This window comes from Mesorhizobium sp. ArgA1, assembly GCF_053714375.1.
On the sequence record NZ_JBSKBQ010000001.1, the window covers coordinates 1,115,001 to 1,226,207 of the forward strand.

Below are 111,207 nucleotides of genomic sequence, written 5' to 3' on the forward strand. Positions count from 1 at the left end.
TGAGGTGGAAAAGGTGGTGCGCGAGGCCGGCACCGATCTCAGCGACGGCGCCATCCAGGTTGCCTCGCTGCATTATGTCGATCCGCAGCGATTCGGTGACGCCTTCGCCGAATCGATGGCCGGCTCCTACGACGTCAAGATCGTGCCGGAAAACGTCTCGGTGGCACCGCGTGTCGCTTCCGACGACCAGACCCCGGCCTTCGCAGAGGAAATCATTCCCTTCACCAGAGACCGCGACATTGTCGAGGCCTTTGCCGATTCGGGCTATACGGGCGATGACGCCACCGGCATGGCCGAGGCGATCGGCAAGCTGCTAAACGCACCGGCTCTCAAGGCCGGGACCGTGCTCCGCGTCGGGCTCGAAGTGCATGGCGACGCCGCCAAGGTGGTCCGCACCAGCGTCTATGACAAGACAACGCACATCGTCACCTTAGCGCTCGACGATCGCGGCCAGTACGTGCCGGCGCAGGAACCGGAGCCGAATCCGGAATTGCTGACGGCGTTCGATGATTCGTCGGCGCCGGTGGTGGTGCGCGGCAACCTGCCGAACGTCTATGACGGCATTTACCGCGCCGCCTATTCCTATGGCATGTCGAAGAAGCTGACCCAGCAACTGGTCAAGCTCCTGGCCTCCGGCGTCGACTTCCAGTCGAGGCTCAATCCGTCGGACCGCATCGACGTGCTGTTCTCGCAGCCGGACGGCGACGACCAGGCCTCCGACGAATCGGAACTGCTCTATGTCTCGTCGACCTTCGGCGGCCAGACGCGCAACTTCTACCGCTTTCAGATGCAGGACGGATCGACCGACTATTTCGACGAGGACGGATCGAGCGCCGAGCAGTTCCTGCTGCGCAATCCCCTGCCCGCCGGAAAATTCCGCTCCGGCTTCGGCGCTCGCCGGCATCCGATCCTCGGCTATGTCCGCATGCATACCGGCGTCGACTGGGCAGCCCCCATCGGAACGCCGATCATTGCCGCCGGCAACGGCACCGTCGAAAAGGCCGGCTGGGCCGGCGGCTATGGCAAGCAGATCATCCTTCGCCATGCCAATGGCTACGAGACCTCCTATAACCACCAGAGCGCCTTCGCCAAAGGCATCGAACCTGGCGTCCACGTCCGGCAGGGTCAGGTCATAGGCTATCTCGGCCAGACCGGCCTCTCCACCGGGCCACATCTTCACTACGAGCTGATCGTCAACGGTACCAAGGTCGACCCGATGCGGGTGCGCCTGCCGGTCGGCAAGGTACTGAAGGGCGACGACCTGGTCGCCTTCAAGCGCGAACGCGAGCGCATCGACGATCTGCTCAAGCAGGAAGACGGCAATTCGCTGAAGGTCGCGAGCGCCAAGATCGAAGGCTGAGCCCTCACACTCGACACCGTCGAAATCATATTTGGCCCAAATCAGAGCATTTCGAATCGGACCGGCTCTGAATCAGGTCGGCTGATTCTCTTCGGCGCGTGACCAAGGCAGCTTTTGCCCCGAAACGGTTGCCCAGGCGATGACAGCAGCAAGCAGGCAAAGCACGGCCGTCACCGTCGACACGGCAGAGAACGCAGCATCGCTGGCGGCGAGCCGCGTCGCTTCGAGTTCCGGCGCGAGCGCCGCCGAGACTGGTTCGCCGAACCCCGGAATGCCGGGCCTGACGCGGGTATCGAGCATCGTCGAATAGACCCAGGCCGCCAGCGACCCCATCGCCGCTACCGCGATCAATCCGCCAATGCGCGAAACCGCATTGTTGATGCCCGAGGCGGCACCGGTATCCTTGTCCTCGACCGCCGTCATGATCGCCGTCGACAGCGGCGACACGACCAGCGCCATGCCGAGCCCCATCACCGCCATCAACGGAAACGTGCCGGTCCAGAAATTGTGCATGCCGCCATGGGTAAGCAACGCAAGCCCGGCAAAGGCGATGGCGACGACCAGGCAACCGCTGGCAATCGGAAACCGCGGACCGATCCGATCCGACCACTGGCCGACGGGACCCGACAGCAGCGCGATCGACGCCGACAGCGGCAGGAAGATGAAGCCGACTTCCTTGGTGCTCAGTCCCCATCCGGCGATCAACAGCATCGGCAGGTAGAACAGATTGGCCGACAGCGCGAAATAGAGGAAGAAGGTGGCGACGTTGGCGCCGGCGAAGGCGCCGATCCGAAACAGCTTGAGATCGATCATCGGCTCGCTCTGCCGAAGCTCGAAGACGATGAAGACGACGAGCAGCACCGCTCCCGCGGCGATGCTCGGTCCTGACATCAGTCCACCGCCTTCGGCGCTCATCGCGGTCAGCCCATAGGCAAGCGCCCCGAAGGCAAGCGTGGCGAGAGCGGCGCCGCCGAGATCGAGGCTCCGCTTCTCTGTCGGCGCGTCGGCGGGAATCTTGGCCAGCAGGAGATAGATCGAGATCAGCCCGAGCGGCAAATTGACGGCGAATATCGCCCGCCAGATGCCGCCGCCAAAGGCCGACAGGACAAAGCCTCCCAGCACCGGACCGAGCGCCGTCGTCAGCGCCGAAGCGGCGGCCCAGATGCCGATCGCCCGGCCGCGCTCCTTCTTCGGATAGGCCTTGGCGATGATGGCAAGGCTGCCCGGCACCATGATAGCCGCACCGATGCCCTGAATGGCGCGAAAGGCGATGAGCACCAGCGCATTCGGCGCCATCGCGCAGGCAAGCGAAGTGACAATGAACAGCGCAATGCCGGCAACGAAAGCGCGTCGCAGGCCGAACCGGTCGCCGGCAGCACCCCCCGCCAGAATCAGCGCTGACAGCGTCAGCGCATAGGCGTTGGAAATCCATTGCGCTTCGGCGAGGCTGGCGCCGAGATCGACGCGCATTGCCGGCATGGCGATGGCCAGGATAGAGCCGTCGATAAAGCCGAGCGCGGATGCCAGGATCGCCGCGACCAGCACGAACTTGCGTTGCGACGGCGGACAGAACGTGCCGTTGGAAACAGAACTGCTCGGGGAAACTGCCGCATCGCTCGGAGACTTCATGAGCGTCTGCTTAGACGCCTTCCCGGCCAGCAACAACCGGCCAGCACCCCACTGTCATGACTCCAGTTCGGCAAAACCCTGCCCGCATGGGCAGGGTCACATCAATCCGGATGTAAAGCGCCGAGGCCGTGTTAGGTTTCAGGGATGCAAGCAAAGGGGAAGCCGTATGAAACGACCACTCGAAGCATCGGCGGAGGCGCGCGGACGCGTCGTCGGCATCACCGATGGCGTCTTTGCCATCGCGCTGACCCTGATCGTGCTCGAGATCCGGGTCCCGGCGCACCAAATGGTCCACTCCGAAGGCGAACTGCTTTCGGCGATCGCAGCATTGGCGCCGCGCTTCCTGACCTATGCGCTGAGCTTCCTGACGCTAACCATCTTCTGGTTCGGCCAGCAGGCGCAGCACGGGCTGATCGCCAGATCCGACCGGCGGCTTGCGACGCTGAACCTGTGTTTTCTGGCCTTCATAGCCCTGCTGCCGTTCTCAACCGACCTTCTGGCCGACTTCCTCGAATTCAGGACCGCGGTGCTGGTCTACTGGCTCAATTTGCTGATGCTGGGCATCACCCTATTTGCCAGCTGGTGGTATGCGGACAAGAACGGCTTTCTCGCGGAAGATGCCGACGCCGAGACCAGGCGCACCGTCTATATGCGCATCGTCAAGGCGCAGATCCTGTGGGCGATCGGCGCAGCGCTGTGCCTGATCACGCCGCTGCTCAGCATCGGTTTCATCCTGCTGGTGCAGCTCATCTATGCCGCCGCGCCGCGCGCCTCATTGCTGCGTAAACTCATCGGTTGAGGTCCCGCCGACATCCGCGATTGTTGGTCCGCCGACGAATTCCACCGTGACGCCCGGCGAGACGAGTTTGGCCAGTTCACGCGCGTCCCAGTTGGTCAGGCGCACGCAGCCATGGCTTTCGGTCTTGCCGATCTTGGAGGGGTCTGGCGTGCCGTGAATGCCGTAGGTCGGCTTGTCCAGCGCAATCCACACCGAGCCGACCGGGCCGTTCGGCCCCGGCGGGATGGTCAGGATCTTGGTGTTCTCGCCCTGCTTGAAATTGATGTTGGGGTTGTAGGTGTAGTTCGGGTCGAGCGCGACCCGCGACACGGTATGGGTGCCGGTTGGCGACGGCGTGTCGGCGGAGCCGATGGTAGCCGGATAGGCCGCGACCAGCTTGCCGGCGGCATCATAGGCGAAGACCTGCTTCTTGTCCTTGTCGGCGACGATGCGGGCAACCGGGGTCGACACCAGCCGGCCGAAGTTGGCGACCTTGATGATCGTGCCCGGGCGGTTGAAGCCGCCGTCGGGGTTGAGCGACTTCAGATAATTCTCGTCCATGTGGAAGCGCTCGGCCAGGGCTTCCGTGACGGAGGTGTAGGCCATGCGGTCGAGCTGCGCCTTCTGGCTGTAGTCTTCCGGTATCGAGGCGACATAGGGACCGGCTGCGTCCTCGGGCGTGATCGTGTAATTGGCGAAAGCATCGCCGCCGGATTGCGCAAGGGCTGCCTGGATGCCGACCGCGTCGGTCGAGCGCAGATTGCTGCCGGTGATCTGGTTGTAGGCGGCCAGCGCCTTGTCGACATTGGAGCCGAACCGCCCGTCGATGACGCCGGGCGAGGCGCCGGCGCGGTCGAGCAGCACCTGCAAGGCAGCCACATCCTGGCGCGCGCCGAGTGAAAGCGAGGGGTCGACGACCGCCTTGCCGTCTACCTTCGGCGGCTGGGCTGCCTCGTCACCCGGTGTCGCCGGTTGAACCGGATCTATCGAAGCCTCGTCGAGCGGCTGGCGCTTGATGCCGTCCTGCTCAGGCTGGGACGCGTCCGGATACGTGTTGCCATAGGTCCCCTCGTCCCGTGGCGCATCCGGAAAGACCTGGTCCGAATTGTCGCCATAGGGATCGTTTTCGTCGACCGACGGCGGAATGACGGTGCCTTCCTCTTCCAACTGCTTGCGGCGGAAACGCGCCATGTCCTGAGGATCATCGAGATAGTAGCGGTCATCATCCTCGACCGGTGCGCGTCCGAGTTCGCGCGTTCGCATCTGACGGCGCAGCGCGCGCCGGTCGAGCCTGGTCTGCGGCGGCTGGATGGCGATGACCTTGCCGGTGTCGGCATCGACGATGACACGGTTGCCCCTGGCGTCGTAATAGATGTCGAGATTGCCGTCCTGGGCAAGCACAATGCCGCCGCTATCGGCAGCGCGAACAACCGGCAATGCGTCATCCACCGTCGGCGATGCCATGGCGCTGGATGCAAGCAGCCCGGCGGCGAGCACCGAAAAGACAAAGATCGTGCGGAACATGGTGGTCAAACTCTCCGGTCCCTAATTGCCGCCGCTCCGGCAGTGTTCCCTTCAGAACGCACTCGCGTCCGTTTGGATGCGCAAGGAACGCCCTGACCGTCAAAACCTTGCAGGCAAACCCCTTCGCCAGCAAACCAGAACATAAGCTTTCCAACATGAACCGGGCATGAAGATGGCGGATTTCAGGTCGCCTACAGGCCCAATTCCTTGCGCGTCTGCTTCGTCAGCTTGAGGACGACGAGGCGATGGCTTTCGCCGAGATAGTCCTTCAGCGCATCATCATCCATGCTTTGGCTTGTCTGACGCTGGATCCATTTCATACCGCGCGAGGCAAGATAGGGCGCCGGCCTGCAGCCGGGCTGGTCCTTCAGAATGTCATAGGCCATTTCAGAACATTTGAAGGTGACGAAAAGCTGGCCGCCATCATTCCAGCCGCCGATGGCAAAGACCTTGCCACCGACTTTCCAGACATGGGCGCCGCCCCATTGCACGACATGAGTCGTCTGCGGCAGCGAGGCGCAGAAGCTGTTGTAGTCGTCCAGCGTCATCTGAACCCCGCCAAAGGATTGTTATTTCATAAGAAAATGCCGCGCGTCCGATAGGACACGCGGCACGGTATCAGGCTGCCGCTTCGGTCGCCACCACAGTGGGCTTCGACCGGAAATTCAGCCTGTCGGAGCCGGCGGTGACCTTGACGGTCGAGCCGTCGAGGATCTCGCCGAGCAGGATCTTCTCGGCCAGCGGGTCCTGCAGGTCCTTCTGCATCACCCGCTTCAGCGGCCGCGCGCCATAGGCCGGGTCGTAGCCCTTTGCCGCCAGCCAGTCGATCGATTCCTGGTCGAGCGACAGCGTGATCTTGCGGTCGACGAGCAGGCTTTCCAGCCGCTTGAGCTGGATCTGGACGATGCGGCCCATATCCTGCCGGCGCAGCCTATGGAACAGGATCACCTCGTCGACGCGGTTGAGGAACTCCGGCCTGAACGAGGCCCTCACCACGCTCATCACCTCGTCGCGGACGGCGTCGACATCCTGGTCTTCGCCGAGATTGACCAGATATTCGGCGCCGAGGTTCGACGTCATGATGATCAGCGTGTTGCGGAAGTCGACCGTGCGGCCCTGCCCGTCGGTGAGCCGCCCGTCGTCGAGCACCTGCAGCAGCACATTGAACACATCCGGATGCGCCTTCTCGATCTCGTCAAACAGCACGACCTGATAGGGCCGGCGCCGCACCGCTTCGGTCAGCGCGCCGCCTTCCTCATAGCCGACATAGCCGGGAGGTGCGCCGATCAGGCGGGCGACCGAGTGCTTCTCCATGAACTCCGACATGTCGATGCGCACCAAAGCGCTCTCGTCGTCGAACAGGAAGTTGGCTAGCGCCTTGGTCAGCTCCGTCTTGCCGACGCCGGTCGGCCCGAGGAACATGAACGAGCCGATCGGCCTGTTCGGATCCTGCAGGCCGGCACGAGCGCGACGCACAGCCTTGGACACCGCCTGCACTGCCTCGCCCTGGCCGACGACACGCTTGCCGATCTCGTCTTCCATGCGCAGCAGCTTGTCGCGTTCGCCCTGCAGCATCTTGTCGACCGGAATGCCGGTCCAGCGCGACACGATATGGGCGACGTGGTCAGGCGTGACCACCTCTTCGACCATGCCGGCCTTGCCATCCTGGGCCTCGGCTTCCAGGAGCTTCTTCTCCAGCTCCGGGATCTTGCCATAGGCAAGCTCGCCGGCGCGCTGGAACTCACCCTTGCGCTGGGCAATGGCAAGCTCGTTTCGTGCCTCGTCGAGCTGCTTCTTAAGATCGGCGGCGAGCCCAAGCTTTTGCTTCTCGGCCTGCCATTTGGTCGTGATCTCGGTCGATTCCTCCTCGAGGCCGACGAGTTCCTTTTCCAGGCGGGCGAGCCGGTCCTTCGAGGCGTCGTCGGTCTCGACCTTCAGCGCCTCGCGCTCGATCTTGAGCTGCATGATGCGGCGGTCGATCTCGTCCAGCGCCTCAGGCTTCGAATCGACCTGCATCCGCAGCCGCGAGGCGGCTTCGTCGACGAGGTCGATCGCCTTGTCGGGCAGGAAGCGGTCGGCGATGTAGCGGTTGGACAAGGTTGCCGCCGCCACCAGTGCCGAATCCGAGATGCGCACCTTGTGGTGCTGCTCGTATTTTTCCTTCAGGCCGCGCAGGATCGAAACCGTGTCTTCAACCGACGGCTCGTCGATGAACACTGGCTGGAAACGACGGGCAAGTGCGGCATCCTTCTCGACATGCTTGCGGTATTCATCGAGCGTGGTGGCGCCGACGCAGTGCAGCTCGCCGCGCGCCAATGCCGGCTTCAACAGGTTCGAAGCGTCCATGGCGCCATCGGCCTTGCCGGCGCCGACCAGCGTGTGCATCTCGTCGATGAACAGGATGATGCCGCCGGCCGCAGAAGTGACTTCGTTGAGCACGGCCTTCAGCCGCTCCTCGAACTCACCGCGATATTTGGCGCCGGCAATCAGCGCGCCCATGTCGAGCGCCATCAACTGCTTGTCCTTCAGCGATTCCGGCACGTCGCCATTGACGATGCGCAACGCCAGGCCTTCGGCGATCGCCGTCTTGCCGACACCGGGTTCACCGATCAGCACAGGGTTGTTCTTGGTGCGCCGCGACAGCACCTGGATGGTGCGGCGGATCTCGTCGTCGCGACCGATCACGGGGTCCAGCTTGCCGGCGCGGGCGTCGGCGGTCAGGTCGCGCGCGTATTTCTTCAGCGCGTCATAGCCCTGCTCGGCGCTCGCCGAATCGGCTGTGCGACCCTTGCGGACATCGTTGATGACCTGGTTCAGCGCCTGCGCGGTAACGCCGGCCTTGGCCAGGATGTCAGCCGTCTTGGCTGATTTTTCCATGGCCAGCGCCTGCAGCAGTCGCTCGACGGTGACAAAGGAATCGCCGGCCTTCTTGGCCAGCTCTTCCGCAGTCGAAAACACCTTGGCCAGCGGCTGCGCCAGGTAAAGCTGGCCGTTGCCGCCTTCAACCTTGGGCATTGCCTCAAGTGCGGTCTCGACGCCGAGCTTGACGTCACGGACGTTGCCGCCGGCGCGCTCAATCAGCGAAGCGGCCAGTCCCTCATCGTCGTCGACGAGGACTTTCAGCATATGTTCTGGGGTGAATTGCTGGTGATTGCGCGAGAGCGCCATGGTCTGGGCGGACTGAATGAATCCGCGGACGCGCTCGGAGTATTTCTCGAGGTTCATGTCTGTCTCCTTCCATCACCGGCCCGCTTTGCGGCACCGGATCAGATTGCGGTGACGGACCCGCTCATCGGAGCCGGGTCCAGTTCCCGCTAGATATGGGGCGCAAACCATTGCCGCTCAAGACGTCAGGCCGATGATATTGCATGCCCGGGCAAACAAAAACGGCGGAGATTTCTCTCCGCCGTTTGCAAGCATTACCGTCTTGTTCGGTCAGTTGTTGGCGTCGACGACGAACGGGTCGCCGGCCGGGCTTTCAGCCGGTGCCGCATCCACCACCTCGGTGGCTGCGGCGGTTTCGCTGGCGCTATCCGCTTCACCACCGGACTGGTTGTCACTGACGTGATCGGCATTGGTGCGCGGGCGCCGCGGGCGCCGCGGGCGGCGGGCAGCGCCGCTGTCGGCGGCTGCCTCATTGAGCTCGGCTCGGGCAGCAAGAGCCGCCGGCGACAGGTTTTCGTACAGCGGTGCCGGCTCGGAGAAACCGGTCTCGGCTGCAGGCTCAGCCGCAGCGACGGTCTCCCCCTGTGCCGGCGTCTCGTTGAAGCGCTGCTGGTCGCCGCGCTGGCCGTTCTGCTCGCCACGCTGGGCAAAGTCGCCACGCGGCTCGTTCTGGCCATAACCGCCAGGACGACGGTCACGGTTGCGGCCATTGTTGTCGCGCCCGTTATTGTTGCGGCCATTGTTGTCGCGGCCATTATTGTTCTCGCGGCTGTTTTCCTGGCCATATGCCAGTTCGGCCGGCGTGCCTTCGATCGTCGGCTGCGGACCGTTGCCAGGATTGGCGAGCGGAGCCTGTGTCTCGCCGCCATTGCCGTTGCCGGCATTGTCGAAATCGTCGCGATCTTCATCGTCTTCGAAATCGTCCCGGTTCTGCTGGGCATTCTGGATCGGCATCTGCGCCTGCGCGGCGGCGATGATGCGATTGTAGTGCTCGGCGTGCTGGAGGTAGTTTTCCGCCATCACCCGGTCGCCGGAGCTTTGCGCGTCACGGGCCAGAGTGGCGTATTTTTCGGCGATCTGTTGAGCCGATCCGCGGATCTTCACGTCCGGGCCGTTGCTCTCGTAGTTGCGCGTCAGGGGATTGGGGCCCTTGCGGTTGTTGTTGTTATTGTTGTTGCCACCGCCGCCGCCATTGTTGTTGCGACCGCGCATGCGCCTGTTCTGCTGTTGTGGCCTCATAAGACTCTCTTCATTTTGAAATTTTCGAAAAACGTTTCACGAACGGAGGCGCTCATGCAGCCAGCCGTTTCGTTTCTTCACCGGCGTTCGCCCGCATCAATTGCGTTGGCGCCACGTGTCATCCTGTTCCGGTTACATCACTTGCCGGACGATTCCCGCACGAAGCTTGGGCGTCGTTTGCGCAAGAAGGCAGCTATTTCCAAGGAAAACCGAATCGCTAAGAGCACTGCCTGCTTCGTCTCATCCGGTTAAGTCGGACCCTAGCCGCATTCCCCGGCATTGCCAAGCGCTTTTTTGCACTGCGTCAAGGCTTTCCCTGTTCAAACATAAGAACCCTGTCGTTTCCGCCAAGATCGACGAATGCCCCGGTCAGCCTGTAGCCGGCTGCCGCGAATATGTCTTTGACCTCATTGCGCTGCGTGTGGCCGATCTCGACCGCAATCTTGCCTTGTGCTTCCAAAAAGCTTGCCGCCTCGGCGGCGATGATCCTGTAGGGGCCAAGACCGTCCACACCGCCGTCGAGGGCTCTGTGCGGATCGAAATCGCGGACCTCGTCCTGCAGATTTCCAATGTCTTCAGTAGGTATATAGGGAGGGTTTGCGGCAATTACATGGTACCGGCCGCAAACTTTTGCGAACCAGTCGGAGTGCAGGGCCTCAAACCGGCCGGCCAGCCCGGTTTGCCTGGCATTGCGCGTCGCGGTCGTGAGCGCATCCTGTGAAATATCCACGCCGGTGGCGGTCGCGGCGGGAACGGCGCTGAGCAAAGCCAGCGCAATGGCGCCGGTGCCGGTGCCAAGATCGAGAATGCGGCATTCCCCCAGCCTTTCAGCCATTTCGCTAGCAAAGGGCAGGACCGCCTCGACCAGCGTTTCGGTGTCCGGCCGCGGCTCCAGCGTTTCCGGCGACAGCGCGAGCCGCAGCCCATAGAATTCGCGATAGCCGAGGATGCGGTGCACCGGTTCGCCGGACAGGCGGCGCCGCAAGGCGGCGTCGGTCGCGGCAACGGCATCGGCGTCGACCGCCCTTAGTGGGTCGGCTATCGCCTGCGTGCGGTCGGTGCCGGAGAAATGCTCGACGATCAGCCTGGCATCCAGCGTCGGGTCAGCAATGCCGGCCGCGGCAAGCCGCTCCCGCGCTGCCCGCAGCAGCAGCCCGAGCGTGCCGGGTAGGATGTCAGCCATCGAGGCCGATATCGGCAAGCAGCTTCGACTGGTGGTCGGCGATCAGCGCGTTGATGACCTCGTCGAGCTCACCCATCATCACCCGGTCGAGCTTGTAGAGCGTCAGGTTGATGCGATGGTCGGTTAGCCGCCCCTGCGGGAAATTGTAGGTGCGGATGCGCTCCGAACGGTCGCCAGACCCGACCTGTGATTTGCGCGCCTCGGAGCGCTCCTCGTCCGCCTTGCTGCGCTCCATGTCATAGAGCCGCGCGCGCAGGATCTGCATGGCCTTGGCTCGATTCTGGTGCTGCGATTTCTCCGCCTGCACCACCATGATGCCGGTCGGCAAATGGGTGATGCGCACCGCTGAATCGGTGGTGTTGACGTGCTGGCCGCCTGAACCCGAGGCGCGCATCGTGTCGATACGGATGTCTTCGGCGCGAATGTCGATGTCGACCTCTTCGGCTTCCGGCAGCACGGCAACCGTCGCCGCCGAGGTATGGATGCGCCCGCTGGCCTCGGTCGCCGGCACGCGTTGCACGCGATGCACGCCGGATTCGAATTTCAGATGGGCGAAGACGCCCCGGCCGGAAATGGTGGCGATAATTTCCTTGAAGCCGCCTGCGTCGCCCTCGCTCGCCGACACCGTCTCGAAGCGCCAGCCGCGTTCGGCGGCATAGCGCTCATACATGCGAAACAGGTCGCCGGCGAAAAGCGCTGCCTCATCGCCGCCGGTGCCGGCGCGGATTTCGAGGATGGCGTTCTTGTCGTCGGCGGCATCCCTGGGGAGCAGCAGGATCTGGATATCCTTTTGCAGTTCCTCAATACGCTCCTCGACGCCGGGTAGATCGGCTTCGGCCAGCGCCCGCATCTCGGCATCGGTGCTTTTATCGGCAAGCATCGCTTCGAGGTCGGCCTGTTCATGCTCGGCCGAACGCAATTCCCTGACCTTGGCCACCATGTCCTGCAGCTCGGCATATTCCGATGCCATCTTCACATAGGCATCGGCCGCAGGCCCGGCCGACATCTGCGCTTCGAGCATCTCGAAACGCTTGACGACCTGATCCATACGCTCGCGGGGAAGGTTGACCATGGGCTGATGCTATAGCGGGATGGAGCGGTCGTCGGCAAAGGCCTGCAGCAGCGCCCGCATCGGCAGGCCATGCGCCGGCGCCATCAGATTGTCGGCGAAGAAGGCCTCCAGTTCCTCCAGCGGCAGTTCGGTCAGCATCGCCTTGACCGGACCGATCGAGGCCGGCGACATCGAGATCGAACGGTAGCCCAGGCCGATCAGCGCCATGGCGGATATGGGTTTGCCGGCAAGTTCGCCGCACAGCGTCACCGGCGTGTGATTGCGCGCGCCGGCGTCGGCAATTTGCTTCAGCACCCTGAGGAACGGCGCCGACAGCGTGTCGAAGCGGTTGGACAGCTGCGTGTTGCCGCGATCGACCGCCATGACGAACTGGAACAGATCGTTGGAGCCGACCGAGACGAAATCGACCGCCTTCATCAGATCGTCGAGCTGAAACAGCAGCGACGGCACTTCCAGCATGGCGCCGAGCTTGAGGCTGGTCGGCAGATGATGGGCAAAGCGCGAGAGGTGCCTGACTTCGCGGTCGATGATCTCGCGCGCCTGGGCGATTTCGCCGAGTTCCGTCACCATCGGCAGCATCAGCTTCAATTCACGCCCGCCGCAGGCTTTGAGCAGAGCGCGGATCTGCGTCCTGAGTAGGCCAGGCCGGTCGAGCGTCAGGCGGATCGCCCGCCAGCCGAGCGCCGGATTTTCTTCCTGGATGGCGCCCTTGAAGTAGGGCAGCACCTTGTCGCCCCCAATGTCGATGGTGCGGAAGGTGACCGGCTTGCCGCGCGCCGCGTCGAGCACGTCGCGGTAGAGTTTCTCCTGCGCTTCGGCGCGCGGGAAGGTCGAGGCGACCATGAACTGCAGTTCAGTGCGGAACAGGCCGATGCCGGCCGCACCCGCTTCGGCCAGCTGCGGCAGATCGACGGCGAGGCCCGCATTCATCAACAGATCGACCTGGACGCCGTCCTTGGTTACAGACGGCTTTTTACGCAGTTCCCTGTAGACTTCCTGCCGGCGCGCCCGAAAGCGGACCTTTTCGGCATAGGCGGCTTCGAGGTCCGGCTGCGGCCGCAGATGGATCGTGCCTTCCTCGCCGTCGACGATGATGGCATCGCCGTTTTCCGCCATGGAAACGGCGCCCTTCATCTGGCCGGCGACCGGAATGCCCATGGCGCGGGCGACGATGACGACGTGGCTGGTGGCGGCGCCGTCTTCGAGCACCACGCCGCGCAGCTTGTCCCGGGGATAATCGAGCAATTCGGCCGCGCCCATCGAACGGGCGACCAGGATAGCGTCCTTCGGCAAGGACGCCGCGACATCCTCCGGCCCGCGGCCCATCAGCTGGCGCAGCAGGCGGTTGGCGAGATCGTCGAAGTCGCTCATCCGCTCGCGCAGATAAGGGTCGGTCATGTGCAGCATGCGGGCGCGCATGTCGCTCTGCACCTTTTCCACCGCCGCTTCCGCCGTCAGGCCGTTGCGGATCGCCTCTTCCAGCCGCCGCACCCAGCCGCGGTCGTTGGCAAACATGCGATAAGCTTCGAGCACCTCGCGATGCTCGCCCTCGAAGGCGACATCGCGACGCTCCAGCATGTCATCGATGGAAAGTCGCAGCGATCCAAGCGACGTCTCCAGCCGGCGCACCTCCTCCTCGCTGTCCTCGTTGAACAGATTGGTGACGACAATGCGCGGCTCGTGCAGCACCACATGGCCGAGGCCGACGCCGTCGTTGAAGGACAGGCCGGTGAAGCTGACGGGACGGCGCAGGTCGAGTTCGAGGCCGGGCCGGGTGAGCCGCGCGAGATCGCCGGTGGCGATCATCTCGGCGATCACCATGGCGGTCGTTTCAAGCGCCTCGACCTCGTCGTCGCGATAGTGGCGCATCGTCTTGTTCTGCACCACGAGCACGCCCAGAGTGCGCCCGGCCCTCAGCACCGGCACGCCGAGGAACGAATTGTAGATCTCTTCGCCGGTCTCCGGCAGGTAGGCGAAGGCCGGATGTTCCTGCGCGTTGGAGAGGTTCAGCGGCCGCGCACTGGCGGCAATGGTGCCGACCAGGCCTTGTCCCAGCCGCAGCTGCGACAAATGGACGGCGTTCGGGTTCAGACCTTCGGTGGCGTAGAGTTCGAGCACCGAATCGGCGCGCAGCACATAGAGCGAGCAGACTTCGGCGACCATGTTGGAGGCGATGTCCCGCACGATCCGGTCGAGCCGCTCCTGCGGCTCCAGCGGCTCCTGCATGAGCTCGCGGAGCCGTTTCAGCAGAACGCGCGGGCCACTGGCCGTATCACGCATCGCGGCTTCTTCTCCAATGGGCATTTTGCCCGCCGCAGTTTCCACTGCGACCGGCGCACACGCAACAACTCAAATCGTTCTCGCTACTGCTTATCCAGACCGTAGACGGAATGCAAAGTGCGAACCGCCAGTTCGGTGTAGGGACCGTCGATCAGTATCGAAATCTTGATCTCGGAGGTGGTGATAGCCCGGATGTTGATGGCCTTGTCGGCCAGCGCCTTGAAGGCTGTGGCGGCCACGCCGGCATGGCTGCGCATGCCGATGCCGATGACCGAGACCTTCGACATGCCGGCTTCCGACTGCACCACATCGTAGCCGATCGAAGCCTTCAGGCGCTCGAGCACGGCCAGCGCCTTGTCGACGTCGCCGGACGGCACGGTAAAGGTCATGTCGGTGAACTTGCCGTCCTCGGAGATGTTCTGGACGATCATGTCGACATTGATGTTGGCCTCGGCCAGCGGGCCGAAAATGCCGGCGGCAACGCCCGGGCGGTCGCCGACGCGGCGCAGCGAAATCTGCGCTTCGTCCTTGGCGTAGGCAATTCCGGTGACGACCTGCTGTTCCACGATCTCTTCCTCGTCGCAAATGAGCGTTCCCGGAGGATTGAGCAAATCCCCCATTCCGGGCGCATCGGGATCGTCGAAGGACGACCGCACGAAAGTACGCACCCTGTGCACCATGGCAAGCTCGACCGACCGCACCTGCAACACCTTGGCGCCGAGCGAGGCCATTTCGAGCATTTCCTCGAACGAAATCTTGTTGAGCCGCCGCGCCTTGGGCTCGATGCGCGGATCGGTAGTGTAGACCCCGTCGACATCGGTGTAGATGTCGCAGCGGTCGGCCTTGACCGCGGCGGCGATGGCCACCGCACTCGTATCGGAGCCGCCGCGGCCGAGCGTGGCGATGCGGTTGTCCGGCCCGATGCCCTGGAAGCCGGCGACGACTGCCACCTGGCCCTCCCCGAAGCGCTTGATCAAAAACGCGCCATCGATGTCGAGGATGCGCGCCGCGCCATGCGCGTTGTCGGTCTTGATCGGGATCTGCCAGCCCTGCCAGGAGCGGGCATGCACGCCCATATTCTGCAGCGTGATCGCCAGAAGGCCGGCGGTGACCTGTTCGCCCGAGGCGACGACGGCGTCGTATTCGCGCGCGTCATGCATCGGCGACGCATCGCGCGTCCAGCCGACCAGTTCATTGGTCTTGCCGGCCATGGCGGAAACCACGACAGCCACCTCATGGCCGGCATCGACCTCGCGTTTGACGTGACGCGCCACGTTGCGGATGCGGGCGATGTCGGCGACGGAGGTTCCGCCGAATTTCATCACGATGCGCGCCATGGAAGCGAAATGCCTTTGACTGAAGCCGGCCCGGGGCCGAAAGGGGAAGAAACGTCCGGCAGAAGCCGGCCGCTGAATGCGCGGCCTCCTTAGCCAAATGATCACGGTTTCGCAAGGCTGGCCACGGATTGCCGGCTTCAGGACGGCGGCATATTGCGTTCCGCCCCGCCGCCGCTTACCAAATGCTGCCTGCGGGGAACTCCTTTTGGTCCGGCATATCAAATGATTGCTCGTCTTCGACGTGCCATGCGATGGCAATCGCTGCCGCTTTTCATCGGCTTCGCGGTGCTGGGGATGATCGTCGGCACGCGCGCCGTTCTGGTCGAGGGCCAGAGGGCCAACCGCGAAGCGGCGCGCCAGGCAATCGATTACCAGGAATCGCTTTCGGGCCTGCTTTCGCTGGCGCAGGACGCCGAGACCAACCAGCGCGGCTATCTCCTGACCGGCGAGAAATCCTACCTCCAGTCCTATCGGCAGGCGGTCGAGGCCATTCCGGGCCAGATTGCCCGCATCGACAGCAGGACCTCGGCGGACGACGAACTCATCCAGCAGATCAATCGTATTAAGGACGCGCTTTCGCTGCAACAGGCTGAACTGGCGCAGACGATTGCCCTTTACGATCGCGGCGATGCGGCGAAAGCGTTGGAACTGGTGCGCAGCGGCCAGGGAAAGGCCGCGATGGACCAGATCCGGGCCAGCATGGACACGATCCGGCGCATCGGCGGCGCGGCAATCGCTGCCCGCGACGAACATACCGACCGGGTCGAAAGCTGGCTGCGTATCGGATCGCTGGCGGCCTTGCTGGCGATCTTCCTGCTTGGCGCCTACACGATCCGGCTGTCGCGCCGCCGCTTCCGGGACGTCCTCGTCGCCCAGGAAGAGCTGATGCGCAAGAACATCGAACTCGGCAACGAGATCAGGACGCGCGAAACAGCCGAAGCGCAGATCCGCCAGATGCAGAAGATGGAGGCGGTCGGCCAGCTGACCGGCGGTATCGCCCACGATTTCAACAACATGCTGGCGGTGATCATCAGTGCCATGAACCTCGCCCAGCGCAAGCTCGCGCGCGGCGAGCACGACATCGCGAAATTCATCGAAGCCGCGACCGACGCGGCGACCCGGGCCGCCAATCTGACGGCACGGCTGCTAGCCTTCTCGCGCCAGCAGCCTTTGGCGCCGCAAGTAGTCGACACCAATCGTCTGGTTACCGGAATGTCGGACCTGTTGCGGCGCGCGCTCGGCGAAACCATCCGCATCGAAACCGTGCTGGCCGGTGGTCTGTGGAGAACCCATGCCGATCCGAGCCAGATCGAGAACGCCATCCTCAACCTGGCGGTTAACGCCCGCGATGCCATGGACGACAATGGCAAGCTGACCATCGAGACCGCCAACAGCCATCTCGACGACAGCTACGCCGCCACCAATGCCGACGTCAAAGCCGGCCAGTATGTGATGATCGCGGTCAGCGACACCGGCGAGGGCATGCCGGCTGACGTCATGGCCAAGGCGTTCGAGCCGTTCTTCACCACCAAGCCGGTCAACAAGGGCACCGGCCTGGGGCTGAGCCAGGTGTTCGGCTTCGTCAAGCAGTCGGGCGGCCACGTCAAGATCTATTCCGAACCCGGCGAAGGCACGACGATCAAGATCTATCTGCCGCGTTTCTTCGGCACGGAAGAGGCTGTCTTGCCCACCGGGCGAGGCGACAATCCCGCCGCCATCACCGAGACGATCCTTGTCGTCGAGGACGACGCCCGCGTGCGCGCTTCGACCACGGATGCGCTACGCGAACTCGGCTACACCGTCATCCATGCCGGCAGCGGCCAGGAAGCGCTGCAGAAACTGGCGGATAATCCAGCTGTCGCACTTCTGTTCACCGACATCGTCATGCCGGTGATGAACGGCCGCAAGCTCGCCGAGGAAGCGCTTGCGCGCCTGCCGCAGCTGAAGGTGATCTTCACCACCGGCTTCACCAAGAACGCCGTGGTCCACAATGGCGTGCTCGACCATGATGTGCATTTCCTGGCCAAGCCCTTCACCATCGAGCAACTGGCAGCAAAACTGCGCGACGTGCTGGACGCGAAATAGCCGAGACCCTGGAATCGTCTACCTTCGCCTCAAGCCCGAAGCCGAAGCGGGCTTTGCCGCCGGCAACGACCTGGTCAGCGACTGGCTGGCGCGGCAACCCGGCTTCCTAAGCCGCTGCCTGGCCAGGAGAGATGATGGCGGGTGGCTCGACGTGGTGCGCTGGAGCAGCCGCGAGCAGGCGCTCGCCGCGGCTGGCCGGATCATGGCCGAGATCGGCGACTGCAAGGCGATGCAAGCCATCGATCCCGCCAGCGTCGAGATGGGGCACGCCGAGGTCGTGGTCTCGAACTGACGCCCTTCACTGTGCACGACGGGCGCCAAGCTCACGCGACGCGTGTCCACAGGCCAGGATAGTCGAGCACAAAACCGGTCGGCGAAACCTTGAGGGTATCGTCGTAGCCGAAAAGGGGGGCCGCATAGGCATAGCGAACCTTATCAAGACGCTTATAGCTCTGCTCAAGACGCGTCAGCCGTAGCTCAGGAAAAGTCAGATAGGCCGCCGGCGCCGGCGTCGCCTGCCCGACGCCGAGATCAAAGCGGCGAATCGCCAGCAGGTTCGAGGCCGGCGTGAAACCAAGATCGACATCGACAAGGCCTGCGACGTCCAGCTGGATTTCGCCATTCAAAGTCCACCGGCCGTCGGCCGCGCGCTCGATCGCATAGCGCAGGGCGCGCTGGCCAAGAAAGCCATCGACCCGCGCCGACTTTGTCTGCCAGCTGGCATCGCAGGTCACCTGATAGGCAAGGCAGCATGGCTGGCCCTCCTGGACGAAAATGGCCTGCCCCTTGAGGCCATACCCACCTTCGGCCCGCGAAAGGAGGCAGGCATCGTGACCCTCCACATCCAGCCGACGCCAGAGAATCGACGCCTGCGTTAAGGTCATGGATCCACTCCGTCGAATTCGAATTCAAAAAACGATGCTCCTTTTTCGCGTCGCATGCCAACCGTGTTTCATCGCGGCGTTCGGCAACTGACATGCCCCTGACAGAGTGTGCCGCCATGTCAGCACGGAAAATTGTTGCCTTGACATTCGCGGCCTCACACCCGACTTCCTAGCGCTCCCAAGCAATTCCAGGAAAAGTGGGGAACCGGTTTTCCGTCCGAAATTGCGTCCGAATAAAAGAGCTCTAGGAGACCCGCCCATGCCAGAGCCCCGTCGATCGACGATCGATGCCGGAGAAGTCGAACGCTTCTCAGCCCTTGCTGCCGAATGGTGGAATCCGAATGGCAAATTCCGTCCGCTGCACAAGTTCAATCCGGTCCGGCTGGCCTATATCAGGGACCAGGTGGCGGCGCGTTTCGGTCGTGACCCGCGGGCGGCTCGGCCGTTCGAAGGGCTGCGCTTTCTCGACATAGGCTGCGGCGGCGGGCTGTTGTGCGAGCCGATGGCCAGGCTTGGCGCCGAAGTGGTGGGCGCCGACGCATCGGCAACCAACATCGAGGTAGCCAAGCTGCACGCGGCCGAAGGCGGCGTGACGGTGGATTACCGCGCAACGACGGCAGAAGACCTTGCCGGTGCCGGCGAGAAATTCGACGTTATCCTCAACATGGAAGTGGTCGAGCATGTCGCCGACATCGACCTGTTCATCGGCAAATGCGCCGAGATGGTGAAGCCCGGCGGCATCATGTTCGTGGCCACCATCAACCGCACGCTGAAAGCACTGGGTCTCGCCATCATCGGCGCCGAATATGTGCTGCGCTGGCTGCCGCGCGGCACCCACCAGTTCGGCAAGTTGGTGCGGCCGGAAGAGCTGGAAAAGGCGCTCGGCAGCGCCGCCATGACCGTCATCGACCGCACTGGCGTCATCTACCACCCGCTCGCCGACCGCTGGCAGCGTTCCAAGGACATGGACGTCAACTATATGGTGCTGGCCGAGAAAGGGTCGGTCTGACCCTTACGCCTTCTGGCTCTCACGCTTTCTGGCTTTGCGCCTTGGTGGTGATGATCACACCGATGGTGATGATCACCGCGCCGGCCCAAGTCAGCAGCTGATAGTGCTCGCCGAGGAAGATCGTGCCGGCAAACAGGCCGACGGCCGCCGCCACATAGCCGATCTGGCTGAGATAGACCGGTCCGCCCACCGCCTGCAGCCGGAAGAAGAAAGCAAACATCGCCGAGGCTGAGGCGACCTGCGCGACGACGACTAGCGGCACGCTGGCGAGCGGGGCGAAGGCACTAAGGCCGAACAGCACGAGAATGCCGATCAGCAACAACGTTGCCGAAGCCAGATGGCTGCCGACGGCAAGTTCGATCGGACCGGTGCCTTCAGGCCAGTCCACGGTGCGGTAGATGTTGCCGGCGGCAAGGCTGACCGGGATCAGCAGCCCAACCACCACCCACAAGAAATCAGCCGGCTGGCCGGCCTCGCCGCGCGTCACCGCCACCATGACCGCCCCGATGAAGCCGACGGCGATGCCGACAATGCCGAGCATGCTGGGCCGCCGGACGCGCAGCAGGATCGAAAACACCAGCGTGATGACCGGCGACAACGTGAACATGATGCCGGTGTAGCCGGCGCCGAGATGCGGAATGGCCGAAAACATCAACAGATTGGGCGCGGCATAGGACACGGCAGCCGTGATGAAGAAATAGCGCAGCCGGTGCGGGGTGAGCCGCATGCGCTGGCCGCTGACAAGCAGCGCGCACAACAGCACGCCGCCGGCGCCGAACGAGATGACGAAGGCCCAGACCATGGCCTGAACGCCGGCAGCCGTCGCCAGCTTGCCGAAGGGCAGCGTCAGGCCGAGCAGGCCTCCTGTGACCACCAGCAGGCCAAGCGCCGATTCCCAGAGAAATTTCATCGGATGGTCCGTCCACTCACTTGCGAAATTGGCACTTGCGGCGCTGCGCTGGTCTTGTATCTTGAGGTAACATAACACAAAGATTCTTAACGTAAAGATATTTAATGGTAAGACAAATGGATCGCGCGGCAAAGGCGGTCGAGCAGTGGAAGCGGGAGCGCCCGGACCTGGACGTTTCGCCGATGCTGGTGCTTGGGCGATTGAACGAAGCCTCGTCACTGGTCGCCCGCGAGCGCCTCGCCCCGCTGTTTGCCCGCTTCGGGCTGCAGGCCGGCGAATTCGACGTGCTGGCGACGCTGCGGCGCTCCGGCCAGCCTTATGCGCTCACGCCGACCGCTCTCTACGAAGCGACGATGGTGACGTCGGGCGCCATGACCAACCGGCTCGACCGGTTGGAAAAAGCCGGCCTGACCTTGCGCGGCCCCCACCCAAACGATCGGCGCGGCATCGTCGTGCAACTGACCGAAAAAGGGCTCACCTTGATTGACGAGGCCCTGACCGCCCACGTCGCCAACGAGCATGAAATCCTCGCTGGCCTGACTGGCGCCGAACGGGAGACGCTGGCTCAGTTGCTTGGAAAGCTGATCGGAGGCAGCGTCTAGACCTTCAGCTCGCTCGCTGCCGCGCCAAACGGCGTCGGTCTTTCCGCCGCTGATAAGATATTGCGAGACTGATCATCCACCTGGGCATGTTGAGGTAGAGAAGGGCGTCTCGCAACCCCTCCAGGTCGCGTTCGCTTATTGCCCTGTCGGAGAGATCGGGCATGGCGGCAAGTGTCGCCTCAACGTCTTCAAGCCGATCTTTTCCTGCCGGTAACCTAGCTGCGAAAGCGATCTCTCGGCGCAGGCAAACCCGCTCGACCCGATCCCGCAATGTCTCTTCATAGCCGATGCCGCATCGCATCAACCGCGCATGCGTGGCTTCATGGACAATTGTCGACGCAATGTGTGCGGGTGTCGTCCCCTCGCGGGTAAGATAGCGTTCGTCCAGTTCGCAAGCCTTTAAAGACTCTCCCCATTGAGCGAACGATGCCGGCAAGGTTGTGACGAGAATCTGCCCGACATCGCGGCGCAGGTGCTTGTAAATCGAAATTCTTGATAAGGCCGAGCGCTTCGACGATCTTGTCGACACCTTTGTCGCCAATGATCACTACACCGTCGATCGTTCGACTGGTGTTGAACCTGACGATGGCCCAGCGGGCCAACCGGCTGATAACACCATTTATTCCGCGTTGCCGCTCAATCGTTTCCAGGTCGCGCAAAACTCCCTTGGAACTCAGTTGCGGTCCTCCGGAAAACTCGGGATCGGCATAAACTCGACGCCATCCTCGGCCAGGCCTTTGGCTTCGTCCAGCGTCGCCTCGCCATAGATGCCGCGCGCATCGCTTTCGCCGAAATGGATCTTGCGCGCTTCCTCGGCGAATTTGTCGCCGACATAGTCGGCATTCTCGCGCACCTTCTCGGCCATCGCCTTCAACTGCGCCAACGCCTGCTTCTGCGCTTCGCCCATGGCCAGCGCGATCGTTTCCTGCTTGCGGGCGGTAGAGACCGCCGGCGCCATCAGCGCCTTTTGCACCTTGTGCGAACCGCAGCTCGGGCAATCAACGAAGCCACGCTTCTTCTGCGTATCGAAATCGTCATTGCTGCGGAACCAGCCCTCGAACTCGTGCTCATGCTCGCAGATCAGGGCAAAGCGTATCACGAAGCCGCGCCCCTGAGCCGCGGCGCCTCGGCCGTGCCGGCATTGACGGCAAAATCGCGCGCGTTCTTGAGGTTGGGGATTTTCTTGCGCGCGGCCGACGACTGTGCGGTGTCGATCTCGGCGACGATCACGCCAGGCTCGGCATGCGCCGCCTCAGCGATGATGCGGCCCCATGGATCGACGATCAGCGAATGGCCATAGGTCTCGCGGCCGTCCTCATGCAGGCCACCCTGGGCCGCGGCGACGACATAGGCGCCGTTCTCGATGGCGCGCGCCCGCAACAGCACATGCCAATGCGCCTCGCCGGTCTGGCGAGTGAAGGCGGCGGGCACCGACAAAAGATCGGCACCGGCCAGCGCTTCGGCGCGGAACAGTTGCGGAAAGCGCAGGTCGTAGCAGACGGCAAAGCCCAGCCTGGCGCCATCGATCTCTGTGACGACGGCCTCGGTGCCCGGCTCATAGGCGGCGGATTCGCGCCAGCTCTCGCCATTGTCGAGATCGACATCGAACATGTGGATCTTGTCGTAGGTGGCAAGCGTGGCGCCGTCCGGTCCAAACAGCAGCGCCCGGTTGGCGAGCTTGCCGTCGGCGCGCAGGATGGCGGTCGAGCCGATATGCAGGAAGACGCCGAGTTGGCTGGCGAGCTTGCGCGCGGTCGAAACCACGATGTCCTTGTCTTCCGAGGTGAACGAGGCAGCCCTGGCTTCCTTGTCACGGATCAGCGCACCGGTCATTTCCGGGGTCTGGATGTAGGTTGCGCCGAGGCTTGCCGCCTCACGCACCAGCCGCTCCAGATCGACCGCGTTGCGCTCGGGGCTTTCGCCCGAACGCATCTGGATCGCCGCCGCCTTGAAAACACCCATGGTCATGTCCCCTTTGAGCAATTCCAGGAAAAGCGTGTAGCGGATTTCCGTCCGGAATTGCGTAAAACAAAGAAAAGAGCGGTTCTACGAACCGGTCTGCGTCGTCGAGCCGTCGGCAAGCAGCCTGTCCAGCTGCCCTCGCGCCTCCAGTTCGTGGAGTTCGTCGGAACCGCCGACATGCGTGTCGCCGATGAAAATCTGTGGAAAGGTGGTTCGCCCATGCGCCCGCGAAATCATTTCCTGGCGCAATTCCGGCGAAAAGGAAGCGTCATGCTCGGTGTAGGCGACGCCCTTGCGGTCGAGCAGCCGCCTGGCCGCCGCGCAATAGCCGCACATCATGCGGGTGTAAATCGTCACATCGAGCATCAGTCTGCAATCCTGTCTTTCCCTGATCTTATATAGTCGCGGACTCGTCGGCCCGAAAGTCCCCCGGCAGGACACGCGCGAAGGTCAGGACGTCAACCGCTGCTGCGCCGCCCTTTTTCAGTGCCTTGGCGACCGAGCGCACGGTGGCGCCGGTGGTGTAGACATCGTCGACCAGAAGCACGCGGCGGCCGACTATCTCGATTTCCGCTTCTGTGGGCACACGGAAGGCCGCACGCACATTATCCTCGCGCTCCTGCCGCTCCAGACCGACCTGCTGGCGCGTGAGCTTGACGCGCCGGATCGCCGAGGGCGAGAAAGGCACCCCGCTGAGCTGCGCTACCGCCCTTGCCAGTTCCGCCGACTGATTGAACTGCCGCCTGAAAAAGCGCCGCCAGTGCAGCGGCACCGGCACGACGACATCGGCGTCCGCGATCAGTTCAGCGCCGGCGCGCAGCATCCAGCGCGCCATCCATGGCGCGAGATCGGCGCGGTCCTGGTATTTCAGCCCTTGCACCATCTGGCGGGCGACGCCCGAATAGGCCACCGCCGCCCGTGCCCGCTCGAAAGGCGGCGGATCGGCGATCGCTTCGGCCGACAGGAATCCCTCGCCCATGTCGTGGGTGAATGGCGTGCCCATCACCGCGCACCATGGCCGTTCCAGGAGCCTGAGCTTGGGCCAGCAGGCGCCGCATAAAACGCCGGGCTGAGAGACATGCCTGCGGCAGCCGGCGCAGACCGGCGGGAACAGCACCCGCGCCGGCCAGTCCAACATCGTTTGAGCGAGGCTCTTGATCTCCATCACCGGATCGGCCACGTGGTTTGTCGTCCGCGCCATTTTTATCACAAGGCGGACAAACAGGGATGTTTGCCTTGCAGCCCATCATCGATACAGAGCTCTGGCTGGCACACAAGCGCCGGGCATTGGGCCATCCCCTGGCCGGCGCCGATTTTCTGATGCGGCGGGCAGCGGAGGACCTTGCGGACCGGCTCGGCGCGGTCGAACGCAAATTCGGCAAGGCCGCCGTGCTGTTTTGCCAGATACCGGATGCAACGGACGTGGTTGCCGCAAGCGGCAAGGCAGCGGAGATCGTGCGCGTCGAGGCTGACGCGGCGTTTCTGGCCGACCGGCCAGGGCTGGTCGCACCGCCGGAGACCGTGCCGTTTGCGCCGGAAAGTCTGGATCTCGCCGTCTCGCTGCTGTCACTGCAGGCGATGAACGACATTCCAGGCATGCTGGTGCAGATCCGCCGCTCTCTGCGGCCCGACGGGCTTTTCCTCGGTGCCTTCGCCGGCGCCGGCACGCTTTCCGAACTGCGCGAAAGTCTGCTCGCCGCCGAGACCGAGCTTTATGGCGGCGCCAGCCCGCGTGTCATCCCCTTCACCGATGTCCGCGACGCCGGCGCGCTGCTGCAGCGCGCCGGTCTTGCGCTGCCGGTGGCCGACGTCGAAACGGTGACCGTGCGCTACGATACTCTTTTCAACCTCACCGCCGATCTCAGGGCGATGGGCGAAACCAGCGCGCTGACCGATCGCAGCCGGCGGCCGGGTACGCGAAAGCTGTTTGCCCGTGCCGCCGAAATCTATGCAGAACGTTTCTCGGACGCCGATGGCCGGATTAGGGCAAGTTTCTCTGTCGTCTGGATGTCGGGCTGGGCGCCGGACGCCTCGCAGCAAAAACCCTTGAAACCGGGCTCGGCGAAGGTCTCGCTGAAGACGGTACTGGAAGATCCCGGCGGGCGGTGATAGCGCTCCGGATCAGTGCTCGGCGAAGGCGTTGGCAAGCTTGCTGTTGGTGTCGCTGAACAGAAACTGGATCGCGTTGCTGACCTTGCCGACGCCGCCTACGATGGCAAGCGACAGCACGGCGACGATCAGGCCATATTCAATGGCCGTGGCACCTGTTTCGTCTTCCAGAAATCGCTGCAACAATGTCTTCATGATCGTCGATCCCTCTTGTCACGACCATACAGCCGACCCGTTAAGAAAGGTTAACGGCACAAGCTTAACAGGCGATGAAACGGGGCCTGCGTTAAGGAAATCAATAAGCTTTTGTTGACCTTCTTTCTCAGCAGTCGCCGCTACGCCGGCCGTCGGCGCGGATGATGCAGACCGAACTGGGTGAGGGCTGCAGCACGCTTCTGCGCAGCGTATAGGTGGCGCGCGAACCGACCGAGCCGGTGCTCATCGTGTCCAGGCCGCTTGCAAGAGCATCGCGGCTGGACGATCGCGTCTGTTTGTCAAGGACGGGGACCGCAATCAGGGCCAGCGCCACCGCGGCCGAGCCGAACAGCAGCGTGATGCGCAATACGCTGATGCCGGCATTGGCGGCGCGAAAGCTGCGATCCGGCCGGATCGAGTCCCATTCCCTGTCGAGGCTCATGCAATCGCTCCCGGCGAATCCGCTTTGCCGCAATTTTTCACGACGAGATAAATCTTCCATTAACGCTGGCTACATCAGGCGGCGAAACGGTTGAGATCACAGCAGGTCGATGAGGAACTGGATCAGCGGTGCGTCGGCCGGCGGCATCGGGTAGTCGCGCATCTGCTTTGGCCGCACCCATTTCAACGCCTGCCCCTCTTTCGGCTGCGCGATACCGCGAAAGCGGCGACAGACGAAGAGTGGCATCAAGAGATGGAAATCATCATAGGAATGGCTGGCAAAGGTGAGCGGCGCCAGGCAGGGTATGTCGGTCTCGATGCCGATCTCTTCCTGCAACTCGCGGATCAGGCATTCTTCCGGCGTCTCGCCAGGCTCGACCTTGCCGCCCGGAAACTCCCACAGGCCGGCAAGCTGCTTGCCCTCCGGCCGCTGCGCCAAAAGCACGCGACCATCGGTATCGACCAGCGCGCAGGCGGCGACCAGGAGCAGGCGTTTGCCGGTGAGAATCTGGCTCATGCGCCCGGCGGCCGTCGATAGTGGTAGCGATAGACTTCCTCGAATCCCAGCGAGCGATAGAGCGCCAGCGCCGGCGCATTGCCGGCCTCGACCTGCAGCCAGGCTTCCCGCGCCCCGCGCAGCCTGGCCCATTTCAGCGCCGACAGGATCAGGTTGCGGCCATGGCCCTTGTTGCGCGCCGACTTGTCGGTGGCGATCTCGAACAGGCCGGCAAGATCGCCGTCATGGACGCAGATCAGCACCGCCAGCGGGTCGACCCCCTCCTCGAGCGCAAACAGCCCGACCTCGGGTTGAATCGCGCCGATGATTTCCGAAAGACCCGGCCGCAGCGATGCATCCGAGCCACTGACCTTGAGCGAGGCACCAAGAAAGCGGCTGATATCCTTCAGCGGAATCTGATCCATGGCCGGCGCCAGCTGCGCGTCCGCCAGCGGCAGCCGCATCACCAGCGATTCGTCGAATGTGCTCCAGCCCTCATTGTCGAGATGCCTGGCCAGATCCGGCCCTGACAGCGGCGAGATGCGGAAAGTCAGCGGCCTGCCATAGGCGTCGAACCGCCGGCTGGCGCGGCCGATGCGCTCGGCAATATGCTGGGTGTCGCCGGGATCGAGCGGGTTGACCGAGTTCAGCCGCTTGGCCGGATGACCGGCCGTCAGCCGCACCACCCAGGTGCCGTCATAGTGGACGGCCGCAGCCGGCCAGGCGCGAAAACCCGCCGCCTCGTAGCGGCGCACGATGGCGAGCATGCTTGCCGGATGCCTGGAAGCCAATTCCATCAGCTCCGGTAGTCGCCGTTGATGGCGACATATTCCTTGGTGAGATCGCAGGTCCACACCGTCGCCTTGCCGCGGCCGATGCCGATATCGGCGCGGATGCGGATGTCGTCGCGCTTCATATAGGCCGAGGTCGCTTCCTCGGAGTAGCCGGGGTCGCGTTCGCCTTCATGCGCCAGCCGGTTGTCGCCAAACCAGATCGACAGGCGGTCGCGGTCGGCCGGCTCGCCGGCCTTGCCGACAGCCATGACGACGCGGCCCCAGTTGGCGTCCTCGCCGGCAACCGCCGTCTTGACCAGCGGCGAATTGGCGATCGACAGCGCGATGCGCTTGGCCGAGCGCGCCGATTTCGCGCCTGTGACGGTGACTTCGACCTGCTTGCGGGCGCCCTCGCCGTCGCGCACCACTTGCAGCGCCAGCGATTTCAGCACCTTGCCAAGCGCCCGGCGGAAGGCGCCGAGGCGCGCGTCCTTGGGATCGCTGATGGCGGGCGCGCCGCGCTTGGCGGCAGCACCGGTGGCAAACAACAACAGCGTGTCGCTGGTCGAGGTGTCGCTGTCGACGGTGACCGCATTGAAGGTCTTGGCCGTGCCGCGCGACAACAAATCCTGCAGCACGGGGGCGGCGATCGGCGCGTCGGTGGCGATGAAGGACAGCATCGTCGCCATGTCGGGCGCGATCATGCCGGCGCCCTTGGAAATGCCGTTGATGATGACGTCGGCGTCGCCGAGCTTGACCGTCGCGGTCGCCACTTTCGGATAGGTGTCGGTGGTCATGATGGCCTTGGCCGCTTCGGTCCAAAGGTCTGGCTTGCCGTCCTTGACCAGTCCGGCCAGCAAATGGCTGAATTTGGTGGTGTCGAGCGGCTCGCCGATGACGCCGGTGGAGGCGAGGAACACTTCGCCTGGCGTGCAGCCGGCAGCCTTGGCCGCCGCCTCTCCGGTCAGCTGGGTGGAGGCGCGGCCCTTCTTGCCGGTGAAGGCGTTGGCGTTGCCGGAGTTGACGACCAGCACCCGCGCCTTGCCGGCGCCGAGGTTCTGCCGGCAGAAATCGACCGGCGCCGAGGGGCATTTCGATTTCGTGAACACGCCGGCGACAGCTGTGCCGTCATCGAAGACCATGGCCAGGAGGTCGGTGCGGTTCTTGTATTTGATCCCGGCCTCGGCGGTGGCGATGCGTACGCCCTCAATGGCAGGCATTTTGGGATATTTCTTCGGCGCGAGCGGCGAAATCGTTGCGGACATGGGGGACCTCGGGCGACGGAAAACGCTGGGGAAGGCCGGTTTGCCCGATACCACGGCCCGGCGCAAGGGCGTTTTCTTGGCCTTCGGCGTCGGCAAGCCACCTTGGATTAAGCTTGCATTTCAAATCCATTGGCATCGGCGAGGCCTCTGGCGTTATGATATCGGCCATGGGCAGGCTGGTTATCTTGGCAGTGGCGATTATGGGGCTTTTGCTCCTGAGCGCCGATGCGCAGCCGGAACGGCGCGTGGCGCTGGTCATCGGCAACGGCACCTATGCCGAAGCCGGTACGCTCGCCAATCCGGTCAACGATGCAACAGACATCGCCGGCAAGCTGCGCTCGATCGGCTTCGACGTCATCGAGGGCAACGACCTCGGCAAGCGTCAGCTTGAGCGCAAGATCGGCGAATTTTCCGATGCGCTGGAAGGTGCGGGCGTCGGGCTTCTCTACTACGCTGGCCACGGCCTGCAGGTCGAAGGGCGCAACTATATCGTGCCGGTCGACGCCCGGCTGGACATGCCGGTGAAGCTGCAGCTCGAAGCCGTGCCGATCGACGAAGTCCTCGACATCATGGAGCAGCAGACCAAGGTCAGCCTGGTGTTCCTCGATGCCTGCCGCAACAATCCCTTTGCCCGCAGCCTGAGCCGCACCGCCACGACGCGCTCGGCGACGGCGCTTGCCGGCCTGGCGCAGTTCGATTCGACGCGCGGCTCCTTCATCGCCTTCTCGACGGCTCCAGGTGCTGTTGCCATGGACGGAACAGGACGCAATTCGCCGTTTGCCGCCGCCCTGCTGCGGCACATGGCCGAACCCGGCCAAAGCATCAACGACATGATGATCGCGGTGCGCCGCGACGTAGTCTCCGAAACGCGCGAGGGCCAGCGCCCCTGGGAACAGGGTTCGCTGCTCGAGCGGTTCGAGTTCGTGCCTGGCGGCGAAACGGTGGCGCAGCCGAAGTCTGCCGTAGCCCCGGCGCCAGAGACAAAGGTCGCGGCACTCGAACGATCCGTCGGCGACGACAAGACCGCGATCGAGAAATTCCTGCGCGACGACTATCTGGCGCCCGATGCCGCAGCGATCGGCGAAACCGTCAAGCGGCTCTATGCTCCTTCCGCCACCATCTTCGGCACGCGCTATGACAGCGACGCCGTCGTCAAGCTCAAGACTGACTGGTTCGCGCAATTTGCATCCTGGTCGTTCGGTCTCGAGCCGGGCAGCCTAGAAGTGACACCGCAGGGCGAGGACCGCGCCGAAGCCGCGTTCGCGATGAGCTATGACTATGTGTCGAAAGACAAATCGGCGGCACGCATGACGGGCAAGGCTCGAGTCACGCTTGGGCTGGTGAAGAGCGGCGGCCAATGGCGGATCGCCTCGGAAACCTCGCAAGCGATGAACTGATCGCTGTCGAGGGCGAGCCTCGGGCATGCGCCCTCCTGCCCCAAAGCGTATCTGCTGCGCCGCGATTCCCGACTTCCACACTATCACTTGAAACGGGCCGTTTCGTTTGACTGCCGTCTCACCTATATTGCCGGCGAATTGTTGGCGAGGACAGACATGGGCGAGGATCCGGCGCGCAGATCGATAGGGGCGCGGCGCAACCCAGACAGCGCCGAGGCCATTCTCGAGGCTGCGGAGGCAGTGCTGGTCGAGGCCGGCTATGCCGGCTTTTCCATCGAAGCCGTCGCGCGGCGTGCACGCGCCGGCAAACCCACGATCTATCGTTGGTGGCCGAGCAAGGCGGCCTTGCTGCTGGAGGTCTACAAGCGGCAAAAGCGCGTCTCCGTGCCCGATACCGGTAATCTCGAAGACGATATCGTCGGTTTCCTTCAAAACCTCTTCTCGCACTGGCGCGATACATCTTCGGGCAGCGTGTTCCGCTCGCTGATCGCCGAAGCGCAGTCCGATGAAGCGGCGGCCATGGCCCTGACTGGCTATGCCGATGGACGTCGGTCCCACACCGCCCGGATCATCGAGCGCGCCAAGGCGCGAGGCGAGGTTGCGGCCGATATCGATGCAGCGCTGGTCGCCGACCTCATGGCTTCCTATGCCTGGAAACACCTTTTGACCAACCGTCTCGACGAAGACGAGGTTACAATCCGTACCACCGTCCGCTATGTGATATCTGGCATCTCTCGCTAATCGCTGACTTATCGCCGGGGGGCGACTTGACCGAAAACGCGTTACCAATTCTGCCCGTCAGCCTGGTCATCGTTTCCGACTATCTGACACCCGATGGCGATGACGAACTGCGTCGGGCAGTGCGCGCCTATGCGCAGGATGCGCGTGGCGTGCCCGGTGAAATCATCATCATGCCGCCGCATGGCCACGCATCGTCGATCGAAGCCGAACTGTCCGACAAACCGGCCTTTTCCTGCCCTTCGGTGATCGTCGCGACGCATGACAGCGACGAGTCCTCGCAACTGAAAGACGCCGCGCTGGCCTATTGCCGCCATGACCTCGTCGCTGTCGTCGAGGCCGACTGCCTGACGCGGCCCGGATGGCTGGCGATCCTCTACGAAGCTTTCGAGAGGAACCCGAAGATCGATGCGGTTTCCGGTCGTACCATTTATGACCAAGACACCATGATGATGCGGGTGATGTCCCTGCTCGACCGCGGCTTCATCGAACGCCGCAACCGCAACGGCCAGATCATCCATGTCAGCAACAATGGCGCTCTGTACCGGCGGCCGGTTCTCGAACGCCACCGCTTCGAAGCCGACCACGGACCTTTCGTCTCCTCGCATCTGCGGCAGCATGCGATGTTGAAGGATGGCGTAGCGATGGAGGTGGCCACCGAGGCGGTCTCGATCCATGCCTATGAGGGGCTGGGCTTCATCTGGGATGTCAGGCGCAACAAGGGCTACCAATTCGCGCGCATGGATTTGCTGTCGAAGGGCCGACGTTCGAGGCTGGGCCTCGCCTGCCGGGCGGTGAGAACGTCCTTCAAGGAAAACCGGCAGACGGCGCAGGCCGTCGGCACGGCGTTTTGCCGCTGGACGGACTGGCCGCTGTTCTGGGCGATGATGCTCCTGGTGCGCATCCCCGAATTCACCGGTGCCCTTGCCGCTGGCGATCCGGCGGCGTTCAAGGCTTCCACCCACTATCGCTGACTTCCGCCAGCCAAGGCTCGAAACGAAAAGGGCGCCAAACGGCGCCCTTTTGCATGCTTTTCGATGCTGGCCTTACTTGCCCGCTTCCATCGTGTCGACAGCCTTCTTCAGATTGGCGTCGGGGATTTCGACCTTGGCGGCGCCGCGCAGCTGCTTGACCAGCGCGAAGTACTTGTCGCGGATAACCGCCTGCTTGGCCTGGTCCTTGACGTCGTCGAACGCCGGCGGTTGCTTGACGCGTTTGTCCTCGAGCTTGATGACGTGCCAGCCGAACTGCGACTGCACCGGCTCCTTGGTGTATTTGCCGACGTCGAGCGCGAATGCCGCCTTGTCGAACTCGGGCACCATCTGGCCAGGTCCGAACCAGCCGAGATCGCCACCATTGGTCTTTCCGGAGGGATCGCTGGTGTGCTCGTTGGCGAGCTTCTGGAAATCGGCGCCTCCGTCGAGCTGCTTGATGATCGCCTCGGCCTCTTCCTTCGTCTTCACGAGGATGTGACGGGCATGAACCTCATTGACCGGCGGCGTGCTGGCGATTTCCTGGTCGTAGCGGGCGCGCACCTCGGCGTCGGTGACCTTGTTGACGACGCCCTTCTCCACCATCTCACCATGCAGCGCGCGCTGCTGCAGGAACGCCATGCGGCGCTGGAATTCAGGATCCTTGTCGAGCCCGGTAGCGACCGCCTGGGCGGCCATGACGCGAATTTCGATGGCCGCCGAGAGGGCGGCGGCGCGGCGCTGCTCGGGCGGCAACTGCGCGAACTGCTGCGACAGCTCACCCTCCGCAAGCCCAAGGTCCGCCTCGGTCAGCTTCTCGCCATTGACGGTGGCGACGACCGCGTTGGGATCGACGGGTGCGGCGGCCGGCGCGGCAGCATCGGCCGGGGCGGGAGCGGCTTCCTGCGCCATGACAGGCGACAGCGAAAGAGCCGACAGGCCGAAGACCAGGCCAAGGCTGGCGAGCGACGCACGGCGAAACAGTAAGGACATCAAGATTAACTCCAAGGGGGGATTGGTCGGGCTTGCAGATCAGCCGGATTGTGGCGGAATTTGGCGCTGCCCATGGGGCTAACGCGGCGTTGACATCAGTTGAGCCCCCTCTTATCTGTCCAACGACTTTGCGTCCAGAACCGTTTTCCGGGCGCTTTTTGCGTTTGTCTGCGTTTCACGCGGAATTGATGGGGCCGGCCGGCGCTCATCTCAAGATTGAGAATTCTATCGAAAGGACCATTGGATGGTCAGTCTCGGCGGTCTCGCCCGTAAGGTTTTCGGTTCCTCCAACGATCGTCGCGTCAAATCGACCCGGCCTCGCGTCGAGGCGATCAATGCCATGGAAAACGAGATGCGGGCACTGTCCGACGCCGACCTTCAGGCGCGCACGGAGAAATTCCGCCAGGACTTCGCCAACGGCGCCACGCTCGATGACCTCCTGGTGCCAGCTTTCGCCACCGCCCGCGAGGCGTCCCGCCGCGTGCTTGGCATGCGCCCATTCGACGTCCAGCTGATCGGCGGCATGGTGCTGCACAATGGCGGCATTGCCGAAATGCGCACCGGCGAAGGCAAGACCCTGGTCGCCACCCTTCCGGTCTATCTCAACGCGCTGGCCGGCAAGGGCGTCCATGTCGTCACCGTCAACGACTACCTCGCCACGCGCGACTCCGAATGGATGGGCCGCGTCTACAAATTCCTCGGCCTCTCGGTCGGCGTCATCGTCCACGGTTTGTCCGACGAGGAGCGCCGCGTCGCTTACGCCGCCGATGTCACCTACGCCACCAACAACGAGCTCGGCTTCGACTATCTGCGCGACAACATGAAGTATGAGCGCGCCCAGATGGTGCAGCGCGGCCACAATTACGCGATCGTCGACGAGGTCGATTCCATCCTTGTCGACGAGGCGCGCACGCCACTGATCATTTCCGGTCCGCTCGAGGACCGTTCGGAAATGTACAACACCATCGACGCCTTCATGCTGCAGCTCGGCCCGGCCGACTACGAGATCGACGAGAAGCAGAAGACCTCGATCTTCACCGAGGAAGGCACCGAGAAGCTGGAAAACCTGCTGCGCGCGGCCGGTCTGCTCAAGGGCGAGTCACTCTATGACGTCGAAAACGTCGCCATCGTTCACCACGTCAACAACGCGCTGAAGGCGCACCGGCTGTTCCAGAAGGACAAGGACTACATCGTCCGCAATGGCGAGATCGTCATCATCGACGAGTTCACCGGCCGCATGATGCCGGGACGCCGCTATTCGGAAGGCCTGCACCAGGCGCTCGAAGCCAAGGAGCATGTCGCGATCCAGCCGGAAAACCAGACGCTGGCTTCCGTCACCTTCCAGAACTATTTCCGACTTTACAAGAAGCTGTCCGGCATGACCGGTACGGCGCTGACCGAGGCCGAGGAGTTCGGCAACATTTACGGCCTCGAAGTCACCGAGATTCCGACCAATCTGCCTGTCATCCGCAAGGATGAGGACGACGAGGTCTACCGGACGGTCGAGGAGAAGTACAAGGCGATCGTCAAGGAGATCAAGGAAGCGCGCGCCAAGGGCCAGCCGACGCTGGTCGGCACCACATCCATTGAAAAATCCGAGCAGTTGGCCGAGCGCCTGCGCAAGGAAGGGTTCAAGGATTTCGAGGTGCTGAACGCCCGCCATCACGAGCGCGAGGCGGCCATCGTCGCCCAGGCCGGCAAGCCCGGCGCCATCACCATCGCCACCAACATGGCCGGACGCGGCACCGACATCAAGCTCGGCGGCAACGCCGAGATGCGCATCGAGGAAGAACTGGGCGACATGCCTGCGGGCCCCGAGCGCGAGGCGCGCGAAAAGGAAATCCACGCCGATGTCGAGCGCCTGAAGGAAAAGGCGCTGGCCGCCGGCGGCCTCTACGTGCTCGCCACCGAGCGCCATGAATCGCGCCGCATCGACAACCAGCTCCGCGGCCGTTCCGGCCGCCAGGGCGACCCCGGCCGTTCGAAATTCTTCCTGTCGCTCCAGGACGATCTGATGCGCATCTTCGGGTCCGAGCGCATGGACGGCATGCTGCAGAAGCTCGGCCTCAAGGAAGACGAGGCGATCATCCATCCGTGGATCAACAAGGCGCTGGAAAAGGCGCAGAAGAAGGTCGAAGCGCGCAACTTCGACATCCGCAAGAACCTGTTGAAATACGACGACGTCTCGAACGACCAGCGCAAGGTGGTGTTCGAGCAGCGCATCGAATTGATGGACGGCGAAGGCCTGTCCGAAACGATCGCCGAGATGCGCGAAGGGGTCATCGAGGAGATCGTCACCAAGAACATCCCCGAAAACGCCTATGCCGAGCAGTGGAACGTCGCCGGCCTCAAGGCCGAAGTCGCCGAGTTCCTCAATCTCGATCTGCCGGTCGAGGACTGGGTCAAGGAAGAAGGCATTGCCGAGGACGATATCCGCGAGCGCCTGACCGAGGCCGCCGACGCCGCCGCCAAGGAGCGCGCCGAGCGTTTCGGCCCCGACGTGATGAGCTATGTCGAACGTTCGGTGGTGCTGCAGACGCTCGACCATCTGTGGCGCGAGCACATCGTCAACCTCGACCATCTGCGTTCGGTCGTCGGTTTCCGTGGCTACGCCCAGCGCGATCCGCTGCAGGAATACAAGGGCGAGGCGTTCGAGCTGTTCCAGGCGCTGCTCGGCAATCTGCGCCAGGCCGTCACCGCGCAATTGATGCGCGTCGAACTGGTCCGCCAGGCCGCCGAAGCCCCGCCTCCGGAAGCGCCGGACATGTTCGGCAGCCACATCGACGGCACCACTGGCGAGGACGACTTCCAGGGCGGCGAAACGGCGCTTCTGGTTCGCCAGGAGAGCAACGCCATCGTCGCTCCCGAAGACCGCGACCCGAACAACCAGGCAACCTGGGGCAAGGTCGGCCGCAACGAGGCCTGCCCCTGCGGCTCCGGCAAGAAATACAAGCACTGCCACGGCGCGTTTGCGTAACGCCTCTTCCTTCTCCCCGCTCTACGGGGAAAAGGTGGCCCGCCGGGCCGGATGAGGGGCAGCGCCCGACGTCTGCCCGTTTCCCTGCCCGCTGAACCAGATCTCACAACAATCCTGAGTCGCGCGCCGCGGCAGTCGCTTCGCCGCGCGACACCGCATCCAGTTTGCCCAGCACCGCCGAGACGTGGTGATCGACCGTCTTCGGCGAAATCGTCAATTGCTCGGCGATCCGCTTGTTGGAGAGGCCGCGTTCGATCAGCTGCAGCACTTGCATCTGGCGCAAGGTGAGGCCGGCCAGGTTGGCGCGCGTCGAGCGGCGCGGGCCACGGGCAATGTTGTTGACGCCGTTGCGACGCATCGTTTCACGCACATGCTGGGCGAGCGGCCTGGCTCCGAGCCTCTCGAAAATCTCCAGCGCCGTGCGCTGCGCCTCCTCGTCGCCCTGGGTGAGCACAAGCGCGCGTTCGTACGGCGCTTGCAATTCGTCCCAGAGTGCAGCGGCCGCCTGCCAGTCGCCGGCCAGCAGCAGGCGATAGGGCTCGGCCATGCCTGATATGTCGCCCGGATCCTGGTCTGGAGCCAGCATTCGCCGCCATGCGGCCAGCTCGGCGAAAACCGCCCTTGTTGGCGCCATGGCTTCGGCACGATCGATCAGCAGCAAGGCCGCGTCCCTGTCGCCCTGGCCAAGCCATGCCTGCTCAGCCATGAGAGCCGCATAAGGCATCAGGCGCTGCAGCTCCGTGCCTTTTTCCAGGAACAGCATCATTTCGGCAAATAGCGGCTCGGCTGACGGATCGCCACGCCGCATCCGCAATTTCGCCAGCGCCACCACGGCGGGATAGCGAACCAGCATCGCAGTCTGGCCACTGGAAAGCACGTCAAGCGCCTCGCTGGCAGCGTCTTCCCAATGGCCTTGGCGCAGCAACAGCTGCGCCTTTACGCCGCGCATATAGTCGCGCCAGGTCACGAGATCATTGTCGACGCAGTAATCGATGCCGCGTTCCAGAAAGGCCTGCGCCTGGCTGAAGCCGAGCTGGTTCATCTCGGTGCAGGCACTGTTGGTGAAGGCGCGCGCCGCATGCTCCTGAAGGTTCTGCTCCAGCGCGATTTCCAGGCTGCGGGCGAGATCCGCACGCCCCTTGGCAAAATTCAGCCATTGCCCGGCGGCGTCGACATTGTTGAGCGCATGGCAGACGATGTCGGGCCTGTTCATGCGCTCCGCCAGGCTGACGGCCTTCTCGCCAAGCTTCAACGCCTTGTCCGGCCTCTCGGCCAGCATCGCCAGTTGCGACAGATTGGAATAGGCCATGGCCAATTCAGGGCCGGCAGGCACGGTTTCCAACAGCGCGACCGCATCTTCGCCAAATCTGTCGGCGGCGCCTCGGTCGCCTGCGAGATAAGCAAGGCGCGACAGCCAACGCAGGCTGTCGCCTTCCTTCGCCCTGTTTCCGTTCGCCTGATGCAGATTGCGCGCATGGGTCTGCGCCTGAATCGCCTCGTCGATCCGCCCGATAAGATGGCACTCGAACGCATAACTCTCGTTGAGCGACGCGCAGTCTTCCGCCCGCTGGCAGTCCACATGCCGTAGCGCGACCTCATAGTATCCGGCGGCGTCGCGGTGGGCGCCGACACGCGAGGCCTCGCGGGCGGCAATCGGTGCGAGTGCACGCACTGCCTCCAGATTGTTCGCCTCGACCGCATGATGGACCAGGCGGCCGGTGGAAACGTCGCCATTTTCGAGCAGCGCAGCCAAAGCGCGCTGGTTGAACTGCCGTCTGTGCGAGGTCGTCAGCATCATTTCGATGGCGCGCCGCGCAATGTCGTGGCGGAAGGCGTAGCTGTCGCCCAGATCGTCGAGCAGTCCGTTGGCGACGCACTCGGCAAGCTGGCCGGCGCTGGTCACGCCACACAGGCCCTGCAGGGCCCAGGCGTCGGCCCGGCGCGGAAACACCGACACCGCGTCGAGCATTGCGCGAGCCCCCGGCGACAGCCGCTCTGCCCGCGCCAGTACGGCGTCGCGCACGCTTGCCGGCAACGCCGTTTCATTTTCGGCTGACAGCAGTTCGGTGACGAAGAAGGCATTGCCGGCAGTCGCCCGGTAGATGGCGTCGCCGTCGCGGCCGGCCGCATCGGCCAGCGACAGCACTGCCGCCTCGCTGAGCAGCGGCACGTCGATGCGCGCCACGCTGCCTGCAGGGATTTCGCCCAGCGCGCGGCGGACCCTGACCTGGGCCTCGCTGCGGTCGGTGCGCGCGGTCACCAGGAGCAGGATCTGGGTGTTGGCGATACGCCGGCCGAGGAAGCGCACGAAATCGAGCGTCGCATCGTCGGCCCAATGCAGGTCTTCGATCACAAGCAGGCTCGGTCCTTTCGCCGCGAAGGCGTCGAGCGCATCGGAAAACAGCGGCAATCTCTGTCCATGCCGGGCGTCGATTGCGCGCGGCAGCCCCCATTGCGCCTCACGGGCCAGGTCGTAGAGAGGCCCCAACGGATCGGGAATCGACAAATCCTCGCAAGCGCTGCGCAACGTCGCCGCGCTCTGCCCGACACGGGCCGCGAACGCCTCGACAAGCGCCGTCTTGCCGGCGCCCGCCTCCCCCGCCAGCACCGCAACGCGGCCATGGCCCCCTATTGCATCGCCAAGCAGGCTCTCCAGCTGCTGCAGCTGCGTCTGCCGTTCCAGAAGCATCGTCATCATCGTCTCTTATGATCGGAGTTTTCCCACCATGGCGGGCCGCTCACGATAGCCCGGGAAGAGAGCGGCGCAATGTGACTTTGCACACATTGCCGTGACTCTCTCCACAAAGAACGACGCCAACATAGGGAATCGTCCCGCCAAATATGGGGAATCGTTCCGATGCGCGGGCCGGCACGGCGTGGTCAACGTCCAGCTGCGCTCCGATCGAGCGTGAATCAATGGAAAAGGAAGCCTTCCATGCCTCGCTATCTGATTGAACGGACATTTCCGGACGGCCTCAACATACCGATGACCGACATCGGCGCCACCGCGGTGGGCGGCGTCGTCATGCGCAATGCCGAAAAGGGCGTCACCTGGATCCAGTCCTTCGTCACACCCGACAAGAAGCGCAGCTTCTGCATTTACGAAGCGCCCTCGCCCGATGCGATCCGGAGCACCGCCCAGAAGAACTCGCTGCCGGTCGACAGGATCACGGAGGTGCGGGTTCTTGACCCTTACTTTTACCTCTGATCGCACTATCGGTCGCTACAATGATGAGCATCAAAATGCCCTTCGCAGCCATGGCGAACTGCCTGATGGCCTGCCGGTCTGTGGAGCCGAGCCTGTCCTGGGAAAGACCGGCCATTCCCTGCTCGGCCGTCTATGGCGGTTCGCGACGAAGCTGCCTGCGCATCTGTCTGAAAGGCGGCGCCTGCCCCCGGAAGGCGACTATCTGAGGCGCGACATCGGGCTCTGGGAGCGGGAAGTGCCGCAGGAATACTGGCAATACTACTTTTGGAATCGTTGATTTTGCACGATTTTTTAGCGGCGACAGCCAGAAGTTCGGCAACCGGGGCTGCATGACCATCGCATGAACCGGGACCGACAGCTCGTTCCCCCAAACCTTGAACCAACGCCGCGAGCGTTTCCGCAGGCCCGATCGGCCGTCCTCGCCTCAAGCGTCAACAAACGGACGAAAGACCATGACCACAACTCTTTGGACGACACGTTTCGCGGCCCTGGCCGCCATCTCGATCGCGGCCGGTGCCGCCGCCCAGGCGCATGACGCCAACCCGCTGGCCGAAAAGGTGCGCGCCGCCAATAGCCGCTTCGAGAATGTGGCAGCCGCCACAGCCGAAGGCTACGCCCCGATCCCTTGCGCCAGCGGCATCACCGGCGGCGCCATGGGCATCCACTATGTCAACGGCGCCTATCTCAAGGACGATGCCGTCGATGTCGCCAAGCCCGAGGCGGTGATGTATGAGCCGATGGCCGACGGCAGCCTCAAGCTGATAGCGGTCGAATACATCACCTCGAAGGGGCCGGCCTCGCTCGAAGGCCAGTTGTTCAACTTCAACAGCGCCCCGAACCGCTACGGCCTCGGCCCATTCTACGAACTGCATGTCTGGGCCTGGAAACAGAACCCGACCGGCGCCTTCGCCGACATGAACCCCAACGTGTCGTGCGATGCGATGAAGGGGATGTAGCGCTCCCCTTGTAGCACCTCAGGCACCGGACACACCCGGTGCCCGGCCTTCCCCCTTGGCGGGGGGAGGGGTGAGCGCAACGCCGACCGGCTCCCCAGTCTTCCCCGGCGTTCGCTCGCCTTTTGTTTCGCACCGGCGCGCGAGCGATGGACTTTGCACATGCGACTGTCCTTGGCTGATTGGCGCACCCGCCCCCCACCCTTTCTTAAGGTGTTTCGGATACACCGAAAACCTTGAAACGAGGCGGAAAACGGAGAAACATCGGGGTGCGCTTTTCCGCGGCGACGACGGCCGGGCGGTTCTTGCCGCAGCGCTTGGCGCTGCGCATGGGGCCGCTGCTTGGCCGCATCGATGCGGTGCTGTTCACCGCCGACGAGCGCGGCGAAGCCGGGCGCATGTCGCTGATCGCCTTTGCCATCCGCATCGTCAGCGCCGTCATCGCCTTTATCAGCCAGGTGCTGATGGCGCGCTGGATGGGCTCGTTCGAATACGGCATCTTCGTCCTCGTCTGGGTGACGATGGTCATCGTCGGCAACCTCGCCTGCCTCGGCTTCCACACCTCGGTCATCCGCTTCATCCCCGAATATCGCGAACGCAACATGCTGGCCGAACTGCGCGGCATCGTGGTCGCCAGCCGCCTGTTCGTGCTGATTGCCTCAACCGCAATCGCCGGCTTGGGCGCACTCGGCGTCTGGCTGTGCTCGGACTGGATCGAGAACTACTATGTCATCCCCTTCATCCTCGGCCTGTTCTGCCTGCCGATGATTGCCATGGGCGACCTGCTGCAAGGCCAGTCGCGGGCCAATTCCTGGGCACTGTTTGCATTGTCGCCGACCTATCTCGTGCGGCCGGTGCTGATCCTGGCGCTGATGGCGCTGATGCTGGCGATGGGCTATGCGCCCGATGCCAGGACGGCGATCTTCGCCTCGATCGCCGCCACCTACGCCACCACGCTCGCCCAGCTCATCGGCGTCACCTCGCGCATGGGCAAGAATATCCCGGCCGGGCCGATGAAGGTGCATTTCGGCGAGTGGTTCATCGTCTCGCTGCCGATCTTCCTGGTCGAAAGCTTCTTCTTCCTGCTCACCAACGCCGATGTGCTGATGGTCGGCGCCTATCTGCAACCCAACGACGTCGCCGTCTATTTCGCCACCGTCAAGACGCTGGCGCTGGTGCATTTCGTCTATTTCTCGGTCAAGGCCGGCGTTGCCCAGCGCTATGCGCAGTTCACCCACGGCGAACCGGAAAAGCTCGCCGCCTTCGCCCGCGAGACGGTGTCATGGACCTTCTGGCCGTCGCTGCTGATGGCGCTGCTGGTGCTGCTGCTGGGCGAGCCCATGCTGGTGCTGTTCGGCCCCGAATTCACCGCTGGCTACCCGCTGCTGTTCCTGCTGGTGTTCGGCGTCGTGGCGCGCGCCGCCGTCGGCCCTTGCGAAAGCCTTTTGACGATGAGCGGCAACCAGAACATCTGTGCCGCCGTCTATGCCATGACGCTGGCCTTCAACATCGGTCTCAACATAGTGCTGATCCCGCTCTTCGGCCTGTGGGGGGCGGCGATCGCCACCAGCCTTGCCATGGTCTTCGAGGCCAGCGCTCTGTCCTTCACCGTCTGGCGCAAGCTTGGTATCGTCATGCTGATCTTCGTTCCCGCAGCCAAGAGAGCCGCCTGATGGCCGCCACCCCGTTGATCGAGGAAACCAGCGGCGGTACTGCCGGCGCCATGGTGTCGGGCCTTGCCGGCCTGGCGCGCGACGCCGATCCGGCGCATCTCGAGATTCTGGCCAACAACCGGCCGCAGCGCAAACTTGCGGTCTACCCGGCCTCGGCCGGCTTCGACCTGGTTGAGGAACTCGACTTTCTCTGCACCCGCACGGTCGAGCCCAACGTGTTCTTCAACCCACGCTTCCTGGCGCCGGCCATGCCTCGGCTGGAGGATCGCGAGGTGCGGCTGGCGGTGATCCGCGACGGCGACGAATACCGCAACCGGCTGCGGCTGCTGGTGCCGTTCTCGGTCGAACGGCCGGCCGTGCCGCTCGGCGTTCCGGTCATGCGCACCTGGTCGAGCCCGTTCGGCCCGATCGGCACGCCGCTGGTCGACCATGACGACCCCATCGGCGTCGTCGAGGATTTCTTCGGCATGCTGTCGCGGCCGCACCTGAAGCTGCCGAAAGTCTTCGTGCTGCCCGACATAAGGCTCGACGGCCCGTTGGCCAGCGTGCTTGCCACCGTTGCCGAGACGCGCGGCCTGACAATGGTCACCACCGGCAAGGCGGACCGGCCGGTGCTCGAAAGCGAGGCCGACGGCGAAGCCTACCTGAAGGCATCGCTGCGCGCGCATCATTATCGCGAATTCCGCCGCCTGAAGCGGCGCCTGGGCGATCTCGGCAAACTGGAACATGTCGTGGCTCGTGGCCCCGACGAGATCCGCTACGCCATCGAAAGTTTTTTGACGCTGGAGGCCGCCGGCTGGAAGGGCCGTGAGCGCACCGCCATGGCCATCGACCGCTACCGCGCCGCCTTCGCCCGCGAGGCCGTGCACCGGCTGGCCGAACACGATATGTGCCGCATCCATTCGCTGACGCTGGACGGCCGCACCATCGCTTGCCTGGTCGTTTTCGTCGAGGCCGGCGTCGCCTACACCTGGAAGACGGCCTATGACGAGACGCTGGCCACCTATTCGCCGGGCACGCTGTTGATGATCGAAGTGACCAGACAGCATCTCGACGACCCCAACATCATGATGACCGATTCCTGCGCCGTGCCCGACCATCCGGTGATGAGCCGGCTATGGAGCGAGCGCAAGCCGATGGGCTCGCTGGTGATCGGGCTGACGCGGGATGCCGACCGCCTCGCCCGCCAGGCCGCCTCGCAGCTGCATCTCTACCGCGAGACCCGCAACATGGCGCGCATCCTGCGCAACCGCATGAAGAGTCTGCTGGGACGACGCTAGGCCGTGCACCCCGCGGGAGCCTTGAGAAAAGCCGCTGGATCAATGGCAAAACCCAAGCTATGGGTCGCGGCGGCAATTTCTGCCGACCTTCACGACAAGCATCCAATGATCAAAACCTTTTTGCGTCACGCCGGTCCCTGTGCGGCCGTCCTCCTGCTTGCACTGCTGCCCGCTCGAGCCTGGGCCGATAGCTGTCCCGAGGACTGCAGCGAGCCCGCGCCGCCCACCAACATCTATAGCCACACCGGCGCCGGCCATCTCGGCCCGGCCACGCTGGGCGCACTGCCGCGCGTCTATGTGCCCAACCGCTCCTCCAACAGCGTCACGGTGATCGACACCATGACGCTGAAGGAAGTCGACAGATTTCCGGTCGGCAGCAAACCGCAGCACGTCGTGCCGTCCTGGGACCTGAAGACGCTCTGGGTCGCCAACAATGGCACCGGCAAGAATGGCAGCCTGACGCCGATCGACCCGATGACCGGCAAGCCCGGCCCGCAGATCGCGGTGGACGATCCCTACAATTTGTACTTCATGCCGGATGGCAGCGCGGCCATCGTCGTCGACGAAGCCCTGGAGCGGCTCGATTTCCGCGACCCACACACCATGGCTCTGAAATGGAGCCTGCCGACGCCGACCTGCGCCGGCATCAACCACGCCGATTTCTCGGTCGACGGTTCCTACGCGATCTTCACCTGCGAATACGGCAATGGCGGCCTGGCCAAGATCGACCTGAAGAACCAGAAGGTTCTTGGCCATCTCGACTTCTCGAAAATGGGCATGCCGCAGGACATCCGCCTCTCGCCCGACGGCAAGGTGTTCTATGTCGCCGACATGATGAATGACGGCGTCTTCCTCGTCGACGGCGACAGTTTCAAGGAAATCGGCTTCATCCCGACGGGCATCGGGGCTCATGGCTTCGTCGTCAGCCGCGACGGCAAGCGGCTCTATGTGTCGAATCGCGGCTCGCACAAGATGGAGCAGGGCAAGGCAAAGGGGCCGGGCAGCGTGACGGTGATCGACTTCGCCACCCGCTCCGTCGTAGCGCTTTGGCCGATCCCCGGCGGTGGCAGCCCCGACATGGGCAATGTCAGCGCCGACGGCAAACAACTATGGCTGTCCGGCCGCTTCGACAGCGCCGCCTACATGATCGACACGACATCAGGCGCGGTCACCAAATTCCGGGTCGGCGCCGAGCCGCACGGCCTGACGGTCTGGCCGCAGCCGGGACGGTATTCGCAGGGCCATACGGGAAATATGCGGTAGGCGTCGCGACACCTCGACGCCTCTTGGAAGCGGAGGATTTCACCCCGCGTTTACAGGCGATCAAAATAGGGATATTTAATATCCGTATTATGGATTGACTTTCCCACTTTCGGAACGGATTTATGATTCTAAAGAGCCAAGTCGAGTGGGCATTGCATTGCTGCGCCATCCTCGCCGGCCTGCCGGAGGGGCGCTATCTGTCGACCAAGGCATTGGCGGAATTGCACGGGCTTCCGAAGGAATATCTTTCCAAGGCATTGCAGTCTCTGTCTCAGGCCGGGCTTGTTCATTCGACGCTGGGTCCGTCCGGCGGCTACCGCCTCGCAAGACCGCCGGGCGAATTGACTTTCCTCGATATCGTGGAGGCCGTGGAAGGCAAAGCGCAGACCTTCATCTGCGCAAACATCCGCGCCAACAACCCCTGCCGCCCGAAGGGTCATTGCGACAGCGGCCCGTGCGCAGTGGCTCGCATCATGGGGGAGGCCGACGAAGCCTGGCGCCAGAAACTGCGCAGCGTCACCCTCGCCGAGCTGGTGGAGACGCTGTCGCGGGAAACGCTTCCTGCCCTATGGAACGACACTTTTGAATGGGTCCTGGACCGGGCGGGATGAGCGCGCTTCGTCGCGGCCGACGGCGCGGTTCAATGCGGCGGCGCCGGGATAAAATCGGTCAGCGCCGCGATCACCTGCTGCGGCTGTTCCTCGGCGATCCAGTGGCGCGAATCCGCGATGATGACCGTCTTCACATCGCTTGCGACGTTACGCAGCAGGATCCCGATCGTGTCCCCCAATCCTCCCGACGCGCCAAGACCGAGAACGGGCATCTTCAGCGGCCGCCTGGCAAAAGCCCCGTTGTCGCGCCGTTGAATTCGGCAGGTGCATGTGGGTCACCTTCTGGCTGTTGTGGCGAACCATTGATCGAAGCCGACGCGGCCAATGCGAGGGTTCTTGTCTGAGACCAGGGAACCGTCTTGCAGCTTGGCGCCGAAATAGCGCGCCTCCGGATCGCCAATAACGGTGCGTGTGTCGCCGATCGCCTTGAGATACCGGGCGGCGAAATCGCAGAGTCGCTCGCGCTCGGGCCCAGAGATCTCGATGATGCCGTTGACCGGTGCGGCAAGGGCTGCGTCGGTCACGAAGTCGGCCACGTCATCGGAGGCGATCGGCTGAAGATAGCCCGTCGACAGGCGCGCCGTATCGCCGACCGTACCCTCCTGGGCGATGCCGCCGAGGAATTCAAAGAACTGCGTGGAACGCACGATCGTGTAGGGAATGCCGGCTTCCCGGACGATCTTTTCCTGAGCGACCTTGGCTCGCAGATAGCCGCTGTCCGGCAGGCGGTCGGTGCCGACGATGGAAAGCGCAACGTGATGCTTTACGCCGGCCTGCTTTTCGGCCGCGAGCAGGTTTCGGCCCGACGTCTGGAAGAATTCGAGCACGGCCTTGTCCTCGAAAGACGGTGAATTTGCCAGGTCGATCACCACCTCGGCTCCCTTGAGCGCCTCTGCGAGGCCTTCGCCGGTGATAGTGTTGACGCCGGTGTTCGGTGAAGCGGCAATTACTTCATGGCCATGCTTGCGCAGGCGTTCGGCGGTTTTGGAACCGATCAGGCCGGTTCCGCCGATGATGACGATTTTCATAGACTGTCTCCATTTTCGCAGCCCGTGCGACACGCGTCGTTCGACACATCCGCGGGCAAGGGGTTTGGTTGTGGCCAACGTCCGACCGGGGCGCGGCCTTGAAGCCTCCGCGCCCCGGTTCGATCTTAATCCCACAAGGGGTCAGTAGTCCCAGAAAGCCGGCACCCAACGAAAAGCGTCGCCGTCGACCGCCACCCGGCCGACGGATGGGAACGGCAGGTGAGTGGCCACCAGTGACGCTCCGGTCTCCGCCAACTCCGTCAGAAGACGAACCCGAACGCGGGCTGCCTCTTCGGGGTCGTGTTCGAAGCCGTTGTACCAGTCGGGATGTTCGAACCCGACCGCGAACACAGCGTCGCCGGCGAACATCAGGCGGTCGCCGCCGGATGCCACTCGGACCACGCTGTGCCCGGGCGTGTGGCCGCCGGTGCGCGTGGCGATCACCCCCGGCGCTACCTCGTACTCCTCATCGAACGTTTGCAGCTGGCTGCGGAACTCTTTCATGAACCGGGTGGCGGTCGCCCGAAGCGCGTCCGGGAACCCTGTCGGCATGACCACGTGGGAGAAATCGGGCGATTCCCAGAACTTGACCTCGGCGGCCGCCAGGTGGATCCGCAGATCCGGACGCAGGCGCTCCTTCACCCCGTCGACGAGCAGCCCGCCAACGTGGTCCATGTGCAGATGGGTCAGTATCACGTCGGTCACGGACGAGATATCGATGCCGGCGGCCTCCAGCCGTTTGACCAGCTGCCCGGCCCGCGGCAGGTTCAAATTGGGGTCCAACCCCAGCCCGGCGTCGATGAGTATCGTCTGCGCGCCGCTATGCACCACGACCGCGTTCAGCGACCAGTCGAAAGCGTCCGGCGGCAGGAACATCTCGTCCAGCCAGGCTGTCCGCACGGCGGTCTCCACGTTATGGCCCAGCATTTTGGTTGGCAGCGGTAGCACTCCATCGCTGATCACCAGCACGTCAATATCTCCGACCCGTACCGCGTAGCGCGACGGAACCAGCTCTTCGGGTACCGCCCTGCCGGGTTGGGGGGTGTTGTTCAGGTTCATGCTTATCTCCTTTGACCGGTTTGGAACGGAGGCCGGCTCCACCGGCAATGTTTCGTACCCCGTTCGCAGCCACCCATGCGGACGTGCTTTCAGGTGCTGGTCGCGGCTCCATCTAATTAAGGATATCTAATATCCTTATGGATACAAAATATCCGTAATTTCCGAAAAGTAAAGCCCTTCCGACGCAATCGGCGGAATGGGGCATGACGCGCCAAAAACTCCCCGCTCAGGAGGCCCTGGACGAAGATTGCCGTTGTGTGGATTTGTGGCCTTCGGCTGTTGCGGAACCGATGACAGCCCGTTGGGTTAGGGCCGAGCTGCGCGAAAATACCCGTATTATCATTTGCTGCAGGCACCGCTGCGGCAAGCCGCTGGCAGGTTTCGGCGAGACGTTTCGAACCGCGTTTGGCTCCTCGTAGCCCTTGCAGGCCATTCTAATCCCCAGCGGGATGAAGACCGCCGCGCTGTCCTCAAACTCGAGTTTGCAGACTGATTGCCTGACGGAATGCGGCCTATCGAACCGCAACGATATCGAGGCCATACAAATTGTCGGGAGACATCAAAAATATGGTGCCCCTAGCCGGAATCGAACCAGCACTCCTTGCGGAACTCGATTTTGAGTCGAGCGCGTCTACCAATTCCGCCATAGGGGCTCCGGCCCAAAGGCCTGGATGGGCGCGGACTATACGGTTGGGGGCCTGTTCGTCAACTGGCCAAATGCTCGGCCGTGCGCTCCTTGCGGCAAAAGCCCGCCTTTCGGTTTCATGAAGCTCCTGCCATTGTGCAGCGCGGAAAATCTTTCTAGACAGGCGCGCATCAAAGCGCGTTGCGTCTGGGCGACATGCATTAGGAGAGCCGATGCTTCGCGGACTTTACGACTGGACCCTGTCGCTTGCGGCCCGCAAATCCGCCGAATGGTGGCTGGCCTTCATCGCCTTCGTCGAAAGCTCGGTGTTTTTCATACCTGCCGACGTCTTGTATCTGCCCATGGCGTTGGCACGGCCCGAACGCGCCTATCGCTACGCGCTGACCGCCACTGTTGCGTCCGTGCTGGGCGGCATTGCCGGCTGGCTCATCGGTTACTATGCCTACGACACGATAGCACGGCCGATGCTGGAGCACTTCGGCGGCCTCGACACGTTCGAGAGGTGGCAGTCGTCCGGCACCGGGCTGATGCTGGTGCTGCTCGTCACATCCGGCGCCGCCCACCTGCCGCCGATGAAGGTGGTCACCATTCTGGCAGGCGCCCTCCACGTCAATCTTGTTGTCTTCATCATATCGGCCATCCTGGCGCGCGGCGCTCGCTTCCTGCTTCTTGCGTGGCTGCTGCGCCGCTATGGCGAAGAGATCAAGGAATTCATCGAGAAGCGTTTGGGATTGATCGTCGGCGCCGGCGCCGCCGCCCTGATTTTGCTCTATATCGTGGTCAAATACGCCTTCTGACCGCCCAAGGCGGGCGGTGGTTCAGGACTATGCCGGCGGACGGCGAATTCAACGGACGAAACATGACAGCTACGATGACTGCCGACACCAGACGCCAGCGGACGCGAACCGCTTTGTTTCTCGCCGTCGCCATGGCCGCCACTGTCGGCTCCGCGCTCGCCTTCCAGCACATTGGCGGCTACATCCCCTGCCATCTCTGCCTGGAGCAGCGCACGCCCTATTACATCGGCGCCCCGCTGATGCTTCTGGCCGTGATCGCCTCGATGCTCAGCGCGCCTGCATGGCTGACGCGCGGCCTGCTCGCCATCGGTGGCCTGCTGATGCTCTATGGCCTTTATCTCGGCGTCTATCACTCGGGCGTCGAATGGGCCTGGTGGCAAGGCCCGGCTGACTGCACCGCCGGCGCCGGCCCGGTCGACACCGGCGGCAAGGGCGTGCTCGACGCGCTCGACAAATTCGTGCCGCCGTCCTGCGACAAGGCAGCACTCCGCATTCTCGGCCTGTCGCTGGCCGGCTGGAACGCCATCGCCAGCTTCATCCTCGCCGCCGTCGCCTTCCGCGGCGCGCTTTCGCGCGATTAAGCTAATTCGATCCAGCGGCGCGTCGAGCAGAAGTTCGGCAGGCTGAGTCGCGTGGCGCGGCTTTTCGACGTCCGAGCCAAGTCGACCCCCACTCCGTCTCGGCTTCGCCGAGACACCTCTCCCCCGATCGACGGGGTAGAGGAAAGGCGCAAGCCTATTGCAGCCAGCGCTCCTCCGACAGGCTCCCTTCCTCTCCCTCCGGAGGGGGGAGAGGTGGCGCTGCGAAGCAGCGACGGAGTGGGGGAAGCCGGTCCTTACACGCGAAGCCGCTGATAAGTGAGCGCGCTCGAGCTGGTGCAATATGAGATCGTGGTAGCGTGATAGCACCGTAAGCGCAGAAAGCTGCTCCAGACGGCCAGCCTCCCGAATTCTCTAACGGTCTCAAGGTTCGAGTTCGACATCCCAGTATAGATAATCCATCCAGCTTTCATGCAGATGGTTGGGCGGGAACAGCCGGCCATTGTTGTGCAGATCGTGCACGGTCGGCTGATAGGGCTTTTGCAGCGGCCACATCTTGGCGTGCGCCGGCATCATGCCACCCTTCCTGAGATTGCAGGGCGAACAGGCGGCAACGACATTCTCCCATGTCGTCGCCCCGCCGCGGTGGCGCGGGATGACGTGATCGAAGGTCAGATCCTCGGGCGTGCCGCAATACTGGCACTGGAAGCGGTCGCGCAGGAAGACGTTGAAGCGGGTAAAGGCCGGATGCCTCGACGGCTTCACATAAGCCTTCAGGCTGACGACGCTGGGCAGCTTCATCGAGAAGGTTGGCGAAGACACCGCATGCTCGTATTCGGCGACAATGTTGACCCGATCGAGGAACACCGCCTTGATGGCGTCTTGCCAGGACCAGAGCGACAAGGGGTAATAGCTGAGCGGACGATAATCCGCATTCAGCACCAGCGCAGGAAGCCCATCCGGAGATACGGCAACCGTCACCTTGTTGACCTCCTCGTTTCGCACATGACCCCGAAAATCGAGTTCGATTTTCGGAAAGGATCATGTGCAACTTCAAAAGCTCTACCGCCTCCTTTGCGCATCCACTGGATGCGCGGCGCGGTAACCGATCGGCGCGGATACTGTAAGCCCGACATGACAGGGATGTGAAGCGGATTGTCGCTCGCCAAAAGCGGCAAAAATGCAGGATTTTCATGCTTTTTTGCGGTTTCAGGCCGGTGGCGCGGCGTCCCTGCCCCTGGTTTCGCGATAATAGGACCAGAAAAGCCGCGATGCGACACCTCGCCACGGGCTCCATGATTCGGCCAGAGCGATGAGTGTTTTCTCAGGCGGACGCGGCTCGATGCCCAGCGCATGGCCAACCGCGCTCTGCAGCGCCACGTCGCGCGCGGGAAAAATATCGGGGTGGCCGGCGGCGAACAGAAGATAGACTTCGGCCGTCCACGGACCGATGCCGGGTACCGCTGTCATGGCCGCGATCGCCTCTTCGGCGTCAAGCGAGCAGAGGTGATGCAGGTCAAGCCCGTCGGTCACGGCCTGGGCAATCGCGATCAGGCCGCGCTGCTTTGGCCGCGACAGCCCGGCCTCGCGAAACATGTCCTCGCCGGCGGCAAGGATGGCCTGCGGCGTCAACGGATCGACCAGTTTGACCAGCCGGCCGAAAATGGCATCGGCGCTGGCGCGGGAGACCTGCTGCGAGACGATGATCGAGGCAAGGCTACGAAACCCCGGCTCCGACAGCCGCAACGGCACCTCGCCGGCCATGCCGCGCACCTTTTCCAGCCGCGGGTCGATTGTGCAGAGCGCATCCAGCCCCCGCGCAATGTCGTCGAGTGTCGCGATGCGTTGCATGGTATCCTTGTCCGCCGATGAGCAGCAAAGTAGCAATTGGCAAAACCGCTGCACAACCGGATTGCCGCCTCAGAGATGACGCTCCTGACATTCCGCTTCGCGCCGAGCCCGAATGGCGAACTGCATCTCGGCCATGCCTATTCGGCGCTGCTGAACCAAAAGCTGGCAAAGGCCGCCGGCGGCCGCCTGTTGCTGCGCATCGAGGACATCGACACGATCCGCTGCACGCCGGAATTCGAGGCCGGCATTTTTCGCGACCTCGAATGGCTCGGGCTCGAATGGGAACGGCCGGTGCGCCGTCAGGCCAAGCACTTCGCCGACTATCAGGCGGTGCTGGATCGGTTGATCCGCGAGGAACTCGTCTACCCCGCCTTCATGAGCCGTGGCGAGATCAGGGCCTTCATCGCCGACAGTGAAAAGCGCGGCCGCGACTGGCCGCGAGACCCCGACGGCGTGCCGCTCTATCCCGCCGCCGACAAGGCGCTGCCGATCAGCGAACGTAACCGCCGGATCGCCGACAATGCGCCCTTCGCCTGGCGCCTCGACGTCGAAGCGGCGCGGGCGCGCGTCGGCACGGATTTGTCCTGGCGCGAATTCACCGGCGAGACGTTATCGGCGACGCGAACTATAGAGGCGCGGCCGCAGGACTGGGGCGACGTCATTCTCGCGCGTCGCGACATCCCGACCAGCTATCACCTGGCCGTCGTCGTCGACGACGCGCTGCAAGGCGTCAACCATGTCGTGCGCGGCAAGGATCTGTATTCCGCGACCGGCATCCAGCGCTTGCTGCAGGAACTGCTCGGCCTCGGCCGGCCGGACTATTTCCACCACCGTCTCGTGCTCGGACCGGACGGGCGTAAACTGTCGAAGAGTTTTGGCGACACCGGCCTTGCCGCGCTCAGGCAGGCCGGCGCTTCGCCGGACGATGTCAGGCAACTCGTCGGTCTCTGGCTATAACCGTGCCAGCCCCGCCTTGAGCAGCGCCAACGCGCCGATAAACGCGAAGGCACCGCCCAGTCCCCAGGCAACTGCGAGCTTCAGATCTCTGAGGACGATGCCATGCTCGTTCGCGACCATGATCGCGACGAAAAAGCCAAGCGTGAACAGCAGCGTGTTGCCGGTCGAGCCAAAGCCGTCCTCCTGCATGATGGCGTCGAGCGCCGAGCCGAAGAAGAAGCCGAACACGGCCACGCTCGCAACCGTCATCAACAGCCAGCTTGTATCGAGATGCAACAGCATGCGCGCTCCCCGTCGAAGCCGAAACGCGGTGTCGCCGGATCGATCGACAGAAGTCGATTGCCCCCGACGCCGCCCTTTGAATTCGGCCACCCATTACATTCCAACAAGCTTATGGATCAATTGTTTCGCTTTGCTTGCCAGATTGAACCGCATTAGAGCAATTGCCGTAGTTGACTCTTCACCCCAATCGGGCCTCTTCCCGGACGCGAAACGGCTTCCCCCAAAAATGCACAGTCTCAAGCGGTTCATCCCCGCCTCTTTCGTCGTCCTGTGGGCGACCGGCTTCATCGGTGCGCGCTATGCCATGCCCTGGGCGGAACCCTTCACTTTCCTGGCGGTGCGCTTTGTCATCGCCGCCTTGCTGCTCGCCGGCCTGATGCTCGTGCTTGGCTCGAAGCGAGCCACAAGGGCCGAAGCGCTTCACGCCACCGTCGCCGGCATCCTCATGCATGGCGTCTATCTCGGCGCGGTGTTCTGGGCGATCCACAGGGGCATGCCGGCCGGGCTGTCGGCGCTGATCGTCGGCCTGCAGCCGCTGATCACCGCCGTGCTTGCCGGCAGGTTCCTCGGCGAGGCCATCCTGCCACGCCACTGGGCCGGCCTCGCTGTCGGCCTCGCAGGCGTCGTCATCGTGCTGTGGCCGAAGCTCGGCGCGCTCGGCGGCGGCGTTACGCCGGAAACGCTGACCGCTTCGCTGGTCTCGGTGCTGGGTATGAGCGCCGGCACCATCTGGCAGAAGCGCTATGCCTCGGGCGGCGACCTGGTGGCGGCGACGATGTGGCAGTATATCGGCGGCGGTGCCCTGATGATCCTGGCTTCGCTCGCCTTCGAAACACACACGGTCATCATCAATGGTGAGCTGATCTTTGCCATGGCCTGGCTGGTGCTGGTGCTGTCGATCGGCGCCATCTTCCTCTTGATGGTGATGATCCGTGACGGCGAGATGTCGAAAGTCGCCTCGCTGTTCTACCTGGTGCCGGCCGTCACCGCTGTTATCGCCTGGGCGCTGTTCGGCGAACAGCTCAGCCTTGTACAGATTGTCGGCATGGCGATCGCGACGTTCGGCGTTGGCCTGGCCACGGCTCGGCCCGCCAAGGGGAGAACTGAGGAATTGAAGAACTGGGGAACCTGAGGAAATCTGGTGCTGTGTGCTCCTTCTCCAGTTCTCCAGTTCCTCAATCCGGCCGGTATCGACTCATCCGACCCGGGCGCGCGCTTCGAGAAAGCGGCTGATCGCGGCGTTGAGTTCGCCGCCGAGGATGAAGATCGCCGACAGCATATAGAGGAAAACCACTGCGATCATGATCGAGGCTAGCCCCGCATAGGTCGTCACATAGGACGAGAAATGGTCGAGGTAGGTTGCAAACATCGTCGAGCCGATAAGCCATGCGGCCAGGGTGAAAACGATGCCAGGCACCAGTGAGACGAAGCGGCGCTTGCCCGCCGGCAGCCAGTAATGCACAGCAAACAACCCGCCGATGATGACCGCTGAGGCGATGACGTAGCGCCACAGCGTGATCGTGCCGGTATAGGGTTTGATCCACTCGAAATGGGCTTCCGCCAGCCGCGCCAATAAGGGCGCAAAGACCAGCAGCACGCTGATCGCCAGGAACCCTGCCGTGGCGATCAACACGAAGAAAATGCTCTGCACCCGCCGGTAGATAATGCCGCGCGTCTCGGCGACCCGGTAGGCGCGGTTGAGCGAGGTGCGCAGCGCCTCGATGCCGTTGGAGGCGAAATAGGCGGCCAGCAACACGCCATAGGTCAAAAGGTCGGTGCGCCGCACGGTCAGCACGTTGAGCACTTCGCGTGCGATCGGCTTGGCGATCTGCTCGGGCCAGGTGTCGAACACCAGATGCACGGCGGTATCGGCGAACGCCTGCGCGCCGAGGAAACTCGCCAGTGTGGTGGCAAAGATCAGGAACGGAAACAGCGCCATCAGCGAGGTGATCGCCAGATGGCTGGCCATAGCCCAGCCGTCGTCGGTGTTGAAATGGCCAAGCGCGTCATAGAGGACGCGGCGCAGCACGACGATATTCCGCATCAAGAGCCGCGTTCCCTTCGATTGTCTCGACGCCGCGAATATGGGAAGGGATTGTGTCAAATGGCAACCCTTGCTCAAACCATGATGCCGCCGGCGACAGAGTTGCGCACCATCATCGTCACCGGTGCATCTTCCGGAATAGGAGCCTATTGCGCCCGGGCGCTGAAGGCCGATGGCTGGCGCGTGTTCGCAACGGCGCGCAAGCCTGAAGACATCGCCATGCTCGAGGCCGACGGCATCGAGGCGTTTTACCTCGACTACCGCGAGCCGGACTCCATCGCAGCCCTTGCGGCATCGGTGCTGGAGCGTACGGGCGGACGCCTCGACGCCCTGTTCAACAACGGCGCCCATGCCCAGCCCGGCGCCGTCGAAGATTTGCCGGTTGCGGCATTGCGGGAGCAGTTCGAGGCTAATTTCTTCGGCTGGCACGACCTCACCCAGCGCATCGTGCCGGTGATGCGCCGCCAGGGGCACGGTCGCCTGGTCCATTGCTCCTCGATCCTCGGCCTGGCGCCGGTACGCTTTCGCGGCGCCTATTCAGCTTCCAAGCACGCGCTGGAGGGTCTCATGCTTTGCATGCAGCAGGAGATGCAGGGCAGCGGTATCCACGTTTCGCTGATCGAGCCGGGGCCAGTGACGTCGAAAATCGCCAGCAACGGGCTGTTCTGGTTTCTGAAAAACATCGATCATGAGAATTCAGTCCACCGCGTCGCCTATGCCGCGCAACTGGCGCGGCTCAGGGCCGGCGGCAGCAAGTCACGGCTGAAAAAGGGGCCGGAGGTGGTCTATGCGGCTTTGCGCCATGCACTTCTGTCGCGGCGCCCGCGCCCGCACTATGTGGTAACAGTGCCGGCTAAGGTCGGCGTGGTGCTCAGGCGCATTCTGCCGGCATCGATGCTCTACCGCGTTCTGGCCAGACGCGCCTGACCGCAACAGAACTGGGAACAGACCATGGCAACTAGCTTGAAAATTCTCGTCGCTCTCGCCATGGCAGCCGTGCTGATTGTGCTTATACGCGGCCTCATCAACATGATGCGCGGCGGTTCCAGCGTGACATCGAACAAGCTGATGCAGGCGCGCGTGCTGCTGCAGGCCCTGGCCTTGGCGCTGATCCTTCTGGTGGTGTATTTCACCCGCAAGTGACGGCATTGGGGGGCAGAGCGTGGTCAAGCTCAACAAGATCTACACCCGCACCGGCGACGACGGCACCACCGGCCTCGGCACCGGTGAGCGCAGGCTGAAATCCGACCTGCGCGTCGATGCCTATGGCACGGTCGACGAAGCCAATGCCTGCATTGGCATCGCCCGCCTGCACACGGCGGCTAGCCATCCGGCCATCGACGCCATGCTGTCCCGCATCCAGAACGACCTGTTCGATCTCGGCGCCGATCTCGCCGTTCCCGATGACGGCAAGCCGCTCGGATACGAGCCGCTGCGCATCATCGCCTCGCAGACCGACCGCGTCGAAAAAGACATCGACCTCCTCAACAAGGAGCTTAAGCCACTGAAATCCTTCGTGCTCAACGGCGGTACGCCGGCGGCCGCCGCGCTTCACCTTGCCCGAACCGTGGCGCGACGGGCCGAGCGTATCATGGTGTCACTGGCGCAGAACCCGGCTGAGCACGTCAATCGCGAGGGGTTGAAATACATCAACCGCGTCTCGGACTTTCTGTTCGTGGCCGCCCGTGCGGTCAATGACAACGGAAATGCCGACGTGTTATGGGTGCCCGGCAAGAACCGCTGAATATTCTCGAAAGCGGACGAGGGCTTGGGGCATGTTCATCCCACTGTACGACACCAACAGGCTGCGCCACATAAGGCTGCAATATGTGACGATCTGCCTGATCGTGGCCAATGCGCTGGTCTTTCTCGTCACCACGATCGGTGGCGAAAATTTCAACAACGCAGCCGTGCTCGGTCTCGGTTTCATTCCTTCGGTTGTCCACAACACGGCAGAGCTCTCGCCTGAATTCGTCGTCATTCCGGAGAGCCTGAGCTACCTCACCTATGCCTTCCTGCATGCCGATATCTTCCATCTCGGCGGCAACATGCTGTTCCTGTGGGTGTTCGGCGACAATGTCGAGGACGCGCTCGGCCACATCCGCTACCTCATCTTCTACCTGCTGTGCGCCATCGCCGGAGCCGCTTTCCAGGGGCTCGTCGCCTGGGATTCGCAAGTGCCGCTGATCGGCGCCTCCGGCGCCATCGCCGGGGTCGTCGCCGCCTATCTGGTCCTTTATCCCCGGGTGAAGGTGTGGGTGCTGGTCTTTGCCCGCATTCCGCTGCGCATCCCGGCCTTCATCCCACTGATCCTGTGGATCGGCTTCCAGGTGGTGATGTTTGCCGCCGGCGGCGAAAACCAGATATCCTGGGCCTGCCATATTGGCGGCATCATCGCCGGCGGCGTACTGGTGCTCATTATGCGCAGCCGCGGCGTGCCTCTACTTGCCGGCGATGACGGCGAACCGGAGCCCGCCGATCAGCCGGCCGTTTCCACCGGGCCGTCGCATGCCGATCCCGCGCCCACGCAACCGGCGACGCGCTGGGGCCGCGGTGGCGCTTCCGGTCAGGACTGAACCGATTTGAGTGGCGCACATGTATTGACGCGCAAGGTCACCGCAACTACGGAGGGCGCCACCGTTAGGCGGCAGACGACCAGAATTCCGTCCGGCCAGAATTCCGTTTGGCCGGAATTCAGTCAGGAATGTCGGCTTTCGACAACTCTGCAGTGGCGCACGCTGCTATAGCGCGCCCGAATATCTCAGGAGAGGTGACAGGCAAATGAAGATCCTTGTGCCCGTGAAGCGGGTTGTGGATGCGAACGTCAAGGTTCGCGTTAAGGCCGATGGTTCGGCGGTCGAACTCGCCAACGTCAAGATGGCGATGAACCCGTTCGACGAGATCGCGGTGGAAGAGGCGATCCGGCTTAAGGAAGCCGGCAAGGCCGAAGAGATCATCGTCGTTTCGATCGGCCCGCAGCAGGCGCAGGAAACCCTGCGCACCGCGCTCGCCATGGGCGCCGACCGCGCCATCCTGGTCAAGACCGACGAACAGACCGAGCCGCTCGGCGTCGCCAAGGTGTTGAAGGGCGTCGTCGACGCGGAACAGCCCGGCCTCGTCATCCTCGGCAAGCAGGCGATCGATGACGATTCCAATCAGACTGGCCAGATGCTGGCGGCGCTGCTCGGCTGGGCGCAAGGCACCTTCGCCTCCAAGGTGGTGCTCGACGGCGACAAGGCCAAGGTGACGCGCGAAGTCGATGGCGGCCTGCAGACGGTGGAACTGAAAATGCCGGCGATCGTCACCGCCGACCTTCGCCTCAACCAGCCGCGCTACGCCTCGCTGCCCAACATCATGAAGGCCAAGAAGAAGCCGCTCGACGAAAAGAGCCCGGCCGACTACGGCGCCGACGTCAAGCCGCGCCTGAAGGTGATCAAGACCGAGGAGCCGAGCGGCCGCAAGGCGGGCGTCAAGGTCAAGAGCGTCGCCGAACTGGTCGACAAGCTCAAGAACGAAGCCGGCGTTTTGTAAGCGATCGGGAAAGGAACAGACAAATGACCATTCTCCTCATCGCAGAACACGACAACGCAACCCTTTCCGACCAGACCGCCAAGGCGCTCTCGGCGGCGCTGCAGATCGGCTCGGACGTGCATGTGCTGGTTGCCGGCAAGGGCGCGAAGGGCGCTGCCGACGCTGCCGCCAAGCTGAAGGGCGTCAGCAAGGTGCTGCTCGCCGAGGCCGACGAACTGGCCGAGCGCCTCGCCGAACCGACGGCGGCACTCGTTGTCTCATTGGCCGGCGCCTACGACACCATCATTGCGCCTGCAACCTCTTCGGGCAAGAACGTCGCGCCGCGCGTAGCTGCCCTGCTCGACGTCGCGCAGGTGTCCGAGATCATCGAAGTGGTTTCGCCGGATACCTTCAAGCGGCCGATCTATGCCGGCAACGCCATCCAGACCGTGCAGTCGAGCGACGCCAAAAAGGTGATCACCGTGCGCACCGCCTCGTTCCAGGCGGCGCCCGAAGGCGGTTCGGCCGCGGTCGAGACCGTCAAGGCGGCGGCCAATCCCGGCCTCTCCTCCTTCGTCGAGAACAGACTGTCGGAGACCGACCGTCCGGAGCTGACCTCGGCCAAGATCATCATCTCGGGCGGCCGTGCGCTTGGCTCCTCGGAGAAGTTCCAGGAAGTCATCCTGCCGGTCGCCGACAAGCTCGGCGCCGCCGTCGGCGCTAGCCGAGCTGCAGTCGATGCCGGCTATGCGCCGAACGACTGGCAGGTCGGCCAGACCGGCAAGGTCGTGGCTCCCGATCTCTACATCGCCGTCGGCATTTCCGGCGCCATCCAGCACCTTGCCGGCATGAAAGACTCCAAGGTCATCGTCGCCATCAATAAGGACGAGGAGGCGCCTATCTTCCAGGTTGCCGATTACGGCCTGGTCGGCGACCTTTTCGTCATCCTGCCGGAGCTGCAAAAGGCGCTTTGACGCTCTCTGCCAAAGCGTATTAAATTGTAAAGGGGTGGGGTAGACGAAGCTGCCCCACCCTTTTAGTTTGCACTGCACAAAAAGCAGGCCGTAAAGGCCTTTTTCGACGGGATCGCAGTAAATGGCCAAGATCGAGACGATCGGCATCATCGGCGCGGGCCAGATGGGCGGCGGCATCGCCCACGTGTCGGCGCTTTCGGGCTACAAGGTACTGATCTACGATGTCTCTCCCGACCGAATCGAGAAGGGCATCGCCACAGTCAGCGGCAACATGGCCCGCCAGGTCGGCTCCGGCAAGCTTGACGAAAAGCTGCGCAACGATGCGATGGCGCGCATTTCGGCGGCTCCCGCCATGGCCGATCTCGCTGGTGCCGATCTGGTGATCGAAGCGGCGACCGAGGACGAGACGGTCAAGCGCAAGATCTACGCCCAGCTCTGTCCGCAGCTAAACCCCGAAGCGATCCTGGCGACCAACACCTCGTCCATCTCGATCACCCGGCTGGCCGCGCAGACCGACCGTCCCGAGCGGTTCATCGGCATACATTTCATGAACCCGGTTCCGCTGATGAAGCTGGTCGAACTGGTGCGCGGTATCGCCACCGAAGACCAGACCTTCGAGGCCGCCAAGGCCTATGTGAAGCAACTCGACAAGACGATCACCGTCTCGGAGGATTTCCCCGCCTTCATCGTCAACCGTATCCTGTTGCCGATGATCAATGAGGCCATCTACACGCTCTACGAGGGTGTAGGCTCGGTCGACGCCATCGACACCGCCATGAAGCTCGGCGCCAACCATCCGATGGGACCGCTGCAGCTGGCCGATTTCATCGGCCTCGACACCTGCCTGTCGATCATGCAGGTGCTGCATGACGGCCTGTCGGACTCCAAGTATCGCCCCTGCCCGCTGCTGGTGAAATATGTCGAAGCCGGCTGGCTCGGCCGCAAGACCGGACGCGGCTTCTACGACTATCGCGGCGAACACCCGGTTCCGACGCGCTAACCACCAGAACGAAGAGCCAGCGCTGCCCTCAGGACGCCGCCGCGAGCGGCGGCACGGCCCGGTCCTTTGACCCATTGTCTTCAGCTGCCACGGAAACACAGCCGCGGCCGGCTGCCTTGGCCGCATAGCAGGCGGCATCCGCACGGGCGATGATCTCGTCGACTTCACCGCTACTGGCACGGATCGGCGCCAAACCGATGCTGGCATCGATCGCATGCGGCCGTCCGTCCCAGGTGAACTGCAGGCTGCGGATGGCGTCGATGATCGAGCGCGCCGCAATCCTGGCGCCGGGGCTCGATCCGGATTTAAGGATGACGGCGAATTCGTCGCCCCCGAGCCGGGCGACGATATCCTCCGGCCCAAGCGCACCGCGAATGGCGTCGGCAACCCGCTTCAGCAGGGCGTCACCCGCGGCATGGCCGCCAGTGTCGTTGACCAGCTTGAAATGATCGAGGTCGATGAACATGAAATGATGCTCGCCCGCTGGTCTTGCCGCGCCGGCCTTGCGGCTCTGGTCGACCAGCTCTTCCATGGTGCGGATAAAGCTTGAGCGGTTGGCGAGGCCGGTGAGCGCGTCATGCGCGGCGGCGTAGGCCAGCTGGCGCTGCAAGGCGCGCGCATCGGTGAAATCCTGGAAGACGATGACGAGGCCGCAGAACTCCTGGCGTTCGTTCATGATCGGCGACACCACCTGGCGAATGCTGCAGCGCGTGTCGTCGCGGCGGATAAGGACGGCGCGGCTGTTCTGATCGGCGGGGCCGGCGACGCCGAGCGCCGGCCGCGTCATGCCGATTCGTTGCCCGGTTTCCTCGTCCACTGCCCAGTAGACATGGCCAAGGGTCTTGCCGAGCGCCTCGGCGCCGGCAACGCCGGTCAGCTTTTCGGCGACCGGATTCATGAAGGTAATGCGGTTGGCGGCATCGGTGCAGATGACGGCGTCGCCGATCGACTGCAGTGTCACCCTCAACCGCTCCTTCTCGTCCGCCAGCGCCGCCGCCGACACAATCAGGCTTTCCTCGGTCTGCTTGCGCTGGGTGATGTCGGTCAGGCTGCCTATGGCCCGGATCAGCCGGCCTTCGCTGTCGCGCTCGAGTGTCTTGCCGCGATCGAGGATCCAGACCCAATGGCCATCCTTGTGACGCATCCTGAACTCGGCTTCGAAAAACGGCGTCTTGCCCTCCAGATGGGCGCGATCGGCCTCTGCCACCTTCTCCTGGTCGTCGGGGTGGATCATCTCCAGCCAGCGGTCCGGATCGCCGTCCAGTTCGCCATCGGCGTAGCCCAGCATCTTCACCCAGGTGGCGGAGTAGGTGGTGCCGCCCTTGCGCATGTCGAGATCCCAGACGCCTTGTCCGGCACTGGCCAGGGCAAAGTTCCAGCGCGTTTCGGCTTCGGCTATGCGCGCGTCGGATTGCTTGCGCGCGTCGATATTCTCGATCTGCGAGACGAGGTAGAGCGGGCGGCCGCTCTTCTCGTCGCGGATGACGGAACCGGCAAGATGCGCCCACACCGGGGTGCCGTCTTTCTTGAGGTAGCGCTTTTCGAACTGGAAGGCGTTGGTGGTGCCCGCCCGTATGCCGTCCATCGTCTCGCGGCCGATCTGCACATCATCGGGATGCGTGATCTGGAAGAAGGTCAGCGCCTCGATCTCTGCCTTGCCGTAACCAAGCATGGCGGCGAAGGCCGGATTGGTTTCGTGGATACGGCCATCGAGGCCGACAATGGCGATGCCGATCGCCGAATCCTCCATGGCGCGGCGGAAGCGCTGCTCGCTCTCGGCGATCTGCCGGCGGTCGTCGAGTATCCGGTAAATGAACAGAGCGGCGAGCATCAGGGCCACGGCGGCAACCGGCACCGATATCAGCAGACAGAGCTTCAGGACATCGGCGCTGACGTCGAGCCGCGACAGCAGCATCGCCACGACGGCGGCGCAAAAGCCACCGGCCGCGAGCACCAAAGCCACGTGACTGTCAGCCCGCAGGCTTTTTCGTTTCCATCGCGTCACTGTGCATCCCACCCCGTGCGCAACACAATTCTGCGGAAAACCTTGGATGATCGATTTTAAGGAAAGGTTGCGCCGGATCCATCGGCAACACGGTTAGCCCGCAAACAATTGCCGGCATGATTAAGGATCGGTGATCATTGCCGGCGATCTCAGTCGGCCCGGTTACCAGCGCACGAAGAACCTTCCTCCGAGCGCGCCGAGCCCGGCGAGGACTGCGATCGCAAGCGTATACCAGGTGGCGACGAAAAGCGGCGAATCGTCGAAGCAGTGCGCAGCGTAGAAGGTCGCCGCCAGCCCCCCGGCTAGCAGGCCCGCGACCGCGCCTGCAAGCACCGGCCGTGTCGGCGCGCCATAGCGCAGCATCCACAGGAATACGGCAAGCGGCCCGATGCCGATCAGCGGGATGAACCCCATGCAGATCATCATGTTGGAACCGACCATGCGCGTGCTCCACATCGGCTCCGGCACCATGAACAGTTCGAGAGCCACGGCCACGGCCACAAGCAGCGGCGCCGCAAGCATCCAGGCTGCCGCTCTCGCCGTCGAAGCGCCCGGTGTCGACAGTGCCCGGATCAGTGCGAAAGCTGTGGCGGCCAGCACCAGCGTGAAGACGAATTTCGCCAGGAACCGCACCGTGTGCATTGCGATCATGATGTCGGGGCGCGGACCAATGGTTAGGAAGAAGACCACCGCGGCGATCACCGCAGCGGCAGCCGCCGCCATCCACCAGGCCGAGCGCAGCGGCATCGCCTTGCTGCGCACGTCAGCGTCAAGCGCCTTGATGAGATCTTCGGTTCTCATGTCACTGCCGCCCGAAACGTTTGGCGATTGCGGCAAGCCCGCGATGTAGCGATACCCTGACCGCCGTCTCGCTGACTCCGAGCTTGGCAGCCGTCTCGCCGATCGAGCGGCCATCGACCGATATGGCCGAGACCACCGAACGCTGCGCCGGCGGCAAGCCGTCCAGCGCCCGGTTGATGTCACGTTCGCTGACGGTCTCGGCTTCCGGCTCGGCAAAAGTTTCGGCGATCTCGTCGATCTCGATCTCGATACGCCGTCCGCGCCGCCGAAAGGCATCGATCAGTTTGAAGCGGGCGATCGCATAGATCCACGGCAGCACCGGCGCGTCCTGGCGCCAGGTATGCCGTTTCACATGAATGGCCAGCAAGGTTTCCTGCACGACATCCTCGGGATCGACCCCGCCCTGTACGATCTTGCGCCTGACAAAGCCGCGAACAAGCGCGGCGATCCGGTGCAGAAAGTCGGCGTAAGCCCTTTCATCTCCCGCGATCGCGGCCCGCATCAGCCGGGAAAGCTCGGCCTCATCCTTGCCGCTCACAAGAGTTCACTCCCCGATCTTCGCGCCTCGGCGCTGATTTGTTACGTGGCCAACGAAATAATGTCCAAGCCAAAGTGCCGCAAAATCACGAAAGTTTGCGGGGGCGGCGACCGATTGAAGCAGCCCGCCAATGTTGACTATGCTAATCAGGTATCGGTAGGTGCAGGCGTAACCAGACCAGACCAGACAGATCGAGGACGACGCCCATGAGATATGCCCTCTCCACTTTGACCGGCGCTGCCGCGCTGGCCGTGAGCTTGATTGGCGGCCCGGCTATGGCCGCGGACGCCGGCATCATCGTCTACAATGCCCAGCATGAGAGCCTCGCCAAGGAGTGGGTCGAAGGTTTCACCAAGGAAACCGGAATCAAGGTCACGTTGCGCAATGGCGGCGACAGCGATTTCTCCAACCAGATCGTCGCCGAGGGCGCTTCTTCGCCGGCCGACGTGTTCCTGACCGAAAACTCCCCGGCCATGACCCTGGTCGAGGCAGCGGGCCTTTTCGCGCCGGTCGACGCCGACACGCTGGCCCAGGTCCCGGCTGAATTCCAGCCGAGCAGCGGCAAATGGGTGGGTGTCGCGGCGCGCAGCACCGTCTTTGCCTACAACAAGACCAAGCTCACCGCCGACCAGCTGCCCAAATCGATGATCGATCTCGCCGATCCGAGCTGGAAAGGCCGCTGGGCCGCCTCGCCGTCGGGCGCCGATTTCCAGGCCATCGTCAGCGCGCTGCTTGAGCTCAAGGGTGAAGCCGCAACCGCCGACTGGCTGAAGGCCATGAAGGAGAATTTCACCGCCTACAAAGGCAATGGCACGGTGATGAAGGCGGTCAATGCCGGCGAAATCGAAGGTGGTGTCGTCTACCACTATTACTATTTCGGCGATCAGGCCAAGACCGGCGAAAACAGCAAGAATGTCGCGCTGCACTATTTCAAGAACCAGGATCCCGGCGCCTTCGTCTCGATTTCCGGCGGCGGCGTGCTGGCCTCGAGCAAGCATCCGAAGGAAGCCCAGGCGTTCCTGAAATGGGTGACCGGCAAGGGCGGCCAGGACGTGCTGAAGACCGGCACATCCTTCGAATACGCAGTCGGCAAGGACGCTCCGTCCAACGCGAAGCTGGTGCCGCTGGCCGATCTGCAGGCGCCGAAGGTCGATCCGGCGACACTGAACTCTAGAAAGGTGACCGACCTGATGACGGCAGCCGGCTTGCTTTAGTCCGTGTTCGTCCTAAAAGGGCAACGACTGCGCTCCTGCGGGCCTTTCCGCAGGAGCGTTCTGTTTTCGAGATGGCATCGTCCATGACGACACATTGCATTTCTAGCAGCGCCTCCGGCGCTACGGACGCCCTCGCCCCGGCGGCAGTGGCGCGGCCGAGCTGATGCAATCTGCGGTCGATCTCGCAGACCCGAGCACGGCAGCCAGGCGGTCCCGCCGGCAGCCCATGTCCTGGATCGTGCTCGCCGCCATTGTTGTCTCGCTGTTGTCGCTCCTGCCGCTTGCCTTCATCATCTGGATCGCCGTGCAGACCGGCTGGGACACCGTCTCGTCCCTGATCTTCCGGCCCCGCGTCGGCGAGCTCCTGGTCAACACCGTGCTGCTGGTGGCGCTCACCGTGCCGATCGCGCTTGTGTTGTCGATAGCGCTGGCCTGGCTGACCGAGCGCAGCGACCTGCCCGGCGCTCGGCTGTGGGCCTGGCTTGCGGTGGCGCCGCTCGCCATCCCCGCTTTCGTGCACTCCTATGCCTGGATTACCTTGGTGCCGGGACTGCACGGCCTGTGGGCCGGCGTGCTGGTGTCGGTCCTTGCTTATTTCCCGTTCCTCTATCTGCCGATCGCGGCATCGCTGCGCCGGCTCGATCCAGCTTTGGAGGATGCAGCCGCAGCGCTCGGCCTCGGACCGTGGCGCGTATTCGCACGCGTGGTGCTGCCGCAGCTCAGGCTCGCCATTTGCGGCGGCGCGCTGCTGGTCGGCCTGCATCTGCTTGCCGAATATGGCCTCTATGTCTTCATCCGCTTCGACACGTTCACCACCGCGATCGTCGACCAGTTCCAGTCGACCTTCAACGGCCCTGCCGCCAACATGCTGGCCGGCGTGCTGGTGACATGCTGCTTCGTGCTGCTCGCGCTGGAGGTGCTGGTGCGCGGCGAAGAGCGCTACGCTCGCGTCGGCTCGGGCGCCGCGCGCCACCGGCAGCGCAGCAGGCTCGGCCGCGCCACGCTGCCCTGCCTGGCTCTGCCTGCCATCACCACACTGCTCGCGATTGGCGTGCCTTTCGTCACCATCGGCCGCTGGCTGGTCGCCGGCGGCGCCGATGTCTGGCGTTTCGACGAGATCGGCCTGGCGCTTGGCCAGACGCTGTTCCTGGCGCTCGCCGGCGCCCTGCTTGCGACCATCGCCGCCATGCCGATGGCATGGATCTCGATCCGCGCATCGGGGCCGCTGCAGCGGCTGCTCGAGGGCTGCAACTACATTGTCGGCTCGCTGCCCGGCGTCGTCATCGCGCTGGCGCTGGTCACCATCACCGTGCGCATCGCCATTCCGCTCTACCAGACGCTGTTCACCATCCTGGTCGCTTATGCGCTGATGTTCCTGCCGCGCGCCCTGATCAGCCTCCGGGCATCGATCGCACAGGCGCCGATCGAGCTTGAACGTGCCGCCGCCAGCCTTGGTCGGCCGCCGCTGAAGGCGCTGTGGTCGACGACGATCCGCCTGTCGGCGCCTGGGGCCGCGGCGGGCATGGCGCTAGTGGTACTCGGCATCATGAATGAGCTGACCGCCACCCAGATGCTGGCGCCCAATGGCACGCGCACGCTGGCCATGGCGTTCTGGTCCTACAGCGGCGAGATCGACTATGCCTCGGCCGCCCCTTACGCCTTCATCATGGTGGCGATGTCGCTGCCGCTGACATGGCTGCTCTATGTCCAGTCGAAACGGATGGCCGGACGATGAGCTTTCTCGAAATCAACGGCCTCACCAAGCATTACGGCCCGGTCGCCGCAATTGCCGGCGTCGACCTCAGCGTCGCCAGCGGCAGCCGCACCGCGATCGTCGGCCCCTCCGGCTGCGGCAAGACGACGTTGCTGCGGCTGATCGCCGGCTTCGAGGCGCCGGACCAAGGGCGCGTCGTGCTCGACGGCGAAGTGCTGGCCAATGGCGGCCATGCGGTGCCGGCGCACCGCCGCGGCATCGGCCTGGTGGCGCAGGACGGCGCCCTGTTCCCGCATCTCAGCATCGCCGACAATATCGGCTTCGGCATGACCCGCGGCGAAGAGCAGCGCACTGAGCGCATCGCCGAACTGGCCTACACGGTCGGACTAGACAAGGCGATCCTCAAACGCCGACCGCACCAGCTCTCTGGCGGCCAGCAGCAGCGCGTGGCGCTGGCCCGCGCCATGGCGATGAAACCCAGGCTGATGCTGCTCGACGAGCCGTTCTCGGCGCTCGACACGGGTCTGCGCGCCTCGATGCGCAAGGCAGTGGCCGAATTGCTCGAAGCCGCCGGCATTACCACCATCCTGGTCACCCACGACCAGGCCGAGGCGCTGTCCTTCGCCAGCCAGGTCGCGGTGATGCGTGACGGAAAGTTCTCGCAGATCGGCACGCCGCGCGAACTCTACCTGCAGCCGAAGGACCGCATGGTCGCCGAGTTCCTCGGCGACGCCATCATCTTGCCGGCAAAGATTTCAGGCGGCTTCGCCACCTCTTCGCTCGGCCGCATCGCCGTCGACTCGAAGGAGCGGCGCGATGTCGCCCGCATCATGCTGCGGCCGGAGCAGGTGCAGGTGAGCCGCACCGCGCGCGAAGGCATGTCGGGCCCGCCGGGCACGATCTTCGCCGAGGTGACGGAATCCGAGTTCGCCGGCTCGATGTGCACCATTGCGGTTCGGTTGTTGAACAACCCCGATCCGCCAGACGCCGCGGCAATAGGCAACACGCCACTGATGCTGCGCAAGCCGGGCATCGACGCGCCGGCAGTCGGCGAGATCGTGCGGCTGACCGTCTCCGGCAAGGCGCATGTCTTCGCCTGAAGCCATTCAGGAATTGGCTGCGGACGGCTGACCTCAATACGAAAATGTAAGGTTTCCGCCATATTTCCGGGAGGTTTCGACCCAAATTAAGCCACCGTCCCCCACATATTCAATATTGCGAGGAGTTGGAACTTCGTAATAAAGGGGATATCTAGGTGAAAGAAATTAGACAAGGTTATTCATTTTATCAAATAGCATTGCACTGGATCATTGCTGCGCTCATGTTATTCCAGCTTTTCTTTGGCGAGAACATGACAACGGTGGTGGATGCCGCCGAGGACGGAACCTCAGTATCAGCAACGGACCAAATGCTAGGCTCAGCCCATTATTGGGTAGGGATAGCGATCCTCGCTCTGGTTGTGCTCAGGCTCGTCATGCGGTTGGTTTCGGGTGCACCCAAACCGGCCGAGAGCGGCCCTGGCTGGATGAAGATCGCGGCTCGCGGCTCACACGGGCTTTTTTATCTGCTATTGCTGGCGACGCCGATCCTTGGCCTTCTCGCTTTCTATGTCGGTGATCCGTGGGGCGATATTCACTCTATGAACAAACCAGCTTTTATCGTGCTGATTTCCACCCACGCCTTAGCCGCACTGTTTCATCAGTTCTGGCTTCGCGATGGCACATTGAAGCGGATGCTATCGCCCAGTCGATAGGCCGGACCTGCCGAATAGTTAGTTCCCAAGGCTAACGAACCCTCTGGCCCGTTGCCGGTGACCAGAGCGGCCATGTCTCAAGGAAATCGTTGTTGTGCACGACCAGTCGCCGGGCGGCGGCGTCGATGAGAACGATGCCGTAGGTCGGCGGCGCCTCCTCGACCACTTCATCGCCGACCAGATCGAGCATGAAGCGGGCATGCAGGCCGCGCTGCGCGGTGAACGGGATGCCGGCGACCGTGCCGGCAATGTCGCGGTGGACATGGCCGAAGAAGATATGGCCGACATTGCCGTGGCGCGTCAAAAGGTCGAGGAAGCGCTGCGGCTGTTCCAGCCCGAGCGGATCGAGCAGCGGCAGGCCGAGCTCGACCGGCGGATGATGCAGGAAGATGTAGGCCCGCTTTTCCGCCGCCTCGCCAAGCCGGGCGTCGAGCCAGGCCAACCGCTTGTCGCAGAGCTCACCGGTGACGCGGCCTTCGACCAGGCTGTCCAGGAATATGAGCGATGCTTGCGGTGTATCGAAGACAGACTGCACGAAGCCGTTGTCGTCGGTCGGATTTTCGGGGAATGCCGCCACGAGATTGGCCCGCCGGTCATGATTTCCCGGCAGCAGCCGGTACGGCAGGGAAAGCCGTTTCAGGCTCGATTTGAGATCGGCATAGCTTTCGGGCGCACCCGTCTCGGTCAGGTCACCGCTGAAAACACAAAGAGCCGCATCGCCATGGCGGGCATTGATGTGCTCGATGCAGCGGTCGAGCCGCTCATGCAAATCCGCGCCAAAACGGATTTCCCCGCGGCGGCCGAGATGGACGTCCGTGACCTGGATGATTTTCATGATGTGACCTGTAAGCTGTAAGTGTCAGAGCGCCGGTTCCGGCACCGAGGCCTTGAACACGTCGAGCCGGCTGCCGGTCTCGGAAGAGAAGAAATGCAGGTCGGCCTCGGAGAACTGCAGGCCGACGGCGCTGCCCGGAACCGGATGGACGACCTCCGATGTCACCACCGAGAACGGCGCGCCGTCGAAATCGACATAGACGACGCGTCCAGCGCCCAGTTCCTCGACCAGGTCGACGGTCGCTGCCAGAGCGCCCGGCGTGCCGGGCGCGACCAGGCGCACCGCCTCCGGTCGGATGCCGACCGCAACCTTGCTACCAACCGGCAGGCCCGTGCGCGAAACGCTAAGCTTGCGGCTGTCGCCGAGCAGCGACAGGCCGTCGAGCGTTACCGTGCCTTCGAGCATGTTCATCGCGGGCGCGCCGACGAAGGTGGCGACGAAGCGGCTCGCCGGACGGCTGTAGACTTCGGCCGGCGTGCCGACCTGTTCGACACGGCCGCCATTCATCACCACAAGCTTGTCGGCCAAGGTCATCGCCTCGACCTGGTCGTGGGTGACGAACACCGAGGTGGCGGCGAGCCGGCGGTGCAGCTTGCGGATTTCCGAGCGCATCTGCACGCGCAGCTTGGCGTCGAGGTTGGACAGCGGTTCGTCGAACAGAAACACCTTCGGTTCGCGGATCATGGCGCGGCCCATGGCGACGCGCTGGCGTTGGCCGCCGGACAGCGCCATCGGTTTGCGGTCGAGCAGATGTTCGAGCTCCAGCGTGCGCGCAACCGCCTGGATGCGCTGGGTGCGCTCGGCGGTGGGAACGCCCGATACTTTCAGCGAATAGCCGATGTTCTGCGAAACACTCATATGCGGATAGAGCGCATAGTTCTGGAACACCATGGCGCAGCCGCGCTCGCGCGGCTCCAACTTGTTGACCACCGTGCCGTCAATAGCGATCGTGCCGCCCGAAATGTCCTCCAGCCCGGCGATCATGCGCAGCAGCGTGGACTTGCCGCAACCCGACGGCCCGAGGATGACGACGAATTCGCCCGTGGCGATGTCGAGATCGACGCCATGCACGACCTGCATCTTGGCGTAGCTCTTCGTGACGTCGCGGATGGTGATGGAGGCCATTGGTTGCTCCTTATTTTTCGGTGGCGATCAGGCCGCGCACGAACCAGCGCTGCATGGCGACAACGACGACCAGCGGCGGCAGCATGACGATGAGCGTTCCGGCCATGGCGATGTTCCATTCCGGAATGCCGCCGACGTTGGGAATGAGCTGCTTGAGTTCGGTCACAGCCGTCGCATGAGACTGGTCGGTGGTGATGAGCAGCGGCCACAGATACTGGTTCCATGCCCACAGGAACATGATGGTGCCGAGCGCGGCCATGTTGTTGCGCGACAACGGCAACAGGATATCGATGAAGAAGCGCAGCGGCCCGGCGCCGTCCATGCGCGCGGCTTCGGTCAGTTCATCCGGAACAGTCAGGAAGAACTGCCGGTAGAGGAAGGTGCCGGTGGCGGTGGCGATCAGCGGCAAGATCAGCCCGGTGTAGGAATTGAGCAGGCCGAGGCTGAGCGCAACCTGGACGCCCGACACCTTCTCGATCAGCCAGGTCAGGCCGGTAATGTCGAGGATGGTCTGGTAGGGCGACAGCACGTTGGCGACGACCGCATAGGTCGGCACGATGCGTACTTCCAGCGGCAGCATCAGCGTCACGAAGATCAGCCAGAAGATGAAGGTGCGGCCGGGATAACGGAAATAGACGATCGAGAAGGCGGTCAGCGCCGAGATGATCACTTTGCCGGCGGCGACGCCCGCCGCCATGACAAAACTGTTGAACAGTTTGGGGCCGAGGTCGGCTGTCGTCCACGCCGTTTTGATGTTGAGCCAGAAGTCGCTGCCGGGCAGCAGCGACATCGGCACGTCGTTGACGTCCTTGAGGTTGTGCGACGCGGCGATGACCACGATCACGAACGGCGCGATGCAAAACACGAAGCCGACGAACAAGATCACATGCGTGAAGAAATTGAGGAACGGGGTGCGCTCTACCATATCCGCCTCACCTGTAGTGCACGCGCCGCTCGATGAAGCGGAACTGGAAAATGGTCAGCACGACGATAAGCAGCATCAGGATGATACTCTGTGCGGCGGCGCCCGAGTAGTCGAGCCCTTTAAAGCCGTCGGAATAAATCTTGTAGACCATCAGATTTGTGGCATTGGCCGGGCCGCCCGAGGTCATGATGTCGACGATGCCGAAGGAATCCTGGAAGCTTTCGGTGATGTTGATGACCAAAAGGAAGAAGATGGTCGGCGTGATCAGCGGGAACTGGATGTCCCAGAAGCGCCTGATGACGCCGGAGCCGTCCATCGCCGCCGCCTCTATCAGCGAACGCGGGATGGCCTGGAACGCGGCGAGGAAGAAGATGAAGTTATAGCCGACATACTTCCACGAAAAGGCGACGATGATCGACGCCATCGCGTCGGCGCCGTCGAGGCCGGGGTCCCAGAAGCCGGGCCAGACCTGGTTGACGACAGCCATGAAGCCGGCTTCCGGCGCCAGGATGAAGCGGAACGCCATCGCCAGCGCGGGGGCTGCGATGCCGTAGGGCCAGATCAGCACCACGCGGTAGAGGCGCGAGCCGGCAAGCTGGCGGTCGGTGAGCGCCGCAAGCACAAGCGCGATGAACATCGCCATCCCTGTGCTGATGCCGGCAAAGATGAGGCTGGCGGTGATCGAGTTCCAGTAGTCGGCGTTGGACAGGATCGAGCGGAAATTGTCGAGCCCGACCCAAATGTTGCCGCCACCCCAGGGCTGCTGCAGCGTCAGTGACCAGTACACGGCCTGGCCAGCCGGCCAGTAGAAGAAGGTGAAGATCAGCAGGAGCTGCGGCACCGCGAAAAGGATGCCGATAGTCCACCTGCTGAAGGTAACGCGTTTTTCCATCGATCCGCCGACGCCCGCCTGACAGCTGGCTTAGAGCAAGGTGAGGTTAAGAACGAAATGGCCGCCCGTCGACCCTAGCATGATGCTCGGACGCGACGGGCGGCCCTGAAGTCAGGCGATCAGGGCAGGGTCTTGCCTGGATAGGTCTGCTGGAAGCGGTCGAGGATGGCGTCGCCGTTCTTGACCAGCGTGTCGAGGCCTTCCTGGACGCTGACCTTGTTGGCGAAGATGGCCTGCATCTGGGTGCCGAACTCGGCGCGGATCTGGGTGAAGTTGCCCAGACGGATGCCGCGGGTGATTTCGGTCGGCTCCGACGCGGTCAGGCTGGCGATCGCGACTTCTCGACCTTTATAGGGAGCCTTGTCGTAGAAACCCTGGGACTTCAGGTAGTCGAAACCCGACTTGGTCACCGGGATGTAGCCGGTGTTGGTCGACCAGAACAAAGCGGTCTTTGGGTCGTGGATGAAGTTCAGGAAAGCGGCGGCTCCCTTGTACTCGGCGTCCGACTTGCCGGAGAGCACCCACAGCGAGGCGCCGCCGACGAGCGAGTTCTTGCGCTCGGTGCCGGCATAGACCGGCAGCTCGGCGACATCCCAGTTCATGCCTTCCTTCTGCGTCTTGCCGACGGTGCCGTGGTCGCCGACCGAGGTCATGATGACCTGGCAGGTGCCGGAGGCGAAGGCCTGGACCATATCCTGGCCGAGATCCTTGGACTTGATCTTGATCAGGCCCGCGTCATACCACTTCTTCAGATCGGTGACGTACTGCACGAACTTGGTCTTGTTGACTTCAAGACGGGCGTCGAGACCGTCATAGCCGTTGTTCTTGGTGGCGATCGGCTGGTTGTGGATGGCCGAGAACTGCTCCATCAGCTGCCAGCTTTCATTGGCCGAGATGTTGATCGCCATCGGGCATTCATAGCCGGCGTCCTTCAAGGCCTGAAGGTCGGTGGCGACATCTTCCCAGGTCTTGGGGGCTTCGGTCTTGCCGATCTTGGCGAAGGCGTCCTTGTTCCAGTACATCAGCGGCGTCGACGAATTGAACGGGAACGAGAGCATCTCGCCCTTCGACGTCGCGTAGTAGCGGGCGATGCCGGGGAAATAATCGGCGTAGTCGATCTTGTAGCCGTTTTCTTCCATCAGCTTGTCCGCGGGCTTGTAGGCGCCCGACAGCATCATGGTGGCGGTGCCGACGTCGTAGACCTGGACGACGGCTGGCTGCTTGCCGGCGCGGAAGGCGGCGATAGTGTTCTGCAGCGTGGCGTCGTAATTGCCCTGGCTGGTACAGACGACTTCATAGTCGGCTTGCGATGCGTTGAAGTTCTTGCACAGCGTATCGACAACGCGGGCGAGGTCGCCCGACAGGCCGAACCAGAAATCGAATTTGACCGGCTCCGCGGCAGCCGGCTGCGCCAGCGCGATGCTGAAGGCCCCGGCGGCAAGGGCCGCAAGGCCCCGCTTGAAGATCGACATGGATTTTATCCCTCTTGAGTGGCTGATGACATCAGGCTTTGCGCAAGTCCCTTGCCGCTCTCATAGAGAAGGTATGTGACAGTTCTGTTGTGCCTTTTCGGGCTTGTAGACAGCCGGCCTCTCCTCCTCGACGGCCACGCCGGCATGAAACCGTCATATCGGCGCCCTAGGTAGCTAGGGCGCCTCGGGATGCCGTAAAGACCCAGCCGCAAGAATGATTATCCGGCTAATATGTCCTGTCAGATGACGGGCCAGATGACGGGCTTGAGCGGAGAGACGACGGCTGGTCCCGCAATTGACGCACGTACCCCGCCGGCAACTACCAGGCGATGCGCGAAGGCCCGCGCGGCTATGGTGGCAGGCCGCCAACAATCTCGATTTGCCAACACAGCGGCGCGAGGCCGGCGATCCAGCACCGATCGGCCGCATCGACTGGTTCTTCACCCGTGGCCTTGCAGCAAGCGCCCCTTCGGTCCTGCCCGCAGTGCTTGCCGATGGCTGCCGAGCCCGATCACGAAGCGCTGCTCGTGACCGTGCGCCTAGTATGAGATAAGATCGCCGCGAGGTACAACCCGGAAAACCCGCTATAGTTGTGGTGCGCATAATTGATTCTTCAACCGCCCCGTACTATTCAAAGTCCATGGCTGATTGCTGCGGGAGAGCAGGTGGCGCGAGATGCTGACGGTCTATAATTGCATCGTGCACCAGCACGATCTGAGACTGGTTGTACTGGCAGCCCTTATTTGCGGTATTTCTTCCTTCTCGGCGGTCAATCTGCTTCGCCATGTCGACCGCTCAAGCCGGCGCAACCGCTATACCTGGCTGATGATATCAGCCACTTCCACCGGCTTCGGTATCTGGGCGACGCATTTCATCGCCATGCTTGCCTTTTCTCCGGGAATCCCCAACGCGTACAATGCGGAACTGTCTGCGCTTTCGCTCGCCGCTTCCGTCGCCCTGACAGCCGCCGGCATGTGGATTGCAACCTTGCGCCGGCGCATCGACTACGCCCTGGTCGGCGGCGCCATCCTCGGTGTTGGCATCGCCGCCATGCACTATATCGGCATGGCCGCTTTCGAGGTCGAGGGACGCATCGTCTGGAACACGCTTCTGGTCGCCGTCTCGCTGCTGGCAGGCATCACCCTCGCCGCGATGGCGCTGCTGGTCGTGCTGCGGCGCCCGTCCATGCAGGCGACCATCGCCGCCGCTGTCCTGTTGACGCTGGCGATCTGCACCCTGCACTTCATCGCCATGGCCGCAGTGTCGATCTTCCCGGACTCCTCAATCGAAATATCACGGTTCACGGTCGAACCGGTGTCGCAGGCCTTCGCCGCCGCTGCAGTCAGCCTGGCTATCCTGGTGCTTTCAGCCGCAGCATTGTGGATCGACCTGCGCTTCCGTCGTCACAAGCTCGAGGCCGAGCGCATGCACGGCCTCGCCAACGCCGCCGTCGAGGGCCTGATCGTCTGCGACGGCGCCCGCATCGTCAGCGCCAATGACAGCATCGCTGCCCTCACCGGCATGGCGCCGGAAGCGCTGAACGCGATGCTGCTCGGCGACCTCTTCGGCGAACGCACCGCGGCCAGCATGTCCGACTGCAGCGGACAGGCACAGGAGGCGGAACTCAGAGGCCATGACGGAACCGCCATCCCCGTCGAACTGATCGCCAGAAGCATCGACTATTGCGGCAAGCCGCACAACGTCATCGCCGTGCGCGACATCCGCGAACGCAAGAAGGCCGAGCAGGAGATCGTGCGCCTCGCCCACTTCGACCCGCTTACGGGGCTCCCCAACCGCCGCAGTTTCTCGGGCCGGCTCGAGTCCGAAATTGCCGCAATGGGCCACGGCGGCAAGGGCGGGTATCTTGCGCTGCTGCTGCTCGACCTCGACCGCTTCAAGGAAGTGAACGATCTTTTCGGGCACGGCGCCGGCGACGCCATGCTGCAGAAGGTGGCGCTATGCGCCTCCGCCGTGCTCCGCCACGGACAGATGCTGGCGCGTCTCGGCGGCGACGAGTTCGCCATCATCGCCCCGAACCTTTCTGATCCGCAGGCAGCCGGCCGCATCGCCGAGGCAGTGCTGGCGGCCATGCGCGAGGAAAACCGGCTGTCGGTCGGTGGCGGCCTGGTGTCGGCCAGCATCGGCATTGCACTTTATCCGCTCGACGCCGACGAGCCCACAGCCCTGGTCAGCCACGCCGACACCGCGCTTTATCGCGCTAAGGCCGAAGGCAAGGACACCTACCGTTACTTCGAGGCCTCGATGGGCGCCGAGGCGCGCGACAGGCGCGTGATGGAGCACGAACTGCGCCAGGCCATAGCGCGCAATGAGTTTCGCCTCGTCTACCAGCCGCAGAAGGAGATCAGCAGCGGGCGGATGGTCGGGTTCGAAGCGCTGATCCGCTGGCGTCATCCGCAGCGCGGCGACGTGTCGCCGGCAACCTTCATTCCGGTGGCCGAAGACAGCGGCGTCATCATCCAGATCGGCGAATGGGTGCTGGCGACGGCTTGCGCCGATGCAGCGCGCTGGAAGAACCCTCTCACCGTCGCGGTCAATGTCTCGGCTGTGCAACTCCACAACCCGAATTTCAGCCGCAAGGTGCACGAAGTCCTGCTCGGCTCCGGCCTGGCGCCCGGCAGGCTCGAACTCGAGATCACCGAAACGGCACTGGTCAAGGACATGCCGCGCGCGCTCGCCACCTTGCGGCAGGTCAAGGCGCTGGGCGTGCGTGTGGCGATGGACGATTTCGGCACCGGCTACTCCTCGCTGTCCAACCTTCGCGCCTTCCCCTTCGACAAGATCAAGATCGACGGCTCGTTCATCAAATCGGTCGACAGCAACGGCCAGGTGGCGGCCATCGTGCGCGCCGTGCTGGGGCTCGGTCGTGGTCTCGGCCTGCCGGTTCTGGCCGAGGGCGTCGAGACGCTGGGCGAACTGAAATTCCTCGACGCCGAGGCCTGCGAGATTGGCCAGGGCTATTATCTTGGCCGACCGAGCGCGATCGAGCACTTCAGCGAACTGACCGGCGTCACCGCGACGGCAGTGCCGGAAGAAGCCACGATCAAACCGCGCAGCGGCGGCAGCATCCTGATGCTCGAACCCGCGGCGGCTCTTCGCTCAACTTGAAGGTTCGAGCGCGGCCTCGACCAGCCGCTTGGCATCCGGCCCCGACCATTCGGCCGGCCCGTTCATATGCGCGACCAAGCAGCCTTCGCCGTCGATCAGCATGGTGACGGGAAGGCCGAGCGCCAGACCGCGCGTCTTGACGTCGTTGAACAGCGCCAGCGTTGGGTCGCGGTAGTAACCGAGCTTCTCGATACCGATGTCGCCAAGGAACTTCTTCGGCTTCACATCGTCGCCGGCATCGACATTGACCGCGATCACCTCGAAGGCGTCGCTGCCCTTCTCTTTCTGCAGCGCGTCAAGCGCCGGCATTTCAGCGCGGCAGGGCGCGCACCATGTCGCCCACAGATTGAGCAGCACCGTCTTGCCGGCGTGGTCGGCGATCGTCATCGGCTTGCCGTCGGGGCCGTTGAAGGCAAGGCCTTTCAGCGATTGCGGCGGATCGGCGGGCAACAATGCGGCAACCTGGCCCGTGGCCGCGGCGGCGACCTTCTTGGCACGGTCGCTCTTGGCGGCGCAAGCGACGTCGTCCTTGCTGCCGCCGGCGGCAGCTTGCGCTGGTGCGCTGCCGGAGGCTGCGTTGTTGCCAGAACCGCTCTCGCTGACATATACCGCGACCGCGCCCGCCAGTACGCCTGCCACCAAAGCGGCAAGGATCAGGCGCGGGGCCGGGAAGTATCTATTGCCGTTTGCCATTTTTCCAAAACTGCTCCGGAGCACGGGTTATAGCGATGAGCGACAAGAAGGCCAGCAACCAGATGTGGGGCGGACGTTTTGCCTCGGGTCCGGCCGCGATCATGGAAGCGATCAACGCGTCGATCTCGTTCGACCGCAAACTTTATGCGCAGGACATAAGAGGTTCGATCGCCCATAGCGAGATGTTGGCTGAAACGGGCATTATTTCGGCAGCCGATCAAGAAAAAATCGCTCACGGCCTGAACACAATCCTGAAAGAGATCGAGGCCGGCACGTTCGAATTCTCGACCCGGCTGGAAGACATCCACATGAATGTCGAGGCCCGCCTCGCCGATCTGATCGGCTCGGCAGCCGGCCGCCTGCACACCGCCCGCTCGCGCAACGACCAGGTCGCGGTCGACCTCAGGCTCTGGGTCAAGGACGAGTGTTTCCGCGTCGCCGAGGCGCTGAAGGGTCTGATATCAGCCTTCCTCGAACGAGCCGAGGAGCATGCGGCAACCGTCATGCCGGGCTTCACCCATATGCAGGCGGCGCAGCCGGTGACCTTCGGCCACCACTGCATGGCCTATGTCGAGATGTTCTCGCGCGACCTGTCGCGCGTCCGCGACGCCATCGAGCGAATGGATGAAAGCCCGTTGGGCGCGGCAGCCCTTGCCGGCACCAGCTTCCCGATCGACCGCCACCAGACCGCAAAGGCGCTCGGCTTCCGCGAACCGATGCGCAACTCGCTGGACAGCGTTTCCGACCGCGATTTTGCGCTTGAGTTTTTGAGCCTGGCAGCGATCTGCGCCACGCATCTGTCTAGGCTCGCCGAAGAGATCATCATCTGGTCGACGCCGCAATTCGGCTTCGTCAGACTGTCGGATTCCTTCTCCACCGGCTCCTCGATCATGCCGCAGAAGAAGAACCCGGACGCCGCCGAACTGGTACGCGGCAAGACCGGCCGGGTCACCGGCCATCTGGTCGGCCTGCTGACGGTGATGAAGGGCATGCCGCTGACCTATGGCAAGGACATGCAGGAGGACAAGGAATCGGTCTTCGACGCCGCCGAAACGCTCGATCTGATGCTGGCGGCGATGACCGGCATGGTGCGCGACATGACGGTGAACGCCGCCGCCATGAAAAAGGCCGCCGGCTCCGGCCATGCGACCGCGACCGACCTCGCCGACTGGCTGGTCCGCACGCTGGGCCTGCCCTTCCGCGAGGCGCACCATGTCACCGGCCACGCGGTGGCGCTGGCCGAAGAGAAGAAGGTGAGCCTTGAGAAGCTGTCCCTGCAGGATCTGCAGTCGATCAACCCGGGCATCACCGAGGACATCTTCTCGGTGCTTGCCGTGCAGAACTCGGTGAAGAGCCGCACCAGCTTCGGCGGAACCGCACCCTCGGAAGTGCGTAAGCAGATCCGCGCCTGGAAAAAGCGCATCGCCAAGGCATGATGCCGGGGTGCAATGCGCCGAAAACTCGGTTAAAAGCGGCAGCACATAAAAGTTTCGGACGGATGGATCGATGACCGCACGCAGGATTTTGGTGACGCTGACCCTGCTGGCAGCGATGGCTTCCGTGACCGCCTGCGGCCGCAAGGCCGGCCTCGACACGCCCTATGAAGCGGCCGTACAGGCCCGCAAGGACGCCGAGCGAGCCAAGCAGCCGGTGCCGCCGGAGCCGGAAAAACCGGTTGTGGACAAGAAGTTCATCCTCGACCCGCTGCTCTAGGATCGATGAGAACCGGGGCTGGTCTTCTCAGCCCGATCTCGCCGTACCCCAACTTTTCGGAACCGCTCCCGTGAACCATTTCGACTACCGCGACGGCGTGCTCCATGCCGAGGACGTGGCGATACCAGACATCGCCGCAAACATCGGCACGCCGTTCTATTGTTATTCGACGGCCACCTTGACCAGACACTACCGGGTGTTCGCCGGGGCCTTTGCCGGGCTCGACACGCTGGTCTGCTACGCCTTGAAGGCGAATTCCAACCAGGCGGTGCTGCGCACGCTGGCAAGGCTCGGCGCCGGCGCCGACACCGTCTCGGAAGGCGAAATGCGCCGTGCGCTCGCCGCCGGCATCCCGGCCAACAAGATCGTATTTTCCGGCGTCGGCAAGACCGCGCGCGAAATGGATTTCGCGCTCGAGGCCGGCATTCTCTGCTTCAACGTCGAATCCGAACCCGAGCTGGAGTTGCTGTCGGCCCGCGCCACGGCACTCGGCAAGGTGGCGCCGGTCTCGCTGCGCATCAACCCGGATGTCGACGCCAGGACGCACAGGAAGATCTCCACCGGCAAGGCCGAGAACAAGTTCGGCATTCCTTGGCAAAGGGCGCGCCAGGTCTATGCCCGCGCCGCCGGACTGCCGGGCATCAAGCCCATCGGCATCGACACCCATATCGGCAGCCAGATCACCGAGTTGCAGCCCTTTGACGACGCCTTCGCGCTTCTGGCGGAACTGGTCGGCGCGCTGCGCGCCGATGGCCACGCCGTCGAGCACGTCGATCTCGGCGGCGGCCTCGGCATTCCCTACCGCACCGACAACAGCCCGCCGCCTCTGCCCGATGCCTATGCCGAGATCGTCAGGAAGCATCTGACAAAGCTTGGGGTGAAGGTGATGTTCGAGCCGGGCCGGCTGATCGTCGGCAATGCCGGCATACTGGTGTCGGAAGTGATCTTCGTGAAGGAAGGCGACGCCAAGAATTTCCTCGTCGTCGACGCCGCCATGAACGATCTGATCCGGCCGACGCTGTATGACGCCTTCCACGACATCAAGCCGGTGGTGCAGCCGCCGGCCGACACCCCGCGCATGGCGGTCGATGTCGTCGGCCCGGTCTGCGAGACCGGCGACTATCTCGGCCTCGACCGTGACCTGCCCCGGCTGAAGGCTGGTGACCTGATTGCCGTCTCGACGGCCGGCGCCTATGGCGCGGTGCAGTCCGGCACCTACAACACAAGGCTTCTGGTGCCAGAGGTGCTGGTCGACGGTGACCGTTTTCATATCGTACGCCAACGCCAGACCTATGATGAGCTCATCGGCCTGGATTCGGTGCCCGACTGGCTGACATAGGCGGCGCCTCGCCGTTCCTGCAAGCGACTTGGAGAACGCAATGTCACAGAGCATCACGCGCGAACGCATTGCCGCGATGGAGCCACGCATCCGCCCCTATGTCAGACACACGCCGGTGTTGCGCGTCGACATGGCCGATTTCGACCAGCCGCCGCTGGCGGTCGACCTCAAGCTCGAATGCCTGCAGCATTCCGGCTCGTTCAAGGCGCGCGGCGCTTTCACCAATCTGCTGGAACGGCCGGTGCCCGAGGCCGGCGTCGTCGCGGCGTCGGGCGGCAATCATGGCGCCGCTGTCGCCTATGCCGCGATGCGGCTCGGCCACAAGGCGACGATCTTCGTCCCTGAAGTCAGCCCGCCGGCCAAGCTTCAACGCATCCGCGGCTACGGCGCCGAACTGATCGTCGGCGGCGCCCGTTATGCCGAAGCGTTGGCCGCCAGCGAGGCCTTTGCCGAAAAGACCGGCGCGATGCAGATCCACGCCTTCAACCAGGAAGAAACGCTGATCGGCCAGGGCACGCTCGGCCTCGAGATCGAGCAAGACTTGCCTGAAATCGACACGCTTCTGGTCGCCGTCGGCGGCGGCGGCCTGATCGGCGGCATCGCCGCCTGGTTTGCCGGCCGGATCCGGATCGTCGCCATCGAGCCCGAGGGCGCACCGACGCTGCATCGCGCCTTCGAGGCCGGCCACCCCGTCGATGCGCCAGCCGAAGGCGTCGCCGCCGATTCGCTTGCGCCCAAGCGGGTCGGCGAAATGATGTTCCCGATCGCCGAGGCCTTCGTCGAACGCTCTATCCTGGTCACCGACGACGCCATCATCGCCGCGCAGAAGGCGCTGTGGGAGCGTGTGCGTATCATCGCCGAGCCGGGCGGCGCCGCGGCCTTTGCAGCCCTTTTGTCTGGCCGCTACACCCCGGCGCCGGGCGAACGGGTTGCCGTGCTGCTCTGCGGTTCTAACACCGATCCCGCGAAATTCTAAACCTTGCTTGACTGGAAACCCCGTCAAAGCTCTTCAAGTTTTGCGGAACCGCCTCGCCTTTGCCGTGTTTGCTGGTAAACTTCCGCTTGTTGAGTCCGGGCTATCCCGCCCGGGCAGGAAGGGCCGATGACGGAACGCCCCATTTCCAGCGGCGATCGCAGCCTGGCCGGGCGGCTTGCCTTGAGCCGGCTGGCAACACGGGTCTCGATGACGGTCGAGCGCGGGTGGCCGCTGCTTCTGCCGCTGCTCATCGTCGTCAGCCTGTTTCTCACCCTCTCCTGGCTCGGCCTCTTTCCCCGCCTGCCTGACATTGCGCGCATTGTCCTGGTCGCGGCGTTCGGCATTGCCACGCTCGCGGCGCTCTATCCGCTGCGTTTCTTCAAGCTTCCATCCGCCGCCGAGGTCGACCGCCGCATCGAGGCGGCCAACCAGTTGCAGCACAGCCCTGTGTTGGTGCAGACCGACCGTCCGAGCGGCAAGGAGAGCATCTTTTCCCAGGCGCTGTGGCGCGAACACCAAAAGCGCATGGCCGAGAAGCTTGGCAGCCTCGGCGCCGATCTGCCGCGCACCCGCGTGCCGGAGCGCGACCCTTGGGGGCTGCGCGCCGTCGCGGCGCTGCTGTTGGTTACCGCTTTTGCCTTTTCCTTTGGGCCGTCCGGCGGCAGGGTATCCGATGGTTTCCGCGCCCATGCGGCGCGCGACGTCGTGCCGCCGCGCATCGATGCCTGGGTGACGCCGCCGGCCTATACCGGCAAGCCGCCCATTTTCCTCACCACGCCAGTTCTCGATGGCAACACCAAGCAGGCAGCCGCCACCTTTACCGTGCCGCAAGGCAGCGACGTCTCGCTGCGCGTCACCGGCGGCTCCGGCGAGGAAACGCTCAGCTTCGCCGACAAGAGCGGCAACGCCCGCGCCATCGACCCGACCGGGCCGCAGGCCGCCGCCGTCAAGGCAGCAGCAGTGAACCCGGCGACACCCAAGCTGCGCCAGTTCACCGGCAAGCTGACCGCCGACGGCACGCTGACGCTTAAATCGGGCGAAGCCGATCTCGGTCAGTGGGCCTTCGCCGTGATCCCCGACAAGCCGCCGACCATTAGCTTCGTCGGCGAGCCCAAACGCGCCGTCAACGGCGCTTTCGAGCTCAACTACCAAATCGACGACGACTATGGCGCGGCCACCGCCAAGGCGGTTTTCGCGCTTGCCGATCCGGCCGCGACCGATGCGCATCCGCTCTACGGCCCGCCTGAAATGCCACTGGCGCTACCGCGTCGCGGCGGTAAGGCGAACGCCGCCAAGACCACCAAGGATCTCACCGAACACGTCTGGGCCGGCGCCAGAATCAAGCTGTCACTTGTCGCCACCGACGATGCCGGACACACCGCGACCAGCGAAACCAAGACTATTGTGATGCCCGAGCGGCCCTTCGCCAACCCGCTGGCGCGAGCCGTGATCGAGCAGCGCCGTCTGCTGGCGCTCGATGCCAATGCCAAGCCGCGCGTGCTCGAGCTGATGGACGCGATCACGCTTCGGCCGGACGATACGTTCGCCAACATGTCGCATTACCTCGCCATCATGAGCGCCCGCAGCCGGCTGAAGATGTCCGACAGCGACGACCAGTTGCGCAACGAGGTTGCCTATCTCTGGGAAATCGCGCTCGGCATCGAGGAAGGCAATCTCTCGGCCGCCGAGAAGCGCCTGCGCCAGGCGCAGCAGGCGCTGCAGGACGCCATCAAGCGTGGCGCCAGCGACGAAGAGATCGAAAAGGCGATGAAGGAGCTGCGCGAGGCGATGAACGAATTCCTGCAGGAATTCGCCGAACGCGCCAAGCAGAACCCGAACGCGCCGCAGATGCAGCAGAACGGCCGCGAGCTGCGCCAGAGCGACATCGACCGCATGATGGACCAGATCGAGAACCTGGCGAAATCAGGCGACCGCGACAAGGCGCAGGAGCTGCTGTCGCAGCTGGAAAACATGATGAACAACCTGCAGGCTGGCCGTCAGCAGCAAGGCGGCGAGCAGGACAGCGAGATGCGCCAGCAGATGGACAAGCTGGGCGAGATCATGCGCCGCCAGCAGGAGATGATGAACGACACCTACCGCATGGACCAGATGCAGCGCGGTCAGGGCCAGCGAGATCAGGACCAGCAGCAGGATGGCGACCAGCAGCTCGGCGGACAGGATGAGGACAAACCCGGCCCCGGTGACGATCGCGATCCGCTTGCCCGCAAAAAGCCGATGACGGCGCAGGAATTCGCCGATGCGATGAAGCAACTGCAGGAAGGCCAGGGCCAGTTGCAGAGCGAACTCGACAAACTGAAGAAGGGCCTGGAAGGCATGGGCATGCAGCCCAATGAGGGATTTGGCGATGCCGGCAAATCCATGGGCAATGCCGAAAAGTCGCTTGGCGAAGGGGAAGGCGACCAGGCAGTCGGCCACCAGGGTCGCGCGCTGGAGGCGCTGCGCAAGGGCGCCAAGGAGATGATGAAGCAGCTGCAGGCGATGCAGGGCGACCAGGGCGGTAGCCAGGAAGGCGGCCGCCAACAGGACGCCGACCGCGATCCGTTGGGTCGGCCACGCGCCAGTCGCGGACCCGATTTCGGCGATTCGGTGAAGGTGCCCGACGAGATCGACGTGCAGCGCGCCCGCCAGATCCTCGAAGCAATCCGCAAGCGGCTCGGCAACGCGCTCAGCCCAGACATCGAGCGCAGCTACCTTGAGCGGCTGCTGGAGCTCAAGTAGCCTCCAAGGCGATTTCCTTCGAACTGAATGGTATCAGCGCCATGCCGAAACTTGGGGCCGTCACGCCCATTCTGCGCATCTTCGACATCGCCAAGGCGCGCGAATTCTATCTCGACTTCCTCGGCTTCGAGGTCGAGTTCGAGCATCGCTTCGACGACAATGCACCGCTTTACATGGGGATTGTTCGCGACGGCTGCGTCCTGCATCTGAGCGAACATCATGGCGACGGCGCTCCAGGCATCGCCATGCGAATCAAGGTCGAGGACATTGCGGCGCTGCATCGCGAACTGATCGGCAAGAAATACCGCTATGCCCGACCAGGGCTGGAAACCACGCCGTGGAAGACCCGTGAAGTGTCGGTTGGTGACCCCTTCGGCAATCGCCTGCATTTCTACGAGGATGCGGCAAGCTAGGCAGTTCCAGGAAAGAGCCGCTCTAGATCTAATCGGACCTGTTGACGAAAGCGTCGCGGATCGCTTCCTGCATGCCGTCGATCGCCTCGCCTGACGCGTTCGGGTTGCGATGCATCACCACATTCGAGGAATCGATGTGGCCGAACCCATCGGCGGCGGTAAGCTCGCGACAGCCATCGGGAATGTTGCTGCGCGAGATCGGCGCGATCGCCAGCCCAGAGGTGACGGCGAGCTTCAGGCCGCCGGTGGTGTCGCTGGTATAGGCGACTCGGTAGGCCAGCCCACGCTGCTCCAGCGATTTGATGGCGAAGTCCTTGCACCAGCCGGCCCGGTTGTAGAGCGCGATCGGCACCGGCCGTTCCTCATGCATGTGATGCAGGCTCGATGTCACCCACACCGTCGGATCGTGCATCAGCACCTCGCCACCGCCGGGATCCTGCCACTCGAACACCACCGCGAGGTCGAGCTCGCCGGCAGCCAGCGCCGCCAGCTGTGCGCCCGAATGCGCGTAGCGCACCGTGACCTCGACCTTGGTGTGACGCTTGGAGAAGGCGCCGAGCGCACGCGACAGAATGGCGTGGCCATATTCCTCGGGAATGCCGATGCGTACCGGCCCGCCGAGCGGTGCCGCCGCCATCGAGGCCGCCGTCTCGTCGAGCAGCGAGACGATGCGGCGGGCATTGACGATCAGCTCGCTGCCACGGCGCGTCAGCGCAACACCGCGCGAGCCGCGTTCGAACAGGCTGTCGCCGACCAGCTCTTCGAGCTTCTTCATCTGCATCGACACAGCCGACTGGGTACGGCCGGCCTGCTCCGCCGCCCGGGTGAAATTGCCCGCTTCGGCAATGGCGACGAAGGTACGCAGGAGATCGCTGTCGAGGGTTGGCCGCATCGAATCCGTCATAAGCAAATTTGATCGCTGGTATCATTCCAATTCGTTTGCAACATGTCAAACGCCGGACGATAGTCAGCCTACCCATTGGATATGCGGCCGCGAAATCGGTTGCGGACCAATCAAGAGTCCTCACTCATACCCGCTGCCCGAAACGGTGGCGGGTTCTTTTTACCCGCAGCCGGGCGGCTGCGGGCAGCTTAGGCAAGAGCCGGATGATTTCAGGTCTGTTTCGACCTGAAATCTGAATCCGCCTCTAAATCAAAGAAGTAGAGCATGATGTCGTCCGAAGACCGCTTCACACTTTTCGGCATCATGCTCTAGGGCCGGCAGCAACGACATGCGCAACCGGATCGTTCTCGGCATCATCAGCCTGTGTCTTGGCGTGCTGGTATTCTCGCTCCAGGACCCGCTGGTCAAGGCGGTGTCGGGCGGCTATCCCGTCACCGAGGTGATGTGGATCCGCTCGATGGTCGCCTTGCCGATCCTGATCGTTCTCGTCCACGCCGATGTCGGCCTGCGGGCCATCGCCTCGAAGCGGTTTGGTCTGTTAACGATCCGCGCCTTCATCCAGTTCAGCTCCTACACCGTCTACTATCTGGCGATCGCCGCCTTGCCGCTGGCCGACGCGGTGGCGCTCTATTTCATGGCGCCGCTGTTCATCATGGCGATGGCTGGACCCTATCTTGGCGAACGTGTCTCCTGGCAGGCGCTGGCCACCGTGCTGATCGGCATGCTGGGCGTGGTCGTGATGCTGCGCCCGGGCGCCGGCCTGTTCGACTGGGCGGCCTTCTTGTCGCTGGGTTCGGCGCTGCTCTACGGCTTTTCGCAGCTGATGGCACGCAAGATCGGCGACACCGAATCCTCCACCGTCATGGCATTCTACCAGAACGGCGCCTACCTCGTGGGTGCTGCCGCGGTTGCCGGCTCATTCTGGCTTGCCGGCGTTACCCACGCGGTCCATCCCAGCCTCGAATTCCTGGTGCGGCCATGGGTCTGGCCGACGACACCGGATTTCCTCAAGATGGCCACCTGCGGCTTCGTCGCTTCGGCCGGCATGATCCTTTTGTCGCAAGCATACAGGCTGGCGCCGGCCAACCGCGTCGCCACCTTCGAATATACAGGCATCATCTGGTCGCCGCTGTGGGGCTTCCTGTTCTTCGACGAGGTGCCGCGCTCGACCACCGCCATCGGTGCGGCGCTGATCATTGGTGCCGGGCTGCTCGCGCTCAACACCGAGCGGCGCAGGAGCGCCGGCCCGGTCCTTGCTGCAAGCCAGGATGCCGCGTGAGGCGTATCAGGCGAAGCAGGCGAGCGCCTGGTCGACCCGCGCACGGATTTCGGCCAGCGTGAACGGCTTTTGCACGACATCGATAATGATGCCGTTCAGCTCTTCGGCGCGCTCGCGCTGATCGGCATAGCCGGTCATCAGCAGGATCTTCATCGCCGGAAAGAGCCTGACCGCGGCGATCGCCATCTCTATGCCGTCCATCTCCGGCATGCGGATGTCGGAGACGACGAGGTCGTAACCGCCGCCCGCCGCGCTGATCATCGCCAGCCCCTGTGCGCCGTCTGCGGCAATGTCGATAGTGTGCCCGGCTCGTTCGAGCGCGCGGGCGGCGAGGGTGCGGACGGACTCATCGTCCTCGACGATCAGAAGCTTTGCCATGGGCCGGAATTTGGCGGGCAAAAGTTGACTTTTTCTGAAAATTTGAACCGTCGGAGGTCTTTTCTCAGGCGTCGCCCTTCACGACGCCGACAAACGGCAATTCGCGAAAAGCGTGAGCGACGTCCATTCCGTAACCGACGACGAAATAATCGGGACAGTCGAAGCCGACATAATCGGCGTTGAGCTCGGTCTGGCGACGCATGCGCTTGTCGAGCAGCACCGCAATGGCGCAGCTTTTGGCGCCACGCGACAGCATCAGATTGCGGGTGAAGGAGAGCGTCTTGCCTGATTCGAGGATATCGTCGATCAACAGCACGTCGCGGCCGGCGACCTCATTGTCGATGTCGCGCAGCACCCTCACCTCTCCACTGGTGGTGCCGGCGCCATAGCTGGAAATGAAGATGAATTCGACCTCTGGCGACAGCCCGACATCGTGCATGGCCCGAATGAGATCTGCAGCGAAGATGAAGGAGCCCTTCAGCACGGAAATCACCAGCAGGTCGTGATAGTCGTGCTCGGCAATCTCCTTGGCGAGTTCAAGATTGCGCCGCGCGATCGCGGACGCCGAAAACAGGACTTCGATGTCCTTGCCGCGCACAACTGGCATCAATAACCTTTCCGAGAGAACGTCGCCTAGCCGGCGAAAGTGACCGAGACGGCCTTCACACCGTTTCTAGGCACGTCGAGACGGCTGGAAAAGCCGAATCTTTCGCCGGGTGCCAGCGAACGGTTGGATGTCCCCAACGTATAGCGCGTGATGCGGCTGTCATTGCCGGTGACGCGTATCTCCAGCGGCGGCAATGATCCCGCCTTCACACCGTCATTTACGGCCTCGCCATCCACGAACAGAACCGGGGTGGCGCCGGATGAATCGACGCGCGAGGTGACGCCGGCAATGGTAAGCGCGGCGCCGGCCGGCTGCTCAGCCGCAAGGAATGGCGTCTGGCGCACCAGAGCGTGGCCGCCCGAGACCCAGAAGGCGGCGAGTGCCGCCCCAACGCCGGCGATCCAGAAGATCGGCCCGCCACGGGAGGCCGGCGGCCGCACCGTTGCGGCTTCCGGCTTGCGCAGCATGTCCATGCCTTCGATCGACGGCGTGGCCATGCCCCGCGCCGGCGACGACGCGGCTTCCACGCTTGGAACCAGGCGGGGCAGCACCTCATAATCGGCATCGACGATGTCGGTCGCCACAGGACGCAATTCCGGCGCGCCATTTGTCCACAGCCCGGTCATGATTTCGCCGGAAACCGGGCGCGCGGTTCTTTGGTCAGCCATCACGGCCCCGCTGTTCGCTCTTCGTTTCTTTTGCGTAAATGGAAATGGTTAACGCTTCCCCACCGGAACTCTTGTGACGCATTCAAAAACAGCGAAAATTAACCGACGGTTAACCATGGCGGCCGATGGTCGTTGGACAGAAAGGGCTGGCACGCCGCCGCCATACATTTCAGGTCGTCGCACGTGATCCGCTTCGAAAATGTCGGCCTCCGCTATGGCATGGGTCCGGAAATCCTCCGCGACATCTCCTTGCACATTCCGGAGAGCTCCTTCCAGTTCCTGAGCGGGCCCTCCGGCGCCGGCAAGACGACGCTTCTGCGCCTTCTGTTCATGTCGCTGAAGCCGACACGCGGGCTGATCACCATCTTCGGCAAGGACCGCTCGCGCATCTCGCGCGCCGAACTGCCGCATCTCAGGCGCCGCATCGGCGTCGTGTTCCAGGATTTCCGCCTGCTCGACCACATGACCACCTATGAGAATGTCGCCCTGCCGCTGCGTGTGCGCGGCCGCGAGGAAGCGAGCTATCGCACCGACGTCACCGAACTTTTGAAATGGGTTGGGCTTGGCGAGCGCATGCACGTTCTGCCGCCGGTCCTGTCGGGCGGCGAAAAGCAGCGCGCCGCCATCGCCCGTGCGCTGATCGAACAGCCCGAGATCCTGCTCGCCGACGAGCCGACCGGCAATGTCGACCCGCCGCTGGCGCGCCGGCTGCTCAGGCTGTTCATCGAGCTCAACCGCCTCGGCACCGCGGTGGTGATCGCCACCCACGATCTCGGCCTGATGGAGCAGGTCGACGCGCGCCGCATGATCCTGGCCGGCGGAAGGCTTGACGTCTATGACTGACTTGTCCGCCGAACAGCTGCATGAAGAGACCGCCGAGCCGGCGGCAGCGACGCAGCGCGCTCAGCGCCGCATGGCGCCGATCGTGCCGGCGCAGAACATTGCCGGCCGCGCCTTGGTGCTGGTCATCGCCATCATGACCTTCCTGTCTTGCCTGACCTTCGGCGCAGTGACGCTGGTGCGCGACACCGCCTCGGTGTGGGAGAACCAGATCTCGCGCGAGGCAACCATCCAGATCAAGCCTGTCGACGGCCTCGATATGGAGGCCGCCCTTGCCCAGGCGTCGCAGATCGCCGGCGAATTCCCCGGCGTGAAGGCGACCCGGATCATCGACCGCGATGCGACGGCGCGTCTGCTGGAGCCGTGGCTGGGCTCGGGCCTGAACATCGACGAACTGCCGGTACCGCGTCTGATCATCGTCACCATCGACGAGACCAGCCCGCCCGACTTTGCCGCCATCCGCGCGGCGATCACGCCCAAGCTGCCCAGCGCATCGCTCGACGATCACCGCACCTGGGTCGACCGGCTGGTCGCCATGGCCCGCACCACCGTCACCATCGGCATCGCCGTTCTGGTGCTGATGCTGTCGGCGACGGTGCTGACGGTGGTGTTCGCCACCCGGGGCGCCATGGCCGGCAACGGCCATATCATCGAAGTGCTGCATTTCGTCGGCGCCGAGGCGCGTTTCATCGCGCGTGAATTCCGCTGGCATTTCCTGGTCACCGGCATGAAAGGCGCTGCCGCCGGCGGCGCCGCCGCGATCCTCGTTTTCATCGTCTTTTCCTGGTGGTCGTCGCGCAACATGGCAACGCCGCAGGCCGACCAGGCCACCGCTTTGTTCGGCAATTTCGCCATCGGATCGGCGGGTTATCTCGGCGTCGGCCTGATGGTGCTGGTGATCGGTGGGCTGACGGCGGCGACATCGCACGCCACCGTCGTTGCCTATCTCAGCGACATCGATGTCCGCCAGCCGGACGCGGGCTGAACCATGAGGGCAGAAGCGAAAACAGTTCGGGGGCCAAGGGACAGGAACACCGGAGCGATCACGGATCGAAAAACGACGTAACGTAATGTGCGCTTTTTTCCTTATCAAAGCGGCATTTCAGGATTAACCATAGGATGATGGACGCGCGGAACTCGACCGGGACGGCTGGACAGATGCCAGTGGTGGGTGCGCGTTCGCATGTGCGCACCGGCCCGAGCCGATTGCGGACAGCACTGCGTCTCGCCTCCCTCTGTCTGCTGCTGCTGGTGGCGCTGTTTGCCGGCGGCTTCGGCTGGTTCGCCAGCAAGGTCAGCCACATGACCACTCCGGCCAATCCCGCCAAGGCCGATGCGATCATCGTCTTGACCGGCGGCCAGGCGCGCCTCGACGCCGCACTCGATCTGCTTGCCTCCGGCAAGGGCGAGCGGTTGCTGATCTCAGGCGTCCATCCCTCCGCCAGCCGCCGCCAACTGCAGGCCGCGACAGGCGGCGACAAAGCGCTGTTTTCCTGCTGCATCGACATCGACCGCGCCGCGCTCGACACGATCGGCAATGCCGAGGAAAGCGCCAAATGGGTTGAGAGCCACGCCTATGGCAGCGTCATCCTCGTCACCAACAACTACCATATGCCGCGCAGCCTCCTGGAAATGGGCCGCCTGCTGCACGGCGCCAGGCTTGAACCCTATCCGGTGGTCAACACCAACCTCGACAATGGCGACTGGCTGACCAAACCGGAGGCGCTGCGCGTGCTTCTGACCGAATACAGCAAATACCTGCTGGCGCTGGCGCGCGGCATCGTCCCGATCCGCCAGACCCCCGACAGCGTCGCGCTGGCCGAGGTTTCGACCGCGAAGGACTGAGTCGATTATCCCTTGGCCGAGGCGCCGCGCAGCCGCGCAATCTCCTGTTCTAGCCGCTCAATCCGCTTGTCGCGTTCGGCAAGTGCGGCCGCCACGTCGGCAGCCTCGAAACGCTGCGGAATGTGTTGCGGACAGTTGGCATCCCAGGCCGAGACGGTGAACAGGATGACCTGCTCGGGTCGCGCCTTGTAGTCCTGCGGCATCAGCTTTGCCAAAAGCTCGGCATCGTTCTCGACGACGCGCGCCGTGCCCCAGATCTTGACGCGCTGCCGATGCGCATAGTCGATCAGGAACAGGAATGCCTGGTTGTTGTCGGCAAGGTTGCCCTGGGTGATGAACTGCCTGTTCCCCGAGAAGTCGGCAAAGCCGATGGTCTTCTCATCCAGCACCTTGAGAAAACCGGCAGGCCCGCCGCGGTGCTGGATATAGGGCTGGCCCTCACCATTGGCGGTCGACAGGAAGACGCTTGTCTGCGCCGCGATGAAATCGGCGAGGTCCGGTGTGATATGGGCGCGCCAGCCGCCACGCTGCTCGGCGCTTGCATAGCCTTTTCGCGATCTCTTGCGGGTTTGGATCGCCTTGACGGTCGGCGTGAAGGCGACATCGCTGGTGAAGGTATGGGCATTCATGGAAGCCTCCGCTAGGCCGAACCTCTGGCCGTTGTACTCCAGAGATAGAGACTTCCAAGTTTTGGATGTAGATGGCATATACGCAACCCGTCCTTCCAATATCCGGAAGAAACTATGGATCGCCTCGAAGCCATGTCGCTGTTCGTCGCCGCCGTGGAAGCCGGCAGCCTTTCCGCCGCCGGCCGCCGATTCGGCATCCCGCTGGCGACGGTCAGCCGCAAGGTTTCCGACCTCGAAAAGCATCTGAAGACGCGCCTGCTCAACCGCACGACAAGGCAGCTGACGCTGACCGATGCCGGCAAGGCCTATCTTGCCGCTTCCCGGCGCATCCTCGGCGAGGTCAGCGAGGCCGAACGCACCGCCGCCGGCGAATACAGCACGCCGACCGGCGACCTGTTCATCACCGCGCCGATCGTCTTTGGCCGCCTGCACGTGCTGCCTGTCGTCACCGAGTTCCTGGCTGCCTACCGCCAGGTCAACATCCGCCTGACGCTGGCCGACCGGATTACCCAGCTGGCAGAGGAACATCTCGACCTCGCCATCCGCATCGGCGAGCTTGCGCCTTCGAGCCTCGTGGCCATTCGCGTTGGGGCGATCCGCCGCGTCGTATGCGCCAGCCCCGGCTATATCGCCGCGCACGGCATGCCACAGGCGCCGGACGATCTGGCTGCACATGAATGCATCAGTTTCGAGGGGCCTGCGGCGCTCGCCAGCTGGACCTTTGCCGGCGGCAAGGGTGAGCTCATCGTCCCGATCCGCTCGCGGCTGAGCGTCAACACCGCGGAAGCGGCGATCGATGCCGCGATTGCCGGCGCCGGGGTGACGCGGGTGCTGTCCTACCAGATCGCGGACGCGGTACGCTCCGGCGTGCTCGTCCCGGTCCTGCGGCCCTTCGAGCCGCAGCCATGGCCGGTGAGTCTCGTCCATGCCGGCCAGGGCCTGCTGCCGGTGAAACTGCGGGCCTTCCTCGGTTTCGCCGCCCCGCGGCTGAAGCAGCGGCTGCTGCAGGCGACGTGGTGAGCTGAGGCGGACTGCGGATCGATGGCAAGCCGGGCCATGTCGGGCCATTGCGGCGTTTCCTTTTTGTCTGCGCTTGGTGTAACCAACGCACACCTCCTCAACAGGCCCCTCCCCACATGCTCTATATCCGCTCGCTGGCGTTCAACTTCGTCTTCTACGTCAATCTGATCGTCCAGATGATCCTCTGGACCCCGTACTATTTCCTATCGCCGCGCCACCGCGCATGGTTCGTGCCGAAATTCTGGTCGCGCACCAGCCTCTGGCTCTACGCCAAGATCGCCGGCACCAGGAGCGACATCACCGGCGTCGAGAACCTGCCGGAGGGTTCCTTCATCCTGGCACCGAAGCACCAGTCATTCTGGGACGCGATCGCTTTCTTTCCGTTCCTCCACGACCCGCTTTACATCCTGAAGCGCGAGCTCACCTGGATCCCCTTCTTCGGCTGGTACATCCTGAAGATGCGGATGATCCCGGTCCATCGCGGCAGCCGCTCCAAGGCGTTGAAGCAGGTCGTTGCCTCGACAAAGCAGGAAATGGCGCGCAACCCCCGCCAGCTGATCATCTATCCCGAAGGCACGCGCCGCGCGCCGGGCGATGAGCCGAACTACAAATACGGCATAGTCGAACTCTATGCGCAGCTTGGCGTTCCGGTGGTGCCGGTCGCCCATGTCGCCGGCCTCTATTGGCCGCGCCGCAAATTCCTGCGCTTTCCCGGCACCATCAAGGCCCGCTTCCTGCCGCCCATTCCGCCCGGGCTCGGCAAGGACGAATTCATGGACCGGCTGATCAGCGAGACGGAAGCCGCCTGCGACCAGCTGCTCGTCGAGGCGTCACAGGCGCCTAACCCGCCGTCGATGCCGCCGACGGCGGTCAAGCGGCTGGCCGAACTTGCTGCGGCAAAAAAAGCTGCCTGATCCTGAGCAATCCCGCCGGACAACTCACGGCCACGCCGCTAATGCCGTGGTGAACACCAACGTTACCGCAAACACCAGATTGATGATCCGCGACGCCAGCGGCTGGCGCAGATAGCGGGCGAATGCCGCGCCGACCAGTAGCCAAAGCACGTGAATGGCGACGATCATCAGAGTGAGAACAGCCAGCCTGGCCGGGACGCCGAGCGCATCGGCACCGGCCGCCGTCGCGGAGCCGGCAAGGACGGCGGCAATCGCCACATAGGCCTTCGGATTTGCAACGGCGAGCAGGAAGCCGCCGAGGAAGGTTGGCAACACAGCGCCGCTGTCGCGTGCCGCCAGCGGCGGCGCCGTCGCTATTCTGAAGGCGAGATAGAGGATGTAGGCGGCGGAAGCGACCGCCAGCATCGGCGCAACCCCTGGCATCGAAGTGAGGATAGCCGTGATGCCGGTGGCCACCACCAGCAGCACAGCGACCGTGCCAAGTATGATACCCGATGCGTAGCCGAGCGAATTGCGCAGGCCAAAGGCTGCGCCAATCGCCGTGACGCTGATCGTGGCCGGGCCAGGACTGCCCATGACCACGGTTGCCGCCAGCACCAGCGCCAGCAATTGCTGCCAGGGCTGGGAGAGAACCTGTCCGGCCATCTGAGCTTCCCGCACCTTGCTACGATGCGAGAAACGATATGTCGGGCGACGCAGTGCGTCTTGAACGATTGTGCGGCGGCAAAAAAGGCTAAGTTCGCGCGGCTAGGCGCTGGCCTTGTCCAGCGCCGCAAGATCCTCCGCGCTGAGCTTCAGCGATGCCGCGCGCACCAGGCTGTCGACCTGATCGAGCGTCGTGGCGCTGGCGATGGGGGCGGTAATGCCGGGCTGCGCCATCACCCAGGCGAGCGCCACTTCAGCCTGGCTGGCCGAATGCCGCGCCGCCACTGCGTCGAGCGCCGCCAGGATGCGCATGCCGCGTGCATTGAGATACCCCTTCACGCCACCGCCGCGTTCACTTTTGCTGAGATCGGCCTCGCTGCGATATTTGCCGCTGAGGAACCCCTTGGCGAGGGCGAAATAGGTGATGACACCGATATCCTCCGCCAAGCACAGATCATGCAGCGGACCGTCGAAGGAAGAGCGGTCGTAGAGATTGTATTCCGGCTGCAGCACGGCATAGCGCGGCAGCCCGCGCAGGCTGGCCACATCGAGCGCGGCACGCAGCTGGCCGGCGTCGAGGTTCGAGGCGCCGATATGGCGCACCTTGCCCGCGGCAAGCAGCTTCTGATAGGCGCCGAGCGTTTCCTCGTAAGGTGTCGTCGGGTCAGGCCAATGCGACAGATAAAGGTCGATAAAGTCGGTTTGCAGCCGCTTGAGCGACGCGTCCACCGCCCTTTCGATATGGGCGGCCGACAAATCCTTCTTGCCTTGCCCCATATCCGAGCCGACCTTGGTGACGACAACGATCTTGTCGCGGTTGCCGCGGTTCTTCATCCATTTGCCGATGATCGTCTCGGACTCGCCGCCCTTGTTGCCGGGCACCCAGCGCGAATAGGAATCCGCCGTATCGATGGCGTTGAGGCCGGCGCCGGCGAACCGGTCGAGCAGGTCGAAGGAGGTCTTCTCGTCGGCGGTCCAGCCAAAGACATTGCCGCCCAGAACCAGCGGCGCGATGGAAAGGTCGGTTTGACCGGGACGACGTTTCTGCAAGATGGGGCTCCGTGATGCTGGCGGCGGCGGGCGAACCCGAATGCTTCGGGACGCAGCTAAGCTAGGTCTCACCGCGCCGAGGTCAAAGGCCTCAGCCAATTTTCCAGCGGACCAGCGCGTCACAAAGGCGCGACCTGCCCGCCTATGAGCTGGCCATTGTCTACTGGCTTTGACGCCGGTATTCGCCGGGTGGCAGTCCGACTGTGCGGTTGAAAAGCCGGCTGAACGAGGCCGCATCCTGATAGCCGACCTGATAGCATATCTCCGCAACACCAAGCCTGGTGCTTTCGAGAAGCGTCTTGGCGGCCTCGAGCCGTTGGTCCTGGATCCATCGGCCGGGAGTCGTGCCCAATTCATCGGCAAACCGGCGCGCCAGTGTTCGTGGCGACAGGCCGAGTTGCGCGCCAAGCAAGGCAAGGTCGAGTGTTCTGAGCTGGTTTCTTGCCAGGGTGTCAAGGCGGTCGCGCAACGGCTCATGCAAGGGCAGCAAATCGGTGAGCGGAAATTCATATGGCGCTTGGCTGTGGCGCGACGGCGGCAGCACCAGCAGCTTTCGAACCAACCGCTCTTCCTCAACGAAGCTAAACTCCTTTAGAAGCGCCTTGCCGAGCTCCAGGCCTGAAAAACCCCCGCCGCAAGTATAGATCCGACCGTCCCCGACCAGGACGCGGGAAGCGTCCCAGCGCACTTTCGGAAAGCGGCGCTGGGCATCGGCCTTCAGCCACCAGGAGATCGTCGCCCGTTTTCGATCGAGGAGGCCGGCATCCGCCAGGAAATAACCGGCACCGCAATGCGCGGCGATAATAGCGCCGTCACGCTGTGCCCTGGTGATCAACGGCGCGGCATGGCGGCTCTCTTGCGCCAACGCGGCAACCAGCTCCGGCACCTGCATGCCGGGCATGGCAAGCAGGATCAGCAGGTCCATACGCTGCGAGGGTTCGCGTCTGGTGTGAAAGGAAATTCCCGGCGTCGTCGTGGCATCGGCCTGACGCGCCACGAATTCGAAGGAAATCGCCGGTGCGCCGCGAAGGGTGTTCACAAGGTCGAACATTTCGACGAGCGTGGCGGCGACCGCCGAATAGAAAGTCGACGGCAGCCAGATCACGGCGTGGAGGGGGCGCTTTTCCAAGATGTGTCCTCGAATGAGCAGTATGGCAAGTTTAGCATATAGATTGTCAATTCTGCCAATTTTGGTTGTTGCCAGCCAAACCTAGATTCTGCGGTGCCGATGCAAATGTCGGCGCTTGCGGTCTGGTCGCCCATGCCGCTCCAATTTGGAGACTGACATGAAAGCAATTATATTCGACGAGATCGGCTCGCCGCGGGACGTGCTCTATCTCGATGATGTCCCCACGCCGCGCATCGGCGACGGCGAGGTGCTGGTCAGGATGGTCTCGGCTTCGGTCAACCCGGGCGACTTTCTGTTCATCCAGAACCTCTATCCCGAACCGAAGAAGCCGCATTTTCCCCGGCAGATCGCCGGAAATCATGGTGCAGGCATCGTCGAGGCGGCCGGGACAGGAGTCGCGCTGCAACCCGGCACGCTTGTCGCCTTCAGCCACTACAACACCTGGGCCGACTACGCGGCCATTCCCGCTGAATGGCTTATCCCTTTGCCCGCCGACTATCCCGCCGAACGCGCCGGGCAAATGGTGAACCCCATCACCGCCTGGGACCTGCTGGTGGATTCCCGGGTGCGGCCTGGCCAGTGGCTGGCGGTCACGGCTGGCTATTCCTCGATTTCTACCATGGTGATGCAGTTCGCCCAACGGCGCGGCATCAATGTCATCGCGGTGGTGCGACGTCAGCATCAAAGGCCGGACTTGAAGGAGCTTGGCGCGACCGCCATCCTCGACCTGTCGGACGTAAATGGCGACATCCGGGAGGCCGTCATGGACATGACCGGCGGCGCAGGACTGAACGGCATCATCGACAATGTCGGCGGGCCTGTCAGCGGCGAGTTGATCCGCACCCTTGCCCTTGGCGGGCAGATGGTCATCAATGGCGGCATGAGCGCGGAGCGTTTCGAACTGCACAATTTCGACGTGCTGCTGAGCGGCGCCGAAATCAGGGCAAACATTTATCGCTACTTCTTTTCGCCGCCCGTCGAAGCCGACCGGCCGATGCTGCGCGAGATTGTCGACATCTTCGGCCAGCCCGGCTTCCATATCCCTGTCGGCGGTATCCACCCGCTGACCCAATTCAAGCTTGCCGTCGCAAACAGCCTGGATCGCGCCGATCTGGGAAAACAGATTTTCACGATGTAGCGTCGGGCGCGACCGCTCTCGCCACCTCTTCCAGCCAGTGATCGCGAATGCCGAGCGCCTTCAGATGCTGGACCGTGCTTGCCACATAGTCCTCATTGTTTCCGGACTGGCCGACGGCGCCACGGATGACGCCTGCCGCATGCGCGGCATCGAGCCCGCCGGCATACTGTTCATGCTGGCGGTCGACGATGTAGGCGACCGCTTTCACGGTCTCACGCTCGGCCAAGCCGTTCCCGTCGAGGCTGATATCGAGCACACGCTCAAGATAGACACTGGTGACCAGTTCGCGCTCGCGCAGATAGGTCAGCACCTCATCGCGCAACTCGCCGGGTACGCGAAACGCCAGCCCGATGCAGGAGCCGCCGCGGTCGAGGCCGAGCACCAGGCCCGGCCGCTCACGCGTGCCGCGATGCACGAAGGAATAGACGCAGAGCGACCGCCGGTAGCCGTAAAGCCGGGCGCGGCGGGTTTCGACATGCGCGAATCCCGGCCGCCAGATCAGCGAGCCGTAGCCAAAAACCCAAAAATCGCCCATATCGCCAAGCCTGATTGCACGTGAGTGACGCCGCCGCATCGGAATCGGTGCTCTTCTGTCTTTTTGCTTGTTGCGAAGCCACAGTCCACCCGCAACACGCCCGCGTTAATGAAAGCCGCAGCATGACGTCAACTGACGAGCGTCCGTCAAAATTTCGCCGCCGGCTGTTCTGGATCGCCGCTTTGGTCGTTATGCTGTTCGGCGTCTACAGCGCGGTCTGGTTCTATGTCGCCGGCCGCGTCAGAAGCGAAGCCGACAGGGCGGTGGCGGAGCTGAACGCCAAAGGCATAGAGGCCAGCTGCGCCAATCTCACCGTCAGCGGCTATCCCCTGAGCTTTGCCGTCTCCTGTGACACGCTAGCTTACGAGGACGACACCAGAAACGTCGCCGCCTCGACCGGTAGCTTCAACTTCGTGGCCGAGATCACCCAGCCTCTGTCGCCTGTCGCCGAGTTGCGCGGACCACTGCGCACATCGGTGCCCGGAATGACGCCGCTATGGATCGATTGGGGCAATCTGCAGGCCGACGCAAAACTCTCCTGGCCCCTACCCCGCAGCATTTCGCTGCGGGCCGATAGCCTGTCCGGCCAGACCGACCCGGCCGATGACACCGACCCGGTCTCGCTGTTCAGTGCCGGCACTGCAGCGGGAGAGCTGCGGCCCGACGGCCAGGACATCGGTTATGTCGGCAGCTTCACCGACCTTGAGATCGACGCCGAAGCGATCGGCGGGCGCGTGTTGCCGCCGCTCGACGGCAGCGGCGACGCGACGCTGAAGAACGGCGTTGCGCTGATGAAGACGGAGGCCAGGAGCCTGCGCGGCCAGGCGGCCGACATTCACAAGCTCGACCTGTCGTCGGGAACTGCGCGCATCACCGTCTCCGGCCCGGTGTCGGTCGACGCCAACGGACTGATCAACGCCGACCTGACGATCAAGCTCAGGGATCCCAAAGCCGTGGCGGCAATCCTCGCCACCGCAATCCCCGAGCAGAAGAGCCAGATTGAGCAAGGCTTTGCCGGCCTGGCGCTGCTCGGCAACGAACCGTCAATGCCGCTCAAGGTGGTGAGGGGCAAGGCTTCGCTCGGCTTCATTCCGCTGGGCAAGATCAAGCCGGTCGATTAGAGCATGATCCCAAGCACGAACGGCTTTGGGGGAAGATCTATGCGTAGCCAAGCCAACACATGAGCCGGCCAGTTAAACTGCTCAGCGTTGGCGCGCTGACACTGGACACCATCCTGCGTCTGGAAACCCTACCCACGCATCAGGGCAAGTTCATCGCATCGGACGGCGTCCAGCTCGCCGCCGGCATGGCGACAAGTGCGGCCTGCGCCGCACGCCGTCTCGGCGCGGAGGTGTTCCTGTGGGCCAGTGTGGGCGACGATGCGATTGGCGATCAGCTGCTGGCCGGCGTCGAAGCCGAGGACGTCGATTGCAGCTTTGTCCGCCGCGTCAAAGGCGCGCGTTCTGCGCTGGCCTCGATCCTGATCGACGCCCATGGCGAGCGCATCATCGTGCCATTCTACGACCCGAAGGCGCAGGTTGACCCCGAGGCGCTCCCTGTCGCCGATCTTTCCGACTTCGACGCCGTTCTGGTTGACGTCCGCTGGCCGGGCGCTGCAGCACTTGCCCTGACCGCGGCGCGCGACGCCGGCCGCCCGGCGATCCTCGACGCCGACACCGCGCCGCTGGAGGTGCTGGAGCGTCTGTTGCCGCTGGCCTCGCACATCGTCGCTTCGGAGACGGCGGCGCGCATCGTCTGCGGCCATGCGCTGGACCCTGAAACCGCCTGTGCCGACCTCGCCAGCCGCACCGATGCCTTCGTCGCGGTGACCGGCGGCGCGGCGGGAAGCTGGTGGCATGACCGGTCCGCCGGCTGCGTTCGCCACATCGCGGCGCCGAAGGTCAAGGCAGTGGATACGCTGGCCGCCGGCGACGTTTTTCATGGCGCCTTTGCCGTCGGTCTCGCCGAAGCCATGCCGATCGAGCAGGCCTTACGCTTTGCCAGTGCCGCCGCCGCGCTTAAATGCCAGCGCTTCGGCGGCCGGCTGGGCGCGCCGGACCGGGCCGAGACAATGGCCATGGTCGCCGTAACCTGGCCTGCCTGAAACAGACTAGCCTTTTGTAGGATGCTCCACCGCCTGACGGCCAAAATCCGGCACGTCAATATCCTGGCCGGCCTCGATGATCGAACGGCGCACGGCGCGGGTGCGGGTGAACAGGTCGAACAGTTTGTCGCCGTCGCCCCAGCGTATCGCCCGCTGCAGCGAGGCGAGGTCCTCCGAGAACCGCGCGAGCATCTCGAGGATGGCGTCCTTGTTGTGCAGGCACACGTCGCGCCACATGGTCGGGTCGGAAGCGGCAAGACGGGTGAAGTCGCGGAAACCCGAGGCCGAATATTTGATCACTTCCGACTTGGTCACCGACTGCAGATCGTCGGCGGTGCCGACGATGTTGTAGGCGATGATGTGCGGCAGATGCGAAACGATGGCCAGCGTCATGTCGTGATGCTGCGGGTCCATCGTGTCGATGTTCGAACCGCAGCGCCGCCAGAACTCCGAGAGCTTTTCCAGCGCGGCCGGATCGGTGCCCGGCAGCGGCGTGAAGATGCACCAGCGGTTTTCGAACAGCTCGGCAAAACCGGCATCCGGGCCTGACTTCTCCGTACCGGCCAGCGGATGCCCAGGTATGAAATGCACGCCTTCCGGCACATGCGGCTGCATCTGTGCAATGACGGAGGCCTTGGTCGAACCGACATCGGTGAGGATGGCACCCTCTTTCAGGGCCGGCGCGATTTCCTCCGCCACCTCGCCCGACGAGCCGACCGGCACCGAAACGACGACAAGGTCGGCATCGCGAACCGCTTCTTTTGCGTCTGCAGTATAGGACTCACCGAGACCAAGCTCCTTCGCACGCGCCAGCGTGGTCGGGCTGCGCGTCGCGATGGCGACATGCCTGGCCAAACCTTCGCGGCGGATGACGCGTGCCAGTGACGAGCCGATCAGGCCGATGCCGACCAGCGCGATTTTCTCGAACATCGGTGATGTCATGTGCTTCAGCTTTTCAGGAATGTCGTGAGCGCGGCAATCACACCGCGATTGGCTTCTTCCGTGCCGACGCTCATGCGCAGCGCGTTGGGGAAGCCATACCCGGTAACCCGCCGCAATATATAGCCGCGCTGGGTGAGATACTCGTCCGCTGCCTCTGCCGAATGCTTCTTGTCCTGCGGAAAGTGGATGAGGACGAAATTGCCGACACTCGGCGTCACCCTGAGACCAAGCTTCGTCAGCTCTTCATTCAGCCAGGTAAGCCAGGTCTCATTGTGCAACGAACTGCGCTCGACATGGGCGCGGTCGCGGATCGCCGCGATGCCGGCCTCGATCGCCGTTGCATTGACGTTGAAAGGCCCGCGGATGCGGTTGATCGCATCGACGATGTGCAGCGGGCCATACATCCAGCCGATGCGCGCGCCGCCAAGGCCGAGCTTGGAGAAGGTGCGGGTCATGACCACATTCTGCGCACTGCCCGCCAGCTCGATGCCGGCCTCATAGTCGTTGCGTCGCACATATTCGGCATAGGCCGCGTCAAGCACCAGAAGCACATTGCCCGGCAGCGCGGCATGGAGCCGACGCACCTCCTGGAACGGCAAATAGGTTCCGGTCGGATTGTTGGGATTGGCGAGAAAGATGATTTTGGTCCGCGGCGTAACCGCAGCCAGGATCGCGTCGACATCGGCGCGCTCCTCGGTCTCTTTGACCGCAACCGGCCTGGCCCCCGCCGACTGGATGTAGATCTTGTAGACCATGAAGGCGTGTTCGGTAAAAATCGCCTCGTCGCCCGGCGCCAGATAGGTCTGCGCCAGCAGGCCCAAAATCTCGTCCGAGCCGTTGGAGCAGATTATGTTTGCCGGGTTGAGACCGTGCACTTCGGCGATCGCCTCGCGCAGCCGGCGGGCCGTGCCGTCGGGATAGACGTCGAGCCTGGCGGCAACTTCACGCGCGGCCTCGATTGCCTTCGGTGAGGGCCCGAGCGGGTTCTCGTTGGACGACAATTTATGGACCTTGGCGACGCCGGCCGGCGCCGTACTCTTGCCCGGCACATAGGCTTCTATGTCCATGATGCCCGCGCGGGGCGTCGGCCGTGCCTTGTCCGCTTTATTGTCCATGTCGCAAATCCGTCTGAAATGCCGCCGTCCGGAGGCCGCAGCGGAAATACAAGCCGTGGCCGCTGTTGTCGAGAGGCTGCTGGGGCGTGCAATGCCTGGTCCCACCCTGGCCGTTGACGCCGGGCCGCGCGAGTTCTAGAAGAACGCGACGTTCCGTGGTGATTTGGCCGGTCGGCTTGCAGCCACGTTAAACAACTCGCTAAAGGGCCGTTTGCGTGACGTAACCGGCTTTGCGATCGCATTGCCGGTTTTTTATTGCCTGACGGCGGGCAAGGAGAGTCACATGACCGCGCTCCGCGCTACAAAAACCAACAACGAGGCCGACAACCCGTCGAGCCCCGTGTTGCATTTCGGCGCCGACAAGCCGCTGAAGCTCGACGCCGGCACGCTTTTGTCGCCATTCCAGATCGCCTACCAGACCTACGGCACGCTGAACGACGCCCGCTCCAACGCCATCCTTGTCTGCCACGCCCTGACCGGCGACCAGCATGTCGCCAGCACCAATCCGGTGACCGGCAAACCGGGCTGGTGGGAAGTGCTGATCGGCCCCGGCAGGATCATCGACACCAACCGCTTCTTCGTCATCTGCTCCAACGTCATCGGCGGCTGCCTCGGCTCGACCGGTCCGGCCTCGACCAATCCGGCCACCGGCAAGCCCTATGGGCTCGACCTGCCAATCATAACCATCCGCGACATGGTGCGGGCGCAGCTGATGCTGGTCGACCATTTCGGCATCGAAAAATTGTTTTGTGTGCTCGGCGGCTCGATGGGCGGCATGCAGGTGCTGGAATGGGCATCGTGCTATTCCGAGCGCGTCTTCTCGGCGCTGCCGATCGCCACCGGCGCGCGCCATTCCTCGCAGAACATCGCCTTCCACGAGGTCGGCCGCCAGGCCGTCATGGCCGACCCAGACTGGCATGGCGGCAAATATTTCGAGCATGGTGCGCGCCCGGAAAAGGGACTGGCGGTGGCGCGCATGGCCGCCCACATCACCTATCTGTCGGAGGCCGCCCTGCACAGGAAATTCGGCCGCAATCTGCAGGATCGCGAAGCGCTGACCTTCGGTTTCGATGCCGATTTCCAGATCGAAAGCTATCTGCGCCACCAAGGCATGACCTTCGTCGACCGCTTCGATGCCAACTCCTACCTCTACATGACCCGTTCGATGGACTATTTCGACCTTGCCGCCGACCATGGCGGCCGGCTGGCCGATGCCTTCGCCGGCACAAAGACGCGATTTTGCCTGGTCTCCTTCACCTCGGACTGGCTGTTCCCGACAGAGGAGAGCCGCTCGATCGTGCATGCACTCAACGCCGCCGGCGCTTCCGTCTCCTTCGTCGAGATCGACACCGATCGCGGCCATGACGCCTTCCTGCTCGACGAGCCGGAACTGTTCGCCGCCATCAACGGCTTCATCGGCTCCGCTGCAAGGGCGAGAGGGCTCAGCGCATGACCCCTAGAAGTTGCAGACTTTTCGGCCAGGGATCGAAGCAATGAGCGTCAACCGCGCCCAGCGCGTCGACCTCGAAGTCGTCGCCGGCCTCATCCCGCCGCTCTCGCGGGTGCTCGACGTCGGCTCCGGCGACGGCCTGCTGCTCGAACTCCTGCAGGAGACCAAGCAGGTCGACGGTCGCGGGCTGGAACTGTCGCAGCGCGGCGTCAATGAGTGCGTGGCGCGCGGCCTCTCGGTCATCCAGGGCGACGCCGACACCGACCTCGAATTCTATCCCGACAAGGGTTTTGACTTCGTCGTCCTGTCGCAGACGCTGCAGGCGACCCGCAACCCGAAGCTGGTGCTCGACGAACTCTTGCGGATCGGCAACCGCGCCATCGTCTCCTTCCCCAATTTCGGCCATTGGCGGGTGCGGCTGTCGCTGTTCTTCAAGGGACGGATGCCGGTGACCGAGGATCTGCCCTATTCCTGGTACGACACGCCCAACATCCACTTCTGCACCATCCGCGACTTCGTCAACCTGGTCGAGGAGCTCGGCGCCTCGGTGGAAAGGGCGACCGCGCTCGACGGCAACGGCCAGAAGATCGGCCTGTCAATGCCATGGTGGTTCTGGAATTTCTTCGGCCAGCAGGCGGTGTTCTTGCTGAAGCGGTAGAGTTTGCCGGAGACGCTACCCGGCGTACTCGACAAAGGTGTGATCTTCGCCAGCAAGCTCGCCCGCGATGATCGAGGCGATCTTTTCCCAGTCGCCACCGGCCAGGCCAGCGCCGATTTTCGGATAGCCGATGCGTTTGCCGGTGAATTGGACCTTGACTGCCCGCATGACCTTTCGGATCGCCTCATAGTCGGCTTTCACACCCTGCCCTTGCCAGTGGAATTGCGTGTAGCCGTTGACGATATGAAAGGTCCGGTCCCCACGCCTGATCTCGGCGACCGATATGCGTCCGAGCTTGGCGGGATCGCCCTTCACGGTCGCGCGGTCGGCCGCATAGGCCTCGGGAAAGCGCTGCTTTAATGGACAGCGCAATGCCTTTGCCCATCGCGCACTGGCAATTGCAGCCATGCACGATGACATCGAATTGCCCATCGAGCGCAAGTTGCAGCAGATCGCCGCGAATCGTCTGCATCGACATGGAAATCTGGCCTCCCAGTGACGGCGTTTGCCCCCAGTTGGAGCGGCAATTTCAGCGTGCGCCTGTCTGACCATCGCAAAACTGCGATTTACGCGACAATCGAATTCTTGATCCCCACCTATTCCAGCACGTCGGTTGCCTTGTGCGAAGGCCCGACGCCGTCAACCAGGACCACATCGGCGTCGGAGTTGTCGGTACGCAACGCCAGGATCTGCCGATAGGCTGATGACTCGTACCAGCCGCGCGCATGTTCCTTGTCTGGAAACTCGATGATGATCAGGTGTCCGGGCCAATCGTTCTCAATCACGTCCAGCTCGCCGCCATGAACAAGATAACGGCCACCAAACGGTGCAAGTGTTGCATCGATCTTCTGCAGATACTCGACAATCTGCGGACCCATTGTGACTTGGCGCATATGGGCGACGGCGTAGGCGGTCATGGCTGAACTCCCTGTGTAGTCGAAGCCGAACAACCGGCCTTCGTGGGCGCAATCTGCCGCGATGACGACAGCTGGTCGATTACGTCGGAGATAATCGGATCGCCGAGGGCATCCTGGCTCAACAGTTTGTGATGACATTGCTGCTGCATTTTTGTAGCGTCGAATCGAACGCAATCCTGACGCGGAACCGACCGTTCGTCCGATCACTACGGAATCCAGGGCATAACCAAAGCAATATGTCGAAGACTGCCGACCTCGCTCCGCTAATCACGGTGATCACACCGACTCACAACCGGCGGAGCAAGGTTCTGCGCGCCGTCGAGAGCGTTCTGGCGCAGAACGTCACTCGTTTTGAGCACATTGTCGTCGATGACGGCTCGACCGACGGCACAGCCGCAGCCCTTGCCGAAATCCGCGACCCGCGGCTGGTCTATGTCGGTTCGAAATGGCGCGGCGCCAATGCTGCCCGTAATGCCGGCATCGAACGGGCGCAGGCGCCCGTGGTGACCTTTCTCGATTCCGATGATGTCTATCTTCCGGACCGGCTGGAGCGGACACTTGAGTGGTTCGAGGCCAATCCCTCGCTGGAAGTGCTGATCAGCTCCTTCGTCTCGCTGAAGGGCAATCGCCGCACCAATTGCGTCAACCGCGAGGCGCTGCTGAGCCGCGACTCGCTGGAACGGGCCCTTGTCGCGCAGACGATCTTCATTGCCGGGTCGGCAATCACCGCCCGGCGCGAGTCGCTGCTGGCCATCGGCGGCTACGACAGCGACGTCACGCGCATGCAGGATCGCGAATTGTTGCTGCGCTTTGCCCGCCGCAGCGGCGCGCAACTCTCCGAAGTGATCGACTGGAAAAAGTACAATTCCGAGAATTCCATCTCCGGACAGCGCGATGGCTATGTCGAGGCGTATGCCAGTTTGATCGACAAGCACCCCTATATCGCCGACCGCTACCCCCACATTCCGCCCTACATGATTGCCCGGCAGCTCATCGCCGACGCGCTCAAGGGCAGGGTTTCGCAGGCATTCTCCGGCTATCTGGCCAACCGGTCGTCGAAGGCACTCGGCTATTCGGTGCCGCAACTGTTGCGCGGCTATGTCGGCGGCCGGCGCTGGCGCCGCGATCTCTACACCGAATTTCGCGACAAATACGGTGCGCGGCCGGCCTGAAGCTCCCTGGAAGCCGCGCAGCGGCCTTCCCTCCGGAACCGCCCCAAAACCTCATTTATCGAGTTCCGGGAAATACGGATCGGAATAAAACCGCCGGTCGCGTTCGCCCTGCAGGCAATCCATCGGTGCGGCCGCGTCGATTGTGACCACGGTCGCATCGGCAATACTGCTCACCTCCATGATAAGCTTGCGTCGTATGGCGGTAGCGAATTCGGAGGCGGCGTAGATCGGCAGCACGAAGGAGCCGGGCCCGCCGGTGACACAGTCGTCATAGTACTGGTCGAGATGGCTGAAGGTCGGCGACGGGCTGATCAGGATCGGCAGGCCGTTGATGACGATGCCCTTGGCCACCGCGGCATCGCGTGTGGTGGCGACCGGCAGTCCGGTGTTGTTGGGACCGTCGCCGGAAATGTCGATGACGCTGCGTGGCGCATCAAACCCGGTGCCGTCGAACAGCCCGGCGCCGAAGGCAAGCGCGCCGGAAATCGAGGTGCCGCGAAAGCTGCGGAACGGCCGCGCCGCTATTCTGTCGGCGAAGGCGTTGGCGTTCTCTGCGCTGTCGATGACCTGCCAGGCGATGACGCCATCCTCGCGCACGACGCCAGCCCATTCGAAATAGGCAAGCGCGATGCGGCCGGTCGTGCCCGAGCGCACAGCCTTGATGAAATCGGGATGCCTGAGCGCCTCGACATAGCCGGCGCGCTGCAGCGCGAACTCCCTCTCGTCCATCGACTGCGAGATGTCGACGGCCAGTACCAGTTCGACATCGACGGCAACGCTGCTTGCCGGGGCCGCCACGGGCGTGACCGGAGTGCAAGCAAGGCAGGCTAGCAGGCTGAACGCATCGAGCATGGCCGCACCACGGATGTTTCGATCCGCGAATCTTCGCCGCGATCGCGGCGAAATAAAGCCCCGGCTAGTTCTTTCGCCGTACAGTCGCCTTCGGCGGCGGGTCGATAGCGCCGGCCCTGACGCGGGCGGGTTTCAGCGCCGGCGCACCGGAATCCTTCACGATGCTCAGCGCGCGGGGGAAGAACTGATTGCTGTGCAGGCCTCGCCCGATGTTGAGGATCGCGGTCCCGGGCAGGCGTTTTTCCAGCATCGACAGAACCCGCCGCAGCGACGGCCCGTCGAACGCATCCATCGCCTCGTCGATGATCACCCATTTTGGCTTTCGCAAGGCGAGCCTGGCGAAGGCGAGCGAGCGTTGTTCGTCATCGCCGAGTTCACGCCCCCAGCGTGCGGAACGGTCGAGCGAGGATGACAGGCGCTCGAGGCCGACCTCGGCAAGCACTGCCGAAATTTCGGCATCGCTGGCTGGCGCGAGGCCGTTCGGATGGTCAAGCACCTCGCGTAGCGTGCCGGCCGGGAAATACGGTACGCGCGGCACGAAGATCGGGGCCTCTCCCGCCGGCAGGCCGATCCGTCCGCTCCCCCACGGCCACAGGCCGGCAATGGCGCGGAAGAACAGCGTCTTGCCGGCGCCTGGCTCGCCGGTGATCATGACGCGCTCGCCGGGATGGATCTCGACATGGCTTTCGGCAAGTTTGGTGCAGCCTTCCGGTGAGGCCACTTCAAGCCTCTCGAAGGTCATGCTGCCATTGGCATTGTCGCTGACCTCGATGCGCCTTTCCTTGTCATGCAGCACGTCGGTTTCATCGAGTGCAATGCGAAAGTCGGCGACACGCATCAGTGTCGCGCGCCAGTCGGCGATGCCGCCGATGTTGTTGATGAACCAGCGCAGCGACGAATGCACCTGGTTGAAGGCACCGACCGCCATCATCAGCCCGCCAAAGCTGATATCGCCCGAGAAATAGACCGGCGACGCCACCAGGATCGGCGCCACGACGGTGATCCAGCCATAAGTGTCTGTCACCCACGCCAGATTGATCTGCGCCTTGTAGATATTGCGCATCGCGCCCAGCACCGTGCCGAGGTCGATTTCGAGCCGGCGCCTCGCATCCGCTTCGCCGTGATAGAGCGCAATGGCATCGACATTCTCGTTGACGCGCACCATCGAGGAGCGCAGCTCGGCTTCGCGCGTGTAGCGATCGCTGTTGAGGCGGATCAGCGGCCGGCCGACCAGCCAGCTCAGCCAGGAGGCGATGCCGGCATAGAGGAATGCGGCCCAGACCATGTAGCCCGGTATCGCCAGCGACCAGCCGTTGATGTGGAAGACGAAGCCCGACGACAATTGCCACAGCACGCCGACGAAGGACACAAGCAGGATGAAGGATTGCAGCAGTCCAACCCCGAGATCCGTCGTCAGATCGCTGAGATGCGCGGCATCCTGCTGCATGCGCTGGTCGGGATTGACGCCGATGGCGCCGGCATTGGCGAGCCGGAAGGCCCGCGCCGGCAGCATCCACTGGTCGATCAGGTCGAGCGTCAGCGCCTCGCGCAGCCTCAGCCGGATCATCTGGTTGAGCCAGGTCTGGGCAATGTTGAGCACCAGCAGCGTGCCGGCGATCATTGCAAAGATCATCAGCTGATGCAGGAAGGCCGCCATGTCACGACGCGCCAGCGCATCGTAGAAGGGCTGGTTCCAGCGGTTGAGCAGAACCTGGCCGATCGACGTCGCGACGATGACCGCCATGATGCCGACCGACGTCCATAGCAGCCATTTGCGCGCTGGCGAGCCTACCAGCGCCCGTTTGATCGTCGCCACCTGGTCGCGCAGGCTGCTGGCTTCGACGGTTACCGGCTGGGGTGTGGCGTTGATGTCCAGTTGATCAGCCATGGCCTGGGGTCCTTACGTTCAACAGCGGTGCTGAAACCGGATGGAGGGACTTGAAGGCATCCGCCGCTCAAACGGGCTGCGAATGCATCTGCGACAGATAGGTGGGAAAACCCCACGCAACACCAGTTTTCATCGTGATCACGAAGGTGTCACCTGACGCTTGGTCGACGTCACCCCGTCGGCGCGGCGGCCAAGCCTTGTCGCGCCGTGCGGCGACAGCACCGGCACGAAGACGCGGCGCGAGGCGCGCTGCGCGACCGGCACACCCTGATAGAGCCGCTTCTGCGCCTCGACCACGATGACGCCGGAAAAGATTGGCCAGAACCGCCGGCCGGCGCGCTCCAGCACATTGTGGAACCGCATCATGAAGCGCCGCGGCGATGGCGGGAAGAACAGCGCATCGGACCAGGACGCCGGTGTGAAATTCGCCTCGCGCAGCAATTCGGTCAACTGGCCGCGCGAGAACGGCCGGCCATTGCCGAACGGTGTGTGCTCGAACCTGGCCCAGACTCCGCGCCTGTTAGGAACGACGATGACGACGCGGCCCGCCGGCGACAACACCCGCCAGATTTCGTTCAGTGTCTCGCGCGGGTTTTCGACATGTTCGAGCGAATGCACCAGCAGCATGCGGTCGATGCAGGAATCGACCAGCGGCAACTCCTCGTCGAAGACCAGCGCCGTCGAGGTCGGTCCATTCGCCGGCCAGACGACCGCACCTTGGGTGGCCGGCATGAAGGCAAAGACCCGCTCGGCATCGGCGCCGAACCGCTCCAGCCACGGCAAGGTATAGCCGAGCCCAACCAGCCGCTCATTGGGCACGGCAGCCCAGATCGAGGAAAGCGCCATGGTGATCGAGCGTTCGGCCAGGCGGCCAAGCGTGGTCGAATAGAAGGAACGGAGATCGACGATATCGGAATGCATGCGCGGGACGGTAGCTGCGATGCCGCTGAAGTTCAACAAAGCCGGATGACATCGAGGGCCAAGCGCCCTATGTCTGCGGCGACAGATGGAGAGATGAAAATGCCGGTCGAAATCGAACAGTTCATGTGCCGCAGCGACAATTTCGGCGTCCTTGTGCATGACCCCAAAAGCGGTGAGACCGCCATCATCGACGCGCCCGAGGAGGCGCCGATCCTGGCCGCGATCGAGCGTACCGGCTGGAAGCCGACGATGATCCTGACCACCCACCACCATGTCGACCATGTCGAGGCCAATCTGGCGCTGAAGGAGCGCTTCAAGCTGCGCATCGTCGGACCGGAGGCGGAAAAGGACAAGATCCCCGGCATCGACGAGACCGTCGGGCAAGGCTCCGTCGTCCATCTCGGCGGCGAGCGGATCGATGTCATCGCCACGCCCGGCCACACGGCGGGCCACGTCTCCTATCATCTACCGGCCTCGAAAGTGGCGTTCACCGCTGACACCCTGTTCGCGCTCGGCTGCGGCCGGCTGTTCGAATGCAAGCCGCCGGTGATGTACGACTCACTGAAGAAGCTGGCGGCGCTGCCGGCCGACACGGTCATCTATTGCGGCCATGAATACACGCTCTCCAATGCCCGCTTTGCGTTGACCGTCGACCCCACCAATTCTGCCCTGAAGGAGCGGGCGGCAAAGATCGAGACGCTGCGCGCCGACAACAAGGCAACGCTGCCAACCACGATCGGCGAGGAACTGTCGACCAATCCGTTCCTGCGCTGGCACGACCTGGCGATCCGCAAGCATCTCGGCATGGAAAAGGCCAGCGATGCCGACGTGTTCGCCGAAATCCGCAAGCGCAAAGATAATTTCTGAGCATCGTGACGTCTGCGGGAAAGCCATGACCAGCGCCGCTGAAATCATCGCCACGCTCGGCCTTAGGCCGCATCCGGAAGGCGGCTGGTATGCGGAGACCTTTCGCGACGGCGCTGGCGGCGCGCGTGGCCATTCGACGGCGATCTATTTCCTCCTTGAACAGGACCGGATTTCCGCATGGCACCGGGTCAAGGACGCGGCCGAGGTCTGGCATTTCCATGCCGGGGCGCCGCTGGCGCTGTCGATATGCGAGGAAGGCAGTGCAATGATCGAGCAGGTGCTCGGCATCGAGCTTTCGGCGGGCGAGCGGCCGCAGATCGTCGTGCCAGCCGGCTGGTGGCAATCGGCGCGCAGCCTCGGCAAATGGACATTGGTCGGCTGCACCGTGGCGCCGGGCTTCGACTTCGCCGCCTTCGAGATGGCCGAACCCGGCTGGGAGCCTAGCTTGGCAAAAAGCCGAGCGTGATCGCCAACTGGGCTGCGTAGTAGAGCACCCAGACGGCATAGCGCATGCCGGCACGGTAGGGCGCGATGGCAGGCACGAGGAATTTCTCGGCGGCGAGCAGCCCGTCCGATGCCATGAATATAACGGCGCCGCCGATGACCCACGGATTGTCGAGCGTCAACGCCGAGATGCCCATCGCCAATATGGCCGCGATATAGACGGCGATCGGCATGCGCAGGCCGGGACCGACACGGCGCCAGAGTGCCGCCAGCATGACGACCACGAAAGCCGCCATGGCGAGTGCGATGGCGCCGCGCCAGGTCTCGGTGCCCAGCACGTCCAGCCCGCCGCCGCTGCGCAGGAAGAGCGGCGCATAGAGGATATGCGCCGCCAGGAAACTGGCCAAACCACCCAGGAAGGCCTTGTCGCCGTCACGCGACAGGAAGGCGTCGCCGACGGCGCTGAGCGCCAGCGCCGCGACGAGCAGCAGCGGCCCGCCCTGCATGAAGGCGAGCACGGCAAGCATGGCCACGGCCAGCGTCTTTGCCGCCGAGCGGGCAAGTGTGGGCCGCATGTCCAGGGTGAAGGCGTAGATCACCGCCGCCACCAGCGAAAAAATCAATGTCGCATTGGCGTTGGCGTCGATGCCGCCGGCAAACGGCATCGTCATGCCCTGGCTCCGCCTTCGGATGCCCCGGCTTCACTTTCGGATACCCCGGCTCGACGCTCAGCCACCGCAGGTTTGCGCAGAAACAGCGACTTCGCCGCCAGAGCCGCGCCACCGGTGATCAGCACGCAGGCCGCGAGAATGCGCAGCGACGGCTCGGCGACGCCGGCTGCGATCAGCACCAGCGTCGACAGCAGCGGCGCCGCATAGCTTGCCGCGCCGAGCACCTGGATGTTGCCGCGCTTGACGCCGATGTCCCAGGCATAGAAGGCCGCACCCACCGGCATCAGCCCCAGACCAAGCACG

The 111,207-nt window shown here is 63.6% G+C and carries 112 protein-coding genes, 1 tRNA gene and 1 riboswitch (2 of these 114 running past the window's edge); of the genes, 54 read left to right on the forward strand and 59 right to left on the reverse strand.

The features are described 5' to 3' along the window. Positions 1-1,360: the 3' portion of a M23 family metallopeptidase gene (locus tag ACWGTI_RS05425; RefSeq protein ID WP_454586140.1), read on the forward strand. Its footprint begins 611 nt before the window's first position; only the last 1,360 of its 1,971 coding nucleotides appear in the window; its start codon lies off the left edge, out of view; it ends in the stop codon at positions 1,358-1,360. A 72-nt stretch (positions 1,361-1,432) separates the two neighbouring features. Here the strand turns inward: ACWGTI_RS05425 and ACWGTI_RS05430 are convergent, their stop codons facing one another. Beyond that, positions 1,433-2,989 carry an MFS transporter gene (locus ACWGTI_RS05430; RefSeq protein ID WP_454586141.1) on the reverse strand — a complete coding sequence of 519 codons (1,557 nt, stop codon included), beginning with the start codon at positions 2,987-2,989 and terminating at the stop codon, positions 1,433-1,435. 166 nt (positions 2,990-3,155) lie between these two features. Here ACWGTI_RS05430 and ACWGTI_RS05435 point away from each other — a divergent pair, with 166 nt between their 5' ends. After that, complete coding sequence (locus tag ACWGTI_RS05435; RefSeq protein ID WP_454586142.1) at positions 3,156-3,788, forward strand: TMEM175 family protein; 633 nt, start codon at positions 3,156-3,158, stop codon at positions 3,786-3,788. Here the strand turns inward: ACWGTI_RS05435 and ACWGTI_RS05440 are convergent. The 8 genes from ACWGTI_RS05440 to ACWGTI_RS05475 form a co-directional block, all read right to left on the reverse strand. Beyond that, positions 3,762-5,291: a L,D-transpeptidase family protein gene (locus ACWGTI_RS05440; RefSeq protein ID WP_454586143.1), complete on the reverse strand. Its 1,530-nt coding sequence runs from the start codon at positions 5,289-5,291 to the stop codon at positions 3,762-3,764. The genes ACWGTI_RS05435 and ACWGTI_RS05440 overlap by 27 nt on opposite strands. Before the next feature lie 191 nt (positions 5,292-5,482). Further along, a complete protein-coding gene (locus ACWGTI_RS05445; protein WP_454586144.1) occupies positions 5,483-5,839 on the reverse strand; it encodes an MmcQ/YjbR family DNA-binding protein in 357 nt (118 codons plus the stop codon). A 70-nt stretch (positions 5,840-5,909) separates the two neighbouring features. Next, complete coding sequence (gene clpB / locus ACWGTI_RS05450; protein ID WP_454586145.1) at positions 5,910-8,516, reverse strand: ATP-dependent chaperone ClpB; 2,607 nt, start codon at positions 8,514-8,516, stop codon at positions 5,910-5,912. A 210-nt stretch (positions 8,517-8,726) separates the two neighbouring features. Further along, positions 8,727-9,695, reverse strand: a complete 969-nt coding sequence (locus ACWGTI_RS05455; protein ID WP_454586146.1) for a DUF4167 domain-containing protein — start codon at positions 9,693-9,695, stop codon at positions 8,727-8,729. A gap of 304 nt (positions 9,696-9,999) precedes the next feature. Continuing rightward, a complete protein-coding gene (gene prmC / locus ACWGTI_RS05460) occupies positions 10,000-10,878 on the reverse strand; it encodes a peptide chain release factor N(5)-glutamine methyltransferase (RefSeq protein WP_454586147.1) in 879 nt (292 codons plus the stop codon). After that, on the reverse strand, positions 10,871-11,950 hold the full coding sequence (gene prfA, locus ACWGTI_RS05465; RefSeq protein WP_454586148.1) for a peptide chain release factor 1: 1,080 nt from the start codon (positions 11,948-11,950) through the stop codon (positions 10,871-10,873). The genes prmC and prfA overlap by 8 nt, the downstream gene beginning before the upstream one ends. Before the next feature lie 9 nt (positions 11,951-11,959). Next, positions 11,960-14,230 carry a phosphoenolpyruvate--protein phosphotransferase gene (ptsP, locus tag ACWGTI_RS05470; RefSeq protein ID WP_454573292.1) on the reverse strand — a complete coding sequence of 757 codons (2,271 nt, stop codon included), beginning with the start codon at positions 14,228-14,230 and terminating at the stop codon, positions 11,960-11,962. A gap of 83 nt (positions 14,231-14,313) precedes the next feature. Beyond that, positions 14,314-15,567 (reverse strand): aspartate kinase, encoded by a 1,254-nt coding sequence (locus tag ACWGTI_RS05475; protein WP_454586149.1) that lies wholly within the window; start codon positions 15,565-15,567, stop codon positions 14,314-14,316. A 246-nt stretch (positions 15,568-15,813) separates the two neighbouring features. Here ACWGTI_RS05475 and ACWGTI_RS05480 point away from each other — a divergent pair, with 246 nt between their 5' ends. Beyond that, complete coding sequence (locus tag ACWGTI_RS05480; RefSeq protein WP_454586482.1) at positions 15,814-17,652, forward strand: CHASE3 domain-containing protein; 1,839 nt, start codon at positions 15,814-15,816, stop codon at positions 17,650-17,652. 151 nt (positions 17,653-17,803) lie between these two features. Next, positions 17,804-17,944: a hypothetical protein gene (locus tag ACWGTI_RS05485; protein WP_454586150.1), complete on the forward strand. Its 141-nt coding sequence runs from the start codon at positions 17,804-17,806 to the stop codon at positions 17,942-17,944. Positions 17,945-17,975: 31 nt separating this feature from the next. Here ACWGTI_RS05485 and ACWGTI_RS05490 read toward each other — a convergent pair whose 3' ends face one another. Then, positions 17,976-18,536: a putative glycolipid-binding domain-containing protein gene (locus ACWGTI_RS05490; RefSeq protein WP_454586151.1), complete on the reverse strand. Its 561-nt coding sequence runs from the start codon at positions 18,534-18,536 to the stop codon at positions 17,976-17,978. 259 nt (positions 18,537-18,795) lie between these two features. Between ACWGTI_RS05490 and ubiG the strand changes: the two genes are divergently transcribed. After that, the gene (gene ubiG, locus ACWGTI_RS05495; protein ID WP_454573288.1) at positions 18,796-19,545 is read left to right on the forward strand and encodes a bifunctional 2-polyprenyl-6-hydroxyphenol methylase/3-demethylubiquinol 3-O-methyltransferase UbiG; all 750 of its coding nucleotides are present in this window, start codon (positions 18,796-18,798) and stop codon (positions 19,543-19,545) included. Positions 19,546-19,564: 19 nt separating this feature from the next. On the opposite strand, the gene ACWGTI_RS05500 is transcribed toward ubiG, so the two are convergent. Continuing rightward, a complete protein-coding gene (locus ACWGTI_RS05500; RefSeq protein WP_454586152.1) occupies positions 19,565-20,455 on the reverse strand; it encodes a DMT family transporter in 891 nt (296 codons plus the stop codon). A gap of 116 nt (positions 20,456-20,571) precedes the next feature. On the opposite strand from ACWGTI_RS05500, the gene ACWGTI_RS05505 reads away from it, so the two are divergent. Continuing rightward, positions 20,572-21,057: a MarR family winged helix-turn-helix transcriptional regulator gene (locus tag ACWGTI_RS05505; RefSeq protein WP_454586153.1), complete on the forward strand. Its 486-nt coding sequence runs from the start codon at positions 20,572-20,574 to the stop codon at positions 21,055-21,057. Between the two features lie 4 nt (positions 21,058-21,061). On the opposite strand, the gene ACWGTI_RS05510 is transcribed toward ACWGTI_RS05505, so the two are convergent. The 5 genes from ACWGTI_RS05510 to ACWGTI_RS05530 form a co-directional block, all read right to left on the reverse strand. After that, positions 21,062-21,586 carry a hypothetical protein gene (locus ACWGTI_RS05510; RefSeq protein ID WP_454586154.1) on the reverse strand — a complete coding sequence of 175 codons (525 nt, stop codon included), beginning with the start codon at positions 21,584-21,586 and terminating at the stop codon, positions 21,062-21,064. Between the two features lie 144 nt (positions 21,587-21,730). Beyond that, the gene (locus tag ACWGTI_RS05515; protein ID WP_454586155.1) at positions 21,731-22,156 is read right to left on the reverse strand and encodes a DUF1178 family protein; all 426 of its coding nucleotides are present in this window, start codon (positions 22,154-22,156) and stop codon (positions 21,731-21,733) included. Further along, positions 22,153-23,019 (reverse strand): carbon-nitrogen hydrolase family protein, encoded by an 867-nt coding sequence (locus tag ACWGTI_RS05520; protein WP_454586156.1) that lies wholly within the window; start codon positions 23,017-23,019, stop codon positions 22,153-22,155. The genes ACWGTI_RS05515 and ACWGTI_RS05520 overlap by 4 nt, the downstream gene beginning before the upstream one ends. Positions 23,020-23,103: 84 nt before the next feature. After that, positions 23,104-23,385 (reverse strand): glutaredoxin 3, encoded by a 282-nt coding sequence (grxC, locus tag ACWGTI_RS05525; RefSeq protein ID WP_454586157.1) that lies wholly within the window; start codon positions 23,383-23,385, stop codon positions 23,104-23,106. Positions 23,386-23,413: 28 nt separating this feature from the next. Beyond that, positions 23,414-24,199, reverse strand: a complete 786-nt coding sequence (locus tag ACWGTI_RS05530; RefSeq protein ID WP_454586483.1) for a ComF family protein — start codon at positions 24,197-24,199, stop codon at positions 23,414-23,416. 56 nt (positions 24,200-24,255) lie between these two features. Here ACWGTI_RS05530 and ACWGTI_RS05535 point away from each other — a divergent pair, with 56 nt between their 5' ends. Continuing rightward, positions 24,256-25,128: a class I SAM-dependent methyltransferase gene (locus ACWGTI_RS05535; protein ID WP_454586484.1), complete on the forward strand. Its 873-nt coding sequence runs from the start codon at positions 24,256-24,258 to the stop codon at positions 25,126-25,128. 12 nt (positions 25,129-25,140) lie between these two features. Here ACWGTI_RS05535 and ACWGTI_RS05540 read toward each other — a convergent pair whose 3' ends face one another. The 6 genes from ACWGTI_RS05540 to ACWGTI_RS05565 all read right to left on the reverse strand — a co-directional run bounded on the left by ACWGTI_RS05540 (position 25,141) and on the right by ACWGTI_RS05565 (position 28,467). After that, entirely contained in the window at positions 25,141-25,323 is a 183-nt protein-coding gene (locus ACWGTI_RS05540; protein WP_142866391.1) for a Flp family type IVb pilin, read from the reverse strand. Between the two features lie 127 nt (positions 25,324-25,450). Then, the gene (locus tag ACWGTI_RS05545) at positions 25,451-25,765 is read right to left on the reverse strand and encodes a hypothetical protein (RefSeq protein WP_454573280.1); all 315 of its coding nucleotides are present in this window, start codon (positions 25,763-25,765) and stop codon (positions 25,451-25,453) included. Positions 25,766-25,861: 96 nt separating this feature from the next. Continuing rightward, positions 25,862-26,281 (reverse strand): 8-oxo-dGTP diphosphatase MutT, encoded by a 420-nt coding sequence (gene mutT / locus ACWGTI_RS05550; protein WP_454573279.1) that lies wholly within the window; start codon positions 26,279-26,281, stop codon positions 25,862-25,864. Continuing rightward, positions 26,278-27,027, reverse strand: a complete 750-nt coding sequence (locus ACWGTI_RS05555; protein WP_454586485.1) for a GNAT family N-acetyltransferase — start codon at positions 27,025-27,027, stop codon at positions 26,278-26,280. The genes mutT and ACWGTI_RS05555 overlap by 4 nt, the downstream gene beginning before the upstream one ends. 29 nt (positions 27,028-27,056) lie before the next feature. Continuing rightward, a complete protein-coding gene (gene argJ, locus ACWGTI_RS05560) occupies positions 27,057-28,298 on the reverse strand; it encodes a bifunctional glutamate N-acetyltransferase/amino-acid acetyltransferase ArgJ (protein WP_454586158.1) in 1,242 nt (413 codons plus the stop codon). Further along, positions 28,240-28,467 (reverse strand): hypothetical protein, encoded by a 228-nt coding sequence (locus ACWGTI_RS05565; RefSeq protein ID WP_454586496.1) that lies wholly within the window; start codon positions 28,465-28,467, stop codon positions 28,240-28,242. Before ACWGTI_RS05565 ends, argJ begins: the two co-directional genes overlap by 59 nt. On the opposite strand from ACWGTI_RS05565, the gene ACWGTI_RS05570 reads away from it, so the two are divergent. The 3 genes from ACWGTI_RS05570 to ACWGTI_RS05580 all read left to right on the forward strand — a co-directional run bounded on the left by ACWGTI_RS05570 (position 28,466) and on the right by ACWGTI_RS05580 (position 31,407). Further along, positions 28,466-29,695, forward strand: coding sequence for a caspase family protein (locus ACWGTI_RS05570; protein ID WP_454586159.1), 1,230 nt, complete (start codon positions 28,466-28,468; stop codon positions 29,693-29,695). The genes ACWGTI_RS05565 and ACWGTI_RS05570 overlap by 2 nt on opposite strands. Before the next feature lie 156 nt (positions 29,696-29,851). Continuing rightward, positions 29,852-30,436, forward strand: coding sequence for a TetR/AcrR family transcriptional regulator (locus ACWGTI_RS05575; protein ID WP_454586160.1), 585 nt, complete (start codon positions 29,852-29,854; stop codon positions 30,434-30,436). 26 nt (positions 30,437-30,462) lie between these two features. Further along, entirely contained in the window at positions 30,463-31,407 is a 945-nt protein-coding gene (locus tag ACWGTI_RS05580; RefSeq protein ID WP_454586161.1) for a glycosyltransferase, read from the forward strand. A 72-nt stretch (positions 31,408-31,479) separates the two neighbouring features. Here ACWGTI_RS05580 and ACWGTI_RS05585 read toward each other — a convergent pair whose 3' ends face one another. Continuing rightward, positions 31,480-32,397, reverse strand: coding sequence for a peptidylprolyl isomerase (locus ACWGTI_RS05585; RefSeq protein ID WP_454573273.1), 918 nt, complete (start codon positions 32,395-32,397; stop codon positions 31,480-31,482). Between the two features lie 244 nt (positions 32,398-32,641). Between ACWGTI_RS05585 and secA the strand changes: the two genes are divergently transcribed. Then, complete coding sequence (gene secA, locus ACWGTI_RS05590) at positions 32,642-35,374, forward strand: preprotein translocase subunit SecA (protein ID WP_454586162.1); 2,733 nt, start codon at positions 32,642-32,644, stop codon at positions 35,372-35,374. 103 nt (positions 35,375-35,477) lie between these two features. On the opposite strand, the gene ACWGTI_RS05595 is transcribed toward secA, so the two are convergent. Next, positions 35,478-38,069 carry a helix-turn-helix transcriptional regulator gene (locus ACWGTI_RS05595; protein WP_454586163.1) on the reverse strand — a complete coding sequence of 864 codons (2,592 nt, stop codon included), beginning with the start codon at positions 38,067-38,069 and terminating at the stop codon, positions 35,478-35,480. A 240-nt stretch (positions 38,070-38,309) separates the two neighbouring features. Here ACWGTI_RS05595 and ACWGTI_RS05600 point away from each other — a divergent pair, with 240 nt between their 5' ends. The 7 genes from ACWGTI_RS05600 to ACWGTI_RS05630 all read left to right on the forward strand — a co-directional run bounded on the left by ACWGTI_RS05600 (position 38,310) and on the right by ACWGTI_RS05630 (position 44,362). Continuing rightward, positions 38,310-38,582 (forward strand): DUF4242 domain-containing protein, encoded by a 273-nt coding sequence (locus ACWGTI_RS05600; RefSeq protein WP_454586164.1) that lies wholly within the window; start codon positions 38,310-38,312, stop codon positions 38,580-38,582. Then, complete coding sequence (locus ACWGTI_RS05605) at positions 38,560-38,859, forward strand: hypothetical protein (RefSeq protein ID WP_454586165.1); 300 nt, start codon at positions 38,560-38,562, stop codon at positions 38,857-38,859. Before ACWGTI_RS05600 ends, ACWGTI_RS05605 begins: the two co-directional genes overlap by 23 nt. A gap of 175 nt (positions 38,860-39,034) precedes the next feature. Next, positions 39,035-39,538 (forward strand): hypothetical protein, encoded by a 504-nt coding sequence (locus ACWGTI_RS05610; protein WP_352585481.1) that lies wholly within the window; start codon positions 39,035-39,037, stop codon positions 39,536-39,538. Positions 39,539-39,804: 266 nt separating this feature from the next. Continuing rightward, a complete protein-coding gene (locus ACWGTI_RS05615) occupies positions 39,805-41,208 on the forward strand; it encodes a lipopolysaccharide biosynthesis protein (protein WP_454586166.1) in 1,404 nt (467 codons plus the stop codon). Next, the gene (locus tag ACWGTI_RS05620) at positions 41,208-42,488 is read left to right on the forward strand and encodes a GNAT family N-acetyltransferase (RefSeq protein ID WP_454586167.1); all 1,281 of its coding nucleotides are present in this window, start codon (positions 41,208-41,210) and stop codon (positions 42,486-42,488) included. Before ACWGTI_RS05615 ends, ACWGTI_RS05620 begins: the two co-directional genes overlap by 1 nt. 105 nt (positions 42,489-42,593) lie before the next feature. Then, the gene (locus ACWGTI_RS05625) at positions 42,594-43,751 is read left to right on the forward strand and encodes a YVTN family beta-propeller repeat protein (protein ID WP_454586168.1); all 1,158 of its coding nucleotides are present in this window, start codon (positions 42,594-42,596) and stop codon (positions 43,749-43,751) included. 122 nt (positions 43,752-43,873) lie between these two features. Beyond that, the gene (locus tag ACWGTI_RS05630) at positions 43,874-44,362 is read left to right on the forward strand and encodes an RrF2 family transcriptional regulator (protein WP_454586169.1); all 489 of its coding nucleotides are present in this window, start codon (positions 43,874-43,876) and stop codon (positions 44,360-44,362) included. A gap of 29 nt (positions 44,363-44,391) precedes the next feature. Here the strand turns inward: ACWGTI_RS05630 and ACWGTI_RS05635 are convergent, their stop codons facing one another. From ACWGTI_RS05635 to ACWGTI_RS05650, 4 genes are all read right to left on the reverse strand, one after another. Beyond that, complete coding sequence (locus ACWGTI_RS05635; RefSeq protein ID WP_454586170.1) at positions 44,392-44,574, reverse strand: alpha/beta fold hydrolase; 183 nt, start codon at positions 44,572-44,574, stop codon at positions 44,392-44,394. Positions 44,575-44,637: 63 nt separating this feature from the next. After that, positions 44,638-45,390 carry an SDR family oxidoreductase gene (locus tag ACWGTI_RS05640; RefSeq protein WP_454586171.1) on the reverse strand — a complete coding sequence of 251 codons (753 nt, stop codon included), beginning with the start codon at positions 45,388-45,390 and terminating at the stop codon, positions 44,638-44,640. A 141-nt stretch (positions 45,391-45,531) separates the two neighbouring features. Continuing rightward, a complete protein-coding gene (locus tag ACWGTI_RS05645) occupies positions 45,532-46,449 on the reverse strand; it encodes an MBL fold metallo-hydrolase (protein WP_454586172.1) in 918 nt (305 codons plus the stop codon). Positions 46,450-47,017: 568 nt separating this feature from the next. Beyond that, positions 47,018-47,102 (reverse strand) — tRNA-Leu (locus ACWGTI_RS05650). Between the two features lie 205 nt (positions 47,103-47,307). Between ACWGTI_RS05650 and ACWGTI_RS05655 the strand changes: the two genes are divergently transcribed. Further along, a complete protein-coding gene (locus ACWGTI_RS05655) occupies positions 47,308-47,892 on the forward strand; it encodes a YqaA family protein (protein WP_454573261.1) in 585 nt (194 codons plus the stop codon). Positions 47,893-47,954: 62 nt separating this feature from the next. Further along, entirely contained in the window at positions 47,955-48,473 is a 519-nt protein-coding gene (locus tag ACWGTI_RS05660; protein ID WP_454586173.1) for a disulfide bond formation protein B, read from the forward strand. 381 nt (positions 48,474-48,854) lie between these two features. Here the strand turns inward: ACWGTI_RS05660 and ACWGTI_RS05665 are convergent, their stop codons facing one another. Continuing rightward, entirely contained in the window at positions 48,855-49,412 is a 558-nt protein-coding gene (locus tag ACWGTI_RS05665; RefSeq protein ID WP_008874122.1) for an HNH endonuclease, read from the reverse strand. A gap of 228 nt (positions 49,413-49,640) precedes the next feature. Then, positions 49,641-50,282, reverse strand: a complete 642-nt coding sequence (locus ACWGTI_RS05670; RefSeq protein WP_454586174.1) for a DNA-3-methyladenine glycosylase family protein — start codon at positions 50,280-50,282, stop codon at positions 49,641-49,643. Between the two features lie 75 nt (positions 50,283-50,357). Here ACWGTI_RS05670 and gluQRS point away from each other — a divergent pair, with 75 nt between their 5' ends. Further along, on the forward strand, positions 50,358-51,239 hold the full coding sequence (gene gluQRS / locus ACWGTI_RS05675) for a tRNA glutamyl-Q(34) synthetase GluQRS (protein ID WP_454586486.1): 882 nt from the start codon (positions 50,358-50,360) through the stop codon (positions 51,237-51,239). Here the strand turns inward: gluQRS and ACWGTI_RS05680 are convergent. After that, positions 51,234-51,521: a hypothetical protein gene (locus tag ACWGTI_RS05680; protein ID WP_454586175.1), complete on the reverse strand. Its 288-nt coding sequence runs from the start codon at positions 51,519-51,521 to the stop codon at positions 51,234-51,236. The genes gluQRS and ACWGTI_RS05680 overlap by 6 nt on opposite strands. A 226-nt stretch (positions 51,522-51,747) precedes the next feature. On the opposite strand from ACWGTI_RS05680, the gene ACWGTI_RS05685 reads away from it, so the two are divergent. Continuing rightward, the gene (locus tag ACWGTI_RS05685) at positions 51,748-52,653 is read left to right on the forward strand and encodes a DMT family transporter (RefSeq protein WP_454586176.1); all 906 of its coding nucleotides are present in this window, start codon (positions 51,748-51,750) and stop codon (positions 52,651-52,653) included. A gap of 63 nt (positions 52,654-52,716) precedes the next feature. Here ACWGTI_RS05685 and ACWGTI_RS05690 read toward each other — a convergent pair whose 3' ends face one another. Continuing rightward, entirely contained in the window at positions 52,717-53,565 is an 849-nt protein-coding gene (locus tag ACWGTI_RS05690) for a YihY/virulence factor BrkB family protein (RefSeq protein WP_454586177.1), read from the reverse strand. 60 nt (positions 53,566-53,625) lie between these two features. Here ACWGTI_RS05690 and ACWGTI_RS05695 point away from each other — a divergent pair, with 60 nt between their 5' ends. The 7 genes from ACWGTI_RS05695 (at position 53,626) to ACWGTI_RS05725 (ending at position 59,049) form a co-directional block, all read left to right on the forward strand. Beyond that, the gene (locus tag ACWGTI_RS05695) at positions 53,626-54,492 is read left to right on the forward strand and encodes an SDR family oxidoreductase (protein ID WP_454586178.1); all 867 of its coding nucleotides are present in this window, start codon (positions 53,626-53,628) and stop codon (positions 54,490-54,492) included. 24 nt (positions 54,493-54,516) lie between these two features. Further along, on the forward strand, positions 54,517-54,708 hold the full coding sequence (locus ACWGTI_RS05700; protein ID WP_454573253.1) for a twin transmembrane helix small protein: 192 nt from the start codon (positions 54,517-54,519) through the stop codon (positions 54,706-54,708). A gap of 19 nt (positions 54,709-54,727) precedes the next feature. Then, on the forward strand, positions 54,728-55,309 hold the full coding sequence (locus ACWGTI_RS05705; protein ID WP_454573252.1) for a cob(I)yrinic acid a,c-diamide adenosyltransferase: 582 nt from the start codon (positions 54,728-54,730) through the stop codon (positions 55,307-55,309). 31 nt (positions 55,310-55,340) lie between these two features. Continuing rightward, positions 55,341-56,141, forward strand: coding sequence for a rhomboid family intramembrane serine protease (locus tag ACWGTI_RS05710; RefSeq protein ID WP_454586179.1), 801 nt, complete (start codon positions 55,341-55,343; stop codon positions 56,139-56,141). 205 nt (positions 56,142-56,346) lie between these two features. Beyond that, the gene (locus ACWGTI_RS05715) at positions 56,347-57,096 is read left to right on the forward strand and encodes an electron transfer flavoprotein subunit beta/FixA family protein (RefSeq protein WP_454586180.1); all 750 of its coding nucleotides are present in this window, start codon (positions 56,347-56,349) and stop codon (positions 57,094-57,096) included. Positions 57,097-57,119: 23 nt separating this feature from the next. Then, positions 57,120-58,049, forward strand: a complete 930-nt coding sequence (locus ACWGTI_RS05720; protein WP_454586181.1) for an electron transfer flavoprotein subunit alpha/FixB family protein — start codon at positions 57,120-57,122, stop codon at positions 58,047-58,049. A 121-nt stretch (positions 58,050-58,170) separates the two neighbouring features. Then, entirely contained in the window at positions 58,171-59,049 is an 879-nt protein-coding gene (locus ACWGTI_RS05725; protein ID WP_181061792.1) for a 3-hydroxybutyryl-CoA dehydrogenase, read from the forward strand. 28 nt (positions 59,050-59,077) lie between these two features. Here ACWGTI_RS05725 and ACWGTI_RS05730 read toward each other — a convergent pair whose 3' ends face one another. From ACWGTI_RS05730 to ACWGTI_RS05740, 3 genes are all read right to left on the reverse strand, one after another. Further along, positions 59,078-61,012, reverse strand: coding sequence for a PAS domain S-box protein (locus ACWGTI_RS05730; RefSeq protein ID WP_454586182.1), 1,935 nt, complete (start codon positions 61,010-61,012; stop codon positions 59,078-59,080). 204 nt (positions 61,013-61,216) lie between these two features. Beyond that, positions 61,217-61,855, reverse strand: a complete 639-nt coding sequence (locus ACWGTI_RS05735; protein ID WP_454573248.1) for an NrsF family protein — start codon at positions 61,853-61,855, stop codon at positions 61,217-61,219. A 1-nt stretch (position 61,856) separates the two neighbouring features. Beyond that, on the reverse strand, positions 61,857-62,393 hold the full coding sequence (locus ACWGTI_RS05740) for a sigma-70 family RNA polymerase sigma factor (protein WP_142866419.1): 537 nt from the start codon (positions 62,391-62,393) through the stop codon (positions 61,857-61,859). Positions 62,394-62,599: 206 nt separating this feature from the next. Between ACWGTI_RS05740 and ACWGTI_RS05745 the strand changes: the two genes are divergently transcribed. From ACWGTI_RS05745 to ACWGTI_RS05760, 4 genes are all read left to right on the forward strand, one after another. After that, entirely contained in the window at positions 62,600-63,607 is a 1,008-nt protein-coding gene (locus ACWGTI_RS05745) for an iron ABC transporter substrate-binding protein (RefSeq protein WP_454586183.1), read from the forward strand. A 163-nt stretch (positions 63,608-63,770) separates the two neighbouring features. Further along, positions 63,771-65,342 (forward strand): ABC transporter permease, encoded by a 1,572-nt coding sequence (locus ACWGTI_RS05750; protein WP_454586184.1) that lies wholly within the window; start codon positions 63,771-63,773, stop codon positions 65,340-65,342. Then, a complete protein-coding gene (locus ACWGTI_RS05755; protein ID WP_454586185.1) occupies positions 65,339-66,421 on the forward strand; it encodes an ABC transporter ATP-binding protein in 1,083 nt (360 codons plus the stop codon). The genes ACWGTI_RS05750 and ACWGTI_RS05755 overlap by 4 nt, the downstream gene beginning before the upstream one ends. 155 nt (positions 66,422-66,576) lie before the next feature. After that, positions 66,577-67,074 carry a cytochrome b gene (locus ACWGTI_RS05760; RefSeq protein ID WP_454586186.1) on the forward strand — a complete coding sequence of 166 codons (498 nt, stop codon included), beginning with the start codon at positions 66,577-66,579 and terminating at the stop codon, positions 67,072-67,074. Between the two features lie 31 nt (positions 67,075-67,105). Here ACWGTI_RS05760 and ACWGTI_RS05765 read toward each other — a convergent pair whose 3' ends face one another. The 5 genes from ACWGTI_RS05765 to ACWGTI_RS05785 form a co-directional block, all read right to left on the reverse strand. Continuing rightward, positions 67,106-67,909, reverse strand: coding sequence for a phosphodiesterase (locus ACWGTI_RS05765; RefSeq protein WP_454586187.1), 804 nt, complete (start codon positions 67,907-67,909; stop codon positions 67,106-67,108). A gap of 24 nt (positions 67,910-67,933) precedes the next feature. Beyond that, entirely contained in the window at positions 67,934-69,034 is a 1,101-nt protein-coding gene (gene ugpC, locus ACWGTI_RS05770; RefSeq protein ID WP_454586188.1) for a sn-glycerol-3-phosphate ABC transporter ATP-binding protein UgpC, read from the reverse strand. A 10-nt stretch (positions 69,035-69,044) separates the two neighbouring features. Continuing rightward, positions 69,045-69,959 carry an ABC transporter permease subunit gene (locus tag ACWGTI_RS05775; RefSeq protein ID WP_454586189.1) on the reverse strand — a complete coding sequence of 305 codons (915 nt, stop codon included), beginning with the start codon at positions 69,957-69,959 and terminating at the stop codon, positions 69,045-69,047. Between the two features lie 7 nt (positions 69,960-69,966). Further along, a complete protein-coding gene (locus ACWGTI_RS05780; RefSeq protein WP_454586190.1) occupies positions 69,967-70,851 on the reverse strand; it encodes a carbohydrate ABC transporter permease in 885 nt (294 codons plus the stop codon). A 119-nt stretch (positions 70,852-70,970) separates the two neighbouring features. Further along, entirely contained in the window at positions 70,971-72,323 is a 1,353-nt protein-coding gene (locus tag ACWGTI_RS05785) for an extracellular solute-binding protein (protein ID WP_454586191.1), read from the reverse strand. Positions 72,324-72,998: 675 nt separating this feature from the next. Here ACWGTI_RS05785 and ACWGTI_RS05790 point away from each other — a divergent pair. Further along, the gene (locus tag ACWGTI_RS05790) at positions 72,999-75,449 is read left to right on the forward strand and encodes a bifunctional diguanylate cyclase/phosphodiesterase (protein WP_454586192.1); all 2,451 of its coding nucleotides are present in this window, start codon (positions 72,999-73,001) and stop codon (positions 75,447-75,449) included. On the opposite strand, the gene tlpA is transcribed toward ACWGTI_RS05790, so the two are convergent. Further along, positions 75,441-76,142, reverse strand: a complete 702-nt coding sequence (gene tlpA, locus ACWGTI_RS05795; RefSeq protein WP_454586193.1) for a thiol:disulfide interchange protein TlpA — start codon at positions 76,140-76,142, stop codon at positions 75,441-75,443. The genes ACWGTI_RS05790 and tlpA overlap by 9 nt on opposite strands. Before the next feature lie 35 nt (positions 76,143-76,177). Here tlpA and argH point away from each other — a divergent pair, with 35 nt between their 5' ends. The 6 genes from argH to ACWGTI_RS05825 all read left to right on the forward strand — a co-directional run bounded on the left by argH (position 76,178) and on the right by ACWGTI_RS05825 (position 83,322). After that, on the forward strand, positions 76,178-77,578 hold the full coding sequence (gene argH, locus ACWGTI_RS05800) for an argininosuccinate lyase (RefSeq protein ID WP_454586194.1): 1,401 nt from the start codon (positions 76,178-76,180) through the stop codon (positions 77,576-77,578). 70 nt (positions 77,579-77,648) lie between these two features. Beyond that, the gene (locus tag ACWGTI_RS05805) at positions 77,649-77,855 is read left to right on the forward strand and encodes a hypothetical protein (protein WP_454586195.1); all 207 of its coding nucleotides are present in this window, start codon (positions 77,649-77,651) and stop codon (positions 77,853-77,855) included. Between the two features lie 70 nt (positions 77,856-77,925). Continuing rightward, positions 77,926-79,194 (forward strand): diaminopimelate decarboxylase, encoded by a 1,269-nt coding sequence (lysA, locus tag ACWGTI_RS05810; RefSeq protein ID WP_454586196.1) that lies wholly within the window; start codon positions 77,926-77,928, stop codon positions 79,192-79,194. 40 nt (positions 79,195-79,234) lie between these two features. Next, on the forward strand, positions 79,235-80,170 hold the full coding sequence (locus ACWGTI_RS05815) for a threonine/serine dehydratase (protein ID WP_454586197.1): 936 nt from the start codon (positions 79,235-79,237) through the stop codon (positions 80,168-80,170). A 126-nt stretch (positions 80,171-80,296) separates the two neighbouring features. Next, complete coding sequence (locus ACWGTI_RS05820; protein WP_454586198.1) at positions 80,297-82,909, forward strand: TIGR02302 family protein; 2,613 nt, start codon at positions 80,297-80,299, stop codon at positions 82,907-82,909. A gap of 41 nt (positions 82,910-82,950) precedes the next feature. Continuing rightward, a complete protein-coding gene (locus ACWGTI_RS05825; RefSeq protein ID WP_454586199.1) occupies positions 82,951-83,322 on the forward strand; it encodes a glyoxalase superfamily protein in 372 nt (123 codons plus the stop codon). A gap of 28 nt (positions 83,323-83,350) precedes the next feature. Here ACWGTI_RS05825 and ACWGTI_RS05830 read toward each other — a convergent pair whose 3' ends face one another. Beyond that, positions 83,351-84,214: a LysR family transcriptional regulator gene (locus ACWGTI_RS05830; protein ID WP_454586200.1), complete on the reverse strand. Its 864-nt coding sequence runs from the start codon at positions 84,212-84,214 to the stop codon at positions 83,351-83,353. 340 nt (positions 84,215-84,554) lie between these two features. On the opposite strand from ACWGTI_RS05830, the gene ACWGTI_RS05835 reads away from it, so the two are divergent. Beyond that, on the forward strand, positions 84,555-85,505 hold the full coding sequence (locus ACWGTI_RS05835) for a DMT family transporter (protein ID WP_454586201.1): 951 nt from the start codon (positions 84,555-84,557) through the stop codon (positions 85,503-85,505). Positions 85,506-85,511: 6 nt separating this feature from the next. On the opposite strand, the gene ACWGTI_RS05840 is transcribed toward ACWGTI_RS05835, so the two are convergent. From ACWGTI_RS05840 to ACWGTI_RS05850, 3 genes are all read right to left on the reverse strand, one after another. Then, entirely contained in the window at positions 85,512-85,883 is a 372-nt protein-coding gene (locus tag ACWGTI_RS05840; protein ID WP_454586202.1) for a response regulator, read from the reverse strand. Positions 85,884-85,947: 64 nt separating this feature from the next. Next, positions 85,948-86,490, reverse strand: a complete 543-nt coding sequence (gene hpt, locus ACWGTI_RS05845) for a hypoxanthine phosphoribosyltransferase (RefSeq protein ID WP_023673315.1) — start codon at positions 86,488-86,490, stop codon at positions 85,948-85,950. 26 nt (positions 86,491-86,516) lie between these two features. Next, positions 86,517-87,161, reverse strand: a complete 645-nt coding sequence (locus ACWGTI_RS05850; protein WP_454573227.1) for a hypothetical protein — start codon at positions 87,159-87,161, stop codon at positions 86,517-86,519. A 180-nt stretch (positions 87,162-87,341) separates the two neighbouring features. On the opposite strand from ACWGTI_RS05850, the gene ftsE reads away from it, so the two are divergent. The 3 genes from ftsE to ACWGTI_RS05865 all read left to right on the forward strand — a co-directional run bounded on the left by ftsE (position 87,342) and on the right by ACWGTI_RS05865 (position 89,843). Then, positions 87,342-88,001: a cell division ATP-binding protein FtsE gene (gene ftsE / locus ACWGTI_RS05855; protein WP_112619244.1), complete on the forward strand. Its 660-nt coding sequence runs from the start codon at positions 87,342-87,344 to the stop codon at positions 87,999-88,001. Beyond that, on the forward strand, positions 87,994-88,983 hold the full coding sequence (locus ACWGTI_RS05860) for a cell division protein FtsX (RefSeq protein WP_454586203.1): 990 nt from the start codon (positions 87,994-87,996) through the stop codon (positions 88,981-88,983). Before ftsE ends, ACWGTI_RS05860 begins: the two co-directional genes overlap by 8 nt. A gap of 134 nt (positions 88,984-89,117) precedes the next feature. Beyond that, on the forward strand, positions 89,118-89,843 hold the full coding sequence (locus ACWGTI_RS05865; protein ID WP_454586204.1) for a YdcF family protein: 726 nt from the start codon (positions 89,118-89,120) through the stop codon (positions 89,841-89,843). A gap of 5 nt (positions 89,844-89,848) precedes the next feature. Here ACWGTI_RS05865 and ACWGTI_RS05870 read toward each other — a convergent pair whose 3' ends face one another. After that, positions 89,849-90,472, reverse strand: a complete 624-nt coding sequence (locus ACWGTI_RS05870; RefSeq protein WP_454586205.1) for a pyridoxamine 5'-phosphate oxidase family protein — start codon at positions 90,470-90,472, stop codon at positions 89,849-89,851. A 114-nt stretch (positions 90,473-90,586) separates the two neighbouring features. On the opposite strand from ACWGTI_RS05870, the gene ACWGTI_RS05875 reads away from it, so the two are divergent. Both ACWGTI_RS05875 and ACWGTI_RS05880 read left to right on the forward strand, forming a co-directional pair. Further along, on the forward strand, positions 90,587-91,492 hold the full coding sequence (locus ACWGTI_RS05875; protein ID WP_454586206.1) for a LysR substrate-binding domain-containing protein: 906 nt from the start codon (positions 90,587-90,589) through the stop codon (positions 91,490-91,492). A 116-nt stretch (positions 91,493-91,608) separates the two neighbouring features. After that, a complete protein-coding gene (locus ACWGTI_RS05880) occupies positions 91,609-92,406 on the forward strand; it encodes a lysophospholipid acyltransferase family protein (RefSeq protein ID WP_454586207.1) in 798 nt (265 codons plus the stop codon). A 24-nt stretch (positions 92,407-92,430) separates the two neighbouring features. On the opposite strand, the gene ACWGTI_RS05885 is transcribed toward ACWGTI_RS05880, so the two are convergent. The 3 genes from ACWGTI_RS05885 to ACWGTI_RS05895 form a co-directional block, all read right to left on the reverse strand. After that, entirely contained in the window at positions 92,431-93,051 is a 621-nt protein-coding gene (locus tag ACWGTI_RS05885) for a LysE family translocator (protein ID WP_454586208.1), read from the reverse strand. 102 nt (positions 93,052-93,153) lie between these two features. Further along, positions 93,154-94,101 (reverse strand): aldo/keto reductase, encoded by a 948-nt coding sequence (locus tag ACWGTI_RS05890; RefSeq protein ID WP_454586209.1) that lies wholly within the window; start codon positions 94,099-94,101, stop codon positions 93,154-93,156. 160 nt (positions 94,102-94,261) lie between these two features. Then, a complete protein-coding gene (locus ACWGTI_RS05895; RefSeq protein WP_454586210.1) occupies positions 94,262-95,230 on the reverse strand; it encodes a GlxA family transcriptional regulator in 969 nt (322 codons plus the stop codon). Positions 95,231-95,387: 157 nt separating this feature from the next. On the opposite strand from ACWGTI_RS05895, the gene ACWGTI_RS05900 reads away from it, so the two are divergent. Continuing rightward, positions 95,388-96,368: a quinone oxidoreductase family protein gene (locus ACWGTI_RS05900; protein WP_454586211.1), complete on the forward strand. Its 981-nt coding sequence runs from the start codon at positions 95,388-95,390 to the stop codon at positions 96,366-96,368. Here the strand turns inward: ACWGTI_RS05900 and ACWGTI_RS05905 are convergent. Continuing rightward, positions 96,358-96,903: a gamma-glutamylcyclotransferase gene (locus tag ACWGTI_RS05905; RefSeq protein WP_454586212.1), complete on the reverse strand. Its 546-nt coding sequence runs from the start codon at positions 96,901-96,903 to the stop codon at positions 96,358-96,360. The genes ACWGTI_RS05900 and ACWGTI_RS05905 overlap by 11 nt on opposite strands. 122 nt (positions 96,904-97,025) lie before the next feature. Here ACWGTI_RS05905 and ACWGTI_RS05910 point away from each other — a divergent pair, with 122 nt between their 5' ends. Together ACWGTI_RS05910 and ACWGTI_RS05915 are read left to right on the forward strand one after the other, a co-directional pair. Continuing rightward, positions 97,026-98,024: a DUF2125 domain-containing protein gene (locus tag ACWGTI_RS05910; protein ID WP_454586213.1), complete on the forward strand. Its 999-nt coding sequence runs from the start codon at positions 97,026-97,028 to the stop codon at positions 98,022-98,024. 59 nt (positions 98,025-98,083) lie between these two features. Further along, positions 98,084-99,007, forward strand: a complete 924-nt coding sequence (locus ACWGTI_RS05915) for a sugar kinase (protein ID WP_454586214.1) — start codon at positions 98,084-98,086, stop codon at positions 99,005-99,007. A 6-nt stretch (positions 99,008-99,013) separates the two neighbouring features. Here ACWGTI_RS05915 and ACWGTI_RS05920 read toward each other — a convergent pair whose 3' ends face one another. Beyond that, positions 99,014-99,949: a prephenate/arogenate dehydrogenase family protein gene (locus tag ACWGTI_RS05920; protein WP_454586215.1), complete on the reverse strand. Its 936-nt coding sequence runs from the start codon at positions 99,947-99,949 to the stop codon at positions 99,014-99,016. A gap of 5 nt (positions 99,950-99,954) precedes the next feature. Then, the gene (gene hisC / locus ACWGTI_RS05925; protein WP_454586216.1) at positions 99,955-101,064 is read right to left on the reverse strand and encodes a histidinol-phosphate transaminase; all 1,110 of its coding nucleotides are present in this window, start codon (positions 101,062-101,064) and stop codon (positions 99,955-99,957) included. Between the two features lie 145 nt (positions 101,065-101,209). Further along, positions 101,210-101,287: riboswitch (SAM riboswitch) on the forward strand. Between the two features lie 60 nt (positions 101,288-101,347). Between hisC and metX the strand changes: the two genes are divergently transcribed. Beyond that, positions 101,348-102,517 (forward strand): homoserine O-acetyltransferase MetX, encoded by a 1,170-nt coding sequence (metX, locus tag ACWGTI_RS05930; protein WP_454586217.1) that lies wholly within the window; start codon positions 101,348-101,350, stop codon positions 102,515-102,517. A 40-nt stretch (positions 102,518-102,557) separates the two neighbouring features. After that, on the forward strand, positions 102,558-103,172 hold the full coding sequence (metW, locus tag ACWGTI_RS05935; protein WP_454586218.1) for a methionine biosynthesis protein MetW: 615 nt from the start codon (positions 102,558-102,560) through the stop codon (positions 103,170-103,172). A gap of 15 nt (positions 103,173-103,187) precedes the next feature. On the opposite strand, the gene ACWGTI_RS05940 is transcribed toward metW, so the two are convergent. Then, positions 103,188-103,580 carry a phosphatase gene (locus tag ACWGTI_RS05940; RefSeq protein ID WP_454586219.1) on the reverse strand — a complete coding sequence of 131 codons (393 nt, stop codon included), beginning with the start codon at positions 103,578-103,580 and terminating at the stop codon, positions 103,188-103,190. Between the two features lie 188 nt (positions 103,581-103,768). Further along, the gene (locus ACWGTI_RS05945; RefSeq protein WP_454586220.1) at positions 103,769-104,089 is read right to left on the reverse strand and encodes a DUF1330 domain-containing protein; all 321 of its coding nucleotides are present in this window, start codon (positions 104,087-104,089) and stop codon (positions 103,769-103,771) included. Between the two features lie 236 nt (positions 104,090-104,325). Between ACWGTI_RS05945 and ACWGTI_RS05950 the strand changes: the two genes are divergently transcribed. Then, a complete protein-coding gene (locus ACWGTI_RS05950) occupies positions 104,326-105,261 on the forward strand; it encodes a glycosyltransferase family 2 protein (protein ID WP_454586221.1) in 936 nt (311 codons plus the stop codon). A 51-nt stretch (positions 105,262-105,312) separates the two neighbouring features. Here the strand turns inward: ACWGTI_RS05950 and ACWGTI_RS05955 are convergent, their stop codons facing one another. The 3 genes from ACWGTI_RS05955 to ACWGTI_RS05965 form a co-directional block, all read right to left on the reverse strand. Further along, on the reverse strand, positions 105,313-106,113 hold the full coding sequence (locus ACWGTI_RS05955; protein ID WP_454586222.1) for a DUF1194 domain-containing protein: 801 nt from the start codon (positions 106,111-106,113) through the stop codon (positions 105,313-105,315). A 64-nt stretch (positions 106,114-106,177) separates the two neighbouring features. After that, complete coding sequence (locus tag ACWGTI_RS05960) at positions 106,178-108,001, reverse strand: ABC transporter ATP-binding protein/permease (RefSeq protein WP_454586223.1); 1,824 nt, start codon at positions 107,999-108,001, stop codon at positions 106,178-106,180. A 138-nt stretch (positions 108,002-108,139) separates the two neighbouring features. Continuing rightward, positions 108,140-108,922 carry a class I SAM-dependent methyltransferase gene (locus ACWGTI_RS05965; RefSeq protein WP_454586224.1) on the reverse strand — a complete coding sequence of 261 codons (783 nt, stop codon included), beginning with the start codon at positions 108,920-108,922 and terminating at the stop codon, positions 108,140-108,142. Between the two features lie 99 nt (positions 108,923-109,021). Here ACWGTI_RS05965 and gloB point away from each other — a divergent pair, with 99 nt between their 5' ends. Continuing rightward, positions 109,022-109,789, forward strand: a complete 768-nt coding sequence (gene gloB, locus ACWGTI_RS05970) for a hydroxyacylglutathione hydrolase (RefSeq protein WP_454586225.1) — start codon at positions 109,022-109,024, stop codon at positions 109,787-109,789. Positions 109,790-109,814: 25 nt separating this feature from the next. Then, positions 109,815-110,255 carry a cupin domain-containing protein gene (locus ACWGTI_RS05975; protein ID WP_454586226.1) on the forward strand — a complete coding sequence of 147 codons (441 nt, stop codon included), beginning with the start codon at positions 109,815-109,817 and terminating at the stop codon, positions 110,253-110,255. On the opposite strand, the gene ACWGTI_RS05980 is transcribed toward ACWGTI_RS05975, so the two are convergent. Together ACWGTI_RS05980 and yddG are read right to left on the reverse strand one after the other, a co-directional pair. Continuing rightward, positions 110,230-110,904: a lysoplasmalogenase gene (locus tag ACWGTI_RS05980; RefSeq protein WP_454586227.1), complete on the reverse strand. Its 675-nt coding sequence runs from the start codon at positions 110,902-110,904 to the stop codon at positions 110,230-110,232. The genes ACWGTI_RS05975 and ACWGTI_RS05980 overlap by 26 nt on opposite strands. Then, positions 110,901-111,207 carry the final stretch of an aromatic amino acid exporter YddG gene (yddG, locus tag ACWGTI_RS05985; protein ID WP_454586228.1) on the reverse strand. Its footprint extends 629 nt past the window's final position, so only the last 307 of its 936 coding nucleotides appear in the window; its start codon lies off the right edge, out of view; its stop codon occupies positions 110,901-110,903. The genes ACWGTI_RS05980 and yddG overlap by 4 nt, the downstream gene beginning before the upstream one ends.

Excerpts from the sequence above, each read along its gene's own strand:
- ACWGTI_RS05430 (WP_454586141.1), bottom strand. The coding sequence starts at position 2,989 with ATGAAGTCTCCGAGCGATGCGGCAGTTTCCCCGAGCAGTTCTGTTTCC.
- ACWGTI_RS05435 (WP_454586142.1), top strand. The coding sequence starts at position 3,156 with ATGAAACGACCACTCGAAGCATCGGCGGAGGCGCGCGGACGCGTCGTC.
- ACWGTI_RS05440 (WP_454586143.1), bottom strand. The coding sequence starts at position 5,291 with ATGTTCCGCACGATCTTTGTCTTTTCGGTGCTCGCCGCCGGGCTGCTT.
- ACWGTI_RS05445 (WP_454586144.1), bottom strand. The coding sequence starts at position 5,839 with ATGACGCTGGACGACTACAACAGCTTCTGCGCCTCGCTGCCGCAGACG.
- clpB (WP_454586145.1), bottom strand. The coding sequence starts at position 8,516 with ATGAACCTCGAGAAATACTCCGAGCGCGTCCGCGGATTCATTCAGTCC.
- ACWGTI_RS05455 (WP_454586146.1), bottom strand. The coding sequence starts at position 9,695 with ATGAGGCCACAACAGCAGAACAGGCGCATGCGCGGTCGCAACAACAAT.
- prmC (WP_454586147.1), bottom strand. The coding sequence starts at position 10,878 with ATGGCTGACATCCTACCCGGCACGCTCGGGCTGCTGCTGCGGGCAGCG.
- prfA (WP_454586148.1), bottom strand. The coding sequence starts at position 11,950 with ATGGTCAACCTTCCCCGCGAGCGTATGGATCAGGTCGTCAAGCGTTTC.
- ptsP (WP_454573292.1), bottom strand. The coding sequence starts at position 14,230 with ATGCGTGATACGGCCAGTGGCCCGCGCGTTCTGCTGAAACGGCTCCGC.
- ACWGTI_RS05475 (WP_454586149.1), bottom strand. The coding sequence starts at position 15,567 with ATGGCGCGCATCGTGATGAAATTCGGCGGAACCTCCGTCGCCGACATC.
- ACWGTI_RS05480 (WP_454586482.1), top strand. The coding sequence starts at position 15,814 with ATGCGATGGCAATCGCTGCCGCTTTTCATCGGCTTCGCGGTGCTGGGG.
- ACWGTI_RS05490 (WP_454586151.1), bottom strand. The coding sequence starts at position 18,536 with ATGACCTTAACGCAGGCGTCGATTCTCTGGCGTCGGCTGGATGTGGAG.
- ubiG (WP_454573288.1), top strand. The coding sequence starts at position 18,796 with ATGCCAGAGCCCCGTCGATCGACGATCGATGCCGGAGAAGTCGAACGC.
- ACWGTI_RS05500 (WP_454586152.1), bottom strand. The coding sequence starts at position 20,455 with ATGAAATTTCTCTGGGAATCGGCGCTTGGCCTGCTGGTGGTCACAGGA.
- ACWGTI_RS05505 (WP_454586153.1), top strand. The coding sequence starts at position 20,572 with ATGGATCGCGCGGCAAAGGCGGTCGAGCAGTGGAAGCGGGAGCGCCCG.
- ACWGTI_RS05520 (WP_454586156.1), bottom strand. The coding sequence starts at position 23,019 with ATGGGTGTTTTCAAGGCGGCGGCGATCCAGATGCGTTCGGGCGAAAGC.
- grxC (WP_454586157.1), bottom strand. The coding sequence starts at position 23,385 with ATGCTCGATGTGACGATTTACACCCGCATGATGTGCGGCTATTGCGCG.
- ACWGTI_RS05540 (WP_142866391.1), bottom strand. The coding sequence starts at position 25,323 with ATGAAGACATTGTTGCAGCGATTTCTGGAAGACGAAACAGGTGCCACG.
- ACWGTI_RS05545 (WP_454573280.1), bottom strand. The coding sequence starts at position 25,765 with ATGAGCCTCGACAGGGAATGGGACTCGATCCGGCCGGATCGCAGCTTT.
- mutT (WP_454573279.1), bottom strand. The coding sequence starts at position 26,281 with ATGAGCCAGATTCTCACCGGCAAACGCCTGCTCCTGGTCGCCGCCTGC.
- ACWGTI_RS05555 (WP_454586485.1), bottom strand. The coding sequence starts at position 27,027 with ATGCTCGCCATCGTGCGCCGCTACGAGGCGGCGGGTTTTCGCGCCTGG.
- argJ (WP_454586158.1), bottom strand. The coding sequence starts at position 28,298 with ATGTCCGCAACGATTTCGCCGCTCGCGCCGAAGAAATATCCCAAAATG.
- ACWGTI_RS05570 (WP_454586159.1), top strand. The coding sequence starts at position 28,466 with ATGGGCAGGCTGGTTATCTTGGCAGTGGCGATTATGGGGCTTTTGCTC.
- ACWGTI_RS05565 (WP_454586496.1), bottom strand. The coding sequence starts at position 28,467 with ATGGCCGATATCATAACGCCAGAGGCCTCGCCGATGCCAATGGATTTG.
- ACWGTI_RS05575 (WP_454586160.1), top strand. The coding sequence starts at position 29,852 with ATGGGCGAGGATCCGGCGCGCAGATCGATAGGGGCGCGGCGCAACCCA.
- ACWGTI_RS05585 (WP_454573273.1), bottom strand. The coding sequence starts at position 32,397 with ATGTCCTTACTGTTTCGCCGTGCGTCGCTCGCCAGCCTTGGCCTGGTC.
- secA (WP_454586162.1), top strand. The coding sequence starts at position 32,642 with ATGGTCAGTCTCGGCGGTCTCGCCCGTAAGGTTTTCGGTTCCTCCAAC.
- ACWGTI_RS05595 (WP_454586163.1), bottom strand. The coding sequence starts at position 38,069 with ATGACGATGCTTCTGGAACGGCAGACGCAGCTGCAGCAGCTGGAGAGC.
- ACWGTI_RS05600 (WP_454586164.1), top strand. The coding sequence starts at position 38,310 with ATGCCTCGCTATCTGATTGAACGGACATTTCCGGACGGCCTCAACATA.
- ACWGTI_RS05610 (WP_352585481.1), top strand. The coding sequence starts at position 39,035 with ATGACCACAACTCTTTGGACGACACGTTTCGCGGCCCTGGCCGCCATC.
- ACWGTI_RS05620 (WP_454586167.1), top strand. The coding sequence starts at position 41,208 with ATGGCCGCCACCCCGTTGATCGAGGAAACCAGCGGCGGTACTGCCGGC.
- ACWGTI_RS05625 (WP_454586168.1), top strand. The coding sequence starts at position 42,594 with ATGATCAAAACCTTTTTGCGTCACGCCGGTCCCTGTGCGGCCGTCCTC.
- ACWGTI_RS05630 (WP_454586169.1), top strand. The coding sequence starts at position 43,874 with ATGATTCTAAAGAGCCAAGTCGAGTGGGCATTGCATTGCTGCGCCATC.
- ACWGTI_RS05635 (WP_454586170.1), bottom strand. The coding sequence starts at position 44,574 with ATGCCCGTTCTCGGTCTTGGCGCGTCGGGAGGATTGGGGGACACGATC.
- ACWGTI_RS05640 (WP_454586171.1), bottom strand. The coding sequence starts at position 45,390 with ATGAAAATCGTCATCATCGGCGGAACCGGCCTGATCGGTTCCAAAACC.
- ACWGTI_RS05645 (WP_454586172.1), bottom strand. The coding sequence starts at position 46,449 with ATGAACCTGAACAACACCCCCCAACCCGGCAGGGCGGTACCCGAAGAG.
- ACWGTI_RS05655 (WP_454573261.1), top strand. The coding sequence starts at position 47,308 with ATGCTTCGCGGACTTTACGACTGGACCCTGTCGCTTGCGGCCCGCAAA.
- ACWGTI_RS05660 (WP_454586173.1), top strand. The coding sequence starts at position 47,955 with ATGACAGCTACGATGACTGCCGACACCAGACGCCAGCGGACGCGAACC.
- ACWGTI_RS05670 (WP_454586174.1), bottom strand. The coding sequence starts at position 50,282 with ATGCAACGCATCGCGACACTCGACGACATTGCGCGGGGGCTGGATGCG.
- gluQRS (WP_454586486.1), top strand. The coding sequence starts at position 50,358 with ATGACGCTCCTGACATTCCGCTTCGCGCCGAGCCCGAATGGCGAACTG.
- ACWGTI_RS05680 (WP_454586175.1), bottom strand. The coding sequence starts at position 51,521 with ATGCTGTTGCATCTCGATACAAGCTGGCTGTTGATGACGGTTGCGAGC.
- ACWGTI_RS05685 (WP_454586176.1), top strand. The coding sequence starts at position 51,748 with ATGCACAGTCTCAAGCGGTTCATCCCCGCCTCTTTCGTCGTCCTGTGG.
- ACWGTI_RS05690 (WP_454586177.1), bottom strand. The coding sequence starts at position 53,565 with ATGCGGAATATCGTCGTGCTGCGCCGCGTCCTCTATGACGCGCTTGGC.
- ACWGTI_RS05695 (WP_454586178.1), top strand. The coding sequence starts at position 53,626 with ATGGCAACCCTTGCTCAAACCATGATGCCGCCGGCGACAGAGTTGCGC.
- ACWGTI_RS05700 (WP_454573253.1), top strand. The coding sequence starts at position 54,517 with ATGGCAACTAGCTTGAAAATTCTCGTCGCTCTCGCCATGGCAGCCGTG.
- ACWGTI_RS05710 (WP_454586179.1), top strand. The coding sequence starts at position 55,341 with ATGTTCATCCCACTGTACGACACCAACAGGCTGCGCCACATAAGGCTG.
- ACWGTI_RS05715 (WP_454586180.1), top strand. The coding sequence starts at position 56,347 with ATGAAGATCCTTGTGCCCGTGAAGCGGGTTGTGGATGCGAACGTCAAG.
- ACWGTI_RS05720 (WP_454586181.1), top strand. The coding sequence starts at position 57,120 with ATGACCATTCTCCTCATCGCAGAACACGACAACGCAACCCTTTCCGAC.
- ACWGTI_RS05725 (WP_181061792.1), top strand. The coding sequence starts at position 58,171 with ATGGCCAAGATCGAGACGATCGGCATCATCGGCGCGGGCCAGATGGGC.
- ACWGTI_RS05735 (WP_454573248.1), bottom strand. The coding sequence starts at position 61,855 with ATGAGAACCGAAGATCTCATCAAGGCGCTTGACGCTGACGTGCGCAGC.
- ACWGTI_RS05745 (WP_454586183.1), top strand. The coding sequence starts at position 62,600 with ATGAGATATGCCCTCTCCACTTTGACCGGCGCTGCCGCGCTGGCCGTG.
- ACWGTI_RS05750 (WP_454586184.1), top strand. The coding sequence starts at position 63,771 with ATGCAATCTGCGGTCGATCTCGCAGACCCGAGCACGGCAGCCAGGCGG.
- ACWGTI_RS05755 (WP_454586185.1), top strand. The coding sequence starts at position 65,339 with ATGAGCTTTCTCGAAATCAACGGCCTCACCAAGCATTACGGCCCGGTC.
- ACWGTI_RS05765 (WP_454586187.1), bottom strand. The coding sequence starts at position 67,909 with ATGAAAATCATCCAGGTCACGGACGTCCATCTCGGCCGCCGCGGGGAA.
- ugpC (WP_454586188.1), bottom strand. The coding sequence starts at position 69,034 with ATGGCCTCCATCACCATCCGCGACGTCACGAAGAGCTACGCCAAGATG.
- ACWGTI_RS05775 (WP_454586189.1), bottom strand. The coding sequence starts at position 69,959 with ATGGTAGAGCGCACCCCGTTCCTCAATTTCTTCACGCATGTGATCTTG.
- ACWGTI_RS05780 (WP_454586190.1), bottom strand. The coding sequence starts at position 70,851 with ATGGAAAAACGCGTTACCTTCAGCAGGTGGACTATCGGCATCCTTTTC.
- ACWGTI_RS05785 (WP_454586191.1), bottom strand. The coding sequence starts at position 72,323 with ATGTCGATCTTCAAGCGGGGCCTTGCGGCCCTTGCCGCCGGGGCCTTC.
- ACWGTI_RS05790 (WP_454586192.1), top strand. The coding sequence starts at position 72,999 with ATGCTGACGGTCTATAATTGCATCGTGCACCAGCACGATCTGAGACTG.
- tlpA (WP_454586193.1), bottom strand. The coding sequence starts at position 76,142 with ATGGCAAACGGCAATAGATACTTCCCGGCCCCGCGCCTGATCCTTGCC.
- argH (WP_454586194.1), top strand. The coding sequence starts at position 76,178 with ATGAGCGACAAGAAGGCCAGCAACCAGATGTGGGGCGGACGTTTTGCC.
- ACWGTI_RS05805 (WP_454586195.1), top strand. The coding sequence starts at position 77,649 with ATGACCGCACGCAGGATTTTGGTGACGCTGACCCTGCTGGCAGCGATG.
- ACWGTI_RS05815 (WP_454586197.1), top strand. The coding sequence starts at position 79,235 with ATGTCACAGAGCATCACGCGCGAACGCATTGCCGCGATGGAGCCACGC.
- ACWGTI_RS05820 (WP_454586198.1), top strand. The coding sequence starts at position 80,297 with ATGACGGAACGCCCCATTTCCAGCGGCGATCGCAGCCTGGCCGGGCGG.
- ACWGTI_RS05825 (WP_454586199.1), top strand. The coding sequence starts at position 82,951 with ATGCCGAAACTTGGGGCCGTCACGCCCATTCTGCGCATCTTCGACATC.
- ACWGTI_RS05830 (WP_454586200.1), bottom strand. The coding sequence starts at position 84,214 with ATGCGGCCAACCCTCGACAGCGATCTCCTGCGTACCTTCGTCGCCATT.
- ACWGTI_RS05835 (WP_454586201.1), top strand. The coding sequence starts at position 84,555 with ATGCGCAACCGGATCGTTCTCGGCATCATCAGCCTGTGTCTTGGCGTG.
- ACWGTI_RS05840 (WP_454586202.1), bottom strand. The coding sequence starts at position 85,883 with ATGGCAAAGCTTCTGATCGTCGAGGACGATGAGTCCGTCCGCACCCTC.
- hpt (WP_023673315.1), bottom strand. The coding sequence starts at position 86,490 with ATGCCAGTTGTGCGCGGCAAGGACATCGAAGTCCTGTTTTCGGCGTCC.
- ACWGTI_RS05860 (WP_454586203.1), top strand. The coding sequence starts at position 87,994 with ATGACTGACTTGTCCGCCGAACAGCTGCATGAAGAGACCGCCGAGCCG.
- ACWGTI_RS05865 (WP_454586204.1), top strand. The coding sequence starts at position 89,118 with ATGATGGACGCGCGGAACTCGACCGGGACGGCTGGACAGATGCCAGTG.
- ACWGTI_RS05870 (WP_454586205.1), bottom strand. The coding sequence starts at position 90,472 with ATGAATGCCCATACCTTCACCAGCGATGTCGCCTTCACGCCGACCGTC.
- ACWGTI_RS05875 (WP_454586206.1), top strand. The coding sequence starts at position 90,587 with ATGGATCGCCTCGAAGCCATGTCGCTGTTCGTCGCCGCCGTGGAAGCC.
- ACWGTI_RS05880 (WP_454586207.1), top strand. The coding sequence starts at position 91,609 with ATGCTCTATATCCGCTCGCTGGCGTTCAACTTCGTCTTCTACGTCAAT.
- ACWGTI_RS05885 (WP_454586208.1), bottom strand. The coding sequence starts at position 93,051 with ATGGCCGGACAGGTTCTCTCCCAGCCCTGGCAGCAATTGCTGGCGCTG.
- ACWGTI_RS05900 (WP_454586211.1), top strand. The coding sequence starts at position 95,388 with ATGAAAGCAATTATATTCGACGAGATCGGCTCGCCGCGGGACGTGCTC.
- ACWGTI_RS05905 (WP_454586212.1), bottom strand. The coding sequence starts at position 96,903 with ATGGGCGATTTTTGGGTTTTTGGCTACGGCTCGCTGATCTGGCGGCCG.
- ACWGTI_RS05910 (WP_454586213.1), top strand. The coding sequence starts at position 97,026 with ATGACGTCAACTGACGAGCGTCCGTCAAAATTTCGCCGCCGGCTGTTC.
- ACWGTI_RS05915 (WP_454586214.1), top strand. The coding sequence starts at position 98,084 with ATGAGCCGGCCAGTTAAACTGCTCAGCGTTGGCGCGCTGACACTGGAC.
- ACWGTI_RS05920 (WP_454586215.1), bottom strand. The coding sequence starts at position 99,949 with ATGACATCACCGATGTTCGAGAAAATCGCGCTGGTCGGCATCGGCCTG.
- hisC (WP_454586216.1), bottom strand. The coding sequence starts at position 101,064 with ATGGACAATAAAGCGGACAAGGCACGGCCGACGCCCCGCGCGGGCATC.
- metX (WP_454586217.1), top strand. The coding sequence starts at position 101,348 with ATGACCGCGCTCCGCGCTACAAAAACCAACAACGAGGCCGACAACCCG.
- metW (WP_454586218.1), top strand. The coding sequence starts at position 102,558 with ATGAGCGTCAACCGCGCCCAGCGCGTCGACCTCGAAGTCGTCGCCGGC.
- ACWGTI_RS05940 (WP_454586219.1), bottom strand. The coding sequence starts at position 103,580 with ATGGCTGCAATTGCCAGTGCGCGATGGGCAAAGGCATTGCGCTGTCCA.
- ACWGTI_RS05945 (WP_454586220.1), bottom strand. The coding sequence starts at position 104,089 with ATGACCGCCTACGCCGTCGCCCATATGCGCCAAGTCACAATGGGTCCG.
- ACWGTI_RS05950 (WP_454586221.1), top strand. The coding sequence starts at position 104,326 with ATGTCGAAGACTGCCGACCTCGCTCCGCTAATCACGGTGATCACACCG.
- ACWGTI_RS05955 (WP_454586222.1), bottom strand. The coding sequence starts at position 106,113 with ATGCTCGATGCGTTCAGCCTGCTAGCCTGCCTTGCTTGCACTCCGGTC.
- ACWGTI_RS05960 (WP_454586223.1), bottom strand. The coding sequence starts at position 108,001 with ATGGCTGATCAACTGGACATCAACGCCACACCCCAGCCGGTAACCGTC.
- ACWGTI_RS05965 (WP_454586224.1), bottom strand. The coding sequence starts at position 108,922 with ATGCATTCCGATATCGTCGATCTCCGTTCCTTCTATTCGACCACGCTT.
- gloB (WP_454586225.1), top strand. The coding sequence starts at position 109,022 with ATGCCGGTCGAAATCGAACAGTTCATGTGCCGCAGCGACAATTTCGGC.
- ACWGTI_RS05975 (WP_454586226.1), top strand. The coding sequence starts at position 109,815 with ATGACCAGCGCCGCTGAAATCATCGCCACGCTCGGCCTTAGGCCGCAT.
- ACWGTI_RS05980 (WP_454586227.1), bottom strand. The coding sequence starts at position 110,904 with ATGACGATGCCGTTTGCCGGCGGCATCGACGCCAACGCCAATGCGACA.